At 63.5% G+C, this 115,343-nt stretch carries 81 protein-coding genes and 1 pseudogene (1 of these 82 running past the window's edge); 37 read left to right on the forward strand and 45 right to left on the reverse strand.

Annotation, left to right across the window (positions count from 1 at the left end):
* A partial coding sequence (locus P5205_02565) for a hypothetical protein (protein ID HSA09230.1) occupies positions 1 to 814 on the reverse strand: 814 nt, incomplete at its 3' end.
* A gap of 215 nt (positions 815 to 1,029) precedes the next feature.
* On the opposite strand from P5205_02565, the gene ppk1 reads away from it, so the two are divergent.
* From ppk1 to queG, 9 genes are all read left to right on the forward strand, one after another.
* On the forward strand, positions 1,030 to 3,201 hold the full coding sequence (gene ppk1 / locus P5205_02570; GenBank protein ID HSA09231.1) for a polyphosphate kinase 1: 2,172 nt from the start codon (positions 1,030 to 1,032) through the stop codon (positions 3,199 to 3,201).
* Between the two features lie 14 nt (positions 3,202 to 3,215).
* Entirely contained in the window at positions 3,216 to 3,719 is a 504-nt protein-coding gene (sixA, locus tag P5205_02575) for a phosphohistidine phosphatase SixA (protein ID HSA09232.1), read from the forward strand.
* Positions 3,720 to 3,810: 91 nt separating this feature from the next.
* Positions 3,811 to 4,944: a glycerate kinase gene (locus P5205_02580; protein HSA09233.1), complete on the forward strand. Its 1,134-nt coding sequence runs from the start codon at positions 3,811 to 3,813 to the stop codon at positions 4,942 to 4,944.
* An 83-nt stretch (positions 4,945 to 5,027) separates the two neighbouring features.
* The gene (locus P5205_02585) at positions 5,028 to 5,849 is read left to right on the forward strand and encodes an MBL fold metallo-hydrolase (GenBank protein HSA09234.1); all 822 of its coding nucleotides are present in this window, start codon (positions 5,028 to 5,030) and stop codon (positions 5,847 to 5,849) included.
* A gap of 85 nt (positions 5,850 to 5,934) precedes the next feature.
* Entirely contained in the window at positions 5,935 to 6,408 is a 474-nt protein-coding gene (gene ilvN / locus P5205_02590) for an acetolactate synthase small subunit (GenBank protein ID HSA09235.1), read from the forward strand.
* Positions 6,409 to 6,412: 4 nt separating this feature from the next.
* Positions 6,413 to 7,099 carry a hypothetical protein gene (locus tag P5205_02595; GenBank protein HSA09236.1) on the forward strand — a complete coding sequence of 229 codons (687 nt, stop codon included), beginning with the start codon at positions 6,413 to 6,415 and terminating at the stop codon, positions 7,097 to 7,099.
* A 314-nt stretch (positions 7,100 to 7,413) separates the two neighbouring features.
* Entirely contained in the window at positions 7,414 to 8,514 is a 1,101-nt protein-coding gene (gene ilvC, locus P5205_02600; protein HSA09237.1) for a ketol-acid reductoisomerase, read from the forward strand.
* 121 nt (positions 8,515 to 8,635) lie between these two features.
* Complete coding sequence (locus tag P5205_02605; GenBank protein HSA09238.1) at positions 8,636 to 9,175, forward strand: shikimate kinase; 540 nt, start codon at positions 8,636 to 8,638, stop codon at positions 9,173 to 9,175.
* On the forward strand, positions 9,172 to 10,293 hold the full coding sequence (queG, locus tag P5205_02610) for a tRNA epoxyqueuosine(34) reductase QueG (GenBank protein ID HSA09239.1): 1,122 nt from the start codon (positions 9,172 to 9,174) through the stop codon (positions 10,291 to 10,293). The genes P5205_02605 and queG overlap by 4 nt, the downstream gene beginning before the upstream one ends.
* Here queG and P5205_02615 read toward each other — a convergent pair.
* From P5205_02615 to P5205_02660, 10 genes are all read right to left on the reverse strand, one after another.
* On the reverse strand, positions 10,287 to 10,823 hold the full coding sequence (locus P5205_02615) for a cytochrome c (protein ID HSA09240.1): 537 nt from the start codon (positions 10,821 to 10,823) through the stop codon (positions 10,287 to 10,289). The two genes, queG and P5205_02615, sit on opposite strands and share 7 nt — an antisense overlap.
* A gap of 65 nt (positions 10,824 to 10,888) precedes the next feature.
* The gene (locus P5205_02620; protein HSA09241.1) at positions 10,889 to 11,857 is read right to left on the reverse strand and encodes a cbb3-type cytochrome c oxidase subunit II; all 969 of its coding nucleotides are present in this window, start codon (positions 11,855 to 11,857) and stop codon (positions 10,889 to 10,891) included.
* Positions 11,854 to 13,332: a cbb3-type cytochrome c oxidase subunit I gene (locus tag P5205_02625; protein HSA09242.1), complete on the reverse strand. Its 1,479-nt coding sequence runs from the start codon at positions 13,330 to 13,332 to the stop codon at positions 11,854 to 11,856. The genes P5205_02620 and P5205_02625 overlap by 4 nt, the downstream gene beginning before the upstream one ends.
* Before the next feature lie 15 nt (positions 13,333 to 13,347).
* On the reverse strand, positions 13,348 to 13,722 hold the full coding sequence (locus tag P5205_02630) for a hypothetical protein (protein HSA09243.1): 375 nt from the start codon (positions 13,720 to 13,722) through the stop codon (positions 13,348 to 13,350).
* A complete protein-coding gene (locus P5205_02635; GenBank protein ID HSA09244.1) occupies positions 13,719 to 14,999 on the reverse strand; it encodes a hypothetical protein in 1,281 nt (426 codons plus the stop codon). The genes P5205_02630 and P5205_02635 overlap by 4 nt, the downstream gene beginning before the upstream one ends.
* 3 nt (positions 15,000 to 15,002) lie before the next feature.
* Positions 15,003 to 15,653 carry a cytochrome c gene (locus P5205_02640; GenBank protein HSA09245.1) on the reverse strand — a complete coding sequence of 217 codons (651 nt, stop codon included), beginning with the start codon at positions 15,651 to 15,653 and terminating at the stop codon, positions 15,003 to 15,005.
* Positions 15,650 to 16,189: a DUF3341 domain-containing protein gene (locus P5205_02645; GenBank protein ID HSA09246.1), complete on the reverse strand. Its 540-nt coding sequence runs from the start codon at positions 16,187 to 16,189 to the stop codon at positions 15,650 to 15,652. The genes P5205_02640 and P5205_02645 overlap by 4 nt, the downstream gene beginning before the upstream one ends.
* A 15-nt stretch (positions 16,190 to 16,204) precedes the next feature.
* A complete protein-coding gene (gene nrfD / locus P5205_02650) occupies positions 16,205 to 17,644 on the reverse strand; it encodes a polysulfide reductase NrfD (GenBank protein HSA09247.1) in 1,440 nt (479 codons plus the stop codon).
* Positions 17,645 to 17,743: 99 nt separating this feature from the next.
* Positions 17,744 to 21,028, reverse strand: coding sequence for a TAT-variant-translocated molybdopterin oxidoreductase (locus P5205_02655; protein HSA09248.1), 3,285 nt, complete (start codon positions 21,026 to 21,028; stop codon positions 17,744 to 17,746).
* On the reverse strand, positions 21,025 to 21,693 hold the full coding sequence (locus tag P5205_02660) for a cytochrome c3 family protein (protein HSA09249.1): 669 nt from the start codon (positions 21,691 to 21,693) through the stop codon (positions 21,025 to 21,027). The genes P5205_02655 and P5205_02660 overlap by 4 nt, the downstream gene beginning before the upstream one ends.
* 686 nt (positions 21,694 to 22,379) lie before the next feature.
* Here P5205_02660 and P5205_02665 point away from each other — a divergent pair.
* From P5205_02665 to P5205_02685, 5 genes are all read left to right on the forward strand, one after another.
* Positions 22,380 to 28,472 (forward strand): S8 family serine peptidase, encoded by a 6,093-nt coding sequence (locus tag P5205_02665; GenBank protein ID HSA09250.1) that lies wholly within the window; start codon positions 22,380 to 22,382, stop codon positions 28,470 to 28,472.
* Positions 28,473 to 28,509: 37 nt separating this feature from the next.
* Positions 28,510 to 31,434 carry an excinuclease ABC subunit UvrA gene (gene uvrA / locus P5205_02670; protein ID HSA09251.1) on the forward strand — a complete coding sequence of 975 codons (2,925 nt, stop codon included), beginning with the start codon at positions 28,510 to 28,512 and terminating at the stop codon, positions 31,432 to 31,434.
* 11 nt (positions 31,435 to 31,445) lie between these two features.
* Positions 31,446 to 33,641 carry a tetratricopeptide repeat protein gene (locus tag P5205_02675; GenBank protein HSA09252.1) on the forward strand — a complete coding sequence of 732 codons (2,196 nt, stop codon included), beginning with the start codon at positions 31,446 to 31,448 and terminating at the stop codon, positions 33,639 to 33,641.
* An 87-nt stretch (positions 33,642 to 33,728) separates the two neighbouring features.
* Positions 33,729 to 34,895 (forward strand): aminofutalosine synthase MqnE, encoded by a 1,167-nt coding sequence (gene mqnE / locus P5205_02680; protein HSA09253.1) that lies wholly within the window; start codon positions 33,729 to 33,731, stop codon positions 34,893 to 34,895.
* A complete protein-coding gene (locus P5205_02685; GenBank protein HSA09254.1) occupies positions 34,892 to 35,782 on the forward strand; it encodes a menaquinone biosynthesis protein in 891 nt (296 codons plus the stop codon). Before mqnE ends, P5205_02685 begins: the two co-directional genes overlap by 4 nt.
* Before the next feature lie 43 nt (positions 35,783 to 35,825).
* Here the strand turns inward: P5205_02685 and P5205_02690 are convergent, their stop codons facing one another.
* Positions 35,826 to 36,482 (reverse strand): hypothetical protein, encoded by a 657-nt coding sequence (locus P5205_02690; GenBank protein ID HSA09255.1) that lies wholly within the window; start codon positions 36,480 to 36,482, stop codon positions 35,826 to 35,828.
* Positions 36,483 to 36,612: 130 nt separating this feature from the next.
* Here P5205_02690 and P5205_02695 point away from each other — a divergent pair, with 130 nt between their 5' ends.
* Together P5205_02695 and hypF are read left to right on the forward strand one after the other, a co-directional pair.
* On the forward strand, positions 36,613 to 36,900 hold the full coding sequence (locus tag P5205_02695; GenBank protein HSA09256.1) for a hypothetical protein: 288 nt from the start codon (positions 36,613 to 36,615) through the stop codon (positions 36,898 to 36,900).
* Entirely contained in the window at positions 36,882 to 39,272 is a 2,391-nt protein-coding gene (gene hypF / locus P5205_02700; GenBank protein HSA09257.1) for a carbamoyltransferase HypF, read from the forward strand. The genes P5205_02695 and hypF overlap by 19 nt, the downstream gene beginning before the upstream one ends.
* Before the next feature lie 424 nt (positions 39,273 to 39,696).
* On the opposite strand, the gene P5205_02705 is transcribed toward hypF, so the two are convergent.
* From P5205_02705 to P5205_02730, 6 genes are all read right to left on the reverse strand, one after another.
* The gene (locus P5205_02705) at positions 39,697 to 41,682 is read right to left on the reverse strand and encodes an FAD-dependent oxidoreductase (protein HSA09258.1); all 1,986 of its coding nucleotides are present in this window, start codon (positions 41,680 to 41,682) and stop codon (positions 39,697 to 39,699) included.
* A 4-nt stretch (positions 41,683 to 41,686) separates the two neighbouring features.
* Entirely contained in the window at positions 41,687 to 43,108 is a 1,422-nt protein-coding gene (locus P5205_02710) for an arylsulfatase (protein HSA09259.1), read from the reverse strand.
* A gap of 221 nt (positions 43,109 to 43,329) precedes the next feature.
* Entirely contained in the window at positions 43,330 to 46,467 is a 3,138-nt protein-coding gene (locus P5205_02715; protein ID HSA09260.1) for a CusA/CzcA family heavy metal efflux RND transporter, read from the reverse strand.
* A 10-nt stretch (positions 46,468 to 46,477) separates the two neighbouring features.
* Positions 46,478 to 47,797 carry a TolC family protein gene (locus tag P5205_02720; protein ID HSA09261.1) on the reverse strand — a complete coding sequence of 440 codons (1,320 nt, stop codon included), beginning with the start codon at positions 47,795 to 47,797 and terminating at the stop codon, positions 46,478 to 46,480.
* Positions 47,798 to 47,878: 81 nt separating this feature from the next.
* Positions 47,879 to 49,555, reverse strand: coding sequence for an arylsulfatase (locus tag P5205_02725; protein ID HSA09262.1), 1,677 nt, complete (start codon positions 49,553 to 49,555; stop codon positions 47,879 to 47,881).
* Positions 49,556 to 49,821: 266 nt separating this feature from the next.
* The gene (locus P5205_02730) at positions 49,822 to 51,486 is read right to left on the reverse strand and encodes an arylsulfatase (GenBank protein ID HSA09263.1); all 1,665 of its coding nucleotides are present in this window, start codon (positions 51,484 to 51,486) and stop codon (positions 49,822 to 49,824) included.
* A 145-nt stretch (positions 51,487 to 51,631) separates the two neighbouring features.
* Here P5205_02730 and serA point away from each other — a divergent pair, with 145 nt between their 5' ends.
* From serA to P5205_02765, 7 genes are all read left to right on the forward strand, one after another.
* On the forward strand, positions 51,632 to 53,233 hold the full coding sequence (gene serA, locus P5205_02735; GenBank protein HSA09264.1) for a phosphoglycerate dehydrogenase: 1,602 nt from the start codon (positions 51,632 to 51,634) through the stop codon (positions 53,231 to 53,233).
* A 20-nt stretch (positions 53,234 to 53,253) separates the two neighbouring features.
* Entirely contained in the window at positions 53,254 to 54,363 is a 1,110-nt protein-coding gene (locus P5205_02740; GenBank protein ID HSA09265.1) for a peptidylprolyl isomerase, read from the forward strand.
* 680 nt (positions 54,364 to 55,043) lie between these two features.
* Positions 55,044 to 56,279 carry an efflux RND transporter periplasmic adaptor subunit gene (locus tag P5205_02745; protein HSA09266.1) on the forward strand — a complete coding sequence of 412 codons (1,236 nt, stop codon included), beginning with the start codon at positions 55,044 to 55,046 and terminating at the stop codon, positions 56,277 to 56,279.
* A gap of 4 nt (positions 56,280 to 56,283) precedes the next feature.
* Positions 56,284 to 59,451, forward strand: a complete 3,168-nt coding sequence (locus P5205_02750) for a multidrug efflux RND transporter permease subunit (protein HSA09267.1) — start codon at positions 56,284 to 56,286, stop codon at positions 59,449 to 59,451.
* Positions 59,451 to 60,956 (forward strand): efflux transporter outer membrane subunit, encoded by a 1,506-nt coding sequence (locus P5205_02755; GenBank protein ID HSA09268.1) that lies wholly within the window; start codon positions 59,451 to 59,453, stop codon positions 60,954 to 60,956. The genes P5205_02750 and P5205_02755 overlap by 1 nt, the downstream gene beginning before the upstream one ends.
* 25 nt (positions 60,957 to 60,981) lie before the next feature.
* A complete protein-coding gene (gene pyk / locus P5205_02760) occupies positions 60,982 to 62,436 on the forward strand; it encodes a pyruvate kinase (GenBank protein HSA09269.1) in 1,455 nt (484 codons plus the stop codon).
* A 195-nt stretch (positions 62,437 to 62,631) separates the two neighbouring features.
* Positions 62,632 to 63,582 (forward strand): ketose-bisphosphate aldolase, encoded by a 951-nt coding sequence (locus P5205_02765; protein HSA09270.1) that lies wholly within the window; start codon positions 62,632 to 62,634, stop codon positions 63,580 to 63,582.
* Positions 63,583 to 63,787: 205 nt separating this feature from the next.
* On the opposite strand, the gene P5205_02770 is transcribed toward P5205_02765, so the two are convergent.
* The 10 genes from P5205_02770 to P5205_02815 all read right to left on the reverse strand — a co-directional run bounded on the left by P5205_02770 (position 63,788) and on the right by P5205_02815 (position 74,334).
* Positions 63,788 to 65,131: a Gfo/Idh/MocA family oxidoreductase gene (locus P5205_02770; GenBank protein HSA09271.1), complete on the reverse strand. Its 1,344-nt coding sequence runs from the start codon at positions 65,129 to 65,131 to the stop codon at positions 63,788 to 63,790.
* Positions 65,132 to 65,290: 159 nt separating this feature from the next.
* Positions 65,291 to 66,598 carry a glucose-1-phosphate adenylyltransferase gene (locus tag P5205_02775; protein ID HSA09272.1) on the reverse strand — a complete coding sequence of 436 codons (1,308 nt, stop codon included), beginning with the start codon at positions 66,596 to 66,598 and terminating at the stop codon, positions 65,291 to 65,293.
* Positions 66,599 to 66,688: 90 nt separating this feature from the next.
* Positions 66,689 to 67,426, reverse strand: coding sequence for a translation initiation factor IF-3 (infC, locus tag P5205_02780; protein ID HSA09273.1), 738 nt, complete (start codon positions 67,424 to 67,426; stop codon positions 66,689 to 66,691).
* A gap of 260 nt (positions 67,427 to 67,686) precedes the next feature.
* Positions 67,687 to 68,751: a recombinase RecA gene (gene recA, locus P5205_02785; GenBank protein HSA09274.1), complete on the reverse strand. Its 1,065-nt coding sequence runs from the start codon at positions 68,749 to 68,751 to the stop codon at positions 67,687 to 67,689.
* A gap of 158 nt (positions 68,752 to 68,909) precedes the next feature.
* Entirely contained in the window at positions 68,910 to 69,971 is a 1,062-nt protein-coding gene (locus P5205_02790) for a DUF1080 domain-containing protein (GenBank protein ID HSA09275.1), read from the reverse strand.
* A gap of 263 nt (positions 69,972 to 70,234) precedes the next feature.
* Entirely contained in the window at positions 70,235 to 70,402 is a 168-nt protein-coding gene (locus P5205_02795) for a hypothetical protein (protein ID HSA09276.1), read from the reverse strand.
* Positions 70,399 to 70,728: a hypothetical protein gene (locus tag P5205_02800; GenBank protein HSA09277.1), complete on the reverse strand. Its 330-nt coding sequence runs from the start codon at positions 70,726 to 70,728 to the stop codon at positions 70,399 to 70,401. The genes P5205_02795 and P5205_02800 overlap by 4 nt, the downstream gene beginning before the upstream one ends.
* Positions 70,729 to 70,917, reverse strand: coding sequence for a hypothetical protein (locus tag P5205_02805; GenBank protein ID HSA09278.1), 189 nt, complete (start codon positions 70,915 to 70,917; stop codon positions 70,729 to 70,731).
* 414 nt (positions 70,918 to 71,331) lie between these two features.
* Complete coding sequence (locus P5205_02810) at positions 71,332 to 72,690, reverse strand: neutral/alkaline non-lysosomal ceramidase N-terminal domain-containing protein (protein HSA09279.1); 1,359 nt, start codon at positions 72,688 to 72,690, stop codon at positions 71,332 to 71,334.
* Between the two features lie 279 nt (positions 72,691 to 72,969).
* On the reverse strand, positions 72,970 to 74,334 hold the full coding sequence (locus P5205_02815; protein ID HSA09280.1) for a neutral/alkaline non-lysosomal ceramidase N-terminal domain-containing protein: 1,365 nt from the start codon (positions 74,332 to 74,334) through the stop codon (positions 72,970 to 72,972).
* A gap of 166 nt (positions 74,335 to 74,500) precedes the next feature.
* On the opposite strand from P5205_02815, the gene P5205_02820 reads away from it, so the two are divergent.
* Positions 74,501 to 75,670, forward strand: a complete 1,170-nt coding sequence (locus P5205_02820; GenBank protein ID HSA09281.1) for a hypothetical protein — start codon at positions 74,501 to 74,503, stop codon at positions 75,668 to 75,670.
* 48 nt (positions 75,671 to 75,718) lie between these two features.
* On the opposite strand, the gene P5205_02825 is transcribed toward P5205_02820, so the two are convergent.
* A complete protein-coding gene (locus P5205_02825; GenBank protein ID HSA09282.1) occupies positions 75,719 to 77,884 on the reverse strand; it encodes an Ig-like domain-containing protein in 2,166 nt (721 codons plus the stop codon).
* 684 nt (positions 77,885 to 78,568) lie between these two features.
* On the opposite strand from P5205_02825, the gene P5205_02830 reads away from it, so the two are divergent.
* Positions 78,569 to 79,276, forward strand: a complete 708-nt coding sequence (locus P5205_02830) for a cytidylate kinase-like family protein (GenBank protein ID HSA09283.1) — start codon at positions 78,569 to 78,571, stop codon at positions 79,274 to 79,276.
* A 106-nt stretch (positions 79,277 to 79,382) separates the two neighbouring features.
* On the opposite strand, the gene P5205_02835 is transcribed toward P5205_02830, so the two are convergent.
* Positions 79,383 to 81,233, reverse strand: a complete 1,851-nt coding sequence (locus tag P5205_02835; protein ID HSA09284.1) for a homoserine O-acetyltransferase — start codon at positions 81,231 to 81,233, stop codon at positions 79,383 to 79,385.
* Positions 81,234 to 81,315: 82 nt separating this feature from the next.
* Positions 81,316 to 82,617, reverse strand: a complete 1,302-nt coding sequence (locus P5205_02840) for an O-acetylhomoserine aminocarboxypropyltransferase/cysteine synthase (GenBank protein HSA09285.1) — start codon at positions 82,615 to 82,617, stop codon at positions 81,316 to 81,318.
* A 446-nt stretch (positions 82,618 to 83,063) separates the two neighbouring features.
* Here P5205_02840 and P5205_02845 point away from each other — a divergent pair.
* The 4 genes and pseudogenes from P5205_02845 to P5205_02860 all read left to right on the forward strand — a co-directional run bounded on the left by P5205_02845 (position 83,064) and on the right by P5205_02860 (position 90,297).
* Positions 83,064 to 83,538 (forward strand): annotated as a pseudogene (locus P5205_02845) (hypothetical protein).
* Between the two features lie 148 nt (positions 83,539 to 83,686).
* A complete protein-coding gene (gene tnpA, locus P5205_02850) occupies positions 83,687 to 84,139 on the forward strand; it encodes an IS200/IS605 family transposase (protein ID HSA09286.1) in 453 nt (150 codons plus the stop codon).
* A gap of 370 nt (positions 84,140 to 84,509) precedes the next feature.
* The gene (locus tag P5205_02855) at positions 84,510 to 86,813 is read left to right on the forward strand and encodes a hypothetical protein (GenBank protein HSA09287.1); all 2,304 of its coding nucleotides are present in this window, start codon (positions 84,510 to 84,512) and stop codon (positions 86,811 to 86,813) included.
* Positions 86,814 to 87,084: 271 nt separating this feature from the next.
* On the forward strand, positions 87,085 to 90,297 hold the full coding sequence (locus P5205_02860) for an immunoglobulin domain-containing protein (GenBank protein HSA09288.1): 3,213 nt from the start codon (positions 87,085 to 87,087) through the stop codon (positions 90,295 to 90,297).
* 240 nt (positions 90,298 to 90,537) lie between these two features.
* Here P5205_02860 and P5205_02865 read toward each other — a convergent pair whose 3' ends face one another.
* The 5 genes from P5205_02865 to P5205_02885 all read right to left on the reverse strand — a co-directional run bounded on the left by P5205_02865 (position 90,538) and on the right by P5205_02885 (position 96,879).
* Positions 90,538 to 91,554, reverse strand: a complete 1,017-nt coding sequence (locus P5205_02865; GenBank protein HSA09289.1) for a uroporphyrinogen decarboxylase family protein — start codon at positions 91,552 to 91,554, stop codon at positions 90,538 to 90,540.
* Positions 91,542 to 92,840 (reverse strand): diaminopimelate decarboxylase, encoded by a 1,299-nt coding sequence (gene lysA / locus P5205_02870; protein HSA09290.1) that lies wholly within the window; start codon positions 92,838 to 92,840, stop codon positions 91,542 to 91,544. Before lysA ends, P5205_02865 begins: the two co-directional genes overlap by 13 nt.
* A 96-nt stretch (positions 92,841 to 92,936) precedes the next feature.
* Complete coding sequence (locus P5205_02875; GenBank protein ID HSA09291.1) at positions 92,937 to 93,749, reverse strand: polysaccharide deacetylase family protein; 813 nt, start codon at positions 93,747 to 93,749, stop codon at positions 92,937 to 92,939.
* Positions 93,750 to 93,783: 34 nt separating this feature from the next.
* Positions 93,784 to 95,019: a DEAD/DEAH box helicase gene (locus P5205_02880; protein ID HSA09292.1), complete on the reverse strand. Its 1,236-nt coding sequence runs from the start codon at positions 95,017 to 95,019 to the stop codon at positions 93,784 to 93,786.
* A 120-nt stretch (positions 95,020 to 95,139) separates the two neighbouring features.
* Positions 95,140 to 96,879, reverse strand: coding sequence for a hypothetical protein (locus P5205_02885; protein HSA09293.1), 1,740 nt, complete (start codon positions 96,877 to 96,879; stop codon positions 95,140 to 95,142).
* Positions 96,880 to 97,342: 463 nt separating this feature from the next.
* Here P5205_02885 and P5205_02890 point away from each other — a divergent pair, with 463 nt between their 5' ends.
* Positions 97,343 to 98,236: a phosphoribosylaminoimidazolesuccinocarboxamide synthase gene (locus P5205_02890; GenBank protein ID HSA09294.1), complete on the forward strand. Its 894-nt coding sequence runs from the start codon at positions 97,343 to 97,345 to the stop codon at positions 98,234 to 98,236.
* On the forward strand, positions 98,233 to 99,153 hold the full coding sequence (locus P5205_02895; GenBank protein ID HSA09295.1) for a tyrosine recombinase: 921 nt from the start codon (positions 98,233 to 98,235) through the stop codon (positions 99,151 to 99,153). Before P5205_02890 ends, P5205_02895 begins: the two co-directional genes overlap by 4 nt.
* A 184-nt stretch (positions 99,154 to 99,337) precedes the next feature.
* On the opposite strand, the gene P5205_02900 is transcribed toward P5205_02895, so the two are convergent.
* The gene (locus P5205_02900; protein HSA09296.1) at positions 99,338 to 100,543 is read right to left on the reverse strand and encodes a type II secretion system F family protein; all 1,206 of its coding nucleotides are present in this window, start codon (positions 100,541 to 100,543) and stop codon (positions 99,338 to 99,340) included.
* 348 nt (positions 100,544 to 100,891) lie between these two features.
* Between P5205_02900 and P5205_02905 the strand changes: the two genes are divergently transcribed.
* The 3 genes from P5205_02905 (at position 100,892) to P5205_02915 (ending at position 104,577) form a co-directional block, all read left to right on the forward strand.
* Positions 100,892 to 102,148 (forward strand): outer membrane beta-barrel protein, encoded by a 1,257-nt coding sequence (locus tag P5205_02905; GenBank protein ID HSA09297.1) that lies wholly within the window; start codon positions 100,892 to 100,894, stop codon positions 102,146 to 102,148.
* Between the two features lie 343 nt (positions 102,149 to 102,491).
* On the forward strand, positions 102,492 to 103,685 hold the full coding sequence (locus P5205_02910) for an outer membrane beta-barrel protein (GenBank protein HSA09298.1): 1,194 nt from the start codon (positions 102,492 to 102,494) through the stop codon (positions 103,683 to 103,685).
* Positions 103,686 to 103,833: 148 nt separating this feature from the next.
* Positions 103,834 to 104,577, forward strand: coding sequence for a cyclic nucleotide-binding domain-containing protein (locus P5205_02915; protein ID HSA09299.1), 744 nt, complete (start codon positions 103,834 to 103,836; stop codon positions 104,575 to 104,577).
* A gap of 40 nt (positions 104,578 to 104,617) precedes the next feature.
* Here the strand turns inward: P5205_02915 and P5205_02920 are convergent, their stop codons facing one another.
* A complete protein-coding gene (locus P5205_02920) occupies positions 104,618 to 104,920 on the reverse strand; it encodes a hypothetical protein (GenBank protein ID HSA09300.1) in 303 nt (100 codons plus the stop codon).
* 141 nt (positions 104,921 to 105,061) lie between these two features.
* On the opposite strand from P5205_02920, the gene P5205_02925 reads away from it, so the two are divergent.
* Positions 105,062 to 105,268 carry a hypothetical protein gene (locus P5205_02925; GenBank protein HSA09301.1) on the forward strand — a complete coding sequence of 69 codons (207 nt, stop codon included), beginning with the start codon at positions 105,062 to 105,064 and terminating at the stop codon, positions 105,266 to 105,268.
* A 25-nt stretch (positions 105,269 to 105,293) separates the two neighbouring features.
* On the opposite strand, the gene P5205_02930 is transcribed toward P5205_02925, so the two are convergent.
* The 3 genes from P5205_02930 to P5205_02940 all read right to left on the reverse strand — a co-directional run bounded on the left by P5205_02930 (position 105,294) and on the right by P5205_02940 (position 110,212).
* Positions 105,294 to 106,766, reverse strand: a complete 1,473-nt coding sequence (locus P5205_02930; GenBank protein HSA09302.1) for an arylsulfatase — start codon at positions 106,764 to 106,766, stop codon at positions 105,294 to 105,296.
* A 42-nt stretch (positions 106,767 to 106,808) separates the two neighbouring features.
* Positions 106,809 to 108,122 carry a VCBS repeat-containing protein gene (locus P5205_02935; protein HSA09303.1) on the reverse strand — a complete coding sequence of 438 codons (1,314 nt, stop codon included), beginning with the start codon at positions 108,120 to 108,122 and terminating at the stop codon, positions 106,809 to 106,811.
* A 137-nt stretch (positions 108,123 to 108,259) separates the two neighbouring features.
* Positions 108,260 to 110,212, reverse strand: a complete 1,953-nt coding sequence (locus P5205_02940; GenBank protein ID HSA09304.1) for a hypothetical protein — start codon at positions 110,210 to 110,212, stop codon at positions 108,260 to 108,262.
* 582 nt (positions 110,213 to 110,794) lie between these two features.
* Between P5205_02940 and trpB the strand changes: the two genes are divergently transcribed.
* The gene (gene trpB, locus P5205_02945; GenBank protein HSA09305.1) at positions 110,795 to 111,997 is read left to right on the forward strand and encodes a tryptophan synthase subunit beta; all 1,203 of its coding nucleotides are present in this window, start codon (positions 110,795 to 110,797) and stop codon (positions 111,995 to 111,997) included.
* Positions 111,998 to 112,017: 20 nt separating this feature from the next.
* Here the strand turns inward: trpB and P5205_02950 are convergent, their stop codons facing one another.
* The 3 genes from P5205_02950 to P5205_02960 form a co-directional block, all read right to left on the reverse strand.
* The gene (locus P5205_02950) at positions 112,018 to 112,422 is read right to left on the reverse strand and encodes a hypothetical protein (GenBank protein ID HSA09306.1); all 405 of its coding nucleotides are present in this window, start codon (positions 112,420 to 112,422) and stop codon (positions 112,018 to 112,020) included.
* Positions 112,423 to 112,442: 20 nt separating this feature from the next.
* Positions 112,443 to 112,682 carry a hypothetical protein gene (locus P5205_02955; protein HSA09307.1) on the reverse strand — a complete coding sequence of 80 codons (240 nt, stop codon included), beginning with the start codon at positions 112,680 to 112,682 and terminating at the stop codon, positions 112,443 to 112,445.
* Between the two features lie 136 nt (positions 112,683 to 112,818).
* On the reverse strand, positions 112,819 to 114,069 hold the full coding sequence (locus P5205_02960) for a hypothetical protein (protein HSA09308.1): 1,251 nt from the start codon (positions 114,067 to 114,069) through the stop codon (positions 112,819 to 112,821).
* Positions 114,070 to 114,186: 117 nt separating this feature from the next.
* Here P5205_02960 and P5205_02965 point away from each other — a divergent pair, with 117 nt between their 5' ends.
* Complete coding sequence (locus tag P5205_02965; GenBank protein HSA09309.1) at positions 114,187 to 115,146, forward strand: hypothetical protein; 960 nt, start codon at positions 114,187 to 114,189, stop codon at positions 115,144 to 115,146.
* A 67-nt stretch (positions 115,147 to 115,213) separates the two neighbouring features.
* Here P5205_02965 and P5205_02970 read toward each other — a convergent pair whose 3' ends face one another.
* Positions 115,214 to 115,343, reverse strand: the 3' end of a protein-coding gene (locus P5205_02970; protein HSA09310.1) for a LysR family transcriptional regulator. Its footprint extends 752 nt past the window's final position; 130 of the gene's 882 nt are visible here — the last part of the coding sequence; its start codon lies beyond the right edge, outside the window — the gene reads right to left on this strand; it ends in the stop codon at positions 115,214 to 115,216.

Genomic DNA, 115,343 nt, shown 5'->3' on the forward strand with positions numbered 1-115,343 from the left:
GGATGTAGCTGCCGCTGGCGATGACATCGAGGCTGCCGGCAATGACAGTGAATGTGCCGCTGTTGGTGGCCTGGGTGCGCAGGTCGGCATCGCGGATGCCGAAACTGCCGTCGAAGGCCTGCCCCACCAGAACCCCGTCAGGGCCATAAAGCCGTATCCAGGGATTATAGGCCGCAGCGCCCATCCGCAGGACGATGGCATCGCCGGCGTTGGCGCTGAAGGTCCACAAGTCCAGATCGCCGACGAGATTTGTGCCGGTGTGCTGGAAAGCGTTCGTCATGGGACCGCCTTCGTCTCCAGGGGTTAGGAACACCGTGCCAGGCGCCTTGGCCAGCGATAGCCGGTAAGTGCCGGTGGCGCTGGTGCCCACGGCATCGTCCGCAATCAGCGTGAACGTGCCGGTGTTGGTGGCGGTGACGGCAATCTCCGCCGCCAGCGCGCCCTGGGCCGAGGCGATCTGCACCGCGCTCGGGTTTTGCAGCCGGATCCGCGGCGTGAAGCTGCCGGTCTGGGAGATTTCTCCGACCCGAATGACGAGGCGGTCGCCCGTGTTCGCGGAGAAGGTCCAGGTATCAAAGTCACCAGCTGGCGCAATGGTACCGGTGGGTGCCCAGCCGTTGGTGAGCGCCCCCTGGCCATGCACTGGGCTACACCACAATGGCAGCAGGGCAGCTAGCAACCAGAGGGCGGGCGGCGACCAACCGGGTCGCAGGTGCCCCGGCAAGACGGCTTGATTGCTCGTTGAATACTGGCCACCGGCATTCCTCCTGGAGACGGACCACTCCAAGACCACAGAGACAGACTTGATACGCATATTCACAACCTAGGTTCCAAGCAAGGCGCTAATGGGTCTCTTGTCTTCCCGGCTCCTAAACTGAGCCACACCATTCTACCTCACGGATGGCGATACGCAAGCTAAACTGATTTCTCCTATTAGCGCATTCCCATGTGCATGCGCTCTGGCATCGGTCATCAGCATTACTTTGCGGCTTTCCAAACCCACGACAGGCGGATACCTTGCTGGCGGTTGTGGCACCCAGCGCAAAAGCAACGGCTTTCGGCCCGGCTCATTTCATCAATCGAGAACTGAGCTGGCTGGAGTTCAATCACCGCGTTCTGGAGGAAGCTCTCAACCCGCAAACCCCGCTGCTCGAACGGGTAAAGTTCTTCTGCATCGTCAGCTCGAACCTGGATGAGTTCTTCGAAGTGCGGGTGGCTGGCATCAAGCAGCAGATCGAAAGCGAAGTGGTCGAGCGGACGATGGACGGTTTGACGGCCAGTGAGACGTTCCGGGCCGTCGTGAATCGGGTGCGGCGGATGGTCGCGCAGCAGTATGCCTGCTGGCGGGAGGAGCTGGCGCCGGCGCTGGCGCGCAATAACATCCGCCTGCTGGAGCTTCCGGAGCTGGAGGAACCCGACCGGGTTTGGGTCGAGGACTATTACCACGGGCAGGTTCGCCCGGTGCTCACGCCGCTGGCAATTGATCCGGCTCACCCGTTCCCGCAGTTGCTCAATAAGTCGCTCAATCTGATCGTCCGGCTGGAGATGCGCCGGGACCGTGAAGTCCACAAACACAGCGCGGTGGTGCAAATCCCGCGCATTTTGCCGCGGCTGGTGAAGTTGCCGCGCGCGGACGGGCGCGAGGACTACGTGTACCTGAGCCGGCTCATCGGGCATTACCTGGCCGATCTGTTCCCGGGGACGAAGCTGCTGGGTTACTGGCCGTTCCGCGTCACGCGCAACAGCGAGCTCTATATTGACGAGGAGGAAACCGCCAACCTGCTCAAAGCGGTCGAGAACGAGCTGCACAATCGCCGCAAAGGCGACGCGGTGCGGCTCGAGATTGATCACCAGTGTCCGGAGGCAGTGCGCGAACCGCTGCTCAAAACGCTGCGCCTGGGGCCGGAGGACCTCTACTTGGTTGATGGGCCGCTCAATCCGACGCGCTTGATGGCGCTGACCGGAGGGGACCACTCGCCGGAGCTGCGCGACCCGCCATTCGTGGCGCCGGTGGCGGCGCGCCTGCGCCAGCGCCCCGACTTGTTCGCCGCTATCCGCGAGCGGGACATCCTGCTGCATCACCCGTACGAGAGCTTCGACAGCGTGGTCGGATTCCTGCAACAGGCGGCGTCGGACCCGGACGTGCTGGCCATCAAACAGACGCTTTACCGCACCGGCGGCGACCAACGCATCATCGGCGCGCTGGAGAGCGCTGCCCGCAACGGCAAGCAAGTGACGGCAGTGGTGGAATTGCGGGCGCGGTTTGACGAAGCCAACAACATCCTCTGGGCGCGGCAGCTCGAGGAGGCCGGCGTGCACGTTGTCTATGGCCTGGTCGGCTACAAGATCCACGCCAAGAGCTGCCTCGTGGTGCGCCGCGAAGGCCACCGCATCCGACGCTACGTGCATCTGGCCACCGGCAACTACAACCCCACCACGGCGAAGATTTACACGGACCTGGGGCTGTTCACCTGCCGCCCGGAGTTCGGCGAGGACGCCACCAATTTCTTCAACTTGCTGACCGGCATCTGCCAGTTCCAGGGCTTGCGCAAGCTGGTAGTCGCGCCCTTTGACCTCCACCAGCGGCTGCTGGGTTTGGTCGAGCGCGAGACACAGAATGCCCGGCAGGGCTTGCCGGCGCGCATTATTCTCAAGCTCAACTCGCTGGTGGACGGGGAGGCCATCCAGGCACTGTATCGAGCCTCCGAAGCAGGGGTGAAGATTGACCTGATCGTGCGCGGCATCTGCTGCCTGCGGCCGGGGTTGAAGAAAGTCAGCCAGAACATCACGGTGCGGAGCATTGTGGACCGCTTCCTGGAGCACAGCCGCATCTTCTATTTCGAGAACGCTTGCCAGCCGCAGGTGTTCATCAGCAGCGCCGACTGGATGCCGCGCAATTTCTTCCGGCGCATCGAGCTGGCCATTCCGGTGGAGGATGGGGTGTTGCGCGAACGGCTGATTAACGAGGTTCTGGCGATCTCCCTGGGAGACACCTGCAAGGCGCGCTTACTGCAGGCGGATGGGTCCTATCAGCGCGCGGCACCGGCCGGGGGCGGCAAGTCCCGCCGCAGCCAGGTCCAGTTTATGGCCGTGGCCCAGGCGGAAGAGAACGCACCCCTCAAGCCGGCTGACGGCAAGACCCGCTATCCACTCGTCCAGATCGCCCCTTCGCCCTTCGCGACGCCGAAGCGAAAAAAGTAGTTAGCCAATAACTCATGAATCTCTTCATTCTGCGTCACGGTACCGCCGTAGAGCGGGGCACCCCCGGTTACAAGAAGGATGCTGATCGGCCCCTGACCACGGAAGGCGAACGCAAACTCGGGCAGATTGCCAAGGCCATGGAATCGCTCAACCTGTCCTTCGACCACATCTATTCCAGCCCGTACCTGCGCGCGCGGCAAACCGCGGAGAGCGTCGCCAAAGCCCTCGGCTTAAACAGACGGTTGGTGCTTTCTGACACCCTTACGCCCCGCGGCAGCACCAGGAAGCTGATCGAAATGCTCAACCTCTCCCGGCCGGCGCCCGAAAGCGTCTTGCTGGTCGGCCACGAACCTTACTTGAGCGGGTTGATCACGCTTCTGGTATCCGGCTGCGCAGGCTCGTCCGTAGTGCTGAAAAAAGGAGGGTTGTGCAAGCTGGCGACCGAATCCCTCAAGCATGGTCGTTGCGCCGTCCTCGAGTGGCTGCTCACGCCTAAGCAAATGGCTCTGATGGGCTGATGCCCAAGCCGGCCGCGCGCCTCCATGCACAAGCGCTGCCCGGCCTCGAGTTTGGACTTTGGGCCATGGACCTTGGGCCCTAGACTCCCTCATGCCGCTGCGCGTCCTGATCATTCCCGACAAGTTCAAGGGCACCCTCACGGCCCAGGCGGCCGCTGTGGCCATTGCGCGCGGCTGGCGCAGTGCGCGCCCCCGCGATTCCCTTGACCTGCTGCCCATGACCGACGGCGGCGACGGCTTCGGCGAACTTACCCGCGCCCTGCTCAAAGCCAGGACCCGCCGCGTAAAAACGGTGGATGCGGCGCATCGCCCGCGCGCAACCCGATGGTGGTGGGAGCCTCGAACTCGGACCGCCATCATCGAGTCCGCTGGCGTCATCGGACTGGCGGCGCTGCCGCACGGGCGGTTCCATCCCTTCCAACTCGACACGCAGGGTCTGGGCGCGGTGGTGTCCGCGGCTCTGCGGAGCGGAGCAGACCGCTGCTTGCTGGGCCTCGGCGGCAGCGCCACGAACGACGGCGGCTTTGGTCTGGCCCGCGCGCTCGGCTGGAAGTTCCTTGACCGCAACGGCCAACCGATTATGCGTTGGACCAACTTGGATCGGCTGGAGCGCATCGGTGTCCCGCAGCGCCGCCGCCGGTTCGAGCAACTGCTGGTGGCAACTGATGTGCAAAACCCTCTGCTTGGCCCGCGAGGCGCAACTCGCGTTTTCGGCCCGCAGAAGGGCTTGCGCGCCCGTGATTTCGGGCTGGCGGAACGTTGCCTGGGCCGCCTCGCGAGAGTTGTCAGGCGGCAGTTCGGATGCGATGCCGCCCGCGTTCCCGGCGCTGGCGCGGCAGGCGGGCTGGGCTTCGGGTTGATGGCCTTTCTCGGCGCTCGGTTGCAGCCCGGCTTCGACCTGTTCGCCCGGCACGCGGCGCTCGAGCGCCATCTGCGCGCGGCGGACCTGGTCGTAACCGGCGAAGGCGCTATAGATCGCTCCACGCTCATGGGCAAGGGCGTGGGGCGGATTGCCCGGCGCTGCCGCGAACTGAACCTTCCCTGCATCGGCCTGGCAGGTTTGGTCCACCCGAGTCGCGGAATTGAGCAGCACTTCGTCCGGACACACGCCGTGACAAGCCTCACCACCGTGCAGCAAGCCAATGCCTGCCCGGCGCGCTGGCTGGAACAACTGGCCCGGCAGGTGGCCCGATCGTTGGACAAGCGCGCACCCGAAAAGCCGTAGCCGCCGACACAAGACGGTTCCAACTTTCCAGCCCTCTCGCCATCGGCCTTGCACTCGCCTCGCTTGCGGTTAAGTTCTGACGCATGAACCTGGAAGATCACGTAGGGGATATCGTGCGCAAAGCGCGGGCGATGTCCGGGGTGTCCGCCTCCGCCGCCGCGCGCGCGGCCGGATTAACCCAGGAGGAACTTGGGACGCTGGAGGAATCCGGCCAGGCCCCGCGGAAACCCGACTTCGCGGCGCTCGCCCAATTGGTGGGCTTGCATCCCGCCAGGCTGGAGGCCATCGCCGCCGGCTGGCGGCCCGCCGAGCGAGATTTGAGCAACTGGCGCGAGCTGCGCTGCATCACCACCGACACGGGCGGCATGGCGGTCAATTGCTTCCTCGTGTGGGACGAAGTCTCGCGCGACGCGGCACTGTTTGACACCGGCTGGGAGGCGGGGCCGGTGGCCGAGCTGATTGCGGAGAACCAGCTCCAGCTCCGCCACATCTTCATCACGCACGGCCACGGGGATCATGTCGCGGCCCTCGATGACCTCCATCGGCAGTTTCCTAAAACCCGCCTTCATTTCGGCTCCCGCAGCGCTCCGGTGGACCAGCGCAACCGGCCGAACGACTTCATCCACCTCGGCAGCCTGCGCATCACCCACCGCGACACGCCGGGTCATGCCGAAGACGGCACGACTTATATTGTCGGCACCTGGCCCGAAGACGCCCCCCATGTGGCCGTTGTGGGCGACGCGTTATTCGCCGGCTCCATCGGCCGGGGCAACCAATCGTGGACGCTGGCCCGCCAAAAAGTGCGCGAGCAGATTCTCAGCCTGCCCCCCGACACCCTGCTCTGCCCCGGCCACGGCCCCTTAACGACGGTCGCCGAGGAAAAGGACCACAACCCCTTCTTTTGATGCCCAATCCTCCCCGGAGTCGGTTTGCGGTTGACCCGGGACGGCCAGGGTTGTTAGCTATCACCGCCCGTCGAGGCGGGTATCTATGCGACACACTATCTCAGTTCTGGTGGAAAACAAATTCGGCGTGCTGACGCGCGTGGCGGGCCTGTTCAGCGGCCGGGGTTACAATATTGACTCGCTTAACGTCGCGCCGACGCAGGACGCGACCGTCTCGCGCATGACCATCGTCACGCGCGGCGACGATGCCACGGTGGATCAGATCGTCAAACAGCTCAACAAGCTGGTCAACGTCATCACCGTCCACGACTTTCGCGAAGGCGAATCCGTGGACCGGGAACTGGCGCTGGTCAAAGTCTCCGTGGATTCCAAGACCCGCGCCGAGGTGATGCAAATCACCGACATCTTCCGCGCCAAGATCGTGGACGTGCAGCCCAAAAGCCTGACCATCGAAGTGACCGGCGACGAGAGCAAGGTCGAGAAGTTGCTCAGCCTGTTGCAGAACTTCGGCATCATGGAACTGACCCGCACGGGCAAGGTCGCCCTGCCGCGGAGTTAGCATCGTGAAACGAGGTCAGGGTCGGCCCAGTCCACAGCGCGGCCCCCGCCAGAAGGGGATGACGCCGGCGCGCCGGCGCGAGCGCCGCAGCATGGCGGAACTGGTCCAGGGTTGGGACGAGCTGGAGGACGCAGAACGGGAGGCCTGGTGCAAGCGGGCCGCCACGACGCGCATCCACATCAAACGGACGGTGACCCTGTGGAACCTCGGCAAGCCCAGAAGCCGGGCCATGCTGGGCCGCGAACTGTTCATCAAAATCAACCGCGTGCGGGAGGTCTGCGGCGGCGAGCGACTCCGCTTGCCACCCCCGCCCCCGCGGTTCGGTCCCAACGCGGTCAAGGCCGAACTCAAGATCCACCGGGTCAGGGGCCGGTTGGTCATCAAGCTGAGGGTGTCGTGTGCTCCGGTGAACGACATCATGGTCTTCGGCTCGCCCCCGCGCCGCGCCGGCCAGGGCCCCGGCGGCAACTACGCCTTCCTCGGTCTTTTGCCCCCGCCGAAAGACGGCCAGAGCGATATCTCGGAGATGTATTTGACAAAGCTCAAGGAGTGGCGGAGGCTCAAAAGCGCCCAGTACCAAGTGCCGCTCGAAGGTGCGCGGATTTGTATCCGCACTTGGCCGCAAGATAACGGCTGGGAGGGCAGAGGGCTGATGCAGATCAGCCACAGCTTGGTGCCGCGGCGGGGTTAAGTGGACCGGTGGGAGGTACAGGGGCAAATCAAGGACCAATCATGCTCCAATCATGCACTAATGATGCTGTAATCATGCTGCCAACCCCGTCCCAACCCGGCCCTCCCCCTCGTTAAACCCCAACCTCCGTGTCCTGACCTTCCAGTCCCCAGGGCACCATCGGGACCGGTGGCGACGCCCTGCCACTCTCGCCAGGCAAACTGATTCCGCCAACCGCCAAGCGCTGCGACCACACACGTCCCCCACCAATCACCTTGACCCGCCGGAAAAGGCGGGTAGTCTGTCCGGCACACAAACAAAGAACTAAAACATTTATGGCTATCATTAACTTTGGCGGAACGAAGGAACAGGTCATCACGCGGAAGGAATTCCCAATGGCCAGGGCGCGCAAGGCGCTCAAAGGCGAGACCATCGCCATCATCGGCTACGGCGTGCAGGGGCCGGCCCAATCGCTCAACCTGCGGGACAACGGCTTCAAGGTCATCATCGGCCAGGCCAGCGCCTTCAAGCGCGACTGGGACCGCGCCGTCGCCGACGGCTGGGTGCCCGGCAAGACGCTGTTCGAGATTGATGAGGCCGTCCGCCGCGGGACCATCATCCAGATGCTGGTGTCGGACGCCGCCCAGCGCGCCATCTGGCCGCTGGTGAAGAAGAACCTCAAGCCCGGAGCCGCGCTCTACTTCTCGCACGGCTTCTCCATTGCCTACCGCAATCAAACAGGAGTCGTGCCGCCCAGGAACGTGGACGTGATCATGGTCGCGCCCAAGGGCTCGGGCACCTCGGTGCGGCGCAACTTCCTCACCGGCGCGGGCATCAACTCCAGCTTTGCCGTCGAGCAGGACGCCACCGGCCGCGCCAAAGAACGCTGCCTGGCGGTCGGCATCGGCATCGGGTCGGGCTACCTCTTCCCGACCACCTTCAAGCACGAGGTGTTCAGCGACCTGACCGGCGAGCGCGGCGTGCTCATGGGCGCGCTGGCGGGCATCATGGAAGCGCAATACGACGTGCTCCGCGCCCACAAGCACACGCCCAGTGAAGCCTTCAATGAGACCGTCGAGGAACTCACCCAGAGCCTCATCCGCCTGGTGGACGAAAACGGCATGGACTGGATGTACTCCAACTGCTCGGCCACGGCCCAGCGCGGCGCGCTGGACTGGAAGCCGCAGTTCAAGAAGGCGGTGCTGCCGGTGTTCAAGAAGCTCTATGAGCGCGTGAAGAACGGCAAGGAATGCGCGCGGGTGCTCTCGGCCTGCGGCAAGCGTGACTACCAGAAGCAACTCGGCAAAGAGCTGGCGGCCATCGGCAACTCGGAGATGTGGCGCGCCGGCAAAGCCGTCCGCGCGCTGCGCCCCAAAGAACCCGCGCGGCTCATCGCCGCCGGCACCAAAGGCATCGGCGGCCGGGCGGCCAATTAGGACCGCGGTTGCTTAACGAAGCGGCGCAGGCTCCTGAGCCTGCGCTGCCTGCTCGCTTTCCCGGCTTGAACGCGCGGTGAAACTGCGTGCCAAAGCGGAGCGAATGCGTTAACTGATTAGTATGTCTGGCACGCGCTCAATTCATAATCTTGCCCTCATCGGCTTCATGGGAACCGGCAAGTCCTGCGTGGGCCGGGTGGCGGCGCAGGTGCTGCACTTCACGTTCCTGGATACCGACCACGTCATCGAGGCGCGGGCCGGAAAACGAATCAGCGACATCTTCGACCAGGACGGCGAGCCGGCTTTTCGAGAGTGGGAACGGCGGGTGGTGGAGGAGTTGACGCGACGGCAGCGAACGGTGATTGCCACGGGGGGAGGGCTGCCGGCGCAGGAGGGCAACCTCGCGAGCCTCAAGTCGCACGCGCTGGTGGTCTGCTTGTGGGCGTCGCCGGAAGGGATCTATGAGCGGGTGCGGGGACACAACCACCGGCCGCTGCTGAACGAGCCGAACCCGCTGGCGAAGATTCGCGAACTGCTCGCGGCGCGGGAAGCGTTCTACCGCCAGGCGGATGTGCTGGTGAACACGGAAATGCGGTCGGTGCGCGAGGTTGCCCAGCACGTGGTGCACCAGTTCCACATGGCGCAGTCAGCGCACCGATGAAGACGGCTCTGCGGGAGCGGGCGCGTGAATTGGGATTCGATGACTGCCGGGTGACGACCGCCGCCGCGCCGGAATCCGCGGCGCGGTTCCGCCAATGGCTGACGGAAGGGCGCCAGGGCGAGATGGGCTGGCTCGCGCGAAATGTGGAGAGGCGGGTTGATCCACAGCAAGTGCTGCCTGGCGCGCGGAGCATCATCGCGCTGGCGGCCAGCTACTCGCTGGCGGGGCAAGGGGCGAGGAGCGAGCGTCAGGTTCCCACGGCCACCCGAACCTTCAGCGCAGGACCGTCCGACACGCACCACGCACCACGCACCACGCCACTCTCCGTGCCTCCCGCCGGCATTATCGCCCGCTACGCTCGCTACGCGGACTACCATGAAGTTCTGGGCGAGCGACTACGGCAGCTCGCGCAGTTTGTGGACGGCCTGGGCGAGGCGGGCACGCGCTCACTTTGGTATGTGGATACCGGGCCCGTGCTCGAACGCGACCTGGCCCAGCGCGCCGGGCTGGGATTCATCGGCAAGCATACCAACCTCATCAGCCGCCGGTCCGGCAATTGGATACTCCTCGCGGAAATCCTCACCACGCTCGGCATCGAACCCGATGCGCCGGAGAAGAACCGCTGCGGCGCTTGCGCGCGCTGCATCACTGCTTGCCCGACGGCGGCGATTACGGCCCCGTTCCAGCTCGATGCGCGGCGCTGCATCTCTTATCTCACCATCGAACTCAAGGGAGGCATTCCCCTGGAACTGCGTCCGGCCATGAGCGACCGCATCTTTGGGTGCGACGATTGCCTGGCGGTGTGTCCGTGGAACCGCTTCGCCCAGGAAGCGCGGCTGATGAAGGCGCACGCGCGCCCGGACCTGGCACAGCCGGACTTGTTGGAGCTGTTGGCCTTGGACGAGGCCGGCTTCAAACAACGCTTCGCGGGTACGCCGATCGTGCGCGCCCGGCGCCGAGGCCTGCTGCGCAACGTGTGCGTGGCCTTGGGCAATGTCGGCGGGGAGGGCGCGTTGCCGGCTTTGCGGATAGCGGCGCGTGACCCAGAGCCCCTGGTATCGGAGCACGCCCGGTGGGCCATCGAGCAGATCGAGGCGAGGCGCCGCGCCCGCTATTGAATCGCGTTGAGTTGCTCCGCCGTCCAGGGCTGCGTCCGGTTGCCGATCTCTGCCCGCACGGCTTTCACCTGGTCGGGGGTAATGACCGACGCTTTGTTCCCCCAGCTCTGGCGGATGTAAGTGAGAACGGCGGCCAGGTCGTCATCCGGCAGCGCGGCGCCCATCGCGGGCATGGAGAGGTTCCATTCCTGCCCGTTGACCTGGATCGGTCCGGTCAATCCAGCCAAAGGGATGCGGATCACGCGGTTCGGGTTGCCCACAGCCCATTCCGCGCCCGCGAACGGCGGTGCCTGGCCCGGTTTGCCCTTGCCGTCGTTGCCATGGCACAGTCCGCAGAGACCCTCATAGAGTGCTTTCCCCCGCATGACATCTATGCCGCCGCTCGGAGGCTGATAAAGGACCAGCTCCTCAAGCGACCGGTAGGGCGCATAAACCTGCGGGTTGAACCAGCCGCTGTGCTGGTCGAAATACACCATGCCCCAGTAGAGCAGCACGGACAGCAAGACGAGCAGCCAGACAGGAACGGCCACATTGCCCGCCCGGGGTTCGGCTGCTTCGGTGGGCGGTGAGGAAGGTGGTAGTGGCTCAGGGCTCATCACAAGGAGACATTTCTGGTCACCGCGTTGGTGGGAGTTGCGCCCGGTGCGGGGGGTGTGTTCGTTGCGTTCGGCGCTCCGGCCGCGCCCAACTGTGTCAGCGGTGCGCCAAAGAGCGCGGCGTCCGCGCGCAGGCTGGACAGGTAGGCCACGAGCGCCTTCGCGGCCGGCTTGGGGACCACCTCGTAGCCGGGCGGCGGCGCCAGTTCAGCCGGAAGAACCAGCGCCTCCGGCGAGGGCTCAACCCTCACCCTGCGTTGTTCGAACAGGAATCGGTATGGCGGCATGGTTGATCCTGAGACTTCGAGCTGCGGGGCATACAGGTGGCGCAAGTGCCAGTTGGAATCCGGCAGGCGCGCGCCAACATTGGCAAGGTCCGGACCGACGCGCTGCGAACCGGGCATGACTGGTGAGTCAAAGAGAAAATCCTCTGCCACCGAGCGCCGCCGGCCCCAGCCGCGCGTGATGTCGGGTCCCACCGGCACAACCCAAAGCTGGGCTTTGGCTCCGGTGGAATTCAACGTCTTAACCGCGGCATTGGCGGCCCCCCGGGTGGTGCTCCGCAGAACCGCCTTCGGGAGATCTTGCAGCCGCGCGCCGCCGGTCGGGTCTGCGCGGCCGGACTCCAACCCCGGCAACGCGGTCAGGGCGGGCGTCGTGCCGGCCAGGTTCAGCAGCGCCGCCATGGTGGCAGCCTGGTTGGTTCCAGCCTCGGCCAGCGCAACATCCAGGACGGTGCCGGTCTGGCCCGCCTGCTGGCTGTGACAATAGGCGCAACCGTTGGCGCGATACACCTGTAGCCCCTGCTGCGCCGCGCCGGGCCGGGCCACCGGATACGCCACCGCCGCGCCGAGCGTGTTGGTCTGCTGCAAGCGGCCGATCTGCAACTGCGGCGCCAGGATGAAGCCACACCACGAGCTGGCCAGCGCAAAAAAGGCCGCGAGGAAAATTACCGGGCCGCGGTTCATACTCTTACCCCCGCGGCCGGAATCTCTGCTGTCGCCTCGGCCCAGGCCGACACCGCGCGGGCTCGATAGAAACGGAACGCCAACAAGGCCAGGTTCGCCAGAAACAGCAAATGACCCAGCGCCATCAGCAGGTCGCCCATGGTGCTGGCCCGCAGAAATGGCAGGGTCCCTCGCGTAACGTCTGCGAACGGAATAACCGCCTGCTGCAACTTGAGCCCTTGCACGATGCCGCCTGCGGCGAGCGGCACCACGAAGCACAGAATCCCCGCCCCGGCAGTCCAAAAGTGGACGCGCACGAGCTTGCCCGGCGGAAACTCCCTTCCCACCAACTGCGGCACGATGTAATACGCGGCTCCAAACATCACCATCGTGAAGTACCCGTAAGCGTTCAGCAGGTCCCAGGCAGGCGTGAACCAGGTGAACTGCGTGACCCGGCTGACTGCCCGGAACGCCGTCGCCGCCTTCGCCAAACCCGCGACGGCGAACGCGGCGGTGCCGAAACCGATGAACCACCACGATGGGTGGCCCCGGAGCGTCGAGCACTTGCCTCGCACTGTCCGGTGCACATTCAGGAGCACGGCGATGACCGCGATCACCCCCAACACCCTCGTCACCGCGCTTGCCACAGGCATCCACGCCGGCACCGGCGCGCTGGCGGGAATGCCGCCCCAACTACCGAACAGGATCAGAATCCAAAACGCCAATAGCGCGAGATAACGGCTGTGCAGCTCCCGATTGACGAGCTTGGGCACGAAATACAGCGCCGCCGCCAAACCAACCAGCCCGAGCCATACCGCCAGCAGGTTCTCGGAGTACCACCAGGCAATCACCGCCTGCGCCATCCCGCGCGCTCCGGTGCCGGCCAGCAGCAGATTCGCGGTCGCATAGACCCACGGAAACCAGAATAGCGCCGCCAGGATGAACCACTGAGAGACGTAGAGCTGGCGTTCCCGCCGCCGGTGGAAGGTAAGCACGCCCCCGATGCCCACCATCAGGCAGCCCAGGAACAGCAGCGAGGCCGCGTAAGGGGGCATCTCCAGGTTCTCATATCCCGTGCTCCCGCCAGCCAGGATTCCCAGCACGCCCGCAGTCACGCCCAGGTTCCAGCACCCGGCGCCAACAGTGATCAAACCTGGCCTGACCAATGCGGTCTGGCCCAGACGCGCAACCATCCACAACACGACACCCAGTCCCGTCTGCAGGCAGAAGCCGTAAAGCATGGAGTTGACGCTGGCGGGTCGCACGCGCCCGTACGTCAGCCAGCCCGGATCCGCCAGGAAATCCGGCGCGTGAAACTTGATCGAGGCCACCAGCGCGAGCGCCGAGCCGATCACGAGCCAAAGCGCTCCGCTCAAGAAAAGCCACACGAGCGGCAGGCGGCAGGAGGCGTCAATCTCAGCAGGCGTGACACCGCAACGCACCGCCTCGCCGGTATCGGCGGAAGCAGGCGGCGATTCGGGAAGGATGAGACTCATGCAACCGATGGCGGTTTACTCGAAGGGGTTCGGCTTGGCCGGGGCCGCAGGTGGAGCCGCAGTGGCGTTCTCAACACGGGTGATCAGGTTGGAGCGGGCGGCGGGCGGGTTCTGCCATTGGCGCAGCGCGAGCTTCATGGCCTCGGCAATCGGCAGCCGGACGATACCCTTGGTTTGGTCCACCCATCCGTAATTCTCGAGTTCGCTGGCTTCCGCAGCGCGCATTTCCGCCAGTGCCTTCTTGCGGAGCGTCACCCGGTCTTCATCCACCGGTGGCGGCAGGGTGTAATGGCGCATGGCCCAAACTAACGCAGCGACAATCAGGAATGCGCCCAGGATGCCCAGCAGATAGGCGAGCCCGGTCCGCTCGCGAGCCGAGTGAGCTTTCATTGGCCACCTCCCGCCGACTGCGGCTGCGCACCCGACAGCTTGTCGGTTGACCCCGGTTCTTCCTCCAGCAATGCCCCGGGCAAATCCGGGTACAGGCCCATGGCCTCGGCCAGCCTCGGGTCCTTGACGGGGTAAGGCGCGTGGCGATTCAAATCCCGCAGGAACACCCTGGCCAGCACGCCTCCCATGAGCGCCAGGCAGCCCGCGTCGAGCCAGATCCAGCGGAACGCAAAGCCATCCGGATGCAGCACCGGCATGATGTTGAATGACAGGTCCACGTATTGCATCAGCCCGATCCAGACGCAAAGCGGCGCCATGAACCGGAAGACCAGCTTCGCGTCAATTCGCAGCAGGCACAGGAACGGCACGAGGAAGTGCCCGAACACCAGGATCAGGCCCACCGTCCACCAAGTCCCTTTCTCGCGCAGCACGTACCAGAACGTCTCCTCCGCCAGGTTGGCGTTCCAGATGATGAAATACTGGCTGAAGTGGATGTAGGCCGAGAACACCGTGAACGCGAACAGCAGCGAACCCAGGTAGTAATACTGCTCGGGGCCCATGGCGTCCCGGATCAGCCCCTGCCGGTCCAGGATCAGCGCGATGACGTAGGCCGCGGCAATCGCCACCCAAACCGCCCCCGCGAAGTAATAGACGCCATACATGGTCGAGAACCACTGGTGCTGCAAGCCCTTCATCCACATGATCACGCCCAGCGTCAGGGTGAACGCGAAGGCGGCCATCCCCCACGACGAATGGAACCGCAGCCGGTGGGTGCACTGCGCGGAACCGTCCGCATCCTGCTTCAGCGACCAGGACCGCAGCTTCCGGGTGAACAGCGCCCAAACGCCGAAGCACACCACCGCCGCCAGGTAAAACGCCGGACGGGTGAACAGGGGCCACTTCGCCGCCAGCTCGTGGTCGTGCGCCGAATCAATGCTCATCCACGGGTAGATCTTCAGCGCCAGCGCCGCCACGGGCAGGAAGAAGATCGCCATCCAGGGGAACACCAAACACGCCAGGTGCTCGCAAAAGCGCCGGATGCCCACCGACCAGCTCGCGTCGAACAGGTGATGCACCATCACCAGGAACGCCGCTCCCATCACCAGGCTCAGCCAGAACATGAACGCCAGCAGCCACGAGTAGCCGAACTGCTTCAAGTCCAGCACCGCCCCCAGCGCGCAGACCGCCAGCCCGCCGCCAATCAACCAGCCGGGCGCCTTGCGCCACCGGGACAGGTCCAGCGGCGGCAGATGGCCGGAATGGGTATGTGCGCTCATAGTCTATTTCTTCAGCGCTCCGCGCGCCGCTTCGGGCACATCGTCCACCGTGCCGAGCCGGCTCAACTGCAGCGCCCGCAGATACGCGATGCTCGCCCAGCGGTCCCGCACCGGCATGCTGCCCGCGTAGCCCTGCATCAAACCCTTGCCGTGGCTGACCGTGTTGAACAGCTCCCCGTCGGTCAGCTCCACGATCCGCTTGTCGTGCAGGTTGGCCACCACCGCCATGGCGCCGATGCGCTTGGGCACGGCGTTGCCGTCGCCCACCTTGCTGTGGCAGGCAGCGCAGTGAATGTTGAACACCTCCTGCCCGCGCCCCAGCAGATCGCCGGTGACCGGCAGCGGGTTCAGCTCCACGAAGTTGGTCGTGCCCGTGACCCGCCCCGTCGTCACCGGCGAATCCTGCCACGGGTAAACCTGCATCTGCCCGGCCTGGATCGGCTCGCCGCGCGCGATCGTGCCGGCCACCGGCAGGCGCGAGCTCATGCCGTCGTCGAAGAACGCGTTGGCCGTCTGCGGCCGCAGCTTGGGTTGCCGCTCCATGTCCGGGAAGATATACAGCGGCGGCTTGCGCGAATGGCTGCCCCGGAAGCCGAGGACACCCACGGTCGCCAGTACACACAAGGTAAGAATGGCCAGGAAGTAGCGCATCATTCCTCCACCAGCTCGATGTGCCGGCTGCCGGCCTGCTCCAGCAGTTGGCGGGCGGTCGGTTCCGAGTACCTGGGGTCGTCCGTCTCGATCACGAGGAAGAACTTGTCGTGCGTCACCTGCGCGAACCGCCGGTGCTTGAGCAGCGGATGGTGCAGGCGCGGCAGCCGGTTCAGGAACAGCATCCCCAGCACCGCCCCGAACGCCCCCAGCAGAATGGTCAGCTCGAAGCAGGGGATGAATGGGTAGATGGGGCTAAACATCGGCTTGCCGCCGATGAGGATTGGGTAGTCATACGCGTTCATGTACCACACCATCAGCATCCCGCTGCTGTAGCCGGTGGCGCCGCCCAGGAACGAAAACCAGCCCACCCGCGAGTTCCGGATGCCCATCGCCCCGTCCATGCCGTGCACCGGGAAGGGCGTGAACACATCCCACCGCGTGTAGCCGGCGTCCCGCACCCGCTGCGCCGCGTGCAAAATGTCCGCCGCGGTGGTGTACTCGGCGATCAGCCCGTAGGGTTTGGATGTTGTGCTCATAGCCATGCCGCCGGCTTACGCTTCGCGCAGCAGCACCTCCTTCCGGCTGGCCCCGCCCAGCGGATGGTGCGGGTCGGCCTGCGGCGTGACGCCCTTGACCTCCGTCGTGGCGATCAGCGGCAGGAACCGTATAAACAGCAGGAACATCGTGAAGAACAGCCCGAACGTCCCCAGGTAGGTGCACACATCCACCCAGGTCGGCTTGTAGTAACCCCAGTTGCCCGGCACGAAATCCCGGTAGAGCGAGCCCACCACGATCACAAACCGCTCAAACCACATGCCGATGTTCGCCAGGATCGAGATGATGAACACCGCCAGCAGGTTGTGCCGGACCTTCTTGAACCAGAACAACTGCGGCACCAGCGCGTTGAACATCAGCATCGCCCAGCCCCCGTACCAGTATTGCCCGAACAGCCGTTGCCAGAACGTGAACCGCTCATACGGGTTGCCGCTGTACCACGCGATGAAATACTCCATGAAGTAGGCGTAGCCGACAATCGAGCCCGTCGCCAGAGTCACCTTGCACATCAAATCTATGTGCCGCATGGTCACGACCTCTTCCAGCTTGAGCATCGAGCGCAGCGGCACCATCAGCGTCAGCACCATGCCGAACCCCGAGTAGATCGCCCCCGCCACGAAATACGGCGGGAAGATCGTCGTGTGCCACCCGGGAAGCTGCGACACCGAAAAGTCCATGGACACCGTGCTGTGCACCGACAGCACCAGCGGTGTCGCCAGCCCGGCCAGGATCAGGTACGCCTTCTCGTAGTTGCTCCAGTGCCGGTTTGACCCCGTCCACCCCAGCGCGAACAGGCCGTAGCAGAACTGCCGCGCCTTCGTCCGCGCCCGGTCTCGCAGGATTGCCAGGTCGGGGATCAGCCCCACATACCAGAAGAGCAGCGACACCGTGAAATAGGTCGAAACCGCAAACACGTCCCACATCAGCGGCGACCGGAACTGCGGCCAGATGCCGTTCGAGTTGGGAATCGGGAACAGCCACCAGCCGTACCACACCCGCCCGATGTGGATCAAGGGGAATATGCCCGCGCACATCACCGCGAAGATGGTCATGGCCTCCGCCGCCCGGTTGATCGAGGTGCGCCACCGCTGCCGCAACAGGAACAGGATCGCCGAGATCAACGTGCCCGCGTGCCCGATCCCGATCCACCAGACGAAATTGATGATGGCCCAGCCCCACATCACCGGGTGGTTCAGCCCCCAAACGCCCACGCCCGTCGAGATCAAGTAGGCCAGCATCGCCACCATCAGCAGCAGCAAGGTCACGCTGGGAATGAACGCCCACCACCACCACGCCGGCGTCTTGCCCTCGATAATCCCGGCCACCTTGTCCGTGATCCAGCCCGGCGACCGCTGGTTGGCCACCAGCGGGATCCGCTCCAGCTCCGCGGGCGGCGGCGCGACCTGAATCGCCGATCTGATCCCAGCCTCGCTCATCGCAACCCCTCTGTCCTTCGAATGCCAAGGGCGGCCCGCGCTGGGGCGGCGCACGATCGGCTGCGGCTTCCGTCTTGCCGAGAACGCTTGGCTGGCGCGCTAGTGCCCATGCTGCGCCTCCTTTGCCTGCGCCCCAGCCGGCTGGCCGTGCTTTGCCTCGTGCTGCCCGTGGCTGCCGCGGTGCTGCGCGTACTCCTCCCAACTGGCCGGGTGCGGCCGGTAATCCGGCATCGCCGGGTTCGGATTCCGCACCCGCGCGAGATACGTCGTCCGCGGCTTGGTCCCCAGAAACTCCAGCAGCGCGTAATCTCTCTCCTGGCGTTTGAGCTGCGACACCCGGCTGTTCTCGTCCTTGAGGTTCCCGAACACAATTGCCTCCGCCGGGCACGCCTGCTGGCAGGCGGTCTTGAATGTCCCCTCGGGCACCTCCACGTTCCCGCTGTCCCGCGCCTTGACCTTCTGCGCGATCTGCGCCTGCTGGATGCGCTGCACGCAAAACGTGCACTTCTCCATCACGCCCCGCATTCGCACCGTCACATCCGGGTTCTTCGCCAGCTTCAGCAGCTCCCACTCCTCGGCCGGCCGCGGGCTCGCTTCCTGGTCTCTGAACCAGCGCAGCAGGTCCCACTGGCCCTCTGTGCGGGAGAGCATCGGCGTCGAGTAAAACGGCCCCTTGAGCCGCTCCAGCGGCCGCTTGTTGTAGTCGAAGAAATTGAACCGCCGCACCTTGTAGGGGCAGTTGTTCGAGCAGTAGCGCGTCCCGACGCACCGGTTGTACGTCATCACGTTCAGCCCCTCCTCGTCATGCGACGTCGCGTTCACCGGGCACACGTTCTCGCACGGCGCCGCCTCGCAATGCTGGCACATCAGCGCCTGCCACGCCACCTGCGGCGCCTCCACTGGCCCCGCGTAATACCGGTCAATCCGCAGCCAGTGCATCTCCCGGCTCCGGCTCACCTGGTCTTTGCCCACGATTGGGATGTTGTTCTCGCTCTGGCACGCCACCACGCACGCCGAGCAGCCCACGCAGCCGTTCAGGTCAATCGCCATCCCCCACTGGTGCAGCCCCCGCTTCTTCGCCTCGTCGAACGGATTGGGATAAAGCGGCTGCGTGCTCGGCGGATGCGCCGGCCCCATCTCCCGCGCGAATTCCGGGTGTGCCAAATACTGCGCCAGGTTCGCCTCCCGCACCACCGGCCGGCCCTCCATCGCCCAATGCGTCTGCACGGTGGCGACCGGATGCAGCTTCCCGGTCGCGGCTACTGTTGCGCCCGGCGCCGAATGCGGCGCGGCACTCGCGCGCAGCCGATACGCGTCATAACCCGCGCCCGACCCCACCCGCCCGCTCCGCGGCCGACCATAACCCAGCGCGAGCCCGACGACGTCGTCCGCCATCCCGGGCTGGATCCACGCCGGCCCGACCACCTCGCGTCCGCCCAGCGCCACCTTCACCAGCGACACCTTGGTCGCGCCGCCCGAAACTACCCGGCTCACGAGTCCCAGGTTCTCGAATGTCCGCGGGCTCAGGAGCACCAGGTTCTCCCACGTCACCTTGGTAATGGGTTCGGGCAGCTCCTGCATCCACCCGTTGTTGTTGTAGCGGCCGTCGTCCACGCAATAATGGCTGTGGAACACCACCTCCAGGTCTTTAAGCTCACCCGGCGGCTTCACCGCCTGCAATGCGCTATTGACCGCCTCCGAAGACAGCACCACGTCCACCGCCTTGGCGGCCGATCCCTCCTGGAATCCATTGTGCAGGAACCGCTTCCACTCCTCTTCGCCCCCACCCGTCAGCCCGCGGAACGTCTCACGCACGATCTCGTAGCCACTGGCCGGTTCCAGTCCTCCCAGCCGCGCCAGCAGTTCCACCTCCGTCAGGCCGCCGAACAACGGCGCGATCAAGGGCTGGATTGGCACCAGCGTGCCGTCGCTCGTTCGCGCATCGCCCCATGACTCCAAGTAATGCAGCCGCGGAATGCCCCAGTCGCTCACCGCCTGCGTCTCATCCTCGTGATAACCCAGCCGCACCACCAGCTTGGCCTTGCGCTGCGTTGCCGCCCAATCCAGGTCGGCGGGCGCGTTATACACCGGGTTGCCCCCCAGGACCACCAGCGTCTCGACCTGGCCTGCGTCCAAGGCCTGCGCCAACTCCGCGATGTTCCCCTCCGTCGGCGCCGGCGCCTCGTGCAGCACCACCGTCTTGCCCACGTTGCCCAGCGCCGCGTTCATCGCATGCGCCAGCGCGTGCATCGCCAGCGGCTGCCGCTGGCCTGCCAGCACGACGCAGTTGCCCTTGTGGGCCTGCAGATCCTTCGCGCACTCGGTAATCCACTTCGGATCCACCCCGGCAGCCCCCAGCGCTGCCGTCAATTCTTTGCCGCCCTGCGGAACGCCCTCCGTCGCCAAGGCTGCCGCCAGGGCTGCCGCGATTGGAAACACCAAACTCGGCGGCACCCGCAGCCGATGGTCCGCGCTCGCGCCCGTCAGCGTCAGCAGGCTCTCCACCACGTAAAGCCGGCTCATCAGGTCCTCGCCCTGCGCCTTGTCCGGCGACTCGACCCGCCGCCCCTTGGCGAAGTCGCGGATCAGCCGGTGCAGGTCTTCCTCCGCCCCCAGGAAATCGCAGTCCAGGGACACAATCCGCTTGGCCTGCTCCAGCCGGTAATACGGCTTCACCGGCTTGCCGAACGCCAGCGTCGTCCCTTCCCGGTGAATGTCAAAGTCCACCGGCTCGTGAATGAACCACTTTGCCTTCGGCAGCCGCTCCGCCACCAGCTTCTGCAAGCGCGCCCGCGACGGTGAACTGCTCCGCTCCATCAGGCAACACAGCCCCGCCCCGCCCTTCGCCCCCAATTGCCGCGACAACCCGGTCAGGAAATCCAGCGCCGCCGCCGGCGGCACCACCTTGCCCCCCTGCTTGTACTGCATCGCCCGGTCCGGGTCATACAGGTCCAGCACCGACGCCTGCGCGAACCGGTCCGTTGACCCGTTGCTGTCCGGGTGCAGCGCGTTGCCCTCCACCTTCGTCGGCCGGCCCTCGTGCGACTTCACCACCAGCGGCATCGCCCCGCCGCGCGTCGGCATCGCCGTCGCGTAGTACTGCGGCACCCCGTGCACATACCCCTCCGGCTGCTTGCTGAACGGCAGGATGTTCGACTCCGGCCGGCGGCAGCCCGTCAGCCCGAACCCCGCCAGCAGGAACGACGCGGACATGATCTTCATGAAATGCCGCCGTGTGACCGGGTCTGCGAACTCCGTGGCCCCCGCCGGGAACTCGTTCTCCACCCATTGCCGGAACTCCGGCGTTTCCGCCAGCTCCTCGAGGCTGCGCCAGTAGCGCGGCCCGGTTTTCGGCGCAGGACTTGGAGGAGGAATCGCGTTCATCGGTGGCACGTGGAACAGTTTTGCAGCGACTGCACCCGCCAGTCCTGCATAAGCTTCTGGCCGTTCTTGCGCTGCAACTCTGCGTTCGCAGTCGGATTGTCACTCCACTTCCAGTTTAGGTCGGTGATCTTGTCCAGAGGGCGCAGCTTGGTTTCCGGGTGACGATGGCAATCCAGGCAGAAGGTCATGCTCAACGGCTGCGCGTGATGAACCTCATCCATCTGGTTGATCTGCCCGTGACACTCGACGCAACTGATGCCCCGGTTCACATGCACCGAATGGTTAAAATAGACATAATCCGGCACCCGGTGAATCTGCACCCAGGGAATCGGTCGGCCGGTCTCAGCGCTCTCACGCACCAGCGCCAGCCGCGGATCACTCGAGAGCACTTGCGTATGGCAGTTCATGCAGGTGGCGGCTGCCGGGATGTTTGAATACCACGACTTCTCGACCCCATTGTGGCAGTAGCGACAATCCAACCCCAATTGGTCCGCATGCACCGCGTGGGAGAAAGCCACCGGCTGAATCGGTTGGTAGCCCACCCGGGAATACTTGGGCGTCAGATAATACCACACCCCCGCGGTAACGGCGGTAGCGGTCAGCAGCCCGCCGATGAGAATCATCACCGGCAGACGATTAGTCCACTTAGGGAATATGGCAGACACGGCCTTATCTTGTTTCTTCCGACGCAACTTCCAACAGCCACCCACCCGATCCCGTGCAAAACCGCCAAAACTCGCATCTCGAGCTCGCTGTGACGGCGAAGTTCTTTAGCCCGGGAATTGGAGCTTCGCAAGGGGTGCCTGCAATATTTCTAACGATTTCCATATGGTTAATCGCCGCGATAAGATGAACTGAATGACAGATGCCCTCTCGCAGATATGCTTGCGAGGGGCTCCAGCTTCAGGCGTACGCGCTAGTGCGCTTGGAGGCCCGGGCTTGCGCCGCCCGACGGGGATCTTGCGCGGGATTGGATCGGGTTGCCAGCGTGTTGCCCCGGTGTTGCTAGCATCATTGGAGCATGATTGGAGCATGATTACTCCATGATTGGGCCTTGATTGCCCTGTCCCGGACCTCCTCAGCCCAGGGGCGCTTCCCGACTGCGCCTGGCTGGTATTTATAGTCCAACTCCGCCCAATTGTCGAATGAAAAGTCCTATAGAAGCGTCACGTCCAGCGCGTATGCCTGAAGGCGCGCGGGCATCTGGCCCGCTGGTCTGGCCCGCAACCCGCAAAGCGGGCAAGATGTCCGCGCTCCTCCGGCAGCTTCATGCATACGCGCTGCCGGTCTAGATTCCATGAGGCTTTTGGCTGGTCATCGGGCAAGCCTATGAAGTAAATTGCCTTACCCTATGCGCTCGCGGCGCTTGATCTGGCTTTTGTTGAGCGTGATGCTGTTTGTCACGGGGCTGTATATTTGGCGGTCAAATAGTCACCTCGCCTCAAGCCTCGCCATTACTCGGCCTTCCCGGTCTCCCGCCCCGCCCCCAACCGCATCAATTGCCGCGGAACACGCCATACACGGCGCCAGCCCCCACGGTCTGCGACTGACCAACACTGCCACTCCTTTCGGTGACCTCGTCCGCAGCCGCACCGCCATCCTGCTCGAAAACGCGCTGCTGGATACTGCCCAACCGCTGACCCTGCCGATCCCCGAACACCTGCGGACGCAGGGCGATCCCGGCGCATACATCATCCAATCCCGCATGCCTCTAGACGGAGCATTTCGCGACCGTCTGCATGAGGCCGGGGCCGTTATTGTCGCCTACATTCCCAACCAGGCTTATCTGGTCCGCGCGTCCCAGGCAGTTGCGCGGGTGTTGCAGGGTGACCCGCAAACACAGGCAGTTCTGCCCTACGAACCCTACTTCAAACTCAAGCCGTTGTTGCTTGCCCTGGCTGTTCAAGAACAACCCCTGCCGGCCAATCAATTACTTAACCTGTTGCTCTTTTCGGATGCTAACTCTGCAGTCCATGACGAGTTGAAACACCTCGGTGTGCAAGTCCTCGACCAGGAACGTTCGCCATTCGGGCCGGTGCTCAAAGTGCGCCTTGAAAACGCCACCATTCTTCCCGCCCTGGCCCGTCTTGCGAGTATGCAGGAATTGGAACTCTCACATGTCCGAGTTCTGGCGAACGACCTTAGCCGTGCCCGCATTGCCGTCGCGACTGACTCAACTATTTCCGAAAATTACCTCGGTCTGACTGGCACCAATGTCCTGGTCAATGTCAATGACTCCGGCGTTGACATGAACCACCCCGATTTGCAGGGACGGATTCTGTTCGATGCGCCAATTAGCGGTGTTGATTCCAACGGCCATGGCACCCACGTCGCCGCCATCATCGCTGGCAGCGGCCTGGAGTCGCCCAGCGTTACCAATGCCCGCGGCTCGGTCATGCCTGGCACCAACCTCCAATTCCGCGGCAAGGCGCCCGGAGCCCAGGTTTTCGCCATCGCGACCGAGGCCGACCCCGGGCCTGCCTCCGACTCCCGCCTCCAGGAGGCCGCTGCCCGCACTAACGCGTTCATTTCCAACAACAGTTGGCACTACGCGAATGCCAACACCTACGATCTTGCCGCCGCTCGGTACGATGCCGCGGTCCGCGACGCTCTGCCCGAGGTCTCCGGATCCCAGCCCCTGGTGTTCGTCTTCGGCGCCGGCAATGCCGGTAACGGTGCTGACGACGGCTCAGGCGGCGATCCGGACACCATCCAGTCACCCGCCACAGCCAAGAACGTTATCACCGTTGGCGCCATAACTCAGCCGCGCTGGATTACCAACGAGGCCTGGCAGTGCACGACTGTCAACGAGACCAATGTCTGCGTGACGAACCAACCCTGGCTGGCGCTTACCGCCACAAACGACGCCGTGACCGCCTTCTCCAGCCGGGGCAGCGTCGGAGTCGGCCTCGAAGGTGTCCTGGGACGGTGCAAGCCTGACCTCGTCGCGCCCGGCACTTTCGTCGTCTCGGCTCGCTCCGCGCAGTGGGATCAAGCTGCCTACTACGGCCCCAGCGATGCCTTCAGCACCTACTCCGAGGTCTTCAGCAATCTGAACGAAACGCTCGGGCCGTTCTACCGCTACGAATCTGGCACCAGCCTTGCCGCCGCCGATGCATCGGGCTTGTTGGCTCTCATGCAGGAGTTCTTCCAGAGTTATGGCCGCACCAACAGTCCCGCGCTCATGAAAGCCCTCCTGATCAATGGAGCGCGCCCCCTGACTGCGCCCGGCGGATTCCAGGTCAACAGCCGCACGAACTCACAGGGGTGGGGGTTGATCAATCTTACCAACAGCTTGCCTGTTGGCCTCACCAACGCGTTCGTGCAGGCTGCCGCACCGATGCAGATTTTTGACCAGGACGCCTCTCATGCCCTGGCGACCAGCCAGAGCCACACCCGCTTTGTCTCCCTTTTGCCCGAGGCCACCAACTGCCCGCTGCGGTTCACCCTCGTGTGGACCGATCCGCCAGGTAATCCTGTCGCCAGCCTCAAGCTTGTTAATAACCTCGACCTCGTTGTTACCAATCTTGACACCGGCGAAGTCTTCTTCGGCAACGATATTCTCCCTCACTGCAGCTTCAACCAACCGTGGGATGATGGCGCTCCGCCCAACCTGGACGCAGTGAACAACGTCGAAAATGTCTACCTCTCCCCACCGCTTGCCACCAACTACTCCGTCACTGTGCTGGCCCACAGTGTTAACGTCAACGCTGTCACCGCTCGGACGAACGACATCGTGCAGGACTACGCGCTGGTCATTGCCAGCGGTGATGGCCAGTTGGCCGACGCCCTAAGTGTTGCCGAGACCCCGATCAACTCCAGCCTTTCCTCCGGCATTTCATTCATCCCCAACAGTTTTGCTCCTGATCAACGCATATCCGGCGGGCTTCTGCCGGGGCAGCGGGTGGGGGCCAATGGGCCTTCGCCGGACGGCGTTACTATCCCTTTGCCCGGCGCGCCCAGCGGCGTTATCACCCTCGGCCTCACCAACCAGTGGCGTTTCTACATCCTGACCAATGACTTTGAGTACACAAATGCCGCCTTCCTCACCTTCCTGCCAAGCATCCTTTCATTGCCGCGCTTTGAGGCGCAGCAAACCAATCCTGCCCCGCCTGAGGCGGACATTGACCTCTATGTTTCCGCCGACGCGGGGCTAACGAACCTAGAGCCGCTCGCGGTGGCTGAGGCCTGGAATTCGCTTGGCCGAGGGGGCGTTGAAATGGTCGTGCTATCGAACACTGCGCCGGGCTTGTATTATGTTGGCGTCAAGGCAGAGAGTGGGCATGGCGCCGAGTTTGGCTTTGTCGGTGTATTCAGCGAATTGCCCTTTGCCGAAACCGATGCCCAAGGCAATCAGGTTCTGCGAGGCTTTCCCGCGCCGGCACTCATACCTGAGGGGTCTTCCAATGATCCTGCGTCGGCTTTGGTTTTTGGCCTCTCACCCCAGGCCATCCCGCTCCGTCGCGTGGTCGTTACCAATACCCTCAGCCACGAATCCCCAGCCGATCTGCTCGGCACGCTCAGCCACCTGGGCACTGCGGTCGTGCTCAACAAGCATTCTCCCTACCTGGCCGCCACCAACCAGTCTTTCGTTTACGATGACAGCAACGAGAACGATGTTCCCGGCGCACAGCACACGGACGGTCCGGGCAGCTTGCGCAATTTCGCCCTCAAGGATGGGGCGGGGCAGTGGCTTCTGACCCTTGCCAGCACCAATCGGCCGGGCACTAACGACAGCCTGGTTATTTCCCTCGAACCCCAACCTCCGCTCACCACTAGCGCCAACGTGTCAGTTCTCCCTGGCGCCTCCCGCGAAGACTACCTCGAAGTGCCACCCAACGCCACCAATCTGACGATTACGGTGGACCTGTTGGCAGGTTTTGGTCCCCTCAAGATCGAGGTTTGTCCGCTGGACGCCAGCAGCAACGACTGCCAAGCCGTGTGGCTGACTGCACCTGCCACCAGTTCCTCCATTGTGGTGGATAACTTCAGGAACCCGCCCCTAAACACGGGCGTATACGCCGTCCGGCTCTGCAATCAGGGCTCCGAGCCGATTGCCGCCACCGTGGGGGCCGCATTTATCCTTGAGTCGAGCGATTTAGTCCGCACGCTCTATTCCTCCGCGGGACTGACGCCGATCCTTGATGACGCGGTGTCGGTCTCGTCCATCTTCGTGACTCAGGCCAGCCCCATCGTTTCCGCAGAGGTTGGCGTGCGCATTGATCACCCGCGCATCTCCGACCTCACACTGACTCTCGTCAGCCCGGACGGGACAAGGGTCTTGCTGGATCAGAATCGGGGCGGTGCGAGCCCTGAGGGCATGGGGCTCAACGTCGCCTTGACCAACACCGTGTCAACCAATTCCAGCTATGGGCCCGAGGCCTCGACCAATATTATTTACACCCCCTCCACCGCCGGCACTGTGGCAATTGGCTACAGGTTCTTTAACGAAGAGGACACAATAAGCGTGTACTACGGGACCAACCTCACCCCGGCTAACCGCATCTTCGAGTCTCCCCCGGTCATCAACGATGGCACCTTTGAGATTGCTTTCGGTCCGGGTGACTCCACCGCCATCGCGATTGTTATTGATGAAGGGCGCCCTTTGACCGCATGGGATTATGATTTGACCATCATCAGTCCAGCGTTTCTCCACACCACCTTTACTGAAAACACCAACCTCACCGTAACACCGATAAAGTTCGCCTCGCCGCCGTTCACCAACCTTACGCTCGACCCCGTTACCCTCGCGCCCGCTGCCGGGATCTTCTATCTACCTGAGGAATCGCTCGACAAGCTGACCGGCGAACTCGCCCTGGGTGATTGGACGCTCGAGGTCGTGGACAACCGTTCCGGCGCTGCCGATCCGCCGCCCGCACTGCTAAGTTGGCAATTGTCATTCGTCTTCCAGGACGTCATGCCGCAACCGCGCCCGCTCGCCGCGCCGGTACCCCAGACCAATACGGTGGCTCCCGGACGAATCGAGTATTATTCCGTCCAGGCGCCACTGTGGGCCAGATTCGCCACCAACTCGTTGCTTGCCGCCTCTGCCCCCGTGAACCTCCTTTTCAATCAGGACATATTGCCTGCCGGCACGAACTCCACCCCGCCGGACTTCCTATTGCTCTCGGGCGCAACGAACGGCACCAGCATTCTGGCGCCAGATGGCGACCCGCCTCGCCTGGTGCCCGGCGTCCCCTACTTCCTGGGCGTGCAAAACACCAACAGCACCGCGGTGACCTTCGCGCTTGCCGTGAGGTTTGATATCACGCCACTAGTCAGCGGCGTCCCGGTAGCTTTTGACCTTCCGCCCGGCCCGGCGCCGCGCTACTTCTCCTTCCAGGTTGAAACCAATGCCACCGCCGCCGAATTCCAACTCCTCGGCTTGAGCGGGAATGCCAACCTGGTTGTCCGCAAAGCACCGCCCCTGCCGACCTTGAACAGTTTAGACTACGGAAGTTTCTATCCGGGGACCAACAGCGAGCAGATTATTATCTTCACTAATACTGCTCCCACCCCGCTCTCCCCCGGTCGCTGGCACATCGGCGTCTTTAACGACTCCGACTCGAACGTCACCGGCGTTGTCCTCGCCGCGGCCTACACCGATCCGGTGCCCGAAATAATCCCTCTCTACAGCGACAGTGCCTATGCCAACATAAATCCCGGTCCCGCCGGCTTCGCCGACTTCTACCGCTACCTCGCTTCCAGCGATGCCCGGCGTATCCAGTTTGAGATTGCACAACCCACCGGCGACCTGACCCTCGTCGCTCGCAAAGGACTGCCCCTGCCTACCCTGACGAGTTTCGACCTGCTCAGCGCCAATCCCGGCATCAATGACGAACTGATCGTGTTCTATGATTTCTCCAGCCCAATCCCGTTAAGCCCGGGCGAATGGTTCCTTTCGGCCGTCAGCATATCCGGCGGGCCAGCCTCTTACCTCATCAAGGCGACCGAACACCCTGCACCGAACACCAACATCGTGATCACGGGCATCCAGGACTGCAGCAATGGACTGTGCCTGACCTGGACCTCCGTTCCCGGCATCCGTTACCACGTGGAAGCAAAGCAGGAAGTAACCAATACGTTCTGGGCCACCATCTCGCCCACGATTATCGCCGAGGACTTCGTGACCACCCACCATGTTACTCTGCCGTCATCTTACCACTTCTTCCGTGTCGCCGAGGGCCTGGTGGTCACGCCTTATGTTCCGCCCGTCCCCATTACGAGCATTACTCTTTCCACGAACGGCGTGCGCTTGCAGTGGTCTGCGCCCACCAACAGCCAATTCCAGGCGCAGTGGACACCTTCGCTCGCACCTCCGGATTGGATCGCCTTTACGAATATTCTCACCTCCACCAATGGCGACTTCTCCTTCCTCGACGACGGCTCTCAGGGTGGCGATCCGGCCGGCTCGCGCTACTATCGGCTCCGGCAGTTGCCTTAGGCCCGGCTCTGTTGTCTAATGGGCAGAAGTCGAGTCCGTGAGCAGAACTTTCATCCGTATAGGCGGGGCTCGTGAGCACAACCTTAAGAACCTCACGTTGAACATCCCGCGCGACAAGCTGGTGGTCATCACCGGCTTGAGCGGCTCGGGCAAGTCTTCCCTGGCGTTCGACACCATTTACGCCGAGGGGCAGCGCAAGTACGTCGAGTCTCTTTCTGCCTATGCCCGGCAGTTCCTGGACCAGATGCAGAAGCCGGACGTGGACTTCATCGAGGGCCTGTCCCCGGCGATTGCCATCGAGCAGCGCAGTTCCGGCTCCAGTCCCCGGTCTATCATCGCCACCACCACCGAGATTTACGATTACCTCCGCCTGCTCTATGCGCACGTCGGCCAGCCTTATTGTCCGGAAACCGGCGTGCCCATTGTGCGGCAGACCACCAGCGACATTGTGGACAAGATCCTCGCCATGCCGCCGCGGACGCGAGTGATGTTGCTCGCCCCCGTAGTACGGGCCCAGAAGGGTGAGTTCCGCGACGTGATCGAGCGGCTCTCCCGCGAAGGCTTCGTCCGCGCCCGGGTGGATGGCGAGTTGGTCGAGCTGACCAGCGGCGTGCGAATCAAGCTGGACCCGAAACAAAGGCACACCATCGAAGCGGTCGTGGACCGCCTGGTCATTGACGAGAAAATCCGTGTCCGGCTTAGTGATTCCGTCGAGACCGCCCTGCGCTGGGGCGACGGTGTCCTGCTGACGTTGCACCAGGCACCGGACGCCGCGGCCTCACCCCCGCCGGCGTCCTGGGTCGAAACGCTTCATTCCAACCGCAACCTCAGCCCCGCGACCGGCAAGAGTTACGAGCCACTCACGCCCAAGCATTTCTCCTTCAACGCCCCGGCGGGCGCTTGTCCGGTCTGCCACGGTTTGGGCCAGAAGCTGGTCTTCGACGAAGACCTGGTCGTGCCCGATCCCGAGAAGTCGCTGGAGCAGGGCGCGATACTGCCGTGGCGGCGTGGCGGCAAGCGCATGGTGGTGTATTACAAAGGGCTGCTGCGGGGCGTGACGAAGCATTACCAGCAGAGCATGGAGGTGCCATACAAGTCATTGCCGGGAGATTTTCAGCGGGCGCTGCTGTGGGGCTCCGGGGAGACGGAGATTGAGTTCACCTTCTGGCGTGCAGGCAAGCTGAGCAAAGTCACCCGCCCATTCGAGGGCGTAATCCCCAACCTGCAGCGGCTCTACCAGGAGAGCGAGAGCGAATTTACGCGCAATCGGCTCAAAGGCTTCATGAGCCCGCAATTCTGTGACGCCTGCCAGGGGCGAAGGCTCAAGCCGGAGATCCTCTCGGTCACGCTTGGTGATATGGCCTGGGCCAAGCCGCGACCAGAGAGTGCTGCAATTCCCGGGCTATCCATCATGGACGTCTGCGCTCTCCCGGTCGAGCGGGCTGACGAGTTCTTCGCCGCTCTGAAGCTGACGGAATTCCAGGAAAAGATCGCCCACGACCTCATCAAGGAAATCCGCGCCCGGCTCGGCTTCCTCATGAACGTGGGGCTGGGCTATCTTACTCTTGATCGTGAAAGCGGCACCTTGAGCGGCGGCGAGGCGCAGCGCATCCGCCTGGCGACGCAAATCGGCGCCGGCCTTGTTGGCGTGCTCTACATCCTCGACGAGCCGAGCATCGGTCTGCACCAGCGTGATAACGATCGCCTGCTGCGCACTTTGGCGGGCTTGCGCGACCTCGGCAACTCGGTGCTCGTCGTCGAACATGACGCCGACACGATCCGGCACGCCGACTACATTCTCGACCTTGGCCCCGGGGCCGGGGTGCGCGGCGGCGAACTGGTCGCGGCGGGCACGCTGGCCGAAGTGCTCGCCCATCCCCAGTCGCTCACCGCCAAGTACCTCCGCGGCGAGCTTTCCATCCCGGTGCCGCGCCACCGGGCCAAGCCGTCCACGGGCCGGGGATGGCTGGAAGTGCTCGGCGCGAGAGAGAACAATCTCAAGAACATTGATGCCCGCATCCCTCTCGGCACCCTCACCTGTGTGACTGGCGTTAGCGGTTCGGGCAAGAGCACACTCGTGGACGATATTCTGCGGCGCGCCCTGTTCCGCAAGTTCTTCGGGTCCAAGGAACGCCCGGGCGCCCATCGCGCCCTCAAGGGCTTCGAGAACCTCGACAAGGTGATCGTGATTGACCAGACCCCGATCGGCCGCACCCCGCGCAGCAATCCGGCCACTTACACCGGCATGTTCAATCATATCCGCCACCTTTTCGCCCGGCTGCCGGCCGCCCGGATCCGGGGTTACGGGACAGGGCGTTTCAGCTTCAACGTCAAAGGCGGCCGTTGCGAGAAATGCCAGGGCGACGGGCTGATCAAGATCGAAATGCACTTCCTGCCGCCGGTCTATGTCACCTGCGAGGCCTGCAACGGCCGCCGCTACAACCGCGAGACCCTCGAGATCACCTACAAGGGCCAGAACATCGCCGACGTGCTGGACATGACGGTGGATGAGGCGGTGACGTTCTTTCGGGCCGTGCCGCAGGTAGATGAACCTCTGCGCACACTGGCGGAAGTCGGGCTCGGCTACATTGGCCTGGGCCAGCCCGCCACCACCCTCAGCGGCGGCGAAGCCCAGCGCGTCAAGATTGCCGCCGAGCTAAGCCGTAAGGCGACTGGCCGCACGCTCTACATCCTCGATGAGCCAACCACCGGCTTGCACTTTCACGATGTGGCCAAGCTGCTCGAAGTCCTCTTCAAGCTCCGCGCCTCAGGCAATACCCTGCTCGTCATCGAGCACAACCTGGACGTGATCAAGACAGCGGACTGGATCATTGATCTTGGGCCGGAAGGCGGCGAGGCGGGCGGCCAGATCGTCGCGCAAGGGTCGCCGGAAGTCGTTGCCAAGTGCCCGGCTAGCCACACCGGCCGATACCTCGCACCAGTTCTCGCGCGTCCATCTTAGAACCCAGCCCGATGAAGCGGCAGAAAGATCGCCTAGCCGGTGTTCCGGCCGCACGGCAGAGTCCCTCCTCGGCGGGGCTGCGTAGGGGCACGTGGGGCGGGCGGGATTGGCTGCTCTGCCTCCTGGTGCTGGCAGCTACACTGCTCGCCTACCAGCCGGCGTGGCACGGGCAGCCTGTGTGGGATGATGATGAGCACATCACCCGGCCTGAACAGCGGTCGGTCGATGGCCTGGTGCGCATTTGGACCCACGTAGGCGCCACCCAGCAGTATTACCCGCTGGCCTTTAGCGCGTTCTGGGTCCAGCACAAGCTTTGGGGCGACTCCACGCTGGGCTACCATTTGGTCAACATCCTGCTCCACAGCTTCTGCGCCCTGCTGTTCCTGAAGCTATTGCGCCGGCTGGAGGTGCCGGGCGCATGGCTCGCGGCGGCTGTATTTGCCCTGCACCCGGTCCATGTGGAGTCTGTGGCGTGGATCACGGAGCTTAAGAATACCCTCTCGGGTGTGTTGTGCCTTGGCTCGGCGCTGGCTTACCTGAACTTTGACCGGACGAGGGGGAAGGGTTCATACCTGCTGTCGCTGGGGCTGTTCGTGCTTGGCCTGACGACCAAGACGGCCATCGCATGCCTGCCAGGGGCACTGCTGGTGGTGCTGTGGTGGCGACGCGGCAAGCTGGATTGGAAAGGCGACGTGCTGCCGACAGCGCCCTTCTTCCTCGCGGGGCTGGGGGCAGGGCTGGTGACCCTGTGGGCCGAGCAGAGGATTTTTGGCGCCACGGGCACGGAGTTCCATCTCACGTTAATCGAGCGGTGTCTGCTTGCGGGTCGGTCGGTGTGGTTCCATCTGGGCAAGGTATTTTGGCCGGCGGAGCTGATCTTCATGTATCCGCGCTGGCAGATCAGCGCGGCGGCCTGGTGGCAATACCTCTACCCCGCGTCAGTCCTTCTGCTTTTGGCGGGCCTATGGGCGCTGCGCCGCCGGAACCGCGGACCGCTGGCTGCGTTGCTGATATTCGGCGGCATGCTGTTCCCGGCACTGGGCTTTTTTAATGCCTACTCGTTCCGCTACTCGTTTGTGAACGACCACCACCAATACCTGGCCAGCCTGGGGATGATTGCCTTGGCTGCCGCCGCCAGCGCGCGGTTCCTTGGCCGCCGGGGACTGTGGGGGAAGACTTCCGGCAACCTGCTCTGCCTGGCACTGCTGGGGCTGTTGGGAACTCTGACCTGGCGCCACGCTCGCGCCTTCGAGGGGGAGGAAGCTCTCTGGCGTGATACCCTGGCGAAGAACCCCGGGTGTTGGATGGCCCATCACAATTGGGGCGTTTACCTCTCGGCGCAGGGCCGGCTGGACGAAGCGGCGGAGCATTACCGTGCCGGCCTGGCGCTTTACCCCGATCACGAAGCCCACCTTGGCCTGGGCGCCGTGTTGGAGGCACAGGGCAAAACCGACGAAGCGCTGGCCCATTATCTGAAGGCGCTTGAACTCAGGCCAGACTACCCCGAGGCGCACAACAACCTCAGCAGCATCTTCATCAAGCAGGGCGACGCCCCGAAGGCGCAGCAGCATGCGGCCGAGGCGATTCGTCTGCGCCCGAACTTTCCCCAGGCCCATTTCAACCTCGGCAACGCCTACCACCGGCAGGGCAACATTACCAACGCCGTGGCCGAGTACGCCCTGGCGGCGCAGTTCAAGCCCGATTACGCCGAAGCGCACTACAACCTGGGCGGCGCGTTGTTCCTGCTTGGCCGCGCGGACGAGAGCATTGCGCACTTCGTGGAGGCGATCCGGCTGCAACCGGCCAATGCCGCGGCGCGCAACCGGCTGGCTTTCGTCCTCATGCGGCAGGGCAGGACCGCTGAGGCGCTCGCGGAATATCAGGAAGCCTTGCGCCTGGGGCCCGACTCACTCGAGGCGCTCAAGAACCTGGCCTGGATTCTGGCAACGCATCGGGATCCGCAGTATCGCCACGGCGCCCGGGCGATACGGCTGGCGGAGCAGGCCGTCCGGCTGACCCAGGGGAATGACGCGGCGGCCCTGGACGCCCTGGCCGCCGCGTGCGCCGAGTCGGGGGATTTCGCCCGGGCGGTGGCGACAACCGAGCGCGCCCTGGCCCTGGTTGCTCCTGCGCGCCAGGCCGGGTTGCGAGAGCAGTTGGAAGCCCGCCGCACCTGCTACCAGGACGGTCGTCCCTGGCGGGAATGAACCGACAGGCCTGCCGCGCAGCGCCCGGACAGGCCGCCCGCCCGAAACTCGGTTTGCCAATTCGGCTGGTTCTGGTAATCGTAGCGTGTGCGGTTCTTCATCCAGCGCAGCGAACTCCGCGACCTTTATGAGAAGGTCGCTGCCGGCCAGCGTATTTCCGAGGCCGAGGCGCTGCGGCTGTTCGAGAGCAAAGACCTGAACGCCGTCGGGGCCATCGCCGATCTGGCCCGGCAACGCAAAGTCGGGCGCCGGGCCAGCTATCTCCTCAACCGTTACATCAACTACTCGAACTACTGCATCCTGAGTTGCCAGTTCTGCTCGTTCGCCCGCAAGACACGCGACGCGGACGGTTTCCAGCTCACGGTCGAGGAGATTGTCCAGAAGGCCCGCGAGGCGCTGCACCTGGGGATCACCGAACTGCACATCGTTGGCGGGCTGCATCCGTCCCTGCCATTCAGCTACTACACCGACATGCTCCGGGCGCTGCGCGCGCTGGATTCCCGCCTGCAGTTGAAATGCTTCACGGCGATTGAGGTATTGCACCTGGCCTGGCTGGCGAAGAAATCCGTCGCCGAGACCCTATCCACCTTGAAGGAAGCCGGGCTGGATTCCCTCACCGGCGGCGGGGCGGAGATCTTCCGCCAGGAAGTCCGCACCGCCATCGCCCGGGGCAAGGAAACGGCCGCGGAATACCTGGACGTGCATCGCACCTGGCATCGCCTGGGGGGCCGCAGCACCTGCACCATGCTTTACGGCCATGTGGAATCGCTCGCCGACCGCGTGGATCACCTGCGCCAGTTGCGCGAGCTGCAGGATGAAACGCGCGGCTTCGCCGGCTTTGTCCCGCTGCCTTACCAGCCCGAGCACAACGACATCCCGGTGCAGAATCCGCCAACCGGCTTTGACACCCTCCGCACGCTTGCCGTCAGCCGGATCTACCTCGACAACTTTGACCACCTCACCGCCTATTGGGTGGGGCTCGGACTCAAGCTGGCGCAAGTGGCTCTGAGCTACGGCGCCGACGACCTGCACGGCACCATCGTCGAAGAGCACATCTTCCACATGGCCGGCGCCCAATCCCCCCAGCTCCAGACCGAGGCCGAGATGATCAAAGCCATCCGCGAGGCCGGCTGCATCCCCGTCCAGCGTGATACGTTCTACGCGCCCCTCAAGGTCTGGGACGGCCCTGTCCCGCGGGTCGAGCCCGACGACCGGCGCTCCCGGGTCCTGGAGAATAACCTGGCAACCGCATGACAAACTCCCCCGACGACCTCCCCAAGCTCCGCATGGCCCCGCTGGAAACGGCGGAGGAAGCGGCGCATCGCTTCGAACGCGAGCAGCGCGCGGCGGATCTGCAGCGCGAGAGCAAACTCGAGCATTCGCTGGCCCCCTTTCGCGTCGGCAATTCCGGCTACCTCAACACCGTTCCCCTGACGCGCGGGCTGGAGGAGCAGATCGTTTACGCCCCGCCCGCCCGCCTGGCCGAAATGCTCCAGCGCGACGAGCTGGACGCCTCGCTCGTCAGCGTGGTCGAAGTCCTCTTCAACGACCGATACGACATCCTGGACGGCATTGCCATTGCCTCGCTGGGGGAGGTCAAGAGCGTGCTGCTGGCGCACCGCAAACCGCTGGACGAGGCGACCGAGATCTACCTCGACCCGGCTTCGCTGACGAGCGTGCAGCTACTGCGGGTGCTGCTGGCCGAACGCGGGATCAAGCCGGAGTTCAAGACCCTGGAAAGCTACGACTTCGCCGCGCTGCCGGACTACGCCCTGCTCATCGGCGATCCGGCGCTGGATTTCGCCCTGGGGCCGCACGAGCACGAGATCTGGGACCTCGGCGCGGCCTGGTACGAGCTGACCAACCTGCCTTTTGTATTTGCCGTATGGGCCTTGCGCCGCGGCGTCGAGAACGCCGAGTTGCGGCGGCTGCTTCGCGAGGCGCGCGACTTCGGGCTGGATACGCTCGATACCATTGTCCGCACCCACAACAAGTACACCTACGATTTCCGCAGCGACTACCTGAGCTGGCACATCCATTACCATCTCGGCTCCGACGAGAAGCGGGGCCTGGCCAGGTTTATGGAACTCCTGCGCCGGCACGACTGCGGGCAGGTTTACGAGCCGCGCTTTGTGGCTTAGCCGGGCCGGAGCGCTGGACGCGAGGCGTGCCCGGCTTCGCAGGCTAATTCGAATTTTTCTCCTGGAGCCGTTGCTCCAGTTGTTCGCCCCACCGCTCGAATTCCTTGCCCCATTTGGCGTACTGCTCGGCGGTGAGCACCTTCTCCAGCTTGGGCGCGACCTCCTGGCGCAGCGCCTGTATCTTGTCGAGCTTCTGAGTCACCGAGAGGCTGGTGTCCTGGCGCACCTGGCGCAGCTTCTCCACCTGTGCCCGGTAAAGCGGCTTGAGCTGCTCCTTCTGTTCGGCGGTCAGGTTCAGCTCCTTGATGGCCTCCTGCACTCGCGCACCCGGGGCCGCGGGCGCCCCCGGCGCGGGCAACTGCCCCTGGGTGGTCTTCCACTTCTCGAATTGCTCCGGGGTGAGCACCTTCTTGACCTCCGCGGCGAGCTCTTCACGCCCGGCCTTGAACTTCGCAATCTTCTCCGCTCGCGAGAGGTTCTTGTCCTCGCGCAACTCACGCAGCTTCTCGGCGCGCGCGCGCATGATGGCCAGCATCTTCGGCTTCTGCGCCTCCGTGAGGTTGAGTTGCCGGGCGGTTTCCCGCAATTGCTCGCGCAGGGCGCCGGGCTCGCTGGTGTCGGCCGCGCGCGTGAACGGCTGGAGGCTGAAAATGGCGGCCGCGGCGGCCAGCGCCATCAAGGTGTGCTTATTCACATTCATAGTTGTCGTATGCTGGCAGACGGAATTTGAGTGCCGGAGGTTACCAGGTTTCGCGCGCCGGGGCGAGGAATTGCTTTGTTTTCACGAGCTTGACTTGCCAGAGTTCAGAGCGCAAAGCACGCAACGTGTGATGAGCCAGAGTGAATTGAATTTCGGCGCGGCCGAGTCCGAGCGGGGTTACACCCAATGGCTCGCCGCGCGCCGCGTGGCGGCAGAGGAACTGGCGCGGCGGATTCAGTTGCCACTGGGGCATCAAGTGGAGGTCTGGCTCTACGGGGGCGTTCGGCTGCGCGGGCAACTGCGCTTGCGGGAGGAGTTGTTATTCATGGATGAAACGGCCATCCGGCATCTGGAATTGGTCGTGGACGGCGGCGCCTTCGCCTGCCGGGAGATCGAATCGTGGGTGAGGTTGGATTGAGCGCGCGGCTGAAGATCATTGCGCGGGGCGCCGTCCAGGGCGTCGGCTTCCGCCCGTTCATTTACCGGCTGGCCACCGAGGCCGGTCTGGCCGGCTGGGTCAACAACTCGGCTCAAGGCGTATTCATCGAGGTTGAAGGCCCCCGGGCGGCCCTGGAGACTTTCCTGCTGCGTCTCGAGGCGGGCAAACCGCCGCGCAGTTCCATCCAGAGTCTCGAAGCCTCCTGGCTCGACCCGGTCGGCTTTGCCGGCTTTGAAATCCGCCCGAGCGAAGCCGGCGGGGCCAAAACGGCGCTGGTGCTGCCGGACATCGCCACCTGTCCCGATTGCCTGGCCGATATCTTCAACCCTCGCAACCGCCGTCACGGCTACCCGTTCACTAACTGCACCAACTGCGGCCCGCGCTTCAGCATCATCGAATCGCTGCCCTATGATCGCGGGAACACTTCGATGAAGGCTTTCACGATGTGCCCGCAATGCCAGGCCGAGTACGAGGCCCCCCGCGACCGCCGGTTCCACGCCCAGCCCAACGCCTGCCCAGTCTGCGGCCCGCGGGTTGAGCTGTGGGACCGGATAGGAAAGCCGGTGTCGGGCGGGCGCGAATCGTCTCCGCGCAGTGGCGCGGCCTTGGCGGCGGCTGCGGAGGCCATTCGCCAGGGGCGGATTGTCGCGGTCAAAGGCCTCGGCGGCTTTCACCTGATGGTCGCGGCGCACCACACGGACGCCGTGCGGCGCCTGCGGGAGTTGAAACACCGCGAGGAGAAGCCCCTCGCGCTGATGTGTCCTTCGCTGGCGGCCATCAAGGCGGTCTGTGAAGTGTCGCCATTTGAGGAGCGCCTGCTGCGTTCGCCGGAAGCCCCGATCGTCCTGTGCCGCCGCCGGCAGGCAGCGGCCCTGTCCCCGGCCATTGCGCCGGGCAATCCCAACCTCGGCGTGATGCTTCCCTACACCCCGCTGCATCACCTGCTCCTGTTCGCGCTGGGCTTTCCCGTCGTGGCCACCAGCGGCAACTTGAGCGACGAACCGATCTGCACCGACGAGCACGAGGCGCTCGAACGCCTCGGCGGCATCGCCGATTTGTTCCTGGTCCATAATCGTCCCATCGTGCGGCACGTGGACGATTCCATCGTGCGGCTGATGGCGGGGCGCGAACTGGTCTTGCGCCGCGCGCGCGGGTATGCCCCGCTGCCCATTCCGCTCCGCCCCTCGACCGGCGATGCGGTATTGGCCGTCGGCGCCCACCTGAAGAACAGCGTCGCGCTGGCCGTGGGATCCCAGGCGTTCATCAGCCAGCACATTGGCGACCTGGAGACTGACGAGGCTTTCGAAGCGTTCCGCCGGGTCATTGCCGACTTCCAGGGACTTTACCAGGCGCGCCCTGCGACCATCGCTGCCGACGCTCACCCCGATTACCTCTCCGCCAGGTTCGCCCGCGAACTCGTGTCGGAGGCCGGGCGTGCTGACGCCAGCGCGGCAGGAACAGCGCGGCCCACTTCCCCCCCCCCTCGACTCGTCGCCATCCAGCACCACAAGGCCCACGTGTTGTCCTGCATGGCCGAGAATGAGCTGGACCCACCCGTCCTCGGCGTCTCCTGGGACGGCACCGGTTATGGCCTCGACGGCACTGTTTGGGGCGGCGAGTTCTTCCTGGTGACGGGAACCGCCTGCGAGCGCGTGGCCCATTTCCGGCCGTTCCGTCTTCCCGGCGGCGACCAGGCCATCAAGGAACCGCGCCGAACCGCCCTGGGCCTGCTCTTCGAGATGTACGGCGAAGCCGCGTTCGGCATGTCCACCCTGGCCCCGGTGCGCGCCTTTGCGTCCGCCGAACTGGGGCCGCTCAAGACCATGCTGGCGCGCAACCTCAACTCGCCGCTGACCTCCAGCGTCGGGCGGCTCTTCGACGCGGTCGCCTCACTTGCCGGGCTGCGCCAGCAGGTGCGCTTCGAAGGCCAGGCTGCCATGGAACTCGAGTTCGCCCTCCAAGAGGCCGAGCCAACCGACGAAGCCTACGAATTGCCCTTCCGCTCCGATCACCAATCCAACGCCCCGGTCCGGGCGCCGCTCCAGCTCGATTGGCAACCCTTGATCGAGTCAATCCTGTCCGACCTGCAGCGCAACGTCCCCATCGGCCGTATCTTTGCCTGTTTCCACAACTCCTTGGTGGAGAGCATCCTCGGGGTCGCGCGACGGATGGGCCAGCAGCGCGTGGTGCTTTCCGGCGGCTGCTTCCAGAATCGTTACCTGACCGAGCGGTGCGTCCGGCGGTTGCAGGCGGAAGGCTTTCGCCCCTATTGGCACCAGCGCGTCCCCCCCAACGACGGCGGCATCGCGCTGGGACAGGCCGTGGCGGCAGCACTTCTGCCGCCAGGATGAACTTGGCCGGCCTCGGGCCGCGCTGCGGGGCTGCAATTGCATAAGTGAAATAGGCACAGTGGGTTACCCATATCTACCTACGGTGTGGATACGGTGTGGATACGGAGAGACTCCCTTGTGGACTGGGGCCCGATTCCGGCCAATACCAAACAGATTCGGTGAGCGCCCATATTCCGTATCTTCTGGAATTGCGCCGTATACGCGGCATTACTGTCGGAAGTGAGGCAAATACAGCAGGTTGCGCCAGGAAGCACCCGAGAGGTCACCAAGTCTTGGACTGCGGCGGGAAGCGAAGCGCCACGCCGCTTTCGGCAACGCAACTGTGCTCGAAGAGCAGTGCCGTGCTCATTCACCCTCCGCGGAGTTGCGATGGAGCACGGACACTCTGCCCCCAACATCCATCGTCGCGGCGGCAGGATACGACTCAGGGCAGAGCTTTAGCAGCTTCCCGGCCTGCGCCGCGCTCCATGAGCTGTTTGAGCTTGTCGAGGTGTTGCTCATAGACAGCGCGAGGGTTGCAGTCGTGCTGTTTGCAGAGGGAGGCGGCCATGCCGACAATTTCGCCCATGGTGCCGCAGGTGCGCATGACGCGGACAGGGCCGAGGGCTTCGTGGGTGACGCTGATGTCGCGGCCGGCCATGAAGAGGTTTTTCACGTTGCGGCTGTAAAGGCAGCGGTAAGGGGCCCAGTAGGGAGTCGGGTATTTGCCGAAGGAGGCCCTGGAGATGAACTCCACGCCTTGGTGTCCTTTGTCAAAGGCGGGATCGGGCAGGTGCAGGTCAATGGACCAGGTGCAGGGGAAGGAGGCGTCGGGAAAGAAGCGGTTGGTGCGGAAATCGTCCCCGGTGAGGATGACGTCGCCCAGCAGGCGCCGGGACTCGCGCTTGCCGGCGATGAAGGCGGCCCAGTTGAGCTTGTGGTTGGGGAAGACCTTGTCCACGTTCTTGAGGGTGTCCCAGGCGCCGTACATGGCGCGAAAGTTCTGGTCGCGAATCCACTCGGCGTCGGCGATGGGGTCGCGGTCGAAGCCGCTCTCCCAGTACCACGCGCCCAGCTTGCGCAGCGGGTCTTTGACTTCCTTGCCGCCGGGCATTTGCCGCCCGGGGAAGGGTTTGTCGCGCAGATCAATCGCCCACGGGCAACGCGGGAAGGGGGCGGGGTCCTTGCCGGCGGCAAAGGTCATGTTCAGCGCGTTGGTGTCGTCGCACACGCACTTGGGGAAAGGCTCGGGCTGGCCCGTATCTTTGACGTGCCACAGGTTGCTGGGGCCCATGTGCCCCGAGAGCGTGGTGTCGGAATCCGCCCCGGCCAGGGCTCCGACCGCGCCGTCGCCGGTGCAGTCCGCAATCCAGCGGGCGGCCAGGCGTACGCGCCGGGCAGTGCGGATATGCTGCGCCACGACGGCCCGAATCACGCCGTCCACGGCCTCCACGGCATTGACCCGCTGTTCGAGGAGCAGGTTGATGTTCGGCTCGCTGCGGACCAGCGCCAGGCGGCGATCGTCTTCGTAGAGCTCGGCGGTGTTCCCCTCACCGTAGTGCGCGCGTTTGCTGGGCTCGAGTTCGGCGACAATGTCGCCGATGCGCGGGTATGGTGGCAGGTTGATGCCGCCGCCGAGCCAGACGCGAACCTCGGAGCTGTTGTTGCCGCCCAGCACGGGGCGGTCTTGCAGTAAGGCGACCTTGAGCCCCTGGCGCGCGGCGGACAAAGCCGCGCAAGTGCCGGCAATGCCGCCGCCGACCACTACCAGGTCGTAGCTCCCGCCGTCTTCCGGTGCTTCGGGCAGCCCGAGGGCCTGGCGGCGGAAGGCTGCGAGGGCAAACGATTCGTTGGGTGGCTTGAAGCCGAGGTCGCGGCAGAATAGAATGGCGTCGCAGCGACCTTCAAAGCCGGTCAAATCGTGCAGTGCGACCTTGGCCTCGCGGCCGACCTTCACTGTGCCGCCATCCTGCCAATGCCACGCCGCGCCTTCGGTGCCAAACGTGGTGGCCAGCGGCTTGCCATTGATCAGCACCTTGAACCGGCCCGGCGCTCCGGAGACCTTCCATGGCGCCACCCAATCGCGCGTGCGGACCCAGACGCGGTATTTGCCGGCGGCGGGGAACCGGACGGTGGTCTGCGCGTCGCGGACCGGCTCGCCCAAACCGTGGGCGAGGAGATAGGGCGAGCCCATTTGGTCCATGAACTGTTGGTCCACGACCCAGCCGCCGATTGCCGCGAACTGCTCGGCTTCGAGCAAAACGACCGGGGATTTTAAGGTCAGGCTGGCGGCGGGCAGGCTGACAGCGGCAAGCAGCAGCAGGAGGACCGGCAGGATGCCCGCCGGCCTGGAGGCGGTGGCCGGCCGCGATCTCGAGTGCCTGGTGATGCGTGAAATGTCCCGGGAGGCGGTGACAAGCTCGGTCTTCATATCGTTAATCCTTTTCACCCCAAATCCTGGGCGCCTTGTAGTCGGCGGTTTGGGGTTGGTTGCCAGGCGCGACGGCCTGCCTGGCGAGTGCGTCATAGCGGGCGCGGAGTTCCTTCACCTTGTCCGGTTGCTCGGCGGCAAGGTTGCGTTGCTCGGAGGGATCCTGCGCCAAATTGAACAGCTCCACGCCGCGCGGCTGGTCTTTCCGGGCGGCCTTCTTGCGTTTGGCCGGTGGGGGACTTACGTCTTCCTCGCCAACGCCGACCACGCCATTGACGATCAGCTTCCAATCGCCGACGCGGATGGCACCGCCTCGCGGCGTGGTGTTGAGCAGGATTTGGTCGTGGGGGGAAGGCTTGCCCTGGGTGAGCACGCCCAGGATGTCGCGGCCATCGAGCGGGAGCTTTTGTTCGAGCGAGGCGCCGGCCAGCTTCAGCAGCGTGGGATACCAGTCCACCATGTGCAGCGGCTGGGAGATCGCGGCGCCCGCCTTGATGCGCCCCGTCCAGGCGACGCAGGCGCAGACGCGTGTGCCGCCCTCGTACACGGTGCCTTTGCCGGAGCGGAGCGGGCCGTTGCTGGTGACGCGGCCCGGGGCGGGTCCGCCGTTGTCGCTGGAGAAGAAGATCAGCGTGTTGGTGCGAAAGCCGCGGGCATCGAGCGTGGCCAGGACCTGGCCGATAGCCTCGTCCATCGCGGCCACCATGCCCGCGTAGGTGCGGCGCGGTTCGGGGAAACTGGCGTACGGCGCGCAGTATTTCTCCGGCACCTGGTGGGGTGAATGCACCGCGTTGAAAGGAACGTAAAGGAAGAACGGTTTGTCGGCCGGTTGTTCGCGCAGGAGGCGCTGGGCTTCGCGGGCAATCAGATGGGTGCTGTAGCCTTCGTCGCGGCAGACGCGGTCGTCGCGGTGCCAGTCGAAGCCGTCGTCGCGCACGTGCGTGAAGTAATCCAGCGCGCCGCAGTAATGGCCATATTGATGGACAAAGCCGCGTGAGGTCGGCAGGTAAGCCCGTTCGTAACAGCCCAAATGCCACTTGCCGACAATGGCGGTGGTGTAGCCTGCGTCTTGGAGGACCTTCGGCAACAGCCTCTCCTCCAGGGACAAGCCGCGGTGCTCCCAGGGCTTGATGACGCCGACCTGCATGCCGTAACGCATGGGATAACGCCCCGTCATCAGCGCCGCGCGGGTGGGCGAACAAAGCGGCTGCACGTAAAACTGTTCCAGGCGCGCGCCGGCGGCGGCGAGCGTATCAAGGTGGGGCGTCTTGATCTCCTTGCTGCCGGTGAACCCGACGTCGGCGTAGCCGAGGTCATCGGCGAGGAAGAAGAGCACGTTGGGTCGGACATCCGCCGCGAAGGAGGCAACGGAGAGGAGGGCGAAACCAGCCACCAGAACGACGGAGACAAGGCGGAACACTTTCATAATTCGACGGCGAGGTTATAGGGCTCCGGAAACCGCCGCGAGGAAATTTTCGACCGGCGAGGCGGGATGTTGCGGCATTCCTCCAGCCAGGCCTGCGCGAAGCTCACGCCCGCGACGCAAGGGTTTGACGGGCGGCAGGTAATCGGCCTCCTGCTCTCAAGAAATTTGCCCGGCTGTCGCCAACTGCTCCCGTGCCGGGGTCATCAAACGGCGGCCCTGCTTCAGTTCGGCGCTGCGCATCGTTCGCGTTCGAACCAGACATAGAGCACGGGCAGTAACACCAGTGTCAGAAAGGTCGAGCTGAGAATCCCGCCAATCACGACCGTCGCCAGCGGGCGCTGCACCTCGGCGCCAGGGCCGGTCGCCAGGGCCATGGGCACGAACCCGAGGCTCGCCACAAATGCCGTCATCAACACCGGCCGCAGCCGCGTGAGCGCGCCCTCGAACACCGCCTGGTAAATGCGGTGGCCCTGGGCGCGCAGTTCGTTGAAGTAGCTGATCATCACCACGCCGTTGAGCACGGCGACGCCGCTCAGCGCGATGAAGCCCACCGCGGCGGTGATGCTGAACGGCATGCCGCGCACATACAGCGCCAGCACGCCTCCGGTGATCGCCAGCGGAATGCCCGTGTAAATCAGGAATGCCTGCCGCAGGCTGCCGAATGCCACGAAAATGAGCAGGAAGATCATCACCAGCGCCGCGGGCACGACGATCAGCAGCCGCAGGCGCGCCTCCTGCAGGTTCTTGAACTGCCCCCCAAACTCGTAGGTGTAGCCCTCGGGAAACCGAATCTGAGCCCGGATCCGCGCTTCGGCGTCGTTCACAAAACCCTCCACATCGCGGCCGCGCAGATTGATCATCAGCGCCACGCGCCGGTGCCCTTCTTCGTGCACGATCGGGTCCACGCTGGCGACGCTCCGGAACTCCGCCAGCTTTTCCAATGGCACCAGCCCATGCTCGCCGACCCGCACGGGCAGAGCGCGGATTTCTTCGAGGCGCTCGCGCAGGTTGCCTGCCAGCCGAACGACGATTTCGTGCCGCCGGTTGCCATCGTAGATCAGGCCGACGGTCTGTCCGGCCAGGGCCGTGCCGATGGTTCGGTTCACGTCGGCCGCATGCAGATTGTAGCGCCGCAACGCCTCGCGGTTGAGGATGATCTCCAGCACCGGCGCGCGGCCCTGCGCCTCGAACTCGACCTCCCCCGCGCCCGGCACCTGGTCCAGAATCGTTTTGGCCTGCGCCGCCAGCTTCTCCATCAGGTCGTAATCCGTGCCGATGATCTTGAGGGCCAGGTCGGATCGGACGCCCTCAAGCAGTTCGTTGAAACGCATTTCGATGGGCTGCGCGAAGAGGAAACTCTGATCGGGTAATTCCCTGGTGATTTCTTGCTCAATGAGCGCGGCCAGGGCGGACTTGGTGATGGGCTGGCCGTCCGCCTGGCGCCACTGCTCGCGCGGTTTGTAGAATATATAAAGGTCATTCTGGCTGGGGGGCATCGGGTCAGTGGCAACCTCGCTCGTTCCCAGGCGGCAGAAGACCCGTTCCACTTCCGGAATTTTCAGCAGCAGCCGCTCGGTCGCCATCTCCATTGCCAGCGAAGCATCGAGGTTCATGCTGTTGGTGCGATAAACCATGACCGTGTGCGAGCCCTCGTCGAGCTTGGGCACGAATTCCGCCCCGAGCTTCAGAAACGCCAGCACCGAGAGCGTGGTCCAGATCACCGTGCTCACCGCGATGAGCCAAGGCTGGGCAAGGACCAGCCGCAGGGAGGGCGCGTAGAGGCGCTTCATCAGGCGCACCAGTGGGTTGTCGGCTTCGCTCACTTTGCCGCCTAACAGGTAGGAGCAGAGCACGGGCATCAGCGTCAGCGCCAGCACCAGCGCGCCTCCCAGCGCCAGCATCACGGTGATCGCCATAGGATGGAACATCTTGCCCTCGACGCCGGTCAGGGCCAGTAGCGGCACATAGACAATCGTGATGATGAGCACGCCAAAAAACATCGGGTTGGCGACTTGTTTGCTCGCGGCGCCGACCGTCTCCAAACGCTCGGCCGGGCTCAGCACCCGGCCCAGTTCCTTCTGCCGCTCGCCCAACCGCCGGACGATGTTCTCCACCATCACCACGGCGCCGTCTATGATAAGGCCGAAGTCCACCGCCCCCAGGCTCATCAGGTTGCCTGAGACGCCGAGCCTCACCATGCCCGTGAGGGCGAACAGGAACGACAGGGGAATCGCTGCCGACACGATCAGCGCCGCGCGCCAGTTCCCCAACATCAGCAGCAAGACCACCACCACGAGGATGGCGCCTTCGAAGAGGTTGTTCTTCACAGTGGCCACGGTGCGGTCCACTAGGTCAGAGCGATCGTATTGTGTGCGGATTTCGACGCCGGGGAGCAGACGGGAAGCGACTTCGCGGAGGCGTTCGCCGAAGCGTCTTGCGACGATGCGGCTGTTTTCGCCGGCCAGCATCATGGCTGTGCCGAGGATGGTTTCCTCGCCGTTCTCGGTCGCCGCCCCGGTGCGGAAACGGGAGCCGATGGCGACGTCGGCGACGTCCCCGACCAGCAGCGGTTTGACGTCGCCGGCAAACTTGACTGGCAGGCCGGCGATCTCCTCGACGTTGCGCACGCGGCCTACCGTCCGAACGGTAAGCTGGTTGTCGCCGCTGTTAATGACGCCACCCCCGGTGTTTTCGACGTTCTCGCCCACGACCATCGCCAGGTCGTCGAACGTCAAGCCCGCGCGTTCCAGGTCGCGCGGGCGCGGCTGGATCACAAGCTGCTTTTCGTGGCCGCCGCTGGCGTTGATTTCGGCGAGGCCCGGGGTGGTGCGCAGCATGGGCTTGATGGTGAACTCGTGCAGCTCGCGCAGCTCGCGCAACTGTTCGAGGCGGTCGGCCGGCCGGTTGGTGGCATCGGCGCGCCACGCCACCGTGTAGTAGTAAATCTCCCCCAGGCCGGTGCTGATCGGGGCGAGCTTGGGGGTGAGGCCCGGCGGCAAGCGGTCGGCGACCGCCTGCAGCCGCTCGGCGACCAGTTGCCGCGCGCGGTAGATGTCCATGCCATCCCGGAAGACGAGCGTGACCTGCGAGAGGCCGAACTTGGTCAGGGAGCGCATCTCTTCGACCCCTTGAATGCCGGACAGCTCCATCTCGAGGGGCACAGTGACGGCCTTCTCGGTTTCCTCGGGCGCGAGCGCGAGCACCTCGGTGTTGACCTGCACCTGGGGGCTGGTGATGTCGGGCACCGCGTCAATCGGCAGGTGATAGGCCGACCAGAGGCCGATGCCGCAGGACACCGCCGCCACCAGCAGCAGAAACGGCCGCTGCCGCAGCGAGGCATCAATGAGACGGTGCAGCATGGCGAGTCGCTCAGCGCGCGACCAGGGAATCGAGCGATCTCCCGACGAGAACCTCCAACTGCTGCCGCTGATCAAGAGCCTCGTGGCGGGTCGCCAGCAGGGCCTCCAGCGCGTCCAGGTATTTCAGTTGCATTTCGACGTAGGTCGTCACCGGCACGGCGCCGAGCCGGAAATGCCGGTCGGCCAGCTCGGCGGCTTCGCGGAATTGGGCTTGCGCGTCGGGGCGCCACTGAGCCATCTCCACGAGGTGGGTGCTGAGCGCCAGCGCATGGTCAGCCACCCGCCGCTCGACGTCCCGCTGGGTAGCGCGCAGGGAGGCTTCCGCCTGCTGCTCGCGCGCCCGCGCCGCGTCGATATTGCCCTGGTTTCGGGTCCACAGGGGCACCGGCACGCTCACACCCAGGCCGACGATCTGCTGCTCGTCATTGGCCCGTTCCGAAGCAAAAAACGGCGTGAGGGTCACCGTTGGGTAGCGCTCGTTCCGGGCCAGTTGCACCCGGAATCCCTGCTGCGCCAGCTCGGCCTGGCGCATCCGCAAGTCGAAACTGTTCGTTGCTGCCGCCTCGAGCAGCACCGGCAGCGACGGCGCGTTTGTCGGCACCTCCAAGCTGCCTGTGAGCCGCAGCGGCGCTCCTGCCGGAGAGCCTCGCAACTGGTTCAGCTCCAGCAACGCCCCCTGGACCTCGCGCCCGGCCTGCGCTGCGCGGCGCTGCAGGGTGACGGAAGTCGCCTCGATGATCCGCTGGTCAAGCAGCGGCGTCACCCCCGCCGGGTCGCGCTGCACCAGCACGTCGAGCAATGAACGGAACCGCTGCGCCACCTCGTGCACCGCGTCGGCTTTCTGCTGCGCCGCCAGTGCCAACTGGGCTTTGGTCCGCGCCCGCGCCGCCAGCGACGCCTGAAACTGCGCCAGTCCGAGGTCGGCGAGTTCCACCTGCCCGTTGGCAATCGCCTTCCGCAAGGCAATGCGCCCCGGGTATTCGAAGGCTTGCCCCACGGACACTGACCACGCCGCCCCGTCGCCCAATGCGTGACCGCCGCGATCCCAGACACGCTTGCCGCCAAGGTCGGCCGACACCTCCGGGTTCTGCCACTGCGCCGCCGTCCGGCGGCCCGCTTTGGCCGCGGCAATTTCCGCGTGGTAGAACTCCAACTCGGGATTGTGCCGCACGACCGCCTCCACGACCGCGTCCACCGATAGCGTGTTCGCGGCCCCGTTGGAGGCGGCCGGAGCCCCCGCCCCGGAGCCCGGCGTCATGCAGCAGCCCAGGAAAACCAATGACCAGAATGTGATGCACCTGCCGTTCAAGTGTGTTCTCGAGGTTGTCATAAGCACTCTGCGATGGCCGGATTATAATGAACCGCCTTCAAAGCACCACGCCAAACCCATCCACCCCGACCCAGGCACGAGCTAATTGAGCAGGGTCAGCACTACCGAGCGCACGTCCATGACCTGCTTGCCGGGGACGGACAAGGCACGCAGGGTCATCAAGCCGCGGCCTTGTTTCAGCTCGACGGTGCCCAGACGCAGCGGTTTGAAGTCCTTCACATAGGATTCGCCCTGGCGGGGAACGCGGTCGTGCCCGGCACCGCTCAGGGGAGGGTCATTTGCCGGTGATACTTTCCCCTGCACGCGGCTCCCCGGGAAGTTCAGTTCGATGAGCGAGCCAATGTCCGCACCGGGACAGGTGTAGTAGATGACCGCTTCATATTTACCGGTCGTGGCTACTTCCACATCCCAGGTGATGCTGTCGTTGGTGCCCGTCCAGTTCTTGAAGTAGGAGCAGTTTGGCGCGTTCGCGCTGCGCTGGACGTTGCCATGTGGCACGCCGTCGCGGGCGGGCAATTGGCTGCCGGGGAATTGAGGATAGCCGACTGTGAAGGGGCGGTGGTGGTCCTTGAAACCGGACAATAGGTCGGCCATCCATTCCGAGCGGGCTGTGGACAGGCGGGAACTCACCTCGGGTTCGGCGGCGGAGATATCGTGGTCCTGGCCGGGGTCGGCCTGCATGTCGAACAACTGGTTGTTGTCGTCGAGCCGGTAACGCTGGGTGCGCACGCTGACTCTGCCGTTCCAGTGGGAGAAGACCATGCGGTCCGGCCAATCGCCGGCCCCGCCCGAAAGCAGCGGCTTGAGGCTGACGCCGTCGAGGGGTTTGGCGCCAGCCACCGGGATGTTCGCCAGGTCAGCCAAAGTGGGGAGCAGATCCACGGCGCCAGCAATCTGGGGAATGCGCGAGTTGGCCGGAATGTGCCCGGGCCAGCGGACCAGGAACGGGACGCGCACGCCGCCCTCGTCCGTCGAGGCCTTGCGCCCTTTCATGCCACCGTTCCAGCGCCAACCGTTGGGGCCGTTGTCGCTGAAGTAAAGCACGATGGTCCGGTCGGCCAGCCTCAGTTCCTCCAGCCGGTCCAGGATGCGGCCCACGTTCCAGTCGATGTTCTCGCACATAGCCAGCGCGGCGCGGGTGTGAGCGATATCCTCCTGCCGCGGGTTGCGGGCGCGCAGCTTGAGTTCGGCATCCGCGAACTTGCGATAGAAGCGGTCGGGCACCTGCATCGGCGAGTGGGGGGTGTTGAACGGGAGGTAGCAGAAGAACGGGCGCTTCCGGTTCTCCGCAATGAACTTCAGCGCGTGGTCGGTCAGATCGTCTATGATGAAGCCTTTGCCCTGGACCGGCTTGCCGTTGTGGTCCAGCGGCGGGTCAAAGTAAATGCCCCAGTGGCCGGAGGTGAACCCGTAGTATTCGTCGAACCCGCGGGCGTTGGGATGATACGGGTACTGCGTTCCGTTGTGCCACTTGCCGAACGCGCCCGTGGCATAGCCGGCGGCTTTGAAGGTGTCGCCGATGGTCTTCTCGTCGAGGTTGATCCGCTCGCCGCCGGTCGATACCCCGCGCACGCCGCTGCGCGGGTGGTAACGACCGGTGAGAAACTCGGCGCGTGTGGGCGAGCAGACGGGGCTGACGTAGAACCGCTCGAACAGCGCGCCGTCTTTGGCCAGCGAATCAATCCTGGGCGTGGCAAGGTTGGAGTTGCCGTTCACGCTCAGGTCGCCCCAGCCCTGGTCGTCGGCGAGGATGACCACGACATTGGGCTGCGGGGCGGGCGAGGCGGAGGCTGACAGTGGCGGCGTGGATAACGGTGCGCAGAGGAGGAGAACCGAAACTCGAAGCGGCCCCAAAGCGGTGCTGGCATGGCGTCGGTTTGGGGACCGAGGGCGGGGGACAGCAGTCTTATCTGACATGCGGTTCCATTGGCTCCGAGGAGAACGATCTCGGGCTTCGGGTTTGCTGGCCTGATCACCCCGGGAACGACGGCGCAAACAGGTCTGCGTTAGAGTCATGCGCGGCTTTACTCCGTTGCGGGCGTGCTCTTCATCTGTGGCCCTGGCGTGCTGCGGCCGCGGGTCTTGTAGTCTTCAAGGACCGTCTTGAGACGTCGGACGACATCGTGCTTCACGCCGTAGAGGTTTTGGCGCTGGGAAAGGTCCTCGCGCAGATTGTAAAGTTCACTGGAGAACTGGTTGGTCACATAGCCGCGCTCCTGCTGGAACCATTCGGGTTCGCCCGGGCGGTTCCTGCCGCGATTGCCGTCGCCGCTGACAGCGTCAATCAGCACCCAGTCGCCCTGCCGGATGGCAAAATCCCCACGGCCGCCGCGGAGCACGGTGGCTTCGCGAATGGGGCGTTCGCCCTTCTTGCCCAGCAGCGCGGGAAGGATGTTGTAACTATCCTCGCCGGCATTGAGTGGCACTTTCGCCCCGGTGAGCGCGGCGCAGGTGGCCATCAGGTCCACGAGGCAGATGGTCTCGGCGTTGGTGGTTCCGGCGGGAATATGCCCCGGCCAGCGCGCCAGGAATGGCACGCGGTGGCCGCCTTCCCAGATGTCGCGCTTGACGCCCCGCAAGCCGTCCATGCTCCGGTGGCCGTAGCGGCGGATGCGGTCATAGGCCCCGGGATCAACTTCCACGCACTCCGGCCCGTTGTCGCTGGTGAAGATGACGAGGGTGTTGGCGGTCTTGCCCGCGCGGGCAAGCGCGGAGAGGACTTCGCCCACCGCGCCGTCCACTTGCGCGACGAAATCCCCGTAATCGCCTGCCTGGCTGCGGCCTTTGAATTCGTCCGTGGGCACGACGGGATAATGCGGCGCGGTGAGTGAGAAATAGAGGAAGAAGGGCTTGCTGCTCTTTGCGGTGTCTTCGACGTAGCGCGCGGCGCGGCGGGTGATCTCCGGCAGGATGTTGGTGAGGCTCCAGCCGGACACCATCGGCCCGGGACGGTTGAACGCGCCCTTCTGGAGCGGCGCGGCCAGCGAGGGCAGCCCGACGGTGCGGTCGTTTTCGATGAAGCAGTAAGGGGGGAAGTTGGGCAGATCCACGCCGAAATAGTAATCGAACCCGCGCGTCGTGGGACCGTTTGCAATGGTTTTGGTGAAATCCGCGTTGCCGATACCATCTTCGCTGGCAGCGGGCAGATTGTCTTTGGTCGGCCAGTCCCAGCCCAGGTGCCACTTCCCGATGCAGGCCGTGGTGTAACCCCGCTGACGCAGCAGCGCCGGGACCGTGAACCGGCCATCCTCGATCAGCGCCCCGCCCCACGGCGGCAGTACGCCGGACTTCAGGCGTGAGCGGAAGGCGTAGCGGCCAGTCAGCAGCCCATAGCGTGTCGGCGTGCACACGGCGTCCGGCGCGTGCGCGTCCGTGAATCGCATGCCCTCGGCGGCCAGCCGGTCCAGGTGGGGTGTGGGAATCTTCGACTGCGCGTTGTAGCACCGCACATCGCCATAGCCCAGATCGTCGGCAAGGATGACGACGATGTTGGGCGGGCGGCTGGAGGCGCCGCGCGCGGGCATTATCAGCAAGGGCAGAACCAGAAGCCCGGCCAGAAGTTTGGTGATCGGGCCTATCACCATCATCTTGCGTGGCGGACCCGCAAGCTGGGTTTGTGTGGAGCCCGAGGCGAGCCACCGCCACCGGGCCCGCAGCACGAGCGAACAACTGAAAATTGCTGGCGACATTGTCTGCCTGAAAACTAACCACTTCTTCAACATCCCACAAGCCGCCAGCCATAGTGCGGCGAGAGCTGCCCGACTGAGGGATTATTCCGTCGCTGTTTGCGCATTTGACCTCCGCCATGGCTTCCCATAGATTCAGCGCTTTCTTATGAAGATTCTGGTATGTGACCCTGTGTCCCCCAAGGGAATTGCATTGCTGCAGCAGCGGCCCGAGTTCGACGTGGTGGTTCTGCCCAAGCGACTCTCGGAATCAGAGCTGTTGCCTGTCGTCAAAGACGTCGTGGCGATGGTCGTGCGCTCCGAGACCAAAGTGACCCGTAAAGTGATCGAGGGGGCGCCGCAATTGAGGGTGGTGGGCCGGGCCGGTGTGGGTGTGGACAACGTGGATGTCGAGGCGGCCACGCAGCATGGTGTCGTGGTGATGAACACGCCCGGCGGCAATACCATCTCCACCGCCGAGCTTTCGTTCGCCATGATCCTGAGCCTCGCCCGCAAGGTGCCCCAGGCCAGCGCTTCCATGACGGAGGGCAAGTGGGATCGAAAACAGTTCCAGGGAACCGAACTGGCGGGCAAAACACTTGGCGTCCTTGGCTTGGGCCGCATCGGCAGCGAGGTTGCCAGGCGCGCCCTGGCCTTTGGCATGCGCGTGAGGGGCTATGACCCGTTCGTGACAGAGGCGCGCGCCAAGGCGCTGGGGATTGACCTGCTTGGGGACCTGGACAATGTGTATCGGGACGCGGACTTCATCACCGTGCACATGCCGGTAACCGAGCAGACGCGCGGCATGCTCAACGCGGCGGCGTTTGCCAAAATGAAGCCCAAGGTTTGCCTGGTCAACTGCGCCCGGGGAGAAGTCATCGTTGAGAACGACCTGCTGGCCGCGCTGGATTCGGGGAAAGTCGCGGCCGCCGCCCTGGACGTTTTTGCAACCGAGCCACTGCCGGCCGATCATCCCTTCCGCAAGCACCCGGGCATTACGCTGACACCGCACCTGGGCGCCAGCACCAAGGAAGCGCAGGAGAAGTGCGGGCTGGAAGTCGCGGAGGTCATCGCGGGTTACCTGCTTACCGGAGAGGTGCGCAACGCCGTCAACCTGCCGTACTTGGACGCGAAGACCTATGAGCAAATCAAACCTTACCTCACCCTCGGCGAGAAGCTCGGCCGCCTGCTTGGCCAGCTTGCGCCGCCGCAGGTGGACCGTCTCCACATCACCTTCGGCGGAAAGGCCCAGGAGTTGCCGAACATTGACCCGGTGACCCGCGCCGTGCTGCTGGGGTTCCTGTCATTCGCTTCGGCGGTGAAAGACCTTAACAACGTCAACATTCGCAGCATCACCTCCACCCTGGGGCTGACGGTCGAGGAGAAACGATCGAACGAGCCGGTCACGTTCAATGAGTGGCTGCACGTGCAGGCCTTCCGCAACGGCGAGAAGGTGGTTTCCGCCGGCGGCACGTTCTTCGGCTCGCCCGACAATCCGCGCATCGTGCGGGTGTTTAGCCAGCCGACCGAGATTGTGCCCTTCGGCGTGGTGCTGCTGCTCAGCAACAAGGACCTCCCAGGCATGGTCGGCTACATGGGGACCCTCCTGGCGCGGCACAAGGTTAATATTGCCAGCATGAGCCTGAGCCGTGATACTGCTGGCGGCCAGGCCTTAACGGTTTTGAATTTGGATAGCGTGCCGCCCCAGGAAGTGCTGGACGAGATCCAGAAGAACCCGGACATCAGCAATGTCAAGGTGGTCGAACTATAGTCAAAAACGAAAGATCCAATATGTTATTTAACTGGGTGGCAACGCCACTAGTCCTGCTTTTCCTGGGGTCCGCGCCTTCGGCGTGGGGCGCCGCAATGGATCAGCCAGCCTCAACAAACGCCGCCGCGGCTTCCAAGCCGGCACTCAAGCCCTCGGACCTCTTCGGCAATGCCGTTGTGGCGAAGGGCAAGGGGGTCGAAGTCGGCCGCGCCCAGTTGGATGAGGAGGTCATCCGCATCAAGGCGCAGGCGGCGGCCCAGAACCAGACCATTGCACCCCAGCAGATGCAAATGCTGGAGCGGAGCGTGCTGGATCGGCTCATCCAGCTCCAACTCCTGCATGCCAAAGCCTCCGAGGCGGAGAAGTCGGCAGGCAAAGCGGTGGCCGAGAAGCGCCTAGAGGACGCCAAAACCCGCCTCGGCTCGGAGGAAGACCTGAACCGGCAGCTGAAACTCATGGGCGCGACCCGCGAACAAGTGCTCGCCCAGTGGACCGACAACGCGATTGCCGAGAGCGTGGTCAGACGCGAACTCAAGGTCAACGTCACCGACGAGGATGTGAAGAAGTTCTATGAGGACAACCCGGCGCGCTTCGAACAGGAGGAGATGGTCCGCGCCAGCCATATTCTCCTCTTAACGACGGACCCCAAGACTCGCGCTGCCTTGAGCGACGAGCAGAAGGCCGCCAAGCGCAAACAAGCGGAGGACCTCCTGAAACGCGCCAAGGCCGGCGAAGATTTCGCCAAGCTGGCCAAGGAGCACTCGGAAGACCCGGGTTCCAAAGACAAAGGCGGTGAATACCAATTCCCCCGTGGCCGCATGGTACCTGAATTCGAAACCACGGCCTTCGCCCTCCAGACCAACCAGATCAGTGACATCGTCACGACGGAGTACGGCTACCACATCATCAAGCTGCACGAGAAGATTCCCGCCCGGAAGCTGGAGTTTACAAAGGTAGCCCCCGACATCAAAGAGGGCCTGACTGGCCAGGCACTCCAGAAGCAACTTCCGGACTACATTGCCAAACTCAAGACAGAGGCCGGAGTCGAAATCCTGGATGAGAAGTTGAAAGCCGTCGAACTGCCCGCTATGCCGGCAGACGCAGGCCAAGCCAAACCCGCCACCAACTAACCTGCGATTTCGGTCCGCGGCGACGCGGGGCGTTCAAAGGCTTTCAGGTGGGCCGCTTCACCGCCAACTCGAACATCTCAGCCTCACAGACGATGGCACACACTGCCCCAACCTTGCTTTTGCAGCCTTCTCCGTAACACCCCGAGTTTACGGTGGCGGCACGGTGGTGCCCCGGTGTGTATCCCATGGGGAGCGCTCCCCATGGGATACACACCGTAGCATCACCGCACTAACAAGCCATCCTCCAGCCAGCCGCCAGCCAACGCCGGTGTGCGGAACCGGAGAACTATGCTGGGCCGCGTCTGGCCATCGAACTGAAGCGACTCGCTTGCTCGCAGAAGGCGAACTTATTTGCTTGCCGAGGGGGAATGGTAGGTTAACGCTGCGGCTGATGATATGGCTGTCCTGACGGATCTGGCAATTGCGGCAAAGCAGTCTGACGCAGCGAAATTGGAAGCAGTGCGGCCATGCGCAAAAGCCCGCCTTGGCGAGACATTCCCGGACGGGAACGACGCTTCTGCGAGCGCTCTTCACTCAAGCTCCTTGAGGCACCCACAAATCCAGCTCCGTCAACGCCATGGATGAACGCCGGTGCCCGAACCACGAACATGAAGACACGCATCAGGAACAAATCGCAATCTGGCGTCGCATGGACTGCGCGCATTCGCAGGCATCAGATTATGAATGGCAAACCCGAACATTTCCTCCGCGTCTGGAAATCCGCCCGCCCTCCGCGGGTGCCGCGCTTGCTTGATTTCATCAGAGTCGCTCTGGCGTTGGCGGCGGTGGCGGTCGCTGCGGGCGGCTGCCAGAAAGCTGCACCGACGCAACTGCCGCCGCCGATCGTTCAAGTGATGAACGTCAGCGCGACCAACGTGACGATCCCCGTCGAGTTCATCGGGCAGCTTGATTCGCCGCAGAACGTCGAGGTGCGCGCGCGGGTGGAGGCGTTTGTGGACAAGATGCTGTTCATCGAGGGAACGGAAGTTAAGCAAGGGGACCCACTGTTCGCGCTGGACAAGAAGCCGTTTCTGGAACGGCTGGCCGCCGCTGAAGGCTCCCTGGCCGAGGCCAAGGCGGCGTTGAACAAGTATGAGAAGGACGTGGCCCGGCTCACCCCGCTGGCCACGAATCGAGCCGTACCCCAACAGGACCTGGATAATGCCCTTGCATCCGTGGACGTGGGCAAGGCGAGCGTGATCTCGGCGGAGGCGCGGGTGCAATCGGCGCAATTGGATTTGGGGTACTGCGATGTGCGGGCGCCAATATCCGGGCTGATCGGGGCCAAGCAGGTGTCCATCGGCGAGCTGGTGGGCAAGGGGACGCCCACGTTGCTGGCCACGATCTCAACACTGGACCCGATCTGGTTTTACTGCAGCGTCAGCGAGGTGGAATACCTCCGGGCGGAGCGAAGGGCGGTGGAAAGCGGGCAAAGAATTGGGGATCTCCCGGTGACGTTGGTCCTGGCCGACGGTTGGGAGTTGCCGTATCCAGGCAAGTGGGTGTTTCTGGATCGCGCCGTGGACCCGACCACGGGCACGCTCCGGCTGCGCGCGGAGTTCCCGAATACGAAGAAGGTGCTTCGTCCCGGCATGTTCGCTCGGGCGCGGGTCAACATAAAGATCGAGAAGGAGATCATTGTCATTCCGGAACGGGCGGTGCAGGAGTTGCAGGGCAAGAGCTTCGTGTGGGTCATCGGCGCGGATAACAAAGCGACGCAACGGCCGGTCAAGGTGGCGATCCAGGTCGGGGAGCGCCTGCTCCTCCTCGAGGGCCTCCAAGCCGGCGAGCGCATCGTGGTGGAAGGACTCCAGAAGCTGCGCGATAGGGGGCTGGTCCAACCGGTGACGGCGGAGCAGTTGGCGCAGGCCGCTGCGGCCCAGAAAGCGGCTGCGTCCACACACGGGAAGGAGTAGCGGCATGGCTGAATTCTTCATTCGGCGCCCCATCGTGGCGATGGTGATCGCCATCCTGACAGTGATCGTCGGGCTGGTGACCCTCCAGCGCCTGCCCATCTCCGAGTATCCGTCGGTCAGCCCGACCATGATCCAGGTCACGACCACTTACCGCGGGGCCGCCGCCGAGGCGGTCATGGAGTCGGTGGCCACGCCCCTCGAGTCAAAGATCAACGGGGTGGACAAGCTGCTCTACCTCCAGTCCTACAACGCGAACGACGGCAAGATGGCGCTGAATGTGTATTTCGACGTTGGGACTGACGTGGACATCATGCAGGTCAACACGCAGAACCGGGTCGGCCAGGCGGAGGCGCAGTTGCCGGACGCGGTGAAACGCGAAGGCGTAGTCGTCAACCGCTCCAGCCCCGACATCCTGATGGTGGTCGCGCTTTGCTCCCCCACGAACACCTACGACGCCGTCTTTCTCGCCAATTACTGCGACATCAACCTGGTGGATGCCATCAAACGCGTGAAAGGGGTTGGCGACGTGAAGAACTTCACCGCCCAGGATTACACGATGCGCATCTGGTTGCGGCCCGACAAGCTCGCGCTTCTGGGCATAACGCCCTCGGACATTCAGAGCGCCATCAAGGAGCAGAACGCGCAGTCGCCGGCCGGCCGGATCGGGGCCGAACCCGCGCCGTTCGGCCAGGAGAGCCAGTTCAACGTCCGCGCGCTCGGCCTGCTGAAGGATCCCAGGGAGTTTGAGGAGATTATCATTCGCGCCAATCCGGATGGTTCCCAGGTCAAAGTCAAGGACGTGGGGAGGGTGGAACTTGGCGCGCAAACGTACGACCTGCGCGCGCGGCTGAACCGATCGCCGGCGGGCGCCATCGGCATCTACCTGGCGCCGGGCGCCAATGCGATCGAAACGGCGGATAACGTGAGGAAGGTCCTCGAGGAGGCCAAGCAGCGCTTTCCGCCGGACATGGATTACGACATCACGCTCGATTCCACCCTGCCGATCAAGGCCTCGATGGAGGAGATCGTCCACACGCTGTTCGAGGCGGTGGTCCTGGTGCTCATTGTCGTCTACGTGTTCTTGCAGAGCTTCCGCGCCACCATCATCCCGATGTGCACCGTGCCGGTCTCCCTGCTGGGCGCGTTCATCATGTTCCCGGTGCTGGGTTTCGGCGTCAACGTGCTGACGATGTTCGGCTTGGTGCTGGCCATTGGCATCGTGGTGGACGACGCGATCGTCGTCGTCGAGGCGGTGCAGCACCATATCGAGCATGGGAAGACCCCGGTTGAAGCGACGCGCCAGGCGATGAAAGAAGTGTCAGGGCCGGTCGTGGCCATCGGTTTGGTCCTGTGCGCCGTGTTTGTGCCGGTGGCATTCATGGGCGGGGTGACCGGCCAGCTTTACAGCCAGTTCGCGCTCACCATCGCCGTGGCGGTAATCTTCTCGGTCATCAATGCGCTGACGCTCAGCCCCGCGCTGTCGGCCCTGTTGCTGCGGAAGCCGCAGCCCGGGCGTGGGCCGATCGCCAAGTTCTTCCAGTGGTTCAACCGCATGTTCGAGTGGTTAAGCGACCGCTACGGCGCGATCGTGGGCGGATTGGCCCGCAAGGCCGCGCGCTCGATGCTTCTGCTGGTCGCGGTGGTCGCCGGCATCTGGGTGATCGGGAAGTTTGTGCCGGGCGGTTTCATACCGGACGAGGACAAGGGGTTTCTGTTCGTGGCGGTGGAACTGCCAGAAGGGGCCTCGTTGCAGCGCTCGGACGAGGCGCTCAAGCGGGTGGAGGGCATTGTTTGTAATACCGAAGGGGTCCGCTCCGCGGTCGGCCTGGCCGGCATGAATATCCTCAACTCGTTGAATGTCCCCAACGCTGCTCTCATGTTCGTGGGGCTCCAACCTTGGGAGGAACGCAAAGCGCCCGGCTTGCACGCCCGCGCCATCGCCCGCGAGTGGAACAAAAAGTTCTTCGCCATCCCCGGCGCACGCGCCTTCGCTTTCGGACCGCCGCCACTGCCGGGTTATGGCAATATATCGGGCTTCACCATGCAGCTGCAGGACCGGTCGGGCGGCGGGATTGCGCAGTTGGCCCATTATATCCAGCAACTCACCGCGGATGTCGCTCAGCGGCCGGAAATTGGCCGCCTCAGCACCACCTTCAACCCGGCGACACCGCAGGTGAAGGTCGAGCTGGACCGCGAAAAGGCGCGGACGCTGGGGGTGCCGGTGGATAGCGTATTTGCCACGCTGCAGGCCTACTTGAGCGGGCTGTACGTGAATGACTTCGTTCGCTTCGGCCGGGTCTACAAGGTATTCCTGCAAGCCGAATCAAAGTTCACCGACAAACCGGACGACATTGGCCAGTTTTATGTCCGTAATAACAGCGGCAAGATGGTGCCCTTGAGCACCCTCGTGAATGTCAGCAAGATGTCTGGCCCGAACTTCGTCACCCGCTTTAATCTTTATAATTCCGCGGAGATGATGGGCGCGCCGGCGCCGGGCTACAGTTCCGGTCAGGCGATCAAGGCCATCGAGGAGGTCATGAAATCGATGCCTGGCGAAACCGGTTACGAATGGTCCGGCTTGACTTTGCAGGAGAAGAAATCCGAGGGCCAGGCCTCGATCATTTTCGGCATGGCGGTGCTGTTTGTATTCCTACTGCTGGCGGCTCAATACGAAAGCTGGAGTCTGCCCTTCTCAGTGCTGCTCGCCACGCCAACCGTCGTGTTCGGCACGCTGATCGGCATGCTGGCGCGACAGTATGACCTCAATGTGTACGCCCAGATCGGCTTGGTCATGCTCATCGGGCTGGCGGCCAAGAACGCGATTCTGATCGTCGAGTTCGCCAAGATGCGGCGCGAGGAGGGCAAAGCGATATTGGATGCGGCGGTGGAGGGATCGAAACTGCGGCTGCGGCCGATTCTCATGACCTCGTTTGCTTTCATTCTCGGCTGCGTGCCGCTGATGCTGGCCTCCGGGTCGGGGGCCGCCGCGCGGAGCACGATGGGGACTGGCGTTGTGTTCGGCATGACCATCGCCACCGCTGCGGGCCTGTTCATCATCCCGGTCTGCTACGTGTTTGTGCAGACCCTCTCCGAGCGAGGCAAGCAGCCGAAACCTCTTGATACCTCGCCAGCCACGGCTGCCGCGCACGCGGAGAAAGGAGAGCCGCATTAATGAAACGGGCCTTCATTCGAATCTCCAACTGCGCATCTCGGATTTCCAGCACGGCCCCTTTGGAGTCCATACTGCCTCTTACCCTGGCCGCGGCACTGGCGGGCTGCGCCGTAGGCCCTGATTACAGGCCGCCCAACGTGAACACACCCGCCGCCTACCGCCTGGCGGATTCGGACCCCAACGCGCTTTCCGGCACGAATTCCTTCGCCGACCTCGGCTGGTGGGAAATCTATGACGATCCGCAACTTGTGGCGTACATCGCCGAGGCGCTCACGAACAGTTGGGATGTGAAAATCGCCGCGGCGCGCATCTTGCAGGCTCAAGCCGCCGCCCGCATTACGCGTTCCCAGTTCTTTCCGACCGTCAGCGCCGCCGGCGATCTCGTTACCAGCCGTGCTTCTGAACGCGGTCCCAGCCCCATCCCCAGCAGTCTGGACCCGCAGGCTGAATTCGGCGACACGTTCGTTTCCATGCCGAGCTACGAGGTGGACCTTTGGGGCCGCATCCGCCGCGCTAACGAGGCCGCCCGCGCCCGCCTCCTCGCCACGGAAGACGCCCGGCGGACCGTGTGCCAGACCCTCGTCGCCGAGGTTGCGGCGACCTACTTCCGGCTGCTCGAATTCGACCTTGAAGTCGAGATCGGCCGGCACAGCTACACCAGTCGCACCAACTCGCTCGCGCTCACCGTAACCCGCGAGGAAGGCGGTGTCGCCTCGCTTCAGGATGTCTATCAGGCAAAGGTACTGGTCGCGACAGCGGAAGCGGCCATCGTCAGTGCGCTGCGACAGAGAGAGCAGGCAGAGAACGAGCTTAGCATCCTCCTGGGTCGTAATCCGGGCAAGATCGACCGCGGCATCCCGCTGGCAAAACAGCCGTTGCGGTCGCATGTGCCGGCCGGTCTGCCGTCCTCGCTGCTCGCGCGCCGACCGGACATTCGCGGCGCGGAGCAGCAACTCATCGCCGCCACCGCCGACATTGGCCAGGCCAGGGCAGCCTTTTTTCCGCAACTCGCACTTACCGGCATCTACGGCTACCAGACCACATCTCTTTCCGATCTATTCAGCAGCCCGGCGCGGACCTGGCAGTTCGGGCCATCGGTTACGATGCCGCTCTTCACGGGCGGACGCTTGCGCGGGGAACTGAGCCAGGCCAAAGCCCGCTTTGACGAGACTCTGGCGATCTACCAGCAAACGGTGCAGGGCGCGTTTCGTGAAGTGTCGGACGCACTCATTGCCTATCAACGCACCCGGGAATTCTTCGCCAAGCAGCGGGACCTCACCGAGGCGAACCGTGGCGCGGCGAAACTCGCCGGCATCCGGTACGAAGGCGGCGTGACGAGTTATCTGGAGGTTCTTTACAACGAGCAGCAACTGTTCGACACCGAGTTGGGCCTGGCCCGCGCGCGCCTCGATGAACTCCTAAGCGTGGTTCAGCTCTACCGCGCCCTTGGCGGCGGTTGGCAGGCACCGGCCCAAGCGGCTCAAGCCAAATCCGGCAGCCGCTAGATTCCCAACTGGATAACTTTTCGCCATGCACACGTTGCTGCCACATCACAAGACCAAGATCGTTGCCACCATTGGGCCGGCTTCGGAATCGCCGGAGATGCTGGAGCGCCTCATCCGCGCCGGCCTGAACGTGGCGCGCCTCAATTTCTCGCACGGCGCCTTTGGCGGCCACGCCGAGCGGATCGCCCGCATTCGCGCCGCGGCGAAAGCCGCCGGGCGGCGCGTCGCCATCATGGCCGATCTGCCGGGGCCCAAGATGCGGGTGGGCAGGATCGAGCCCGAGCCGATCGAGTTGCGCCCGGGCGAGAGCTTCACGCTGACCAGCGAGGACATGGTCGGCAGCCTGCGGCGGGTCTCGATGAGCTTTGCGCGACTGCCCAAGGTGGTCAAACCGGGCGACCAACTCTTCCTCAACGACGGATTGGTGCAACTGATTGTCGAACGCGCGGCGGGCACCGAGGTCCACTGCAAGGTCGCGGTCGGCGGCGAGCTTCGTTCCAGAAAGGGCCTCAATTTGCCGGGCATTGATCTGGGCATCAGTGCGTTCACCGAGCACGACCGCGCGTGCCTGGAGTTTGCCCTCCAGGCGGGCGTGGACGCCGTGAGCCAGTCGTTCGTGGAAACCGCTGCGGACATTGAGGCCGTGCGCACTGCGGCTGCGGCCATCGGCAAACAGCCTTTCGTCATTGCCAAGATCGAACGGGCAGGCGCGCTCCGGCACTTCGACGAGATCCTCAAGGCGGCCGATGGCATCATGGTGGCGCGCGGCGACCTCGGGGTGGAGGTGCCCATCGAGGAAATGGCTACCTTGCAGAAAAAGCTCATCGCCGAGGCCAGCCAGGCGGGCAAACCGGTCATCACCGCTACGCAGATGCTCGAATCCATGGTGTCGAGCCGTCTGCCGACACGCGCCGAAGCCACAGATGTGGCCAACGCGATTCTCGACGGAACCGATTGCATCATGCTCTCCGGCGAGTCAGCAGTGGGCAAGTATCCTGAGGAAGCCGTGGCCATGCTGGCGAGAATTGCGGTGTTCACGGAAGCCCATCGGCCACCCACACGCCTGATCGACCTAAAGGGGCCTGGCAGCCATCGCCAGCCCGCGACGGCGGCTGAAGCAATCGCCTCGGTGGTGGAAAATGCGCTGGAGACGGTCCCGTGCGCCGCCGTGTTTGTGCCTACCCGGACCGGCACCACGGCCCGAATGATCTCACGCTTCAATCCACCAGTCTGGATCGTCACCTTGAGCCGGGATGAAGCTATCTGCCAGGGGCTGGCTTTCTCCTACGGCACTCACCCCGTCCAAGTAGCCGAGGATCCGGAGGGCTGGGGCGACTTCGCCCGGCGGTGGCTTCGTGAACACCAGATCACCAGTCCGGTTGCTATGCTGGTGGCCGGACCGTCCACGCGTAATCCGGAGGCCAACTACCGCATCGAATTCCTGCGGACGGGCATGGGGCCGGCAAAGTCCCCATCCTAGCCGGAACACTTCACACCTGCGAGGGCGGGCCGCGGGCATCCTGCCCGCTTACACGGGTAGCGTGCTCCAAAGCTTGCCACAATCTGTATCCCTTGTGAACTAAGGCTAGCCAAGGCCCGGAACAAACCCTATCCTCTTCCCATCCCTTTTATTCTTAAACAAAATAATCTGTAAGAGATACAACAAAGAAAGACCATGATAGTCACCAGTGCCCAACTTTTCCGGGTTGCCTATGGCAAATACGCGATCGGAGCTTACAACATCAACAACGCCGAGCAGGCTATGGGCCTGTTCAAAGGCTGCCTCGCCAGCCAGGCGCCTTTCATCATTCAGATCTCCAAAGGCGCCCGCAAGTACACCGACAAGCGCATGCTGGAAGCCATTATCCGCTCCGCCGGCGAGATCTTCCCCGATGCAATTTTCGCTGTGCACCTCGACCACGGCGACGAGGAGAGCTGCTATGACTGCATTGACTCGGGCTTCTATAGCTCGGTGATGATTGATGCCTCGCACGATCCCTTCGAGCAGAACGTCGCGATCACCAAGCGTGTCGTGGATCGCGCCCATGCCAAGGGAATCAGCGTCGAGGCTGAATTGGGCATGCTGGGCGGCGTTGAGGAGGACATCAAGGTTGAGGAAGGCAACGCTTGCCTGACAGATCCCGCCGAGGCCGAGCGATTCGTCAAACTGACCGGTTGCGATTCGCTGGCCTGCGCTATTGGCACCAGCCACGGCGCCTTCAAGTTCAAGGGCCGACAATCCCTCCACTTCGACGTGCTCGAGAAGATCAAAGCCCGGCTTCCCGGCTTCCCGTTGGTCATGCACGGCAGTTCCAGCGTCCCCAAGACAGAAGTTGACCGCATTAACGAAGCGGGGGGCAAGATCGCCGGTTCCATGGGTGTAGACCCCAACGAGTATCTCCCCGCCGCCAAGCTTGGCGTCACCAAGGTTAATATTGACACCGACGGCCGCCTGGTCTGGACACGTGTCCATCGCGAGTTCTTCCGCGACAAGCCGGCCGAGTTCGACTTTCGCCCGCCGGGCAAGATCTTCATCGAGGAATACTCCAAGTTCATCGCCAGCCGAAACCAGTTACTCGGCTCGGCTGGACAACTCGGGGCGGTCCGCGCCGCCGTGCAAGGATAAGCCTTTGGGGCCTGCTGGCTCCACCACTCCTGTCAAAGGTGAGGTGACCAATAGCAGGGCCTGAGCTATTTGCTTCACGGTCGGCAGCGGTAGCGGGGCGGCCTGTAGATGTTGTTCGGACGCTTCAAGGCGCAGGCCACCCAGCGCCAGCATCGTCTCGTGAACCTCGGGTAGTTCACGCGGCCCAAAGGTTGTAGTCAGGCGCTTAGACCAGCTTGGTTTGGCCGGGTATGGCGACTGGATAAAGCCCGTCGGCGCCTGGTTTCACCGGCGGCTCGGTGTCCATCGTGATCTCGCCCGCCGGTGGGAACGCAAACTTGGAATCCAGGGCTTCCTGCCATGTGATCTTCCGCCCGGAATAGACCACGATTTGGCCCAGGACGGCCGCCAGGGTCGAGTCGGCCAGAGTCTTCGCGCGCTGAAAGGGCCTGCCGGCGCGGATGGATTGCAGGAACTCCAGGTGTTCCTGTTCGTAGGGCGACTTCTTTGATAAGGCAGCATCCGCGCGCCATGTCATTTTGCCTTTAAGATCGGTGAAATGCGGACGGTCGAAGGCGGCGAAGTGGCAGCGGCCTTTGGTCCCGTGGAAGATGTCGTGGTTGTAGCCGTAACAGCCGACGGCGGTCCGGCAGGAACCGTAGATGCGGCGGCCGTCGGGATACTCGTAGGTGACATGGTGATGATCGAACGAGGTGCCCATGGAGGTCTGGAAATGCGTCGAGCGCCCGCCCATGCCATAGGCCGCCTCCGGCATGACGTCGCCGAGTGCCCACAGGGCTGAATCGAGGTTGTGGATGAGGGACTGGGGGATGTCGTCGCCGCCAAGCCACGTGAAGTGATACCAGTTGCGGAGCTGATACTCCATCTCGCTCCATTCCGGCTGGCGCTCAATCAAACGGTAGGGTCCGCGCAGGTAATCGCACTGAATGGCGACAATGTCGCCGATCTCGCCCGCGTGGATGCGCTTGATGGCCTCGCGCCGGCCGAGGTGGTAACGGTAAGTCACGCCGGCGAGCATGCCGGTGCCGTTCTTCTTCGACAGTTCGTCGGCTTGCAGAATTTTCCCGATGCCGGCGACATCTACCGAGGCGGGTTTCTCGACGAAGACATGCTTCTTGGCCTGCACAGCCGCCAGGGCGTATTCCGGATGGAAGCGCGAGGCGCAGGCGATCAGCACGACGTCGCAGTTCTCGATGACGCCGCGATAGCCGCTCAGCCCGGTGAACTGCCGCTCGCGGGGGACCTGAATCCGATTGGGGAACATCGGGGTCAGCGTCTTGAGGGCGGTCTCGACCTTCTCCGGGAAGATGTCGGCGACAGCCCAGAGCTGGGTGCCGGAGTCGGCCGTCAGCGCGTCGCCGGCCGCGCCGGTGCCGCGTCCGCCGCAGCCCACGAGGCCGAGCTTGATGATGTTAGTCTCCGCCGCGTGGGCGAAGCGGCCCACGTCGAGCGCGCCGATCAACGCGGTCCCGGCCACAGTGGCTGAGGTCTTGAGAAAGTCGCGACGGCTGGTGGAAGTGGTTTCGGTCTTTTGTGGGGTGGTCTTCATAGTTGTTTCGATTGAGCGGTAAACGCGGAGCTAAGAGTAACAGGCCGGCTGCATCGTTCCAGCAAAACAAATCCGCCCGGTCGATCCAAGCCGATAAAAGGACCGGGCCTGGGCTGGCTGCGCGGGCAGAGGGAAGAAACCTACGGGTCAGGCCGGGGGTCAGATCACTGTTCCGTGCGGTATGATACCGTTCTTGGGGATGATGACAATGCCGTCGCGGATGAAATAATTCGGATGGTCCACCTTTTCCGGCTTGCCCGCCGGGGAGATGATCACGTTGTCGCCGATGCGCGCATTCTTGTCCACGATGGTATTCTCGATGCGGCAGTTGGCGCCGATGCCGATGCGCGGCTTGCCGGCCTTCTCGTGCTCCTGGATGGATTCGAGCGACTCGTAGTAGTCGCTGCCCAGCAGGATCACCCGGTTCAACACCGTGCCGACGCCGACGCTGCTGCGCAGGCCGATGATGCTGTGGGCGATGACAGCGCGGTTCAGAATGCAGCCGTCCGAGATCACGGCGTGGTCAATCTGGGCGCCGTTGATCTTTGAGCCGGGCAGGAAGCGCGGCCGGCTGAAAATCGGGGCGGCCATGTCGAAGAAGTTGAAGCGCGGCAGCTCGCTCGTCACGTCGAGATTGGCCTCGAAGAAGGCGCGAATTGTCCCGATGTCCTCCCAGTAGCCCTGGAAGACATAGGAGAACACGCGCAGGTCCTGGATCGCGTTGGGAATGACATGCTTGCCGAAGTCGGTGAGCTTGTTGTCCATCAGGCGGCGAATAATGTCGCGGTTGAAGACGTAGATGCCCATGGAGGCCAGCAGCATTTCGCCTTCCCCCTCGATGCCCAGCGGACCATGCCAGTCCGGCGGCAGCTTGAGCGAATCCAGCACCGCCGGATCCTTGGGCTTCTCCACGAAGCGCGTGATGCGGCGCTCGGCATTCACCTGGATGATCCCCAGCGATTGGGCCGCGTGCCGGCCGACGGGAATGGTGGCCACCGTGATGTCGGCGGCGGTTTCCGCGTGCTGTTGAATGATTTGGCGAAAATCCATGCGGTAGAGCTGGTCGCCGCTGAGGATGAGGAGGTAATCCCACTCATGATTCATGAAGTGAATCATGTTCTTGCGCACGGCATCGGCGGTGCCCTGGTACCACGAGGTATCGGCGTAGGTCTGCTCGGCGGCGAGGATCTCGACGAACCCGCCCGTGAAATGGTCGAACTTGTAGGACTGCGCGATGTGCCGGTGCAGGGAGGCGGAGTTGAACTGGGTAAGCAGATAGACGCGCCGCAGGCCGGAGTTGATGCAGTTGGAGATGGGGATGTCCACCAGGCGGTACTTGCCGGCCAGCGGCACCGCCGGCTTGGCGCGCTCCTTGGTGAGCGGGAACAGGCGCGTGCCCTGCCCGCCGCCCATGATCACGGAGAGCACATGGCTGGTGTTGGCGGTCTGGCGGCTGGTGTGGGACATGGCGAGTCCTGGTCCGGCTTACTTCATATCCGGGCAGCCGCGGTTGCCAGCCGGGGCCGGTTGCGGTTCGGACGAAGTGCGTTGTCAAGGTTAGCCATTGACGTCGAGTTCGGCAAACGGGTTGTTCTTGAACCCTTCGGTCCTGGACTCGTCTTGCGGCGCGCTGGCGGCCCGCTCGATCTGCACGGGCTGGCCTGGCAACCTGTTTGCGCCGCGCGCCGGGGCTGGAGGAGAGGGGGGGGACAGTGCAACCTCGCCCGGAAGGGGGGCCTTAGCCCGCTTGTTACGCGGCAGGGGGGAAATCATGACGTGGATGCCGCGCCCGACCAGCTTGGGTTCAAAGTCGGGATGCCCGTAAGCGGCAATGTCGGTCAGAAAATCCTGGATAACCTCGAAGCCATACTCGGTGTGGGCCATTTCCCGGCCACGGAACTTGAGCGTGACCTTGACCTTCATTTCCTCACACAGGAATTCAATGGCGCGCTGCAGCTTAACGCCCAGGTCGTGCCGATCAATCTTCGGACTGAGCTGCACCTCTTTGACCTTGTTGGCGTGCTGGTGCTTTTTGGAATCCTTGTCGCGCTTGGCTTGTTCGAAGCGGAACTTGCCGTAGTCCACGAGCCGGCAGACGGGCGGGTTGGCGGTCGGGGCGATCTCAACCAGGTCCACACCGCCGGCCCGCGCGAGCATTAGGGCGTCCCCCAGGGAGAAGACGCCGAGCTGGTTGCCTTCGGTCCCGATGACCCGGACCTCGCGGGCGCGAATTTTCCCATTAACCCTGATGAACGGACCGGCAGGAGCGCGACGTGAAGCAAAGGGGCGACTCAAGACGCCCTCCTCGATAGGGGCTTATTCATGCAGCTATTGCCTGAACCATGACAACATTTTGACCGCTATAAATAACACGCCCTTATTAACTCCTGGGCGCCAGGATGGCAAGCAGTTAATTGCACCACTCAAACAGCCCCCAAAATGCCAGCGGGCCGCGGCGAACGCGGAACCGGCCAGGCAATCCCAGTGGCTCCTTTGGCCCCGGCCGGAGGGAGCCGGCACTCCGATGGACAGCGCTTGGCGGCGCCCTGAACCGGCTACGCGGGGGCGGCAGCCCGGCGGGCCATGATCGCGTTGACGATCTTCTTCGCCAGCTCCGGCTTCTCCGCCAGCGCCCTTTGCGCCGCGTCCTTGCCCTGGCCGATCAACTCGCCCTCGAATTGGAGCCAGGCCCCTTTCTTCTCGACCGCCCCGCATTCGACGCCGACGTCAAGGATGCTGCCTTCCTGGTTGATGCCGTGATTGTAAATAATGTCGAACTCGGCCTCGGCGAAGGGCGGGGCCACTTTGTTCTTCACAATCTTCACCTTGACGTGGTTGCCCACCGCGTTGCCGGCGGCGTCCTTGAGCGTGTCCCGGCGGCGGATGTCGATGCGGACGCTCGCGTAGAATTTCAGGGCTTTGCCCCCGGGCGTGGTCTCGGGATTGCCAAACATCACGCCGACCTTTTCGCGCATCTGGTTGGTGAAGACGCAGGTGGTTTTGGCCTTGGCCAGAATGGCGGTCAACTTGCGCAGCGCCTGGCTCATCAGCCGCGCCTGCATGCCCATCGTGGCCATGCCCATCTCACCCTCGAGTTCGGCCTTGGGCACCAGGGCCGCCACGGAGTCAATGACAATGACGTCCAGCGCGTTGGACCGGGCGAGGGTCTCGCAAATAGAGAGGGCTTCCTCGCCACTGTCCGGCTGCGACACAAGCAGATCATCCAGGTTCACGCCCAACCGCTTGGCGTAGACCGGGTCGAGGGCGTGTTCGGCGTCAATAAACGCGGCCAGTCCGCCCGCTTTCTGGGCGTTGGCGATCACGTGCAACATCAAGGTGGTCTTGCCGGAGGATTCGGGGCCGAAGATTTCCACCACGCGCCCGCGCGGGATGCCGCCGACGCCCAGCGCCAGGTCCATGGCCAGCGCGCCGGTGGGGATGACCTCGATTTGCCTCAGCGCGCGGGCGTCGCCCAGGCGCATGATGCTCCCGTCGCCGTAGGCTTTTGTGATAGCGGAAAGGGCGGCGTCAAGGTCCCGCTGGCGGGTCGCGGCAACCTTGGCGGCTTCGGCGGCTTTCGTGTCGGCGGCAGCGGATTTGTCAGGAGTCTTGGGAGGCATATGTGTGCATTAATGTGGTTTGGAGCCTGAGTTGCAAGCGCGGGCCATATTGAGCAATCCCGCGCGATCAGTCAAATGCCACTTTGGCGCTTCGGTAAACGTCCGGGGACAACCGGGGCTCCGCTTTTGTTGAACGGGCCGGTGCTTTGGTTTGGCGTTTACTTCGTGCGCTTCGCCTCGTTGGCGCCCTCGCCGACTGACCAGATCAGCCGGTCGGGCTTGCCCTGGCCGCCGCCGGGGAACTCGATTTGCACGTCGGTGGTCTTGGCGAAGAACTTCGTCGGAGACTCCGCGAACAGCAGGAACTTGCGGCTGCCCAAGCGAGCGGTCAGTTGGCTTCCCTCGCGGCCGATCTCGATGGGATCATAGCTGCCCGCATAGCTGTCGAGCCGGGCATTCGGCAGCATGAACTCCTTCTTGCCGGGCTTGCCGAGTTCACGAACCCAGATGTTGCGGAAACGGACCGGGTTGCCGTGGTCCTGCAGCGAGATGGGCTGCTTCTCCGGGTGGGGCTGATAGGGGGCCCGATCGAGCCAGTCCGTGGGGCCGGTCAGTTCGACGTTGTTCTGGATGAGCACGCCGTTCTGGAACACGGTCATGTAAGCTGGGGAGATGAGCTTGCCCTCCGCGTCGAAGCGCGGGGCGGTGTAAACGATGTCGTAGGTCTGCCATTGTCCCGGCGGGCGGCAAACGTTAACCAGCGGCGGGTATTGGCCGTAAATTGAGCCGGCACCGCCGTCGGCGTAGGTCGTGTTCTCATAGGAATCCAGGACCTGTATTTCATAGCGGGTCAGGCCCAGGAAGACGCCGCTGTTGCCGCGGCCCTGGCCCTTGCCCTCGCCCGGCACCGGCGTGGCCCACTCGACGTGAAGCTGGCAATCGCCGAAGCATTGGAGAGTGCGGATGTAGCCGCTGCCCTTGACGCATTCCATGTAGCCGTCGCGGGTAATCCACTTGGTCGGGCTGCCGTCCATGCTGACCCATTGCGAGAGGTTCCCGCCGTCGAACAGCACGGTGGCATCGGAGGGCGGTTTGCCGGCCTGGTCCTGTGTGCTGGCGGTAGCCGGGGCCACCACGGGCGGTTGGGGGCGATTGCGGTCGTGATCAATCCAGTTCGGGTCAGGTTGGGCCAGGCAGGCCGGGCCGCTCGCCCATGACAAGGCACCCAAAAGGGCAAGATTAAGCGTAATCCTGGAGAGAATAGGTCTGGCGGTATTCATATGGTAGGTCATTGGTATCTGGACTGCATGTGATCTGGCAGCTTAGCCATTAGCCGGAGTGGAGGAAAGGAATGTTTGGGCCCCATGTAATCCCTCAATCTGGCAGGGCGCTTTCGCCGCAAGCGCCACCGTTTGGCCGCCTCGGCGAGGCGGCCCCACCCAGGACTGAAGGGCTTACGGCCCCATCAAATGCGAGAAGCCCGGCGCGGCAAACCGCCCGCTTCGTTTCGCACGCACCCCGCAATTCCCGAAGCCCTTTGCGGCTAACTCCTGCGAAGCGGCTGCTGCCGTCGCAGCGGGCTGGAGGCAATCAAGCGGCTGCGGTCACGGAGCTTTTCGAGCAGAATGACCTTCTCGGAAAAGGGGAGCGCGGCCAGGCGCTTTCGCGTCTCGCGTTTGCTTTCCAACACTCGGCGCATCCAGTCATTCATAAGTCCCGCAGGAACTTATCACCGAACTTCTCCCACTTGGCAAGCAGGCCATGACGGGCCAGGATTTGGTCGAGCTTGTCAGCGTCAATGACTCCGGCTTCGATGAATTGGAGGATGCGAGTGCAATCCTTGGGGCGGCTCACTTGGAGAGCCAGAGCGACCATGTGCTCGGCGGTCATAACCCAGGTCGAGACATCATCGAGCCGGGTTTCGATCGCTTGCGCGAGCGCCTCTTCACCCAAAGCGTCGCCGGGAGGAAGGAACTGAACGTGCCAACCTTCGATGATCACGTATTCTCCCTGGGCTTGATAACCGCGGGCAGTCAATTAGTCGTAAATCGGGCCAAGTGTGAGCAACGAATGGCTGGGGCCATCCTTGAAGGAGAGGAAGATATCAATGTCGAGGGTGGCGGAGGGTTCCACATAAAAGGTCGCCGCCACGGCTCCGCCAATGGCGTAGCGGTCAATGACGCCGTCGGCCTGCATCCCGTTAATGACTGCCAGCGTGGCTTTCATGGCTGCTTCGGATTCTTATTGATGACTTGTCTCGTCCATCGGTTCGTTGGGCGGCGAGAGACTAACGCACCCTGGGCGGAATTGCACCAGGAAAGGGCCAAGGCACGACAAGAGTAAAGCAGTCGGAACGGGTGCGTCGCGCAGGGTTTCCTACGGTCAATGACCCGCTAACTGAAGCGCAATAGCTACTGCCATTCCATAGTCCTGTACCGGACGGCCGCTCCGATAGAAATCGGTGTTGTGTCCATTTTTGAGACAGTGGTGGTTCCCGAGTGCACTCCCCACAGCCGGAAATGCCGGTGTGACAACGCTGAGACACCCGTTATTACCCGGTGTGTATCCCATGGGGCCCGACCCCCATGGGATACACACCGTGGTCACGCCGGATTGGCGCCGTATCATCGCCGTAGCCGGCTACGGCTGGGGCGGTTGGCCGGGGGCGCGGAACGTGCGCGGCAGGAGCTGGTGAACGGTGGAGACGATCAGGTCTTCGGTTTGCTCCGCCAGGCGGGTAGGGCGGTCGTAGTAGATCATGGCGTAGCCGGCTTCGTAGCCGCCTTCGCGCCAGACGCGCCGGGAGGGGATGTAACAGGGAACATCGTTGGCGTAGGCGTTAACCCAGAGGCGCGAGGGGTCGTATTCCCGCTTGAGGCGCAGGGAGTAGTCAACGACGACTTCGCCGGGGAGGAATATCAGGGCCAACTGCTTGCCGAAGTTCCACGTCTGCACGAGGTAAGGGAGTTCAGTGGGCAGCTTCTCGCCGCGGTCGAGCCGGGCGAGGTTTTTCTGTGCGTGGTAGGCGACGTATTGGATGTTGGATTGCGCCTGTGCCATCCATTGCTCACGCGTGGGGAGGGTGTCGAAGGGCAGGGCGATGGGTTTGGCCTGGCAGGTCAGTTTATCGCGCAGGGGAGTGAGCGGTTGCTGAAGGAGGGTGTTGACGGCGGTGCTGATGGCGTTGCCGTGCTGTTGGGCGAATTCCAGGCCGGGGCGGGGATGAGGGTTGGCGTCGCCTCCGCAGGCCGCGGCGACGAGCGCCACTGCGCCAGGGTGGTCGCGCTCGAGGTGTTCGCGGGCGTAGCCGGCCCAATCGCCGCAAATACGGTTGGGGGTGGCGCCCAGAGTGGTGCAGTGACAGGCGTAGCTCATGAACAAGGCGCGGACCTGGCCCGACTTGTCGCGCGCGACGAGGACGGGCAGGTCGTGGTCCACCGGGCCGTCTTTGATGCGGCGGTTGGCGGCGAAGCCGGCTTTGGTCTGGCCCCACGCCAGCGTGGCGGGTTGGCGGGCCTGAAGAGCGGCAAAGGCCACTTGCTCCAGCTTGTCGGTCAAGTCCCGGGTGTAGCGGTTTACCCGGGCCTGCTGATCCGAGGGGAGGTCTCTCCCGAAGAGGTTGGCCAGGCAGCCGGCCAGCATGGGCGCGGTGTGGGTGTGGGTGGAGCAGAGGGCGAAGCGCTCGTTGCGCAGACGGGCCTTCCTGGCGAGACGGGCGGCGATCTCGTCGCGCACGGCGGCCGGCACGCCGACGTTGTCCACGGTGATCAGCAGGGCGAGGGTCCTCCGGCTGCTGCCGATGGCGAGGGCCTGGGCGTAAATGCGCTGGTCCACCCCCTCGTGTTCGCTCTGCCGCGCGGCGTAGCCGCTGAGCCAGACCGGGTAGTCCGGCGTGATGTCCACCCGCGCCGCGCCGACGGAGTAGTAAACCGGCCGGGCCGCGTGCGAGAGGAGCGGGCTGAGGGACAGAAACAGGAGCGAAAGGAGGAGGCGTGGCATGAGATGGTGCACGGGTGGAGTGTATCCCGGAGCCGGCACGCCGGGCAAGCCCGGGCGGATCGCAGTCAAGCAGGGGTGTTCGGAGGCGCGCACGGGTGGGGCAAGAGCGGTGTCGCGCTGCGCTTGCCACCGCAGTCCAGGACGCCGGGCGCGGGCTGCCAGTGCGTGTGCTAATCCAAATACCGATGGAAAGCCAGGGATACCAGGGCTCGCGGGGACGCTCGCCGTCCCGACCTGGAGGGGAGCACCGACTGACCCCGGCAGCTGCGACCTCGGAACTTATCTTGGGGCGAGGAATGCGGGCGGGAGCAGCTCGTGAACGGTGGAGACAATCAGCTCCTCCGTCCCCTCAACCAGGCGGGTTGGGCGGTCGAAGTAAATCATCGCGTCGCCGCCCTCGTAGCCGCCCTCGCGCCAGATGCGCTTGGAGGGGATGTAACAGGGCACATCGTTCGCGTAGGCGTTCACCCAGAGCCGGGTCGGGTCATATTCCTTCTTCAGCCGCAGCGAGTAGTCCACGACCACTTCGCCGGGCAGGAACACCATCGCCAGCTCCTGGCCAAAGTTCCAGGTCTGGACGAGGTAGGGCAGCCGGGTAGGCAGCTTCTCGCCACGGTCGAGCCGGGCCAGGTTCTTCTTCGCATGGTAGGCGATCCAATGATTGTCTGATTGCGCCAGCGCGGTCCACTGCTCGCGGGTGGGCAGGGTGTCGTAGGCCAGGGAGATGGGTTTGGTCTGACAGGCGAGCTTCTGCCGGAGGGGGGACAGGGGCCGCCGCACGAGTTCATTGACGGCGGTGCGGATGGCGTTGCCGTTCTGCGTGGCGAACTCGAGGCCGGTGCGCGGGTTGGGATTGGCGTCCGCGCCGCAGCCCAGGGCGACCAGCACAATGGCGCCGGGATGATCCCCCTCGAGGTGCTCGCGCGCGTAGCCGGCCCAATCACCGCAGATGCGGTTGGGAGTGTCGGCGAGCGTGGTGCAATGGCAGGCGTAGCTGGTGAAGAGAGCGCGGACGCGGCCGGACTTGTCGCGCGCGACGAGGGCAGGGAGGTCGTGGTCCACCGGGCCGTCCTTGGTGCGGCGATTCGCGGCGAAGCCGGCTTTGGTCTGGCCCCAGGCCAGTGTGGCGGGCTGGCGGGCCTTGAGCGCGGCAAGGGCCACTTGTTCCAGCTTGTCGGTCAGCTCGATGGTGTAGCGGTCAACTCGTTCCTGCTGGTCGGGCGGGAGGTCCGCGCCGAAGATATTCGGGCAGGAGCCGGTCAGCATCGGGGCGGTGTGGGTGTGGGTGGAACAGAGGGCAAAGCGCTCATTGCGCAGGCCGGCCTTCTTGGCGAGGCGCGCGGCGACTTCCTCGCGCAAATGGGCCGGCACGGCCACATTGTCCACGGTCACCACGATCGCCAAACTCCGCTTGCTGCTGCCGATCGCCAGGGCCTGGGCATAGATGTGCTGGTCAATGCCTTCGGATTCCTTAACCCGCGCCCCGTAGCCGTTGAGGCGGATCGGATAGTCCGGCGTGATGTCCACCTGTGCGGCGCCGACGGCGTAGAAAGTCTCTTTGGCAGCCAGAGCGGGCAGCGCACCGAAGGTTAGCAGCAGCAGCGGAATGAGGAGGCGTCGCGGGAGATGGTTATTTGCTGGCATCGGCGAAGCCTACTCCGGGCCGGGCGATGCGAGCAAGTCCGGCGTAGAAAGGGACAGCCATGATGCCTTTAGCTGCCGGATGCAGGGCACGGCGGCACTTTCTGGTTGGCGCTGCGACCACAAGCCTGCGAGATTGGGCGGAGAAGAAAGTGATGCGATGCTCCGGATGAAACGAGTTCTATGGATTTGCGGCACCCTGGCAATCTCGCTTACGTGCGGGAGCGGATCGGCCGCCGAGGCAGGAGCGCAGGACGGGCTGCGAGATAAGTTCGAGGCCCGGTTCCTGAAGTTCTGCGACCTGGCGACGGTCGAGTTGAACAAGGAGATTACAGGGTTCACGAGCCGGACGAATGCCGACCCGGCGACGCATCACATGCCGTTCTTCGAGGACGCGCACGCGGTGCGGGCGCTGGCGGTGGCTTATGACCTGACGGGCCGGCGGGCTTACCTGGACGCGTGCCGGCGGTGGTCGGACCGGATGATCGCATATCAAAACCGGATGATTCCGAGGGGGGCGTATTACATGAACCACGGGCGGGCGCCGGGCCAGGACCAGGGGCAATGGAACCTGGCGGACAGCGGGTCGGTGGCCGCGGGGGTGCTGGCGACGGCAACGCGCTGCGCGGGGACGGCGGACAGGGAACGCTACCTGCGGTCGGTGAAGGCGTTCGCGCAATTGGCCATGGACAACTACGTCGGGCCGGAGGGGGGCATCAGCAACGGCTTGTGGCCGGAGTATGCGGGGCAATGGTGGTGTTCGAGCGCGACGTTCGGGACGACGGCGTTCATTCTCTATGAGGAGACGGGGGAGGAGAAGTATCTGAAGGTGGCCAGGGGCGCGATGAACTGGCTGCTGGGGCAGGATTTCCGCGAACTGAAACCCATCACGTTTCAGCAGCGGCCATCCGGAACCATCTTCTACTGCTTCGAACTCTACCTGGCGGGGTGGAAGCACCTGGCGCCGGACAGCGGGAGCTATCAGACCGCCGGGCGGCAGGTTGACCTGGCGCTGGAGTGGATGGCGAAGAACCAGAAGACGCGCGGGGCGGATGTGCCCGATTACACCGAGCGGAACGTGGACCTGGCGGGGCTGCCTTACCTGATGTACGGGTTTGCCGGTCGGTCGCCGCGGTGGCGCGGGGTGAGGGCGGCTGCAGACGGCGAGCTGGAGTACATCGGCAAGCTGCTGCTGAAAGACGGCGATCCGAATGTCTCACGCCTGATGGTGTGGGAAGTGATGACCTGGGGGATGCTCTCGCACGCGGAGCGGCTGGCGCCCGGCGCGCTGCTGCGCGGCTCGCGGACACCAGGCTTAAAGCAAAATCCCGGGCGGTGAATCGCCGCCCGGGATTGCCGGGGTCAGGAGGACAACAGCCGCTCTACGCTAGGGCTGCGTGCCAACGACCTGAAGGTTGCCGGGCGCCGCCGGCCGCGAGCGCACGGTCAGTTGGAAGACGCGGTTGGCCGTGTCGGTGCCGTCGCTGACAGTGATGGTGATATTGGCGGAGCCCGTCTGTCCGGTGGTGGGCGTGATGACTACGGTGCGATTGCCGCCGTTGCCGCTAAAAACGATGCGCGAGGTGGGCACCAGGCTGGTGTTGTCCGAGCTGCCGGAAACCGCCAGGCTCGCGGCCGAGGTCTCGGCGTCGGCAATTGTGAAGGCAATAGCCGGAGTGGAGGTGTTGGCCGCAATCATCCGGTCGGCGATAGCGGAGATGGTCGGCGGCTCATTGACGTGGTTGACGGTGACAGTAAACGTGCGGGTGACAATGTTATTGCTGGCACCGCCATCATTCACGGTTACGGTAATGGTCGCGGAGCCGTTAGCGTCGGTGACCGGCCTGAAGGAGATTGAACCGCTGGCGCTGGGGCTGGTGTAACTCACCGTTGGGTTCGGAATCAGGCCCGTGTTGCTGGAGGTGGCGGTGACCGCCAATGTTTGTGACTCGTTGGCCGCGCCGGTGCCGATGCCGGTCAGGCTGACGGTCTGGAGGGTGGCATTCTCGTTAATCGTGACGTTGGCCAGATTGTTGAGCGTGGGAGGCTGGTTGACCGGGGTGACAGTGACGGTGAAAGTGCGGGTCACGATGTTGTTACTCGCGCCGCCGTCATTGATGGTAACAGTGATAGTGGCCGCGCCATTGGCGTAGGCGACGGGCGTGAAGGAGATTGAACCGCTAGCATTGGGGCTGGTGTAACTGACTGTCGGATTCGGAATCAGGCCCGTGTTGCTGGAGGTGGCGGTAACCGCCAACGTCTGGGACTCGTTGGCCGCGCCGGTGCCGATGCCGGTCAGGTTGACAGTCTGGAGGGTGGCATTCTCGCTAATCGTGACATTGGCCAGGTTGTTGAGCGTGGGAGGCTGGTTGACCGAGTTGACGGTGACGGTAAAGGTGCGGGTCACGATGTTGTTGCTCGTGGCGCCGTCATTGACGGTGACGGTGATGGTCGCGGCGCCGTTGGCATTGGCGACCGGGGTGAAGGAGATTGAACCGCTGGCGCTGGGGCTGGTGTAACTCACCGTTGGGTTCGGAATCAGGCCTGTGTTGCTGGAAGAGGCCGTGACGCTGAGCGTTTGGGACTCGTTGGCCGCGCCGGTGCCGATGCCAGTCAGGCTGACGGTCTGGAGGGTGGCATTCTCGTTAATCGTGACATTGGCCAGGGTGTTGAGCGTGGGAGCCTGGTTGACCGAGTTGACGGTGACGGTAAAGGTCCGGGTCACAGTGTTGTCACTCGAGGCACCGTCATTGACGGTGACGGTAATAGTCGCAACGCCATAGGCGTTGGCGACCGGGGTGAAGGAGATCGAACCGCTAGTGTTGGGGCTGGTGTAACTCAACGTTGGGTTCGGAATCAGGCCCGTATTGCTGGAGGTGGCAGTGACGGTAAGAGTCTGGGACTCGTTGGCCGCGCCGGTGCCGATGCCGGTCAGGTTGACAGTCTGGAGGGTGGCATTCTCGTTAATCGTGACATTGGCCAGGTTGTTGAGCGTGGGAGGCTGGTTGACCGGGTTAACGGTGACGGTGAAGGTGCGAGTCACGATGTTGTTGCTCGCGCCGCCGTCATTGACAGTGACGCTAACGACGGCTGACCCATAAGCATACGGGACCGGGGTGAAAGAGATTGAACCGCTGGCGCTGGGGCTGGTGTAATTCACCGTTGGGTTCGGTATCAGGCCCGTATTGCTGGAGGAGGAGGTGACGACAAGGGTTTGGGATTCGCCAGTCGCCCCGGAACTGATACCGCTCAGGTTAACGGTCCGGAGGCCGGAGCTCTCGTTAATGGTGACGTTGGCCAGGGCGTTCAGCGTGGGCGCCTGGTTCGGCAGAATGATCTGCGTTGACACCTCAGTGGAGTAATCACTCTCCAGGCCGAAGGTGTCCACCGCGGTGGCCGCGAAATAATAGGTTGCGCCCACTACCAGATTGGAGACAGACACGGTGAGATTCGTGCCTGCAGAGACAGAGTTGGTGTAGGTGTTCTTGGCCACACCATAGTACACCTTGTATTGAGCGATGACATTCGTGCTGGGACTCTTGTCCCAGGCCAATGTGACGACCCCGGCGGCTTCAGAGGCCAGCGGTGTTAGGGCAAAGCAAGAGCCCAGGATAATGGATGTGAGAACCGCGCGCCTCCCACGAGGTGAAGATACTAAGCACAACATACTACGCGCCCGGCAATGCATAAACGCTGCCAACCGATCGGCAGCCCGCCCCGAGGGCTGTCTGTCAGGATGGCCGGAACCGGGATTGATGGAGCACACCCTATGCAATAACCCATTGAATCAAGTGCATTTACGCATAAACACCCCTTACCCCGGACTGGCGCAGCGAACTGAACTTTGCTGGAATACACTCAAACCACCCCGCCCAGTCAGGCCCGGGCGGGCAGGTTTTCAGACAGCGTGTCCTGGAAAAGAGCAGATGCTCAGCACGTGGCTCCGCTCCATGCCGATTGGTGAAGGTTGGGCGCTCTCGCCGAGAGCGCCGGGAGACGGCGGTTTACGGCGAAACCGCCCTGCCATCGCTGAAGATTGGGGTGCCCAAGCGCCCCCGGGCAACGCGGACTTGCTGAGCCGGTCGGTTTCGATAATGCTCGCAAATATGCCGGCTCAGTTCATGCCGGGCGAGTTGGTTAAGCCTTGCAGGTAGCGTAAATTACGTTAGACTCGACCCGAAGGACCGGAATGTCGGTGCGTGGGGATGGTAGTAAACGACTGAAACTACGAGCAATTATGCAAACACAACCTGGTTTAGACCGTGCCTTAAGTTTCCTTAACTGCCAGTTGCAACCCTCGCGCAAACGGTCTGCTCCCCCCAGGGCTGGCCTGGCCTTCCGCGCCGTGACGATGTCGCGCCAGACCGGCTCGGGAGCGCACATCGTTGCAGAGAAGCTCGCTGCCCACCTGCAGGCTCACAGCCCCAAAGACTCCTGCCCCTGGACCGTCTTCGACCGCAACCTGGTGGAGAAAGTCCTGGAGGATCATAATCTCCCCCAGCGCCTGGCCGGATTCATGCCCGAAGACCGGGTATCCGAACTGGAAGACACCGTGGACGACTTGCTCGGCTTGCACCCCCCTTCCTGGACATTGGTGCGCCAGACCACGGACACAATCCTGCGCCTGGTCGAGCTGGGCAACGTGATCCTCATTGGACGCGGCGCCACAGTCATTACCGCCAGGCTTGATTACGTCTTCCATGTCCGGATCGTGGGCTCGCTGGAGAAGCGCGTGAAGCATGTGCAGGAGTTGAACCGTATAAGCAAGGAAGCCGCGCTGGACATCATCCGCCGGGAAGATCGCGGCCGCAAGCGCTACCTGAAAAAGTACTTTGGCATGAACCCCGACGATCCGCTGCAGTACCACTTGATTATCAATACTGACAGCATCGCCTGCGACGAGGCGGCCCGCATCATCGGCGACGCCATCGTTAACCACGCGTGACCAGCGCGCCGCGCCGTCCGCCACTCGGCTTGCGCCGCGGCGGTGAAGCATAAGGGGGTTGGGAGGGCGCCTCCGCCCGCGTCAAGAACGGGCCGGGCCCGCTGCCTCAGCCGGGTGCCGACCGCTCAGCCACATCCCGCTCGGCTGCTGCATCCGCGCGGCTGATGACGAAGATCGCCAGGTCAGCGTTCAGGTTCGGATGCTCAAACACCTCGGCCCTGGCTTCGGTATCCAACGCGATGCGCCGGTGCACCTGGAAATTCTTCTGGCGGCAGAAGTCCTCGAAATCGGCAATGGTGAAAAAGCGAATGTTCGGGGTGTTATACCATTCGTAATGCAGCACACCGGCAGACTTCGGCGCTCGCCCCGTCTCAGCCAGCATCGTGCGGAGGCGGTGATAGCCGAAGTTGGGAATGCTCACGATACAGGTGCGGCCGATGCGCACCATCTCCGTCAGCACGCGTTCCACGTCCTGCACCGCCTGCAGCGTCTGAGACAGGACGACGCAGTCAAACTGCCCGGTGGCAAAGGCGCCGAGGCCCTGGTTCAGGTCGGCCTGGATGACATCCAGCCCGCGGCGGACGCCGCTCAGAACCTTCTGCTCGTCCAACTCGACGCCCACCACGCGGCGGTGGTTGGTCTCCCGCAGCCCGGCCAGGAAGGTGCCGGAGCCACAGCCCAAATCCAGCACGCTGGCGCCGGGCGGAATCAACTCGGCAATGCGCTTATGATCCAGCCGGTGCTGGTGGAAAATGCTGGTTGGGCCGTGCCCCTCGTCTGCGACGGCCGTCCGCCCGCTGGGTGTGGGAGCCAGATGGTCCAGGAAGGCCCGCGTCAATTCGCCATACACCGGCAAGTCGTTGGGCAGCAGGAAGGCGTCATGGCCGCAACTGCTTTGCACATCGCAGTAGCTGACGGGCGCATTGTTGGCAATCAGGGCATTGACGATGTCGCGCGACTGGTCGGACGGGAACAGCCAGTCGCTGGAAAAGCTGACCACCAGCCACCTGGCGCGCGAATGGGCGAGCGCCGCCGCCAGCTCGTTCGGGGTGCTGCCGAGGTCGAACAGGTCCATCGCCACCGAGAGCGTCAGGTAACTGTTGGCGTCGAAGCGCTCGACGAACTTGGCTCCCTGGTAACCCAAATAGGAGCCGACCGAAAAGCGCTTCTCGAACTCGATCGCCACGTCCCGCGGCTTGAGGCGGTCGGCTTCGAACTTGTCGCGCATGGCCTCCCGAGAGAGGTAAGTGATATGCCCGATCATCCGGGCCAGCGCCAGCCCCACCTTGGGGCCCTGCGGCCGGTCATAGTATTGCCCGCCGTGAAAGTGCGGATCCCGGAGGATGGCGTTGCGCCCAACCACGTCGAAGGCCAGTGCCTGGCTGGTCAGCCGCGCGGAAGTTGCCAATGCCACCACGCCCCGCACGCGGTCCGAATGACGGGTTGCCCACGTCAAAGCCTGATGCCCGCCGAGCGAACCGCCCACAACGGCGAGCAACTGGTGGATCCCCAGCTTGACCAGCAATCGGCGCTGCACCTCCACCATGTCGCCGACCGTGATGGTGGGGAAGTTGCGCCCGTAAGGCTTGCCAGTGGCGGGGTTGATGCTGCCGGGGCCTGTGGTGCCGCGGCAGCCGCCGAGCAGGTTGGGACAGATGACGAAATAGCGGTCGGTATCAATCGTCTTGCCCGGGCCGACCGCGATATCCCACCAGCCGGGATCGTCCTGCTCGTCGTGCCGGGCCACGTGCGAATCACCGCTGATCGCGTGGCAAACGAGAACCGTGTTGTCGTGTGCGGCGTTCAGCTCGCCGTATGTCTCGTAAGCAACTACGACGTCGGCCAGCTGGCCGCCCAGCTCCAGTGCCAAAGGCTCCTCCAGCTTCGCCGACCGCGCGTGACGCAACGGCTTGGCGTGGCGGGTGGTGTCACTGCTCTCGAACGGGTTCTGGCTCACGGCGGTCATTCTGGCGTAAGCAGCCCGCGTTGGCAACGCGCGCGGGCGCGCTCCAAGCCACACTCCGGCGCGGGACGCTTCTTCACTTCTGCGAGGCCTTGAGCGCCTGGTCAAGGTCGGCTTTGATGTCCGCTGCGTCTTCGAGCCCGATGCACAGCCGCACGTAGTCCGGCGTGACGCCCGTCTCGGCCTGCTCCTTCGCGCTCAACTGCTGGTGCGTGGTGGACGCGGGATGAATCACCAGGCTCTTGCCGTCGCCGATGTTCGCCAGGTGCGAAAACAGCTGCACTGAGTTGATAAACTTCCGGCCCGCTTCCAGGCCGCCCTTGATGCCGAAACCCAGGATGCCGCCAAAGCCCCGCTTCAGGTATCTGGCCGCGAGCTTGTAGTTCGGGTTGTCCGGCAGCCCGGGGTAGATCACCCAGCTCACCAGCGGATGCTGCTTGAGCCACTGCGCCACCTCGAGCGCATTCTCCGAATGCTGCCGCTGCCGCAGCGGCAGCGTCTCCAGCCCCTGCAGGAACAGGAACGCGTTGAACGGGCTCAGGCAGGCGCCGATATCCCGCAGCAGTTGCACCCGCGCCTTGATGATATAGGCCACATTGCCCAGGCCCGGGAAATTGCCGAACACGTCCCAGAACTTCAGCCCGTGGTAGCTCGGGTCCGGCTCCGTGAACTCCGGGAACTTCCCGTTGTCCCACTTGAACTTGCCCGCGTCCACGATCACCCCGCCGATGGACGTGCCGTGGCCGCCGATATACTTCGTCGCCGAGCTCACGATGACGTCCGCGCCATAATCAATCGGCCGCACCAAACCCACCCCGACCGTGTTATCCACCAGCAGCGGCACGCCCGCCCCATGCGCAATTTTCGCCAGCGCCTCGAAATCCGGCACGTCCAGCTTCGGGTTGCCGATCGTCTCCGCAAACACCGCCCGCGTCTTCGGCGTTATGGCCTGCCGAAACGCCTCCGGCTTCTGCGAGTCCACGAACTTCACCGTCCGGCCCATCTTGGGCAGCGTATAGTGAAAGAGCTGGTAGGTGCCCCCGTAAAGGTTGTTTGCCGACACAATCTCGTCGCCCACCTGGGTAATGTTCAGCAACGCCAGCGTGCTCGCCGCCTGCCCGGACGCCACCGCCAGCGCGCCGGTGCCGCCCTCGATCGCGGCGATCCGCTGCTCGAACACGTCGGTCGTCGGGTTCATGATCCGCGTGTAGATGTTCCCGAACTCCTTCAGGGCGAACAGGTTTGCCGCATGGTCCGAGTCCTTGAAGACAAACGATGTGGTCTGATAAAGCGGCACGGCACGTGCCCCGGTCGTCGGATCAGGAACCTGGCCGGCATGCAATGCCTGCGTGCTGAGGTTCTTGGATGAAATACTCATATATGCTGTGTATGATAACCACTTATTGTGTTTAAGCAAGGCAGCCCTGCCCGCCCGGCGCGCATGGGAACCACACCGTATACGCACCGTATCCACACCGTATCCACACCGTAGGTTCAATAGCTTAACCCATTGTGCCTATTTGACTTAGGCCAACGCGCCCCCAAACACCCCGCAAAACCAGTATAAGTGCTTGTTGAAGAATGACTTGCAGCGATTCCGCGGGCCAAAGAGCCCCCTCCCGGCACCGACAGCCCCGCCGCATCACACCGGTTCCGCACGCGGATGGGAATCCCCAAGCGATTTAGTGTGACTATGCAGAGCGTCAGCCGCTGAACCAGCGCCACCCTGGGTAAGAACGTCCTATGATATAGTCTTCTCCCTCGCCTGCCGCTCACGCCTCGACACCACCCTGCCTGCGGGATACTCTCCCGCCGCATTTGGTCATGAGCCTGGTGAAGTTCAAACAACGCGTCGCCGACCACGGCGAGGTCTTCACGCTCCCGTGGATGGGCGAGGCCATGCTCAACCGAGTACCTGAAACTCGATCCGGCCGACGACCTCTATCGCGCCGCGTCCTTCGTGCTTTCGCAGAACCTCATCCACGGCGACGCCCTCGCCATGCGCACGCGCACCGAAGGCCGCAAAAGCTGCAAACCCTCTGCCACCCACGGCGGCTCCCCGTCCATGCGTAGGCACACGTGCCAGCCGATCATCGTCGCCGAGTGGGGCTGCCTCGGAAAGGGGAAGTTCCAACGGCGCGACTTCCGCCTCGATAACCTGACCCTTTCCTCCGCCTTCAGCGCGCAAGACTCGCTCTTCGCCCAGCTCGGCAAGCACGACATATTCTCGCCCGCCAGGACCTACCGCCCCATGACGGTGGGCGAGTTGGCCGTCATTACGCAGGAGGCAACACGATGAATCATCCCGACCCCGCCCCATCCACGGCCTCTTGCCGAACCAATTATGAATCCTCTCACCCCTGCCCCGAAGGGGCATCCTGTGACAGCCCAGGGCAACGCCCTGGGAAACTGACCCACATGCTTAAGCCCTGAAGGGGCGTAACCACATGCCGCAATCCCTCGCCCAAATCCTCGCGCATCTGGTCTTCTCCACCAAGAACCGGGAGGCGGTCCTGCCCGATGACATCCGCGGTGAACTCCACGCCTACATCGGCGGCATCGTGGCGAACCAAAACGGGACGCTGCTCAAGGCTGGCTCCGTCGCCGACCACATCCACCTGCTGATCGCCATGCCTCGCACCTGTTCGCCCGCCGATCTGGTGCAGGAGATCAAGACCGGCTCATCCAAATGGGTCAAAACGAAGGCGGATCGCTACGCCCGCTTTCACTGGCAGGGAGGCTACGGCATCTTCTCGATCAGCCCTTCCCACCGCACGGCGCTTGAGGAATACATTGGCCATCAGGCCGAGCATCACCGGGTCGTGACGTTCCAGGAGGAATACCGGCGTTTGCTCCAAAAATACGGCGTCGCATACGATGAACGTTATGTGTGGGATTGAGCCCCGTTTCGCCCTTTCAGGGCTTGATTGGTGTGATGGCTTCGTTCCCAGGGCGTTGCCCTGGGCTGTCTCATCCTGCCGCGTTGCGGCAGCTGCACCTCGCCGCGCTACCGCATCCTTCTCACCTTGCCGCGCTGCCGCATCCGCCTCACCTTGGCACGTTACCGCATCCCCCTCACCCTGTCGCGCTGCTGCCGCATCCGTCTCATCTTCCCGCGCCGCCGTATTCGCTGGCCCCAACGGGGCCGAATGTGAAAGCCCAGGGCAACGCCCTGGGTATCCCGCCCCACCCCCGCAAGCCCTGAAAGGGCGGCACGACCTGAAGACTGCTGTCCAAATGGCCTGGCTGCGGCAAAGACACAGCGGCATTTTGTTTGTCCTCTTAGCCATCTGTTCCTGCCCCGCGCTGGTTTGCGCCCTTGCTCCGGCACCCGAGGACCCCGCCTATCGTCAGCGCGTTGAAGCCGATTGGGCCCGCCAGGAAAAGCGCTGGGGCCGAACGCCGCAAGACACGGCAGCCTTGCGCGCCGCGCTGACACGACTCGATGCCTTGGTGGCCAATGAAAGAAATGGCCCCCGCGTTCAGCCGCCACCCCTCGCCGAGGTTGAGGCGTTAACCCGGAATGCGAGTGAAATGGCGCAGTGGCAGCCATCGGAGAGGCTGGCGCGTTACCACCAGGTGCGCTGGCTATGCCGCCAGATCGCGCTGTCTCACCCTTTGGTCAGCTCCCAACCACTGGCCTTCATGAAGCGAAAACGCTTCATCTGCCAGATGCTGCATGAGTATCTGGGGTATTTCTATGACTATGCCGACATCGCCGGCGGCGGCATCTACCTTCTCCCGCAACCGGGGCAATCCTTCGAAACCGTGGACTTGGTCCAATCACGATTGCCCAAAGGCAACTTCGCCACCCTGGCGGGCTCTTATGACGGCAACACCCTGTATTTCGCGTTTGCCGCGCGCGCGGACCGGAAACCGGATTTCTACTCTCCCAACCGCCGCGGCTTCCAACTGTTTGAGATGAGAGCCGATGGGGCCGGCCTGCGCCAGCTTACGGACGGGACCGACGACAATTTCGATCCCTGCCCGTTGCCCGAAGGCTCGCTGGCATTCATCTCCAGCCGTCGCGGTGGCTTTGGCCGCTGCCATGGTGTGTGGGAGCCGCTGCCCGCTTATACCTTGCACAAACTTGACCTGGCCACGGGCGAAGTCACTTGCCTGTCATTCCATGAAACCAATGAATGGCATCCGTTTGTGACCGCCGATGGCCGCATTATTTACACCCGCTGGGATTATGTGGATCGCTCGGCGGCAAATTTCCACGGGCTATGGCTGACCAACCCGGATGGCACCGGGACGGTGAGCCTGTTTGGCAACTACACCATGCGCATCAATGCCTGTTACCAGCCGCGGCCGGTCCCGGGATCCCACAAAATTGCTTTTATTGCCGGCGCCCATCATGCCGCTGTCGGGGGATCGCTGGTGTTGCTGGACCCCCGGCGGGCTCAATTGGACGCTGAGTCAGGCGAAGACTCTTTGGACGCGATAGAAAGGCTCACCCCCGAAGTCTGTTTCCCGGAGGCGCCCGGCTGGCCTTCGAGCTATTTCCACAGTCCCTGGCCTTTGTCAGAAGACCGGTACCTGGTCTCGTTCAGCTTCGCGCCGCTGCCCGGGATGGGGCCGAAAGTGGATCAGGATTCCCGCACCGGTCTTTACTACTTTGACCGTTGGGGGAACCTGGAACTGCTCTACGGCGATCCGGAGATCTCCTGCATGTACCCCACTCCTTTGGGCGCTCGCGCCAAACCGCCGGTCATACCTCGAGTCGCCGATGCCACGCTCGGCGATGAGGGAGAACTCATGCTTGCCGACGTGAATCACAGCCTGGCGTCCCTTCCCCGCTCTCGAACAGTGACGCAGCTGCGGATCTTCCAGGTCCTGCCCAAGACCGGGAGTCACGTGGCCAATCAACCTCGCATCGGCTACGCCAACGCGGAAAGCGCCCGCATGTTCCTGGGTTCCGTCCCGGTGGAGGCGGATGGTTCCGCCTATTTCCGCGCACCCGCCCGCAAACCCTTGTACTTGCAGGCTGTGGATGCCGGGGGACGGGCGGTGCAAGGCATGCGCAGCGTCCTTTACCTGCAACCGGGCGAAAAGCGCGGTTGCGTTGGCTGCCATGAGCCGGCCTCCGCTTCGCCGGGCCGCCGGCAAACGTTGAGCCAGGCGCGGCCGCCTTCCCGCATCGAGCCCGGCCCCGACGGCAGTCGTCCCATGAGTTACATGCGCCTCATTCAACCCATTTTGAACAGCCGCTGCGTCTCCTGCCACTCGGACGCCAATCCCGACACCAAGGTCATCCTCACTTCCGCCGTGGATGGCCCCTTTGTCAAATCCTACGCGAGCCTTCGCCCCTATGTCCGCTGGTACGAGTGGGGCGATCAAAGCATCAGCCAGATCGCCACACGCCCGGGACATCTGGGCGCCGATGAAAGCAAGCTCACCTCCATTCTTTCCGACTCCAGCCATGGATCGAAGCTGGAGTTGACCGACCTGGAGAGAAGGGCGATTTATCTTTGGCTCGATGCGAACGCCCCCTTTTACGGCGCTTACCTGCCGGAAGACCAACTGGCCCAACGCAAGGGCGAGGCGATCGGCCCGCCTGTCCTCCAATAGCCGTCCGGCGAACCGATCCCCTGCTTCATTTTTGGCCCGTTGAACGGAAGCCCGCTTCCGTGGCGTCTGCTGCGGGACGCCAACGCCGCCTCAGGCAGCCGTTTAAAAATGGTGCGCCTTTGCCAGAATACGGCTAGCCGCTACCACCTCCTCAAATTATCCTTCCACCATGGCCACATGTTACTGGCTTCGACGAAGGCCGCCAGGCCGGCGCCAACTCAAGCCTTCGGCAGGCCCCGCCGCCTGCGCTGCGAATGACTGATTGATCGGTATGCTTCACCCCATTCCTGATCGCGCGCGCGGTCCGCTGTCCTTGCGCATGCGCGGTCTCCAGCTCACGGCGCTCGGTGTGTTTCTCCTGCTCGGTTGCACTGTCCCTCAAGCGCGGGCCGCTGCCGCGTTGGACGATTTGACCGGGCCGTGGCAATTGCTGGTGGACGACTATCCGGTCCTATTCAAGACCAACGTGGTTCGGACCTACCACGCTTTCCAGAAATACGCCAACAATCCCGTCGTGGTGGCGGACCGACCCTGGGAAGAAATGGTGTACATCTACGGCACCGTGCTGCCCAACGAAACCCGCACCGGCTACCGGATGTGGTATCAGACCTTGCGCCCCAGCGACGAAAGCAACGAAGGCAGCCTTCAGCTTTACGCCACCAGCACGAACGGCATCCACTGGACCAAGCCGATCCTCAACCTCCGTTCCTGGCACGGCTCCACCGCCAACAACATGTTTTTCATCCGCTCCACCCTCAACGGCATCGTCTCGGTCATGCACACGCCCTGGGAATCGGATCCCGGCCGGGCCTACCAGTTCATGAACTTCGATGAGCCCGGCTACTGGGCCGCGTGGTCGCCCGACGGCATTCACGTCACCGACTCGCCCACCAACCCCGCGCTCCCCGGTGGGAGCGACGTGGGCCAATTCTGGTGGGACCCCCATAAGCAGCTCTTCCGGGGCTACGTGAAGAACGCCTGGTATGACTGGAACGGGCGCAAGCGCCGCGCCGTGGCGCTCACCACCACCACCAACATCGCCAGCTGGCCGCAGGAATCCCTCATCCTCTGGCCCGACGCCTATGACGACCGTTGGATCATCCCGGGATCCGTTCAGCGGACGCATTTCTACGGATTGTCGGCCTTCGCCTATGAGTCCATGTATCTCGGGTTCCTCTGGATCTTTCGCGCGACTGAACTGGACGGCGAGATGCCCGGCTATCTCATCGGCCCGTGCTTTGTCGAGCTGATCAGCAGCCACGACGGGGTCCACTGGACCCGCCAGGAGGCGCCCCGGCCGCCGATTCTCCCTTTGGGACCATCCGGCGCGTGGGATGACGGCATGATCTTTACTGCCCGGGCGCCCATCGTCGAAGGCGACTTCCTCAAGCTGTGGTATGGCGGCTGCGACCAGGAGCACGGCATGCCGCTCAATATCACGTCCGGCTCAATCGGCCTGGCTACGTTGCGCAAGGATGGCTTTGCCTCCCTGGATGCGGCGGGGACGGCCACCGGGATCATCCTCACCAAGCCCCTCACCAGCGTCGGCGGAGCGCTGCTGGTCAACTACCGCGCGGCGGGCGGGTCGCTGAAGGTCGAGGTGCTTGACGAGCATAACAACGTGCTGCCGGGCTACACCCAGGCCGATTGCCTTGCGCTGACCGGCGACAGCGTCGCCCAGGCGGTAGCCTGGACGGCCCACAACGAGCTCCCCGCCAACGCGCCGTCCATCAGCCTGCGGTTTATCCTGGAGAACGCCTCGCTCTACTCGTTCATGGCGGGCGAATCCTCCGCCCTGGCCGACGTGCCGACCATCATCCAGCAGCCCGACAACCAAATCGTCGTGCCGGGCGGATCGGCCAGCTTCACCGTCGTTGCCTCCGCCATCAATCCCTTGAGCTACCGGTGGCAGCAAAACCAGGTCAACCTTGCCGATGGCGGACACTATTCCGGATGCGCGACGCCAACCCTGACGATCACCGGAGCGGATGTCGCTGACGCGGCCCTCTACCGCTGCGTGGTGACCAATCTCTACGGGAGTGTGGTCAGCAGCCCCGCAACCCTTCTGGTGGCAACCAACGCCCTTGGGTCGGTCACGCTGACCAGCATCCCGACGCTGTCAGGCGACACGAATAACGAAGCGCGCGGCATGACCCCGGACGGCAGATTTGTAGCAGGGCTGTCTGGCACGGGCAAAGGGTTCCTCTACGATTCAGCCAGCAACACGGTGGTCCGGCCTATCAGTTCCGATGGTACTGCGGCTGGAATCCTGACCGGCGTAGCCTATCGCACAGATTCCAACCAGGTTCCGCCGCGGAAGCAACTTGTCGTTTCCGGCCTTGCGGCGAATAACAACCGGTTTACCACATGGATGACTGCCAATGGTGGGCTGAGTTGGGGCAACCGGGTTCAGTATCCTGGCGGTCCAAAATTGCCAACGGTTGCCGTGGCCAACAGCCTGGCGGGGACGTCGTCGGACGTCTTCTATGCGGTGTGGACCGACGAAGGGACAGGAGATTCTGACAACTGGGGGCTGCGGGTTGGGCGATTCTCAGGGCCATGGCCGGCAACGCCGAAGTGGGCGCAAAAGGATGCCGCAAAGCCCAGCACACTTCAGGTGAACGGCGTTTCAAGCAACGGGCGGGGCGTAGGCTGGCGGAGAGATGGAACCACGGGGACCTATGTCAATTATATAGCCGATTGGATAGACGCTACCGGGCCGGTTCTCTGGAGTTCCCGCGGCTTGGATGGCACCACGGCGGGACAGGCCTACGCGGTCAGCGCCGACGGCACAGTTGTCTTTGGCCTGTCGCCGCCCGCGGTCGGCGGGGTGACCCACAACTATGGTTACAAAGCGGTGTTCGATGCGACAATGCCAGGGATGGCGGCGCAATTAAGCACAGGCCAATTGCCCAACTTCCCGGACACCGGGGGTCCGACCAGCCTTGCGATTCCATACGGCTGCACAGCGGACGGGAGATACGCCGTGGGCGCCAACTACCGCGGCGGGATCGAGAAAGCCGTCCTCTGGGACACGAGCGGCTCCAACCCGACGAATTGGACGGTCACGGATTTGACGGAGGTGGTTGCGGCGAGCGGGTCTTCAGGCATCTTCGCGCGGTTGGCCCGCGCGCACAGCATTGGCACGAGCGCGGCGGGCGGCCTGGTGATTGGGGGTGTGGGCCTAACCACCAACACCCCGGCAAGAACCCGCGCTTTCCTGATGACGTTTGTTCCACCGGCAGCCCCGGTCATCCCCCGGCCAACGGTGACCATTTCAGGCTCCTACACTGCCGGCCTCACCTTCAGCTTCCCGACCATCGCCAATCCCGTTGTCATGTATTACCTCGAATACACGACCAACCTCACCCCACCGATTGCCTGGACTGCAATTGGCTCCACGCAGGGAACTGGAACCCATGCAATCCTCACCGATCCCAACCCGACTGCCGTTCCCCGCTTCTATCGTATCCGCGTCCAGTAGTTCTTCCGATCCTATGGCTCAAGATGTGCCGCCCCGGTGTGCAGCGCCGAAAACTGCCCGTAAAAATCCGAAGCCCAGGCGAGGCTTCGTCTCCACCACGTTGGCTCCCGTCAATTGCCGGCAGGAACCCAGGTTCGGAGTGATGGAAACGGTGCTGATCATGGTCCTCGTCTTCGGGACCGTGGTCCTGATGCGCCTGATCCTGGCTACCTAGAACCCGGGCGGCGGAAGCCTGAACGCTCAAGAGCCTTTCACCGCCGCATAGAACGCGTCCAGATTCGCCAGCGGCGCGGCGGCTGGCACATCACAACCGGAGGAAAGCACACAATTGCGATGCGCCGCAACACTCGACAAGAGTTGCGCGGTGCGCGTGTGCACTTCGGCCGCCCCGGCCTGGCAGAATACACTGGCGGGGTCGAGATTCCCGCACAGCACCACCTCCGGGTCAACCTTGGCCAACGCTGCCGGCAGAGCCATCGGCGCGCCGAAGTGGAAGGCGCTCAAGCCCGTCTCCAGAATCGCGGGCAGGTGCACCAGCCGGGCGGCGCAGTTGTGCAGAATCAACGCGAATCCCTCGCCCGCCATTGCCGCGGCGATGCGTTTGATATACCCGGAGGAATGGGCGGATACGCCGCGCGGCGACAGGAGCCCAGCGGCCGGCTCGGCCATGATCAAGCCACTTGCCCCGGCTTCCTTGAAAGCGCGCGCGTAACCGACCAGAAAGGCCGTGCTCTTCTCCAGCACCGCGGCCATCAGCTCCGGCTCGGCCAATGTCAGTTCCAGCGCCTCGCTGACGCCCACCAATCGGGAGGCCAGCGAAAACGGCCCGATGCAGCCACCCAGCACCAGCGGTCGGGATGGAAGCTTCCGCAAACGCCTCACGGTCTCCAGGTACACCGCGGTGCGCCGGTCGCCGGGTTGGGGCACGGCCAGCTTCGCGACCTGCTCCAGGTTCGTCACCAACCGCCCTGTTACAGACGGAATCTCATTGTCCGACACATGCAGCGTGCAACCGAAGGCCTCCGCCTCCGCGCTGAGGTCCATGGCCGACAGCACGAACGGTGTCTGGTAGCGACCATGCAACGCCGCCACGGCGTCGTATTGGACTTGGGGATCGTTAACCGCCTGCCGCACGGTCGCGCCAATCAGCGCCAGGCCGGGGTAGGTCGCAATCGGCAGCGCCAGGCGCTGGGACGAGGCGAAAACCAGTTGGTTGAAGCAGTTTGCGGACATGTTGACTTCCGCTATTTCAGCCACGGCGCAACCATTTCGCCGCTCCAGATCGCCTTGACCGGCTGGCGCGCCCGCACCAGCGCGGCCCGGTTGCCTTTGACCATGACTTCTGCCGCCAGCGGGCGCGTGTTGTAGTTCGAGGCCATGACACAACCATACGCCCCGGCGCTCATTAGTGCCAAATAATCGCCCTGCGCCGTCCTTGGCAGTGGCCGATCCTGGCAGAAGAAATCGCCTGACTCGCAAATCGGGCCAACCACATCGGAGCTCACCCATGCGCCCCGCTTCCGGGTCAGCGGCACAATCTCGTGATAGGCCTCGTAGAAGGCAGGGCGGATGAGATCATTCATCGCCGCATCCACAATTAGGAAGTTCTTCCGCCCGGTGCGCTTCAAGTACTCGACTCGCGTGACCAGGATGCCCGCGTTGCCGGAGATAAACCGCCCCGGCTCGATCAGTATCCGCAGGCCGAGCGGCTTGAGCAGCGGCAGCAGCCGGGCCGCGTACTTCCGGGGCGTTATGATGCGCCGGGCCGCGGCCGAGTTCCACCACGTGGCGGGCCCGCTCGCCAGGGCCGGCTGATAGACGATGCCCAGCCCGCCCCCGAGGCTGAAGAACTCCAGACCATGCCGCTCCTTCAGCCGCGTCACCAGCGGCAGCACTTTGCGCACCGCCTGCTCGAACGGACGGACCTCCGTGATCTGGGAGCCGATATGCATCTGGACCCCGCGCAGGCGCAAATGCCGCAGCTTGCTCGCGCGCGCATAAACGCCCTCGATCTGCTCCAACGCGATGCCAAACTTGTTTTCGTAGGTGCCGGTGGTGATCTTCTTGTGTGTGTGCGCCTCCACGTCCGGATTCACGCGCACTGCCACCGGCGCCCGCTTGTTCAGCCGCGCCGCCACACGGTTGATGCGCTCCAGCTCCGGCTCGCTCTCCGCGTTGAACGTATAGACGCCCTGCCGCAGCGCAAACGCGATCTCCTCCTCCGTCTTGCCCACGCCCGCAAACGCGCATCGCCGCGGATCGCCGCCAGCCGCGATCACCCGTTGCAGTTCGCCCCCGCTGACAATGTCGAATCCGCCGCGGAGACGGGCCAGCGTGCGCAGCACGGACTGGTTGGAGTTGGACTTTACGGCGAAGCAGACCAGGTGGTCCACCCCGGCCAAGGCCTGGTCCAGGGCCTGGAAATGTTCCGTCAGCGTGCGTTGCGAGTAGATATAAAGCGGCGTGCCGAACTTCCGGGCAAGGGTTTCGACCGCAATGCCCTCGCAGCAGAGCCGGTTGCCCTCATAATGAAAGTAATGCATGGCGCGGGAGTGTAGATTCCAACCGCCAAAGTGCAACGGGATTTCCCTCAACCGGGCTGATCGCAGGGCGGCTGCGGCGGCCATTGCTGCGGGTGTCTAACGCGGACTGAGCAGTTCATCCACGCGGACGAAGCGGTACCCCTTGGCCGCCAAATAGTCGAGCAGCTCGCCAAAGCGCAGCGAAAACTTGTCCGTGCGGCCCGGCCCGGCGCCGATGTGCAACAGCAGGATAAATCCATTCAGGCCGTTCGAGTCCTGCTGCTCTTTGCGGATGATGCTCTCGAAGATGACCTTCGACGAGACGAAGTTCTTGTCGGCCTCACCCGTGTAATCGGCGTTCGAGCGCGTGCCGGGGGTATAGTTCACCAGGGTCAGGCCCATCGCGCTGGACCAGTCCACAATCTCGCGGTTGTAGTGCTCATACGGCGGCATGAAATAGCGAATCTGCGCGCGCTTCACACCAAACCGCTCAATCTTCAGCAGGTTGCTCTCCAGGTCCGCCTGAAACTCGGCGCGGGAGATCAGGGTTCGCCTGGGGCCTTCCCAGGGGCAATAGAGCAGGTGCTTGTCGGAGTGGGGTCCCAGGTAGTGGCCTTTCGTCACAATGCGCCTGATCAGCGGCCGGAAACTGGCATTGGTCAGGAAGTCTCCCGTAAGGAAGAACGAACCGCGCGCCTTGTGCCTTGCCAGTTCGTTCAGAATTGTCTTTCCGCCCTCCGCAAAGTGGTGCCCGGTGAAGACGATCGCCATTCTTCGGGACGACGTCGGCCCCCGCACGATGCCTCCCTCCCGCAACTCCAAATCCTGCCGGCCAATGGCGGTTCCGCTCGTCGCAAACTGCGCCAGGCCGACTGGCGGCCCCGCCATTCCCGCGCAGGCCATCGCCACCAGCCAGATGTGTCTCCTCATGCCAGCTCGACGATCTCCCACGAACGCCTCCTCCTCAGCGCCGGCGGCGCGCTGGCCCGTAGAAATACCCGCCCCGGACGCGCGCCCCCCGCACCCGGCCCCCGCCACCATGCGGCTGGCCCGGCTTGTCTTGCTCAAACAGCGCGGTGTAGCGGTAGTCGAAGTTCTCCAGCTTCACGCGCGGAATCTTCTGGCTGATAAAGCGCTCGATGGCGTTCACGTGCCGGGTGTCTTCTGCCACCATCAGGGTGAAGGCGTCGCCCTTGGCTTCCATCCGCCCGGTGCGGCCGATGCGGTGAATGTAGTCTTCCGGATGCTGCGGCACGTCGTAGTTGATTACGTGGCTCACGTCGGCAATGTCCAGCCCGCGAGCGGCGATGTCGGTGGCGACGAGCACTTCGAAGCGGCCATCACGAAAGCCGCGCAACGCCTGCTCGCGCTCGCGCTGGGTGCGGTTTGAGTGCAGCACCGCCACGGCATGATTGTTCCGTTTCAACAGCCCCGCGACCCGGTCGGCGCCGTGCTTGGTGCGGCAAAAGACAATTACCGAGTCGTAGTTCACGCGCCGGAGAAGCTCCAGAACCAGGTCGGTCTTCTGGAAATCGGACACCGGGTAGATCACATGTTTGACGGTGTCCTTGGGGCTGCGGCGTACGCCAATCTCGATAGTCTGCGGATTTCGCATGGCCCACTGGATCAGCGTCTCGATCTCCGGCGGGATGGTGGCGGAGAACAGCGAGGTGTGGCGGTCGCGGGGGCAGCGGTCGAGAAGGCGGCGCACATCCGGCAGGAAACCCATGTCGAGCATGCGGTCGGCCTCGTCCAGCACCACAAACTGGACTCGATCGAGCTTGCACGTGCCGCGGTGCATATGATCGAGCAGCCGGCCGGGCGTCGCCACCAGCACATCCACGCCGTCGCGCAGAGCGTCCAACTGACGGCCATAGCCGACGCCGCCAAAGACGACGGCGGTGCGCAAATTGGTGAAGCGGGCGAAATCGTGAATGGCGGTCTCGACCTGCGCGGCCAGCTCGCGCGTCGGTTCAAGGACCAGCAGGCGGGGCTGCGGCTGGTGCTGCCCAAGCTTTGACAAGATCGGCAACGCGAACGCGGCGGTCTTGCCCGTCCCGGTCTGCGCGCTTCCGATCACGTCTCTTCCGGCGAGGATCAGCGGGATGGCGCGGAGCTGAATCGGTGTCGGTTCGATGTATCCCATCGCTCGCACCCCCTGGATGATGGGGGCGGAAAGACCAAACTTAGTAAATGGCATAAGCAGTATTGTGAAATGCGTCCTTAGCCCCGGCGTCGGGTGGCGTCATCCTGGGTGCGGGAATAATGCGCCGACTGTCGTCGGCGCCTGCTCGCTCACGAGACATAATCACCACCCGGCTCAGGAAGGCGACTTATCCGGCAAGACCGGGGAATCTTCCGGGGACTGGTCAATCGCGGCTGGCGGGCTTCCGCTTGCCGGAGGTTCCAACGGCGCCTCTATCTGCGCCGTTTGGCTTGTGGGTGCCGGGGTGTCTTGCACAGGTTGTGCGGGTCCTGGCGACGGCGGCGCTCCCTCGGCGGGAACCGGCGGCACGTCCTCAGGGGGCAGCTCCGAAGTGGCCGTCTGGACCTCGGCAGCCGGTTGGGCTGCCGGCTCAGGTTTGGTGCGCGCAGGTGCTGGCTTGGGCTCCGGTTTCGGCAGGGGCTTCTTCGCCAGCTCGATAATTCCATTGGCAAACTCGATCACATGTCCCTCGTGGATCAGCCAGTGCAAGTCGGCGATAATGGCGGTTTGTTCCGGTGTGGGCTGGGCATTCTCGGGCTGAGGTGCCGGCGGCGCCTCGGTTGCGGCGGCCACCGGCGCGGGGGAGGGTGCCAAGGCTTCGACCAGTTGCCGACGCGTGCATTTGGGAGTTACGCTGATGAAATTCACGATGGCTTTCACGCCCTCGGATACCGGCGTCGCCGTCATGTCGAGGTACCGCGGACGCGCGACGCAGACATGCGTTAATGTCCGGTTGACCTTGAAGAACTGGAGGCCGTGCCCGGCGAATTGCTGGCTGAGGACCGTGGCGACCTGGAGCGGGAACCGCCGTTGGTCATCGCAGACGCTGCGGACCAGACGCGCCAGATCAGGGCTGCGCAGCGCGCGCGCCGCCGCGCCGTTGAGCGTGTGAGTCTCAACCGGTTTGATGATGTTCTCCTTGTGCGCCTGGCGAAAGTGCTGTTCAACGGCCTCCATGTTGGCCAGCCGCAGCGGCTCGGGCATGTTGAGGCAGACGTAATCCGTCTTCCAGCTTTGGTCATCCACCCACTTCTTGACGACCTCCTCGTCGCGCACGATGCGCACGCGCGACTTATACTCCTCGAACGGCATGCGGGAGAATCGCTCGGCGTGAAGTTTGCGCAACTGGTTCTGGTAGTCGTGATGGTTCGGCGGGCCGAGGATGATGCCGCTTAAGCTGCACTGCGCAACAAAGGTGTACCTGCCCTTCGGCGGCTCGGTCGCCGTCCGCTCGGCCTGGTAGAACGTTGTGAAATGCTTCTTGAGGATATGGGCAACGGCCTCGTCTTCGGACAGCCAGAGCGTGTCGTCCAGGGCGCAGACAAACAGCGGCTGGATGGGCTGTCCCTGGGCGTTCTTCTTCACGCTGAACAGCACCAGGTGCCGCTCCGGCTTCTGGAGAATCATCTGCGCGATGTCGAATAAGGGATAGGCCCGCCCGGTCATCTTGATCTGCCGCGCAAGGGACTCGACGCCTTTATCATCCGGACGCAGGCTTGCCTCGATTTCCGGCAGCGGCTGCGGTGGGGCGCGGCGTTCGCGCGGTTCGCCCCAGCGTGAATCGGATCTCTGTCCGCCGGGGAAACGGCCGCGACCACCTTCGGGTCGAGGTGCCCCCCCTTCTCGTCGGGGCGGGCCGCGGCGCTCACCGCGGGGGCGATTATCATCGCGTCGTGCTCCAGGCGGCCCTTCCCGTCGTGGTGGGCGGGGGCCCCGGCGATGGCGGTCGCCGCGGCGGTCGGGTCGCTCCGTTTCGCCCTCGTAATGGGCGTATTTCGAGGCAGAAGGCTCTTGCGCCCAGGCGGGCAGAAAGAGTTTGTCCAGATCGAGTTCGCTATCAGGCAATATGCTCATTGCTTCACATCAGGCGCATTTTGCGGCGCGCCTTGCAAATACCGCTTGTGCAGCATGGAGCGGCTCCAGTCTGAATGCAAGCACCGGCTGGCACTATTCGCGCGGCGCGGCGGAGGGATAGCCTGGCGGGGCCGGGCAGGCCAGCGCGTATGCATGAAGGCGCGCGGGATTGGATTGGGTTGCCGGCGTGTTGTCCCGGTGTTGCTAGCATCATTGGAGCATGATTGGAGCATGATTACTCCATGATTGGGCCTTGATTGCCCTGTCCCGGACCTCCCTCAGCCCAGGGGCGCTGCCCGACCGCGCCCGGCCGATATATATAGTCCAGTTCCGCCCAATTGTCGAATGAAAAGTCCTATAGAAGCGTCACGTCCAGCGCGCCTTCAGGCAGACGCGCTGGGGCAGAGTTGGCGGCCGCACTTTGCGCTTTGCGCGTGGCGCATCTGCTCGCATATTGCCCGCCATGGCAAGCGAACCATTGCTGCGACTCGACTTACCCGGCATTCCCAAGCTCCGGAGCGGCAAAGTGCGGGAAGTTTTCGACCTGGGCGAGCGCTTGCTCCTGGTCGCCACTGACCGGATTTCCGCCTTCGACTGCATTATGCCGAACGGAATTCCGCGCAAGGGCGAGGTGCTGACCCAACTGTCGCATTTCTGGTTTTCGCAGACCGAAGCCTTCCAGCCCAATCATCTTCTCTCGCGGCCGGGTGATACCTTGCCGCCCGAACTCCAGCCGTATGCGTCCCAACTCGACCGCCGCAGCATGATTGTTCAGAAGGCCCAACCACTGCCCATTGAGTGCGTGGTCCGTGGCTACCTGGCCGGTTCGGGCTGGAGAGAATACCGTGAGCAGCAGACTGTTTGCGGCATCAAGCTGCCGCCCGGCTTGCAGGAATCCTCCGAATTGCCGGCGCCCATTTTCACCCCAGCCACCAAGGCCCAATCGGGTCATGATCTCAACGTTTCCTTTGTCGAAGCGGCCCGCATGGTGGGCGGCGAGCGTGCGGAGCAGGTCCGCGCCGCCAGTCTCAAGCTCTACCGTTTTGCCCGCGATTATGCCCGCCGCCGGGGGATCCTTATCGCGGATACCAAGTTCGAGTTCGGGCTGCTGGACGGCAGACTCATCCTCATTGACGAAGTCCTTACCCCTGACTCCTCCCGGTTCTGGCCGGCGGACCAGTACCAGCCCGGCGCCAGCCAGCCCAGCTTCGACAAGCAGTTTGTCCGCGATTACCTGGAAACGTTGGTATGGAATAAGACCCCGCCCGCGCCCATGCTCCCGCCTGCCGTCGTCGCCCGGACCCAAGCCAAGTACTTGGAGGCCTACGAGCGGTTAACCGGCCAGAAGCTGGCATGAATCAACTGGTCGAGGACTTCCTCCAGTATGTCCGACACGAACGCGGGCAAGCCGAGCACACCCAGCGAACCTACGCTTGGTTGCTGAGCAAGTTCGTCGCCTGGGCCGAGCAACAGGGTCTGGCAGACTGGAAAGCCGTCGAGTTGCGGCACCTCATGTCATTCCTCCAGCATGAACGCGGGCGCAAGCTGGCCCACCAACCAGAAGATTCTCCCCGCCGCCTTAGCAGCGACAGCCTTTACGTGGAGATTGCCGCCCTGCGCGCTTTCTACCGCTTTGCCGAGAATGAGAAGCTCCTGCCAGTCAACGTCGCCGAGCACCTCTCGCTGCCGCGCCGTTGGAAACGGCTCCCCCAAGCCCTTACCAGTGTGGAAATCGAGAGGCTACTGGCGCCCGAAATCCCCGAGACGCCCCAGAACCTCTGCGACCAGGCGGTCCTGGAACTTGCCTATGCTTCGGGCCTGCGCCTGGCGGAACTCCGCAACCTCCGGCTTGAACAGCTCCACCTTAGCGCCGGCTTTGTCACCGTTATCGGCAAAGGCAACAAGGAGCGCGTTGTGCCCACCGGACGCAAAGCCGTCGCCGCGATGGAACGCTACCTTGCGGCGAGCCGGCCCAAGCTGGTGACCCCCCGGTCCACTGCCAACGTGTTTCTCACCCGGCGCGGCACGCCGTTCGCCCACGTCACGCTCTGGCTGCGCGTCAAGCAGCGCGTGCGCCGGGCGGGCATCTCCCGCAACGTCACCCCCCACATGTTACGCCACAGCTTTGCCACCCATCTGCTGGACCACGGCGCCGACCTGCGCGTCATCCAGGAACTTCTCGGCCACGCCAGTATCAGCACTACCGAGATCTACACCCATGTCGCCGCCACCCGCCTCCGCGAGATCCACCGCAAGTTTCACCCCCGCCCATAACCTCCGGGGCGCGGTGCGGCCACCTGAAAGGGCGAGGATTTTGAACAGGGCCGACGAGAAGCAGGATGTGATTCGCGGCCTGACGAACGCGCTCCGCCACATCCGCTAAGGTCTCGATTGCCCTATGAGGCAGGTGGGCTGCCGTGCCGTCCCGCGCGGCAGCCCCGGGGCGCGATTTCCAGCGTCAACGACTGACGATTTCGGGCAGTTTGAAGATGGGCAGGAACATGCAGATGACGATGCCGCCCACCACCACACCCAGGAAGACAATCAGAATTGGCTCAATCAGGGCCGTCAGTCCAGCCAGCGTCGTCGAGATCTCATCGTCCAGGAAGTCCGCGATGCGCTCCAACATGTTGTCAATCTTGCCGGTTTGCTCGCCGGCGGTCACCATGCGCACGATCATGCTGGGAAACACGGGATGTTTGGACAAGGCGGCGGCGATGCCCTCGCCCTGCTCAATGTCCACAGCCGCGGTCTTGATCGCCTTCTCCATGACCATATTGCCGACGGTCTGGGAGACGATTTGCAGCACGTCCAGAATCGGCACGCCGCTGCGGATGAGCGAGGCCAGCGTGCGGCTAAACCGCGCCAGGCAGATCTTGTGCGCCAGACTCCCAAAGATCGGCAACTTGATCCGGCGCGAATCCCAGAACATCCGGCCGGTCGGAGTCTTGATGAAATACCACCAGCCATAGCCGGCGCCGCCGGCAACCAGCAGAAGCAGCCACAAGTACTTCTTCACGAACTCACTGAGATTGATCAAATACTGCGTCGGGGCCGGCAACGTAGCGTTGAAGCTGGCGAAGATTTCGCCGAATACGGGCACCACTCGCACCAGGAGGAAGATGGTGATCAGGATCGCCACGACCGTCACCACTGCCGGGTACATCATCGCCGATTTGACCTTCTTCCTCAACCGAGCAGTGCTTTCCAGGTAGGTGGCCAGACGGGCCAGGATCTCCGCCAGCAAACCGCCCTTCTCGCCCGCGGCCACCATGCAGGTGTAAAGGCGGCTGAATGTCTTCGGGTGCTTTTGGAGCGCCTCGGAGAAGCTGTCGCCGCTTTCCACGCGGGCGCACACGTCGTGTATCACATCCCGCATCACCTTGTTGGTGGTCTGTTCGCCCAGCGCCTGGAGCGACTGGACCATGGCCAGGCCGGCGTCCACCATGGTCGCCAGTTGCCGCGTGAAGATGACCAGGTCGGCCAAAGCCACCCGGCCGCCGCTGTTCTTGCCCTGCCGGCCCACTTTTTCCTGGATCGAGAGGACCAGCATGTTGCGGTTCAGCAGCGCGGCGATTGCCGCCTGCTCCGTCGCCGCGTTCACCGAACTGTGAATTTCCCGGCCAGACACCGTTTCCCGTGCTACGTATACGAAGGATGCCATGATTGAGGTCCGTTCAAGGTTGACCGACCTCGGTCCTCGGGAGGATCGGGCGGTTTATGGAAATAGCGCCAAACATTTGCGGGTCCGAGTAAAGCAGCCTTTGTTCCAAACCTAAACAGGCCGCGAAATACCCCCTCACGTTCGAAATTAAGACGTTCCTCGCCTAAACCCGCGGAAAAGCAGGGGCGGCAAAAAATAGTGAAAAAAGTATTGTCAAAACCCCGGAGATGGCCTATTTATGCCGGAAAGTGCACCGGTTTTGGTGCTGGGGCAAACTGGTTTTGCCCCGAGAAATGCATAAATACAAAGTTATACAACTGAATCATACGATCAACATCGGAGGAACGAATGAAGTATAATAAATGGACAGTAGCACTGGCGGCCCTCGGGGTGGTCAGCTTTGCATCCGCTGCCAAAGCCGAGGAACAGGCCAGTTCGGTTATGACCGCACTCGCTTCCACGACCCTCAGTGGCTACGTGGATACATCGGCACAGTGGAACGTCGGCACGGGCAACAATAATCTGCCGCCGTATAAGTTCGGCGGCACGAGCAAGGCCGACGGATTCAACCTGAATGTTCTCCAACTCAGAATTGACAAGCCGCTGGACGAACAGGATTGGGCCGCCGGATACCGCGCGGACCTGTGGTTCGGACCGGATGCCAACGTGCTCGGGACAACCTCGACCGGCGCCTTCTCCAGCGACTTCGCGGTCAGGCAAGCCTATGTCGCGCTGCGCGCCCCAATCGGGACAGGGCTCGATTTCAAGATGGGTGTTTTTGACAGCATCATCGGGTATGAATCCATCGAGGCCGGCAATAACCCCAACTTCACCCGGTCGTACGGCCATTCGATTGAGCCGCAAACGCACACGGGTCTGTTGGCCACCTACCGTTTCTGCGATTTCTTCAGCGCCGCGGCTGGTGTAGCCGATACGTGGTCGCCGATAATCAATGACCGCTCGTTCTTCCCTCTCAACGCAGGCGGAGCCCAGGCGACGGCGGAATCTTACAAGACCTACATGGGTTCGGTGGCCCTGACCGCCCCGGATGAATGGGGCTTCTTGTCCGGTTCCACCCTGTATGCCGGAATTGTGAACGGGTTCGCGGATCGCAGTGATCTCGACACTACCGCCGGCAGCAGCGATAGCACGACTGTGACCAGTTACTACGTTGGCGCAACGATCGCCACGCCGGTGACGGGTCTGCGGGCTGGTGCGTCGTTTGACCTGCTTGATATCCATCATGCGGCCAATAACACCTGGGCGGTAGCCGGCTATCTGTCGTATCAGGCGACCGAGAAGCTCAGCTTCCACGGCCGTGCCGAGTACTTTAAGGACAAGCTGGATGCCACAGATGCATTGCTGTTCAATCCCGATGGTGGCTTGGGTGGTGCGGGCAAGGCTGAGGTTCTGGCGCTTACTGCCACAGCTCAATACGACCTGTGGAAGAATGTTATCAGCCGCTTGGAGTTCCGTTGGGATCATTCCCTGCTCGGGAACGATCTGTTCGGCGGTGATCCTAATGCCGCAGCAGGTACTGCGGACGCGGCAGCCGACCTACAGAACGCCTGGATGGTGGCGCTCAACGTCATCTACAAGTTCTAAGCTGAGTTAGAACCAAACTTGAGACCCCTCCCGAGAGAATCGGGAGGGGTTTTTTCATGGAGCGGCTGGAGAACTCCTTGCTCCACCACCACCCCCGCTTCTCCTTCGCTTCCCGGTCAATCCTTGCTGTCGCATTTTGACCATCGGGAGCAGGAATCAGCGGTTCAACCAGCTCTACCCCTGGGCGCCATGGTTGCTAAGCGCTGCATTTGCAGCAGGTTGCATTTTCTGCTGCACCCGGCATGCCGGCTGCGATACGCTTTCGACGCATCGCACCTGCGGCTCGGAACCCCGCGGGGCGCGTCTTAAGTGGAAACCAGCAAGCAACGTATAACTGTAGAGCATGAATTATAATTCCTGGACAAAAGCCCTGGCGGGTATTGGGTTGGTTACTTTGCCGGCAGTGGCCGTGGCTGAGGAACAACCGAGTGCCCTGATGACCGGACTGGCTTCGACGACGCTGGGCGGCTATGTGGACACGTCCGCCCAGTGGAACTTCGGCACAGGCAACGCCAACACACCGCCCTATGCCTTTGGCGGGACCAGCAAAGCCGACGGCTTCAACTTGAACGTGGTCAAGCTCGCTCTCGAAAGGCCGGTTGACATCAAGGACGGGTGGGCGGCGGGATACAAGGTGGAGCTGTTGTTTGGCCCGGACGCGAACACTCTGGCCACGCAGTCCTCCGGCACTGCGGCTGACTTCGGCATCAAGCAGGCCTACGCGGCTTTGCATGCGCCCATCGGCAACGGCATGGATTTCAAGGTCGGGGTGTGGGATACGATCATTGGGTATGAGGTGACGGATGCCATTGCGAATGCGAACTTCACCCGTTCCTACGGCTATACCATCGAACCGCCGGCCCACACGGGCATTCAGGCCGCCTACCAGATCAGCGAAGCCTGTGCCGCGATCGCCGGGGTCGCCAACACTTTCGGCCCGAAGATCAACGAGCGCGCTTTCCTTTCGCCGACCAATCCCCAGGCCGAATCCTACAAGACCTATATGGGCTCGATCGCGCTGACCGCGCCGCAGAGTTGGGGTTTCCTGGCGGGCTCAATGCTCTGTGGCTGCGTGATCAACGGTTTCAGCTCGGGCGCCAACGCCGGCAACGGCGCCAACCAGACCAGCTGGTATGTGGGCGCCACAATCAACACTCCGCTCAGCGGGCTAAGGCTGGGCGCGGCTTACGATTATGCCGGCGTGAGCCGGCAGGACCCATTCGGCGCCAACTACGCCAACGCAGTAGCCCTGTATGCCTCGTACCAGGCCACAGAGAGACTGAGCCTGCATGCCCGCGGCGAGTATGCTTCGAGCGACGCGCAAACCGCCGGTGCCACGCCGCTGCTGGGCGCCACCAAGGTATTCGCGACGACCGCCACCGTGCGATATGACCTGTGGAAGAACGTATTGAGCCGGATCGAGTTCCGCTGGGATCATGCCGCCGGGGGCCAACCCGCCTATGGCGGGACCACCCCGGGTGCCCCCACGCTCAAGAACAGCTATATGCTGCTGGCAAACATCGCGTACACATTCTAGCCCGGCTGGTTCACGGCGGCGGGGTCGCCGTTTCTGTCGGCGTTCCTATTTCTCCCGTCGAATGAATGCGGCGACTGCCGTTGGCGGTTCAGGCTCAGCCCAGAAAAGCTCGCCATCCGTACAATTCCGGATAACTACCTGATTGCCTGTGGCCGTTTATGTGGTAATAGTGGATGTTGCCATGGCAGCGGTTTCAACAGACACGGGCTTTATTGTTTGGGGTATTGACCAGACCGCATACGGACCCGTCGAGCTTCCCACCCTCGTCTCCTGGGTCAAGGACGAGCGCGTCACGGCTGACACCTGGATCTATGCCGCCCAAAACGCCTCCTGGCAGAAGGCCGCGGACGTACCCGAACTTCAGATGTTCTTTCGTTCAAAGCGAGGAGCGCGTCCTGCCGACACGGACGCGGTGACCAGCCTTAGGGGAATTGATCCGCGGGCGTTGCGCCGGATCAAGATTCTGGCCGGCATGACTGACGACCAGCTTGAGCGTTTTGCCCAGTTCGTGGAAGTGGAGAAGGTCCCCCAGTGGTCGGTGATCGTCAAGCAAGGTGACCCCGGAGACGTGATGTACTTCATCCTCGACGGCGAACTGCGTGTGCGCTTGAGCGTGATGGGCAGCGAGAGCATCCTGGCCACGCTGAGCGCCGGGGAGTTTTTCGGCGATGTATCCTTATTCGACCATGGGCCGCGCTCGGCGGACGTGGTGGCCAATTGTGACAGCACGGTGGTGAAGATTTCCGCCGCTGCATTCGATGAACTGGCCAAAGCCGCACCGGACATCGCCACGCCGTTTCTGCGCGCAGTGGGCCGGACCCTCTCGGCGCGCATCCGCACCGACAACAAGCGTTACGGCGACTCGGTCAAGTTTGCCCGCACCGCCGGCTGACGCCTTACCCGAGAGAGGCGGTCGCGCTCCGTTTGGCGTTTCAATCCCCCAGCAGTTTCTTCAGTGTGTCGCGGGCTTTGGCTTCGCGCGAGGTGTCCTCCACGGGCGGGGTAAATTCGCGCCGGACGAACTCGAAGTACTCGCAGTAGTTGGCCAGGTGCTTCTCGGCCACCGGCTCAGCGCGGCGGTCGCGGCATTGCTCGGCAACCCGCGGGTCGTAGCTGACGCAGTTCAGGCACACCTTCAGGTCCGAGTTGCAGCGGGGGCAGGATTCCGAGCGGCCCGGAGCACCCGGCAGCTTGTACTCGGTGCCGCACTTCCAACAATGTCGGGTCTTAGCCATGCGGCGCATTCTAAACCGGCCAGCCGGCTTTTCCAGAGGAGAATAGAACTGCCCCGTAAGGCCTTCAGTCTTGGGTGGAGCCGGAACTGAACGAATCGTATTGTCATTCGCAACGAGTTCATTCCATGCTTGGGCCATTGCATGAGGAACGAGAACGGTGACCCGCCGGATGTCGGGAAGAGGCCGCGCTACACCTGGCCGTGGATTGTGCTGGGGGCGGTCGTCCTGGCGATTGCGTTGGCGGTAGCGTGGATGAGCAAAGAGGTCGAGCGGACACGCCGCATCCGCGACGCAAGCGCCCCCGCGCCGCAAACCAATCACGCCGTCCCGGATATGCCCCGGCGCTGAGCGGGGCGCTTCTCCCGGCGTTCTTCTATTTGGCTGATTGCCGTGTGGCTGGTTTGATCGGCCAGTGCTCCGACTCGGTCCGCGCGGTCTTCAGGTAGTTCTCGATCCTGGCCACAACCGAAGGATTCCTCTCCGCCACGTTTTCCTTCTCGCCGGGGTCAGTCTGGAGATTGAAGAGCTCGAGCGGCGCGCCAGCCGCAAGACGGACGGCCTTCCACTCCCCCATGCGCACCGCCTGTTGGAAGCCGCGCTCGTGAAATTCCCAGTAGAGGAACTCATGCCCATTGGTTTGCGGCTTCCCCAGGAGCGTCGGCAGAAAGGACAAGCCGTCGAGCGGTTCGTCCTTCGGCAGTTTCGCCTGGGCAACTTCGGCGACGGTGGGCAGAAAGTCCCAGAAAGCCCACGGTTGATCATTGACGGTGCCGGCTTTGATTTTCATTGGCCAGCGCACGATCATCGGCACGCGAATGCCACCTTCGTACAGATCGCGCTTGATGCCGCGCAGGGGGCCGGCGCTCTGGAAGAACTGCGGCGTCACCCCGCCCTCTTTGTGAGGGCCGTTGTCGCTGGAGAAGAACACGATGGTGTTGTCCTCGATCTTCAACTGCTTGAGCTTGTCCATGAGCTTGCCGATATCGGCGTCCATGCGTGTGATCATGGCGGCTTTGTTCTTCTCCGGTTGCGGCCAGGATTGGTCGGAGTAAGGGGCATCACTGGGGACCTGCATGCCATTGCCGGTGCTCCGGCCTTCCTCATTGTTGGCGTGGGGAATGGTATAGGCCAGGTAAAGGAAGAAAGGGCGGTATTTATTGAACTGGTCCGGCTTGTTGATCTGGACAAAGTTGAGCGCAACGGTGGTGAACAGATCACTCATGTAGCGACCTTTCCGGCCCCCCTGGTTCTCGGGAAAGTCCCTCCGTCCATCGAAGCCCGGCTTGGCCTCGCCCGGCGGATCGTAGCGCCAGAGAAAATCCGTGTAGTAATCGTGGGCGTGAACCTGGTCCAGATAGCCGATGAATTCATCAAACCCCTTCTTCTGGGGAACGCCAGTGGTGTGCTCGTTGCCCAGTCCCCATTTGCCCGCCAGGCAGGTGCGGTAGCCGGCCTGGTGGAGGACCTCGGCCACAGTCAGGTCTTGCGGGCGCAATGCCACCTTGGCATTGCCGCGGATCAGCGCGTGGCCCGTGTGCCGGCCGGTCATGAGCACGCAGCGCGAGGGCGCGCAAACCGTGCTGCCAGCGTAGAATTGGCTGAACCGCATGCCGTCAGCGGCCAGCTTGTCCAGGTTGGGCGTCTTGATCTTCGTCTGGCCGTAGCAACCCAGGTCGCCGTAGCCGAGGTCGTCGGCAAGGATGAAGATGATGTTGGGCCTGCGCGCCAGAGCAGCCGACGGGCGGTTCGTGGAGGCGCTCAACGCCGGGAGCGCGAGGCTGCCCGCCAGGCCCAGAACCAATCCGCGGCCTGCTCGACGCCAGATTCCCAGGAGCTTGCGTGTCATGGCAGGAAATCTGAGCCAGGCACCGCGCGTCGTCCAATCCAATTACTTGCTTCCCGAGAGTGGTTTCGGCTGGGCCTTCTCCCATTCGGCGCGAGTGACCTCCTTTACCTCATGTTTGAACACGAAGACGCCTTTCTTGTTGCCGACGACGATATCGGGATACTTGGGATTGCTGACGCAGCCGACGGTGACTTGCGTGCCGACGCCGGAGTCATCGTCAATGGGAATGGGGATGAACTCGGCGTGGTCGTTGGCGGGACGCACGAGCTTAAACCAGTAGAGCACCGCGGCGGCATTGGAATCGGGGTCGGGACCGTCCTTGCCGTGCGCCCAAAAGCGTTTGCCGGTGACGAAGTCCATCAGGCCATCCTTGTCCATATCCACCAGGGCGAAGGCGTGCGGTTGTGAGAACTGCACGCCGTAGCGGTTCTTCAATGCGTCCTTGTTCAGAATGACGTGCTCCAGGAAAGTGATCTTGCCGTCCCGCCGCGCCTGTTCGTACCAGGAGATGCCGTAGCCGTGGGCGTTGATGCAGGTAATCACATCGTTGAGGCCATCTCCGTTGACGTCATAAACGAGCATCTGCGCGGCGGCAGGGGCAAAAGGAAAGGGATGCTTCGTCCAAACCGGATCGTTGGCCACCGAGGCGGGTTGCTCCCACCAGCCATCCTTCTCGAGGATATCAACGCGGCCGTCGCCGTTGATGTCGCCGCTGCCGATGCCGTGGCTGAAGCGCTGGTAATCGCCCTTCGGCGAGACGGCGTGGAATTTCCAGGGCGCAGCCGGATTCTTCCAGTCGGCCTCGGCGTAGCCGATGTAGCCGCGGGAGCAGCAGAGGATCTCCGGCTTGGCGTCGCCGGTGACGTCAGCGAAGCCGGGCGACTCGTTATCGAGCACGTCGAAGACGACATGGCGCTGCCAGCGGCCCGGCCGGTTCTTCGGGTTCTCATACCAGGGCACCTCTTTGCCGGGAAAGCCATACACCATCACATCGGTCCAGCCATCCCCATTGAAGTCGTAGGTGAACGTGAGGAAGCAGTCCGAATAGGCATTGTTGACCCCCAGGGCGCCTTCGAAGCCAGGGATGGTCTGTTCCACGCCGTCGGCCTTCTTGCGCTTGAAGCTGGCGTTGGCGGCGTAGATTTCATGGCGCTTCTTGAAATCCGGCCCCTCATACCAATAGGCGCCGGAGACAACGTCCATCTTGCCGTCGTGGTTGAAATCGCCGATGTCGGCGCCCTCGGCCCAGAACTGATCGGTGGCCCGGACTTTCTTGAAGCTATGGAGCAACTCGGTGGTTCCGGCTAGCGCTGAAGCGACCGAGAGAAGAACTGCGGCCAGGAGAATTCGAATCATGACGCTATCCTTGGCAGTTCGGGCGTGGCGGGTCAAGCCGGAGTGGCGCGGAAAGGCCGGTTTTTGAACAGGTACGAAGCGGGCAGGATGCCCGCGGTCCGCCCTCGCAAGGGTGCGATGTGCCGGCAGAGGGCCGTTCAGCCTTCGTAGAGCTGGAACACGCTGGCGAGCATGACCACTTCGGGATGGGCGACCGTCAGCTTGGGAAGGATGAGGCGAATGCGCGACCGATAGGCGCCCAGCTTCTCTCGCAGCGGCCCCAGGTCACCTATGTTGTTCCAGTGGAGCTTGTTGAGGTCCAGCACCAGCCGGGCTTTGCTGCGGGCCAGGGACTCGCGAATTCGCTGCCCAAGCCGCTCAGATTCCGAAGTGGATAGCCGGCCTTCCAGTCGCATCATCACCTGCTGATTGGCATGCTGCCGCTCGACCTGAATGGAAAGGTCGGGAAACGCGGCTTTGCGACAGAGTTCCTCCCATAGATCGGCGCCGGCCCAGCGCCTGGCCGGCATTCGATAGGAAGTGCGTATTAGCTTGGGATGCTGGAAAAGGCCCAGCTTCAGCGTCAAGCCCGTCCACAACGCCGCGCCGACACCCAGCACCGATTTGAGCCGCTCGGCGAGCGTTGGGCTGCCCAGCTCGGCCTGGACGCCGCGCTCCAGCTGGCCAATCCAACGACGGATTGCCGCGTTGGGGCCGAGCAGCCTGCCCGCGAGGAACACCGGATACGACGCCCGCAGTTCCTTGGCGTAAAACCGGGCCTTCTGCCGCAAGAAGCGGTTCGGCGAATCCTTGAGCTTTCGGTAGCCGAGCAACCACGCCTCCACGGTGCGGAAGATGCTCGGGCCGAGCCGCTGGAAATCCTCTCTGAAGCACCAGCGTTGGAGTTCCTCGATTTGCTCGGCCGACAATATCGGGTGTTTGATCGTCGTGGCGAATCCGTCAGCCCGCCGGTAAAGGAGTTCGGTGTTATGGGCATACACATCCTGCCACAGGTTTTCCTTTATCACCCGCTGGTGAAAAGGTGTTCCCGGAACCGGGCCATAGATCAGGAATTGGGCCAGGGCCGGTTTGAGTTTCATCAGCCCAGCCAGCTCCTGCGCCACCACTTCCGGGGTCTGGTAGTCAAAGCCGACGATCATCGAGGTCAGAACGGTAATGCCGTGCTCGCGGAACTCCGTCAGGATCTCCTCGACCGGCCGGCCCTGCTGCTTGGCGTAGCCGGAGCGTGTCCCCTCGTAGCCGATCCAGAAGCCGTCGATTCCCATCTCCAGAATCTCCTCAACGGTATATTGGCTGATCGCTTTGATGCTGGAGAAGGCGAAGATTGAGAGGGTCTTGCCGGCCTTCATCACGCAGTCGCGGAACTCCATCGCCCGCTTCTTGTTGAGCAGGAAATCCTCATCAATGATGAGGAGGACCAGATTTGGGTCCATGTCCAGGTAACGCTCGACCACGCCATAGATGTCCTTGCCTTCGGGCAGCAGCCGGATGTGTTGGCGCTTGAAGAAGTGCGAAGTGCAGCAGAAATCGCAGCCGTTCGGGCAGCCCAGCCCGGCGAAGATCTGCCCCGTGGCGGAGACTTTTTGCCCGAATACCTTGAGCCAGCTCACCAGCAGCGGCTGCGTGTAAGGCATCGGCAGCTCCGGTTCGCCCAACAAGTCGCGGAAAAATGCCACCCCTTCCCCCCGGCAGAAGTAGTCCCCGTAGGGCTTGAGCTCTTCGTCCTTGAGCACCGTCCCGTAGCCGCCCAGGACGATCTTGCTGTTGGGGGCGTATTGGCGGATCAGCGCAACGGTCTCTTTCATCTTATGCATGACCGCCAGCAGGAAGGAGACGCCTACATAGTCGTAACCTTTCTTGAGTTCCTGAATCAGCTCGTGCTTCGATGGGTACTGCAGCACCACCGTCGGGGAGTCGAGATTCGCCGCGATGTACTCCAGGGAGTAATGAACGTTCACCGTGCGCGGGCTGAAGAGGCCCTGAGCGCGAGTCACTTGGCTGTACAGAAGCTCATAACCAACGGAGGGTGCGTCCCCTTGCCGCGGCCCTATCGGGCGGCAGACGCTGGTCAACAGGACTTTTTTGCTCATAGATTGCGTAACGCGGAATCTGTCGGGCACAGTGATATCGCTTTTCCGCGGCTCGAATTAGGCGAGATCGGACGAATGCGGCCTGGCAGCGGGCATTAGACGCGGAAAGCTGCGGGAGGTCAAACCCTCATTTCAGGAAATCCTTCACTCTGGCAGGGCGCTTTCGCCGGAAGCGCCACCGTTCGGCCGCCCCGGCGAACAGGCCCCCCAAGACTGAGGCACCCCACGCCCGAGCCAATTACGGCGATTTGACGGGGACAATCCGGCGGGACTCCGGTGTGTATCCCATGGGGAGCGCTCCCCATGGGATACACACCGGGGCATCACCGTGCCGTCACCGTAAACCCAAGCAAGAAGTGCCGGGGTCAGGGGGCTGGAAAGGGCAGGCAGGCAGCAATCACTGTCCAAAATATGGACAGTGCGCCGGTTTGAAGGCGGATACGCCATCCGGGCTGTGCGGGTGAAAGCCACCGTTGGCACCTTCCTGGTATCCGTGATAAACCTCTTCCTCCCGCGCAATCAGGGAACGGCGGTTCGACGCCGCGCTCGACGAATGCCTTCGCTAAACCTATTCTTTCGAGCATGACTGCTACTGCCAGCGATGCGGTGCCCGATGCCCGTGGCCACTTCGGCCCCTATGGCGGCCGGTTTGTGCCGGAAACGCTGATGCAGCCGCTGCGGGACCTGGAGCTGGAATATGTTCGCGCGCAGCGCGACCCAGGGTTCCAACTCGAGTTTGACTACTACCTTCGGGAGTTCTGCGGCCGGCCCACCCCGCTCTACTTCGCTGAACGCCTTACGCGCGAGCTGGGCGGCGCGCAGGTTTTTCTTAAGCGGGAAGACCTGCTTCATACGGGCGCCCACAAGATCAACAACTGCATCGGCCAGATTCTTCTCGCCCGGCGCATGGGCAAGACGCGCATTATCGCCGAGACGGGCGCGGGGCAGCATGGCGTCGCCACCGCCACCGTCGCCGCGATGTTCGGGTTGAAATGCGTCGTCTATATGGGCGCGGTTGACTGCGAACGACAATCCCTCAACGTCCTGCGCATGAAGATGCTCGGCGCGGAGGTGGTCCCGGTCAAGGCCGGCCAGCAGACGTTGAAGGAAGCGATCAACGAGGCCATGCGGGATTGGGTCACCAACGTCCGCACGACTCATTACATCCTGGGCACGGTCTATGGCGCGCATCCCTATCCGCTCATGGTGCGCAATTTCCAGCGTGTTATCGGCGATGAAGCTCGTCGCCAGATTCTGGAGCAGAAGCAGCGCTTGCCCGACTTGCTCGTCGCCTGTGTGGGCGGCGGCTCCAATGCGATGGGGCTGTTCTACCCCTTCCTTAACGACGAATCGGTGAAGATGATCGGCGTGGAGGCGGGCGGCGAGGGCATTGCCGCCGGCAAGCATGCCGCTCGGTTTCAGGGCGGCTCGCTTGGAGTCCTGCAAGGCACACGCTCATATCTTCTGCAGGACGAGTTCGGCCAGGTCCAACTCACCCACAGCGTCTCCGCCGGCCTGGATTACGCCGCCGTCGGCCCCGAGCACGCTTACCTGCGCGAGCTCAAGCGCGTGGAGTACACCTATGCTACCGACGACCAGGCCCTCCGCGCATTTACGGAACTCGCCCGCCTGGAAGGCATCATCCCCGCGCTGGAAAGCGCACACGCCGTTGCCGAGGTCATCCGCCGCGCGCCGAGCCTGCCCAAAGATCAGGTCATTATCATGAACCTGTCCGGTCGCGGGGATAAGGACGTGGCGCAAGCCGCCAGGTTAATCAAGCTCTGAGGCGGCGCCGGCCAGAACGGCTATTTCCGTTTGGAGCGGTTGGATCGAGGCACGGCGAGCTGGCCGACCGCAGTTGCCTTCACGCCGCCCCCGCCAGTGAAGTGAACCGTTTGCGTGTCAGACACCGCGCCGCTGGGCTTGTAGGTCACAGTGACAATCTGCGCCTCCTTGTGCCTGAGCGTATAATCTCCGCCGGAGAGAATCTGGAACGGGGCGGCGACCGTAGCCGCTCCAACCAGTTTGCCGCTGCCCATGTTCTCCACGACGAAGGCATTGGTCGCAGTGGCGCCGGCTGCCACCGGCCCGAAATTCAACGTCATCGGCGCAACATAGATCACGGGATTAGTGAACAGGGTCCCAGCGTCAGCCCGCGAGGTGACACTCAGCAACAGAACTCCTGCGGCAAGATTCAATAACCTCTGCATAAAGGTGGCGTGACGGCCGCCTAACGGCCTTTGATTCCCCGCTGGAGTCTGTAGCTTAACGCGTTGCGGAGGCGCCGCTTGTGTCCCATCTTCTTCCGCTGCCGTTCGCGGGCTTTGACCATGTGCTTCAGGCATTTCCAGCTCCGGATGGCGGGTTCGCCGCAGATGATGCATCGATTCTCACGCTTCATCCGCAACTGATACCGCCACTGCCTTGAGATCGGCAGCTCGGTAAACTCGTCTTTAATGCGCTTTCCCATTTAGTGTCAGAGGATGGCCACAACCTGCCCGCCCCGTCAATCAAACGGTGGCCGTGGGCTTGCTTCGGGCCAGGCAAATCAACGATAGCACAATCCCCCGCGCCGCGCCAAAAGTTCCCGCCAGCGCCCTGGCGGCCTAGTCGCGCCAGGTGCGAACGAGGTTCCGAACCGCCTCCTGTCCGGCAACGGCCTTCTGGAACATGCCCTGGTTCCAGTTGTAAACGCAAATGAACCGGCAATCGCGAAAGGCCAGCGTGGACCGAAAATGGTCTTCCCACTCCGCGGAATTCGCGCCGCCCCACCACCATTCCGCGGCGGCCCAGCGCCGGCGTCCCGCCGCCTTCAGCTCGGCCTCCAGCGGCACGGCCTCGCGCGGCCCGCCGTGGTAGAAACTCCAGCCCGGCGACGACCAGCGATTGAAGGCCGGCCAAAACGGCAGGTGCTTCTCCCATGGGTCATAGGTGCCGCCCTGGTGGGTGAAGATGGCGTCGCGCGGGAGGCCAAGTTTGCGCGCCAGTCGGCACAGTTGCTCCAGGTAGAGCTGGGTAACCCTGCCAATGTCCTCGCGCGTGATCTCGCCGCGGTCCTTGAGGCCGGCAGTTTTGACGGCGGCATACCCCAATTGACAGACACCGCAACTCAGGCCCTTTGCCGGCGACAGCAGGTTGGTCGGATCGTGGGACCAGTCATGAGGCCATTGCTCCAGGTAGCGATTGCCGTCGGGATAATAGTAGGCGTTGTAACCGATGCCAGCCTCGGAACCAAGTTTGACGCCGCCAAAGAGATGCCGGCGCGAGGCCGGCAGGCGGCGCTGCCACTCGACAATAACCGGCACCAGCGCGCGCACACCCTCCAGGTGGGCCGCTATGACCGCCGGGCTGGCAATATTCGGCGCCGGGACCACCCGGAGCTGGCTGCCCCAGTTGCGCCAGCCCACTTTGACGGCTTGGGTTGGGCTCCAACCCGTCCATTCGACATTGTAGACATTGCTCGGATTGTAGCCGGCGCCTGTTGGGTCCCACCAATTCCACAAGTCCGGCCGGTGCTGCCACCAATTCTGTCCATCCAGCGCGACAAGCACGGGGACGCCGGAGTCCTCACTGGCAGCCAGGAGGCGGCGAAGGCTTTGTACCAGGGTATCGGTGGGCGTCTCCAGCGTGCTGAAAATGAAGGCGACCCCGATGCGCAGCCGGGGGTTGTCGGGCGCCTGGAGAGTGTGAACGACCTCGTCGAACACAGCACGGGTGAACGTCCCGGGACGATTCTGGTTCCAAGGGGCGCCGGGAGCGATGTTGAAGAAGAGATAACGCGGCGGTTCCTCGGCCAGCAACGGCGCCAAACCGGAAAGCACAAGGCCCAGGTAACCGGCCAGGAGTGCAACACGCAAGCTATCTATCGGGCGTCGCGTCATCGTGCGAAAGGGCCGTTATTTAGCGTCTGCGCGACAGAAAGCAAGCCCGGAGGCTGCGTGCGAGTGGTACGCTTTTAGCTTGTTCAGCGCGCAATGGCGAAGACGTTTGTCGTGATTAATGACCCGGTTCACAGGCTGATCCGGAGCATCACCCGTCAGACCCCCCTGCGGCCGGTGACGTCGCCGGACCACCGCTTGCTGCTGCAGTACCAGTTCCAGCAACAAGACCTGCCGGATGCCTATTACACCCTGGCGCTGTTCCACACCCTGGGCGGCTTATCCCTAAGTTGTTTGCGCCGGGCAAGATGGCGGGTGAGGGAAAGCGACAAACCCGGCATCCCCGAGCGCGTTAACTTCTTCGATGCGGTCCGGTTGGACCGGCGCTGCGCGCGTGACCTGCGCCTGAAGATCAAGCGGCATGGCCCGGGCCTGCTGGCCGGGGAACTGTTGTGCTTCGGCACGGGCGTATTGCGCGCCTGCAATGATGATCCCACCGAGCAGGTTTATCGTTATCTTTGGTGCAATTACGGGCGTTTCCACCCCCGGCGCGAAATTGTCCACGCCCGGATCCGGGCGCTGCATTGGAGCTCACTGCCGCTGATCCACCAGAAGCAGAAGGAATCCTTCGACTCCACCAATGTCATCTATGGCGACGCCTTTGGTGAATTGGAGCAGCTCTGGGAGCGGCGAGCCGACACGGCTTTCCTGGAACAAGTCACGCAGTTGCTTCAGCGAATGCGCACGCAGGCCGAGATTGCGGCATTCCTGCACCCTCCCTTGAACCTGGGAGCCGTGATGAAACTGCACCTGCGATGCCAGGCGCTTTGGAAAGGCCCGCCGGCCAGTGCCCGCGCCTTGCTGCGCCGCATCGAGTGCATTCTTGGAAATTCCACCGTGGACAGCCTGCCCACCACTGTCTTTCGCTGGCGGAAGGACGAGCCGGAAGCCGCGCCGCGGTTTGGGGCCCGCCGCAACCGGGATTGGAGCACCGACCAGTCGGGCTACGATGGCTGGCTCGCGGGCGGCAGCTATCCCGCGGAAGGACAAGACTGAGGGGGCGTTCCAAAGACGCTTACCGGGCCCGCCGGGCGATCACTCTCTCACGCCGCGTTGTGATGCGTCAGGCCGGCTCTTTGAGCAGAGCGATGAACTTCTTGACGGCCGGAGACAACACCTTGCTCTTCTTGTAAAGGATGCCCAGGGGCCGGGAATAGGCGCCATTCTCGAGGTCCACAGCCATCAGAGTTCCC

It is taken from the genome of Candidatus Paceibacterota bacterium (assembly GCA_035452965.1).
Taxonomy (GTDB): Bacteria; Verrucomicrobiota; Verrucomicrobiia; order Limisphaerales; family UBA8199; genus UBA8199.

Bases quoted from the DNA above. Each gene is read 5' to 3' on its own strand.
- P5205_02955 (HSA09307.1), bottom strand. From the start codon at position 112,682: ATGGGAAAGCGCATTAAAGACGAGTTTACCGAGCTGCCGATCTCAAGG.
- P5205_02755 (HSA09268.1), top strand. From the start codon at position 59,451: ATGAAACGGGCCTTCATTCGAATCTCCAACTGCGCATCTCGGATTTCC.
- P5205_02640 (HSA09245.1), bottom strand. From the start codon at position 15,653: ATGATGCGCTACTTCCTGGCCATTCTTACCTTGTGTGTACTGGCGACC.
- P5205_02765 (HSA09270.1), top strand. From the start codon at position 62,632: ATGATAGTCACCAGTGCCCAACTTTTCCGGGTTGCCTATGGCAAATAC.
- P5205_02695 (HSA09256.1), top strand. From the start codon at position 36,613: ATGAGCCAGAGTGAATTGAATTTCGGCGCGGCCGAGTCCGAGCGGGGT.
- P5205_02770 (HSA09271.1), bottom strand. From the start codon at position 65,131: ATGAAGACCACCCCACAAAAGACCGAAACCACTTCCACCAGCCGTCGC.
- P5205_02710 (HSA09259.1), bottom strand. From the start codon at position 43,108: ATGAAAGTGTTCCGCCTTGTCTCCGTCGTTCTGGTGGCTGGTTTCGCC.
- P5205_02740 (HSA09265.1), top strand. From the start codon at position 53,254: ATGTTATTTAACTGGGTGGCAACGCCACTAGTCCTGCTTTTCCTGGGG.
- P5205_02940 (HSA09304.1), bottom strand. From the start codon at position 110,212: ATGAGCAAAAAAGTCCTGTTGACCAGCGTCTGCCGCCCGATAGGGCCG.
- P5205_02875 (HSA09291.1), bottom strand. From the start codon at position 93,749: ATGAGGAGACACATCTGGCTGGTGGCGATGGCCTGCGCGGGAATGGCG.
- P5205_02745 (HSA09266.1), top strand. From the start codon at position 55,044: ATGAATGGCAAACCCGAACATTTCCTCCGCGTCTGGAAATCCGCCCGC.
- P5205_02730 (HSA09263.1), bottom strand. From the start codon at position 51,486: ATGTCGCCAGCAATTTTCAGTTGTTCGCTCGTGCTGCGGGCCCGGTGG.
- P5205_02805 (HSA09278.1), bottom strand. From the start codon at position 70,917: ATGAAAGCCACGCTGGCAGTCATTAACGGGATGCAGGCCGACGGCGTC.
- tnpA (HSA09286.1), top strand. From the start codon at position 83,687: ATGCCGCAATCCCTCGCCCAAATCCTCGCGCATCTGGTCTTCTCCACC.
- P5205_02930 (HSA09302.1), bottom strand. From the start codon at position 106,766: ATGACACGCAAGCTCCTGGGAATCTGGCGTCGAGCAGGCCGCGGATTG.
- P5205_02890 (HSA09294.1), top strand. From the start codon at position 97,343: ATGGCAAGCGAACCATTGCTGCGACTCGACTTACCCGGCATTCCCAAG.
- P5205_02925 (HSA09301.1), top strand. From the start codon at position 105,062: ATGAGGAACGAGAACGGTGACCCGCCGGATGTCGGGAAGAGGCCGCGC.
- P5205_02965 (HSA09309.1), top strand. From the start codon at position 114,187: ATGGCGAAGACGTTTGTCGTGATTAATGACCCGGTTCACAGGCTGATC.
- P5205_02815 (HSA09280.1), bottom strand. From the start codon at position 74,334: ATGCCAGCAAATAACCATCTCCCGCGACGCCTCCTCATTCCGCTGCTG.
- P5205_02840 (HSA09285.1), bottom strand. From the start codon at position 82,617: ATGAGTATTTCATCCAAGAACCTCAGCACGCAGGCATTGCATGCCGGC.
- pyk (HSA09269.1), top strand. From the start codon at position 60,982: ATGCACACGTTGCTGCCACATCACAAGACCAAGATCGTTGCCACCATT.
- recA (HSA09274.1), bottom strand. From the start codon at position 68,751: ATGCCTCCCAAGACTCCTGACAAATCCGCTGCCGCCGACACGAAAGCC.
- P5205_02790 (HSA09275.1), bottom strand. From the start codon at position 69,971: ATGAATACCGCCAGACCTATTCTCTCCAGGATTACGCTTAATCTTGCC.
- P5205_02690 (HSA09255.1), bottom strand. From the start codon at position 36,482: ATGAATGTGAATAAGCACACCTTGATGGCGCTGGCCGCCGCGGCCGCC.
- P5205_02625 (HSA09242.1), bottom strand. From the start codon at position 13,332: ATGAGTCTCATCCTTCCCGAATCGCCGCCTGCTTCCGCCGATACCGGC.
- lysA (HSA09290.1), bottom strand. From the start codon at position 92,840: ATGCATTACTTTCATTATGAGGGCAACCGGCTCTGCTGCGAGGGCATT.
- serA (HSA09264.1), top strand. From the start codon at position 51,632: ATGAAGATTCTGGTATGTGACCCTGTGTCCCCCAAGGGAATTGCATTG.
- P5205_02895 (HSA09295.1), top strand. From the start codon at position 98,233: ATGAATCAACTGGTCGAGGACTTCCTCCAGTATGTCCGACACGAACGC.
- P5205_02830 (HSA09283.1), top strand. From the start codon at position 78,569: ATGCAAACACAACCTGGTTTAGACCGTGCCTTAAGTTTCCTTAACTGC.
- P5205_02715 (HSA09260.1), bottom strand. From the start codon at position 46,467: ATGCTGCACCGTCTCATTGATGCCTCGCTGCGGCAGCGGCCGTTTCTG.
- P5205_02580 (HSA09233.1), top strand. From the start codon at position 3,811: ATGCCGCTGCGCGTCCTGATCATTCCCGACAAGTTCAAGGGCACCCTC.
- P5205_02750 (HSA09267.1), top strand. From the start codon at position 56,284: ATGGCTGAATTCTTCATTCGGCGCCCCATCGTGGCGATGGTGATCGCC.
- sixA (HSA09232.1), top strand. From the start codon at position 3,216: ATGAATCTCTTCATTCTGCGTCACGGTACCGCCGTAGAGCGGGGCACC.
- P5205_02885 (HSA09293.1), bottom strand. From the start codon at position 96,879: ATGAGCATATTGCCTGATAGCGAACTCGATCTGGACAAACTCTTTCTG.
- ilvC (HSA09237.1), top strand. From the start codon at position 7,414: ATGGCTATCATTAACTTTGGCGGAACGAAGGAACAGGTCATCACGCGG.
- P5205_02665 (HSA09250.1), top strand. From the start codon at position 22,380: ATGCGCTCGCGGCGCTTGATCTGGCTTTTGTTGAGCGTGATGCTGTTT.
- P5205_02720 (HSA09261.1), bottom strand. From the start codon at position 47,797: ATGACAACCTCGAGAACACACTTGAACGGCAGGTGCATCACATTCTGG.
- P5205_02880 (HSA09292.1), bottom strand. From the start codon at position 95,019: ATGCCATTTACTAAGTTTGGTCTTTCCGCCCCCATCATCCAGGGGGTG.
- P5205_02705 (HSA09258.1), bottom strand. From the start codon at position 41,682: ATGAAGACCGAGCTTGTCACCGCCTCCCGGGACATTTCACGCATCACC.
- P5205_02900 (HSA09296.1), bottom strand. From the start codon at position 100,543: ATGGCATCCTTCGTATACGTAGCACGGGAAACGGTGTCTGGCCGGGAA.
- P5205_02920 (HSA09300.1), bottom strand. From the start codon at position 104,920: ATGGCTAAGACCCGACATTGTTGGAAGTGCGGCACCGAGTACAAGCTG.
- trpB (HSA09305.1), top strand. From the start codon at position 110,795: ATGACTGCTACTGCCAGCGATGCGGTGCCCGATGCCCGTGGCCACTTC.
- P5205_02910 (HSA09298.1), top strand. From the start codon at position 102,492: ATGAATTATAATTCCTGGACAAAAGCCCTGGCGGGTATTGGGTTGGTT.
- P5205_02775 (HSA09272.1), bottom strand. From the start codon at position 66,598: ATGTCCCACACCAGCCGCCAGACCGCCAACACCAGCCATGTGCTCTCC.
- P5205_02655 (HSA09248.1), bottom strand. From the start codon at position 21,028: ATGAACGCGATTCCTCCTCCAAGTCCTGCGCCGAAAACCGGGCCGCGC.
- P5205_02620 (HSA09241.1), bottom strand. From the start codon at position 11,857: ATGAACCGCGGCCCGGTAATTTTCCTCGCGGCCTTTTTTGCGCTGGCC.
- P5205_02905 (HSA09297.1), top strand. From the start codon at position 100,892: ATGAAGTATAATAAATGGACAGTAGCACTGGCGGCCCTCGGGGTGGTC.
- P5205_02645 (HSA09246.1), bottom strand. From the start codon at position 16,189: ATGAGCACAACATCCAAACCCTACGGGCTGATCGCCGAGTACACCACC.
- P5205_02685 (HSA09254.1), top strand. From the start codon at position 34,892: ATGACAAACTCCCCCGACGACCTCCCCAAGCTCCGCATGGCCCCGCTG.
- ilvN (HSA09235.1), top strand. From the start codon at position 5,935: ATGCGACACACTATCTCAGTTCTGGTGGAAAACAAATTCGGCGTGCTG.
- P5205_02675 (HSA09252.1), top strand. From the start codon at position 31,446: ATGAAGCGGCAGAAAGATCGCCTAGCCGGTGTTCCGGCCGCACGGCAG.
- P5205_02795 (HSA09276.1), bottom strand. From the start codon at position 70,402: ATGAATGACTGGATGCGCCGAGTGTTGGAAAGCAAACGCGAGACGCGA.
- queG (HSA09239.1), top strand. From the start codon at position 9,172: ATGAAGACGGCTCTGCGGGAGCGGGCGCGTGAATTGGGATTCGATGAC.
- P5205_02585 (HSA09234.1), top strand. From the start codon at position 5,028: ATGAACCTGGAAGATCACGTAGGGGATATCGTGCGCAAAGCGCGGGCG.
- nrfD (HSA09247.1), bottom strand. From the start codon at position 17,644: ATGAGCGAGGCTGGGATCAGATCGGCGATTCAGGTCGCGCCGCCGCCC.
- P5205_02635 (HSA09244.1), bottom strand. From the start codon at position 14,999: ATGAGCGCACATACCCATTCCGGCCATCTGCCGCCGCTGGACCTGTCC.
- P5205_02630 (HSA09243.1), bottom strand. From the start codon at position 13,722: ATGAAAGCTCACTCGGCTCGCGAGCGGACCGGGCTCGCCTATCTGCTG.
- P5205_02820 (HSA09281.1), top strand. From the start codon at position 74,501: ATGAAACGAGTTCTATGGATTTGCGGCACCCTGGCAATCTCGCTTACG.
- P5205_02860 (HSA09288.1), top strand. From the start codon at position 87,085: ATGCTTCACCCCATTCCTGATCGCGCGCGCGGTCCGCTGTCCTTGCGC.
- P5205_02950 (HSA09306.1), bottom strand. From the start codon at position 112,422: ATGCAGAGGTTATTGAATCTTGCCGCAGGAGTTCTGTTGCTGAGTGTC.
- P5205_02810 (HSA09279.1), bottom strand. From the start codon at position 72,690: ATGCCACGCCTCCTCCTTTCGCTCCTGTTTCTGTCCCTCAGCCCGCTC.
- P5205_02605 (HSA09238.1), top strand. From the start codon at position 8,636: ATGTCTGGCACGCGCTCAATTCATAATCTTGCCCTCATCGGCTTCATG.
- P5205_02935 (HSA09303.1), bottom strand. From the start codon at position 108,122: ATGATTCGAATTCTCCTGGCCGCAGTTCTTCTCTCGGTCGCTTCAGCG.